Origin of the sequence: Devosia sp. (assembly GCF_017744655.1) — a bacterium.
Lineage (GTDB): Bacteria > Pseudomonadota > Alphaproteobacteria > Rhizobiales > Devosiaceae > Devosia.
In genome coordinates this window covers 1-115343 of the sequence record NZ_JAGIAW010000009.1, presented here as the reverse complement: position 1 = coordinate 115343, position 115343 = coordinate 1, and the positions used below count along the sequence as shown (strand labels likewise).

General features: G+C 62.0%; 103 protein-coding genes and 1 pseudogene. 43 read left to right on the top strand and 61 right to left on the bottom strand.

Annotated elements, in window-relative coordinates:
* Nucleotides 1–64 precede the first annotated feature (64 nt).
* The 5 genes from hydA to J7557_RS16850 all read right to left on the bottom strand — a co-directional run bounded on the left by hydA (nt 65) and on the right by J7557_RS16850 (nt 6387).
* Entirely contained in the window at nt 65–1516 is a 1452-nt protein-coding gene (gene hydA / locus J7557_RS16870) for a dihydropyrimidinase (protein ID WP_291421212.1), read from the bottom strand.
* A 72-nt stretch (nt 1517–1588) separates the two neighbouring features.
* On the bottom strand, nt 1589–2071 hold the full coding sequence (locus tag J7557_RS16865; protein WP_291421211.1) for an endonuclease domain-containing protein: 483 nt from the start codon (nt 2069–2071) through the stop codon (nt 1589–1591).
* Nucleotides 2072–2222: 151 nt separating this feature from the next.
* A complete protein-coding gene (locus J7557_RS16860) occupies nt 2223–3473 on the bottom strand; it encodes a Zn-dependent hydrolase (protein WP_291421210.1) in 1251 nt (416 codons plus the stop codon).
* A gap of 73 nt (nt 3474–3546) precedes the next feature.
* Nucleotides 3547–5043 (bottom strand): CoA-acylating methylmalonate-semialdehyde dehydrogenase, encoded by a 1497-nt coding sequence (locus J7557_RS16855; protein ID WP_291421209.1) that lies wholly within the window; start codon nt 5041–5043, stop codon nt 3547–3549.
* Between the two features lie 63 nt (nt 5044–5106).
* Nucleotides 5107–6387 carry an aspartate aminotransferase family protein gene (locus tag J7557_RS16850; RefSeq protein ID WP_291421433.1) on the bottom strand — a complete coding sequence of 427 codons (1281 nt, stop codon included), beginning with the start codon at nt 6385–6387 and terminating at the stop codon, nt 5107–5109.
* Nucleotides 6388–6563: 176 nt separating this feature from the next.
* On the opposite strand from J7557_RS16850, the gene J7557_RS16845 reads away from it, so the two are divergent.
* Together J7557_RS16845 and J7557_RS16840 are read left to right on the top strand one after the other, a co-directional pair.
* Nucleotides 6564–7289 carry a TetR family transcriptional regulator C-terminal domain-containing protein gene (locus tag J7557_RS16845; RefSeq protein WP_291421208.1) on the top strand — a complete coding sequence of 242 codons (726 nt, stop codon included), beginning with the start codon at nt 6564–6566 and terminating at the stop codon, nt 7287–7289.
* Nucleotides 7290–7560: 271 nt separating this feature from the next.
* Nucleotides 7561–8160: a dihydrofolate reductase family protein gene (locus J7557_RS16840; protein ID WP_291421207.1), complete on the top strand. Its 600-nt coding sequence runs from the start codon at nt 7561–7563 to the stop codon at nt 8158–8160.
* Between the two features lie 95 nt (nt 8161–8255).
* Here J7557_RS16840 and J7557_RS16835 read toward each other — a convergent pair whose 3' ends face one another.
* Nucleotides 8256–8660 (bottom strand): DUF4260 domain-containing protein, encoded by a 405-nt coding sequence (locus J7557_RS16835; RefSeq protein ID WP_291421206.1) that lies wholly within the window; start codon nt 8658–8660, stop codon nt 8256–8258.
* A 174-nt stretch (nt 8661–8834) separates the two neighbouring features.
* Here J7557_RS16835 and J7557_RS16830 point away from each other — a divergent pair, with 174 nt between their 5' ends.
* Nucleotides 8835–9737 (top strand): S1C family serine protease, encoded by a 903-nt coding sequence (locus J7557_RS16830; RefSeq protein WP_291421205.1) that lies wholly within the window; start codon nt 8835–8837, stop codon nt 9735–9737.
* A 6-nt stretch (nt 9738–9743) separates the two neighbouring features.
* On the opposite strand, the gene J7557_RS16825 is transcribed toward J7557_RS16830, so the two are convergent.
* From J7557_RS16825 to hemP, 5 genes are read right to left on the bottom strand one after another with little or no spacing between them, the layout of a single operon-like run.
* Nucleotides 9744–10556 (bottom strand): heme ABC transporter ATP-binding protein, encoded by an 813-nt coding sequence (locus tag J7557_RS16825; protein WP_291421204.1) that lies wholly within the window; start codon nt 10554–10556, stop codon nt 9744–9746.
* A 5-nt stretch (nt 10557–10561) separates the two neighbouring features.
* Nucleotides 10562–11644 (bottom strand): iron ABC transporter permease, encoded by a 1083-nt coding sequence (locus J7557_RS16820; RefSeq protein WP_291421203.1) that lies wholly within the window; start codon nt 11642–11644, stop codon nt 10562–10564.
* 14 nt (nt 11645–11658) lie between these two features.
* A complete protein-coding gene (locus J7557_RS16815; protein WP_291421202.1) occupies nt 11659–12540 on the bottom strand; it encodes a hemin ABC transporter substrate-binding protein in 882 nt (293 codons plus the stop codon).
* A 10-nt stretch (nt 12541–12550) separates the two neighbouring features.
* Complete coding sequence (locus J7557_RS16810; protein ID WP_291421432.1) at nt 12551–13612, bottom strand: ChuX/HutX family heme-like substrate-binding protein; 1062 nt, start codon at nt 13610–13612, stop codon at nt 12551–12553.
* Between the two features lie 4 nt (nt 13613–13616).
* On the bottom strand, nt 13617–13772 hold the full coding sequence (gene hemP / locus J7557_RS16805; RefSeq protein ID WP_291421201.1) for a hemin uptake protein HemP: 156 nt from the start codon (nt 13770–13772) through the stop codon (nt 13617–13619).
* Between the two features lie 196 nt (nt 13773–13968).
* Here hemP and J7557_RS16800 point away from each other — a divergent pair, with 196 nt between their 5' ends.
* Nucleotides 13969–16095 carry a TonB-dependent receptor gene (locus J7557_RS16800; protein ID WP_291421200.1) on the top strand — a complete coding sequence of 709 codons (2127 nt, stop codon included), beginning with the start codon at nt 13969–13971 and terminating at the stop codon, nt 16093–16095.
* Nucleotides 16096–16229: 134 nt separating this feature from the next.
* On the opposite strand, the gene J7557_RS16795 is transcribed toward J7557_RS16800, so the two are convergent.
* The 3 genes from J7557_RS16795 to J7557_RS16785 all read right to left on the bottom strand — a co-directional run bounded on the left by J7557_RS16795 (nt 16230) and on the right by J7557_RS16785 (nt 19018).
* Nucleotides 16230–17168: a Gfo/Idh/MocA family oxidoreductase gene (locus tag J7557_RS16795; protein ID WP_291421199.1), complete on the bottom strand. Its 939-nt coding sequence runs from the start codon at nt 17166–17168 to the stop codon at nt 16230–16232.
* 83 nt (nt 17169–17251) lie between these two features.
* Nucleotides 17252–17611, bottom strand: coding sequence for a VOC family protein (locus tag J7557_RS16790; RefSeq protein ID WP_291421198.1), 360 nt, complete (start codon nt 17609–17611; stop codon nt 17252–17254).
* A 147-nt stretch (nt 17612–17758) separates the two neighbouring features.
* Complete coding sequence (locus J7557_RS16785) at nt 17759–19018, bottom strand: glycerate kinase (RefSeq protein WP_291421197.1); 1260 nt, start codon at nt 19016–19018, stop codon at nt 17759–17761.
* Between the two features lie 120 nt (nt 19019–19138).
* On the opposite strand from J7557_RS16785, the gene J7557_RS16780 reads away from it, so the two are divergent.
* The 6 genes from J7557_RS16780 to J7557_RS16755 all read left to right on the top strand — a co-directional run bounded on the left by J7557_RS16780 (nt 19139) and on the right by J7557_RS16755 (nt 22316).
* Complete coding sequence (locus J7557_RS16780; RefSeq protein ID WP_291421196.1) at nt 19139–19828, top strand: DUF1045 domain-containing protein; 690 nt, start codon at nt 19139–19141, stop codon at nt 19826–19828.
* Nucleotide 19829: 1 nt separating this feature from the next.
* The gene (locus J7557_RS16775; protein ID WP_291421195.1) at nt 19830–20966 is read left to right on the top strand and encodes an alpha-D-ribose 1-methylphosphonate 5-triphosphate diphosphatase; all 1137 of its coding nucleotides are present in this window, start codon (nt 19830–19832) and stop codon (nt 20964–20966) included.
* The gene (gene phnN / locus J7557_RS16770) at nt 20963–21529 is read left to right on the top strand and encodes a phosphonate metabolism protein/1,5-bisphosphokinase (PRPP-forming) PhnN (protein ID WP_291421194.1); all 567 of its coding nucleotides are present in this window, start codon (nt 20963–20965) and stop codon (nt 21527–21529) included. The genes J7557_RS16775 and phnN overlap by 4 nt, the downstream gene beginning before the upstream one ends.
* 57 nt (nt 21530–21586) lie before the next feature.
* The gene (locus J7557_RS16765) at nt 21587–21736 is read left to right on the top strand and encodes a hypothetical protein (protein ID WP_200946526.1); all 150 of its coding nucleotides are present in this window, start codon (nt 21587–21589) and stop codon (nt 21734–21736) included.
* A complete protein-coding gene (locus J7557_RS16760) occupies nt 21723–21920 on the top strand; it encodes a hypothetical protein (protein ID WP_291421193.1) in 198 nt (65 codons plus the stop codon). The genes J7557_RS16765 and J7557_RS16760 overlap by 14 nt, the downstream gene beginning before the upstream one ends.
* Before the next feature lie 120 nt (nt 21921–22040).
* The gene (locus tag J7557_RS16755; RefSeq protein WP_291421192.1) at nt 22041–22316 is read left to right on the top strand and encodes a hypothetical protein; all 276 of its coding nucleotides are present in this window, start codon (nt 22041–22043) and stop codon (nt 22314–22316) included.
* 277 nt (nt 22317–22593) lie between these two features.
* Here J7557_RS16755 and J7557_RS16750 read toward each other — a convergent pair whose 3' ends face one another.
* Complete coding sequence (locus J7557_RS16750) at nt 22594–22809, bottom strand: hypothetical protein (protein ID WP_291421191.1); 216 nt, start codon at nt 22807–22809, stop codon at nt 22594–22596.
* Nucleotides 22810–23079: 270 nt separating this feature from the next.
* On the opposite strand from J7557_RS16750, the gene J7557_RS16745 reads away from it, so the two are divergent.
* Complete coding sequence (locus J7557_RS16745) at nt 23080–23265, top strand: hypothetical protein (protein ID WP_291421190.1); 186 nt, start codon at nt 23080–23082, stop codon at nt 23263–23265.
* A 112-nt stretch (nt 23266–23377) separates the two neighbouring features.
* Here the strand turns inward: J7557_RS16745 and J7557_RS16740 are convergent, their stop codons facing one another.
* Complete coding sequence (locus tag J7557_RS16740) at nt 23378–23893, bottom strand: hypothetical protein (protein ID WP_291421189.1); 516 nt, start codon at nt 23891–23893, stop codon at nt 23378–23380.
* Between the two features lie 201 nt (nt 23894–24094).
* Here J7557_RS16740 and J7557_RS16735 point away from each other — a divergent pair, with 201 nt between their 5' ends.
* The 3 genes from J7557_RS16735 (at nt 24095) to J7557_RS16725 (ending at nt 29914) form a co-directional block, all read left to right on the top strand.
* On the top strand, nt 24095–24796 hold the full coding sequence (locus tag J7557_RS16735; protein ID WP_291421188.1) for an ABC transporter ATP-binding protein: 702 nt from the start codon (nt 24095–24097) through the stop codon (nt 24794–24796).
* Complete coding sequence (locus tag J7557_RS16730) at nt 24796–27351, top strand: FtsX-like permease family protein (protein WP_291421187.1); 2556 nt, start codon at nt 24796–24798, stop codon at nt 27349–27351. Before J7557_RS16735 ends, J7557_RS16730 begins: the two co-directional genes overlap by 1 nt.
* Before the next feature lie 253 nt (nt 27352–27604).
* Nucleotides 27605–29914 carry a Tex family protein gene (locus J7557_RS16725; RefSeq protein WP_291421186.1) on the top strand — a complete coding sequence of 770 codons (2310 nt, stop codon included), beginning with the start codon at nt 27605–27607 and terminating at the stop codon, nt 29912–29914.
* 286 nt (nt 29915–30200) lie between these two features.
* On the opposite strand, the gene J7557_RS16720 is transcribed toward J7557_RS16725, so the two are convergent.
* From J7557_RS16720 to J7557_RS16690, 7 genes are all read right to left on the bottom strand, one after another.
* Nucleotides 30201–31139 (bottom strand): N-acetylglucosamine kinase, encoded by a 939-nt coding sequence (locus J7557_RS16720; RefSeq protein WP_291421185.1) that lies wholly within the window; start codon nt 31137–31139, stop codon nt 30201–30203.
* Nucleotides 31136–31807: an N-acetylmannosamine-6-phosphate 2-epimerase gene (locus tag J7557_RS16715; RefSeq protein ID WP_291421184.1), complete on the bottom strand. Its 672-nt coding sequence runs from the start codon at nt 31805–31807 to the stop codon at nt 31136–31138. Before J7557_RS16715 ends, J7557_RS16720 begins: the two co-directional genes overlap by 4 nt.
* On the bottom strand, nt 31804–32667 hold the full coding sequence (locus J7557_RS16710) for a carbohydrate ABC transporter permease (RefSeq protein WP_291421183.1): 864 nt from the start codon (nt 32665–32667) through the stop codon (nt 31804–31806). The genes J7557_RS16715 and J7557_RS16710 overlap by 4 nt, the downstream gene beginning before the upstream one ends.
* Nucleotides 32664–33584, bottom strand: coding sequence for a carbohydrate ABC transporter permease (locus J7557_RS16705; RefSeq protein WP_291421182.1), 921 nt, complete (start codon nt 33582–33584; stop codon nt 32664–32666). The genes J7557_RS16710 and J7557_RS16705 overlap by 4 nt, the downstream gene beginning before the upstream one ends.
* A 70-nt stretch (nt 33585–33654) precedes the next feature.
* Complete coding sequence (locus J7557_RS16700) at nt 33655–34896, bottom strand: extracellular solute-binding protein (protein ID WP_291421181.1); 1242 nt, start codon at nt 34894–34896, stop codon at nt 33655–33657.
* Between the two features lie 47 nt (nt 34897–34943).
* Nucleotides 34944–36008 (bottom strand): ABC transporter ATP-binding protein, encoded by a 1065-nt coding sequence (locus J7557_RS16695; protein WP_291421180.1) that lies wholly within the window; start codon nt 36006–36008, stop codon nt 34944–34946.
* A gap of 518 nt (nt 36009–36526) precedes the next feature.
* Nucleotides 36527–37375 carry a MurR/RpiR family transcriptional regulator gene (locus J7557_RS16690; RefSeq protein WP_291421179.1) on the bottom strand — a complete coding sequence of 283 codons (849 nt, stop codon included), beginning with the start codon at nt 37373–37375 and terminating at the stop codon, nt 36527–36529.
* A 237-nt stretch (nt 37376–37612) separates the two neighbouring features.
* Here J7557_RS16690 and murQ point away from each other — a divergent pair, with 237 nt between their 5' ends.
* Nucleotides 37613–38545, top strand: a complete 933-nt coding sequence (gene murQ / locus J7557_RS16685; RefSeq protein ID WP_291421178.1) for an N-acetylmuramic acid 6-phosphate etherase — start codon at nt 37613–37615, stop codon at nt 38543–38545.
* Between the two features lie 239 nt (nt 38546–38784).
* Here murQ and J7557_RS16680 read toward each other — a convergent pair whose 3' ends face one another.
* The 5 genes from J7557_RS16680 to J7557_RS16660 all read right to left on the bottom strand — a co-directional run bounded on the left by J7557_RS16680 (nt 38785) and on the right by J7557_RS16660 (nt 46253).
* The gene (locus tag J7557_RS16680) at nt 38785–39843 is read right to left on the bottom strand and encodes an ABC transporter ATP-binding protein (protein WP_291421177.1); all 1059 of its coding nucleotides are present in this window, start codon (nt 39841–39843) and stop codon (nt 38785–38787) included.
* Nucleotides 39844–39853: 10 nt separating this feature from the next.
* Complete coding sequence (locus tag J7557_RS16675) at nt 39854–43048, bottom strand: glycoside hydrolase family 38 C-terminal domain-containing protein (protein WP_291421176.1); 3195 nt, start codon at nt 43046–43048, stop codon at nt 39854–39856.
* The gene (locus J7557_RS16670) at nt 43045–43854 is read right to left on the bottom strand and encodes a carbohydrate ABC transporter permease (RefSeq protein ID WP_291421175.1); all 810 of its coding nucleotides are present in this window, start codon (nt 43852–43854) and stop codon (nt 43045–43047) included. Before J7557_RS16670 ends, J7557_RS16675 begins: the two co-directional genes overlap by 4 nt.
* Entirely contained in the window at nt 43854–44744 is an 891-nt protein-coding gene (locus J7557_RS16665; protein ID WP_291421174.1) for a carbohydrate ABC transporter permease, read from the bottom strand. Before J7557_RS16665 ends, J7557_RS16670 begins: the two co-directional genes overlap by 1 nt.
* Before the next feature lie 192 nt (nt 44745–44936).
* The gene (locus J7557_RS16660; protein ID WP_051960346.1) at nt 44937–46253 is read right to left on the bottom strand and encodes an extracellular solute-binding protein; all 1317 of its coding nucleotides are present in this window, start codon (nt 46251–46253) and stop codon (nt 44937–44939) included.
* 275 nt (nt 46254–46528) lie between these two features.
* Between J7557_RS16660 and J7557_RS16655 the strand changes: the two genes are divergently transcribed.
* Entirely contained in the window at nt 46529–47563 is a 1035-nt protein-coding gene (locus J7557_RS16655; protein ID WP_291421173.1) for a LacI family transcriptional regulator, read from the top strand.
* 131 nt (nt 47564–47694) lie between these two features.
* Here J7557_RS16655 and J7557_RS16650 read toward each other — a convergent pair whose 3' ends face one another.
* The 5 genes from J7557_RS16650 to gabD form a co-directional block, all read right to left on the bottom strand.
* Complete coding sequence (locus J7557_RS16650; RefSeq protein WP_291421172.1) at nt 47695–48903, bottom strand: OpgC family protein; 1209 nt, start codon at nt 48901–48903, stop codon at nt 47695–47697.
* A complete protein-coding gene (gene mdoH, locus J7557_RS16645) occupies nt 48896–50647 on the bottom strand; it encodes a glucans biosynthesis glucosyltransferase MdoH (RefSeq protein WP_291421171.1) in 1752 nt (583 codons plus the stop codon). The genes J7557_RS16650 and mdoH overlap by 8 nt, the downstream gene beginning before the upstream one ends.
* Before the next feature lie 9 nt (nt 50648–50656).
* The gene (locus J7557_RS16640; protein ID WP_291421170.1) at nt 50657–50791 is read right to left on the bottom strand and encodes a hypothetical protein; all 135 of its coding nucleotides are present in this window, start codon (nt 50789–50791) and stop codon (nt 50657–50659) included.
* On the bottom strand, nt 50788–52392 hold the full coding sequence (locus J7557_RS16635; protein WP_291421169.1) for a glucan biosynthesis protein: 1605 nt from the start codon (nt 52390–52392) through the stop codon (nt 50788–50790). The genes J7557_RS16640 and J7557_RS16635 overlap by 4 nt, the downstream gene beginning before the upstream one ends.
* Nucleotides 52393–52739: 347 nt before the next feature.
* Complete coding sequence (gene gabD, locus J7557_RS16630) at nt 52740–54191, bottom strand: NADP-dependent succinate-semialdehyde dehydrogenase (RefSeq protein WP_291421168.1); 1452 nt, start codon at nt 54189–54191, stop codon at nt 52740–52742.
* A 126-nt stretch (nt 54192–54317) separates the two neighbouring features.
* On the opposite strand from gabD, the gene J7557_RS16625 reads away from it, so the two are divergent.
* The 9 genes from J7557_RS16625 to J7557_RS16585 all read left to right on the top strand — a co-directional run bounded on the left by J7557_RS16625 (nt 54318) and on the right by J7557_RS16585 (nt 63764).
* Nucleotides 54318–55427, top strand: coding sequence for an S-(hydroxymethyl)glutathione dehydrogenase/class III alcohol dehydrogenase (locus tag J7557_RS16625; protein ID WP_291421167.1), 1110 nt, complete (start codon nt 54318–54320; stop codon nt 55425–55427).
* A 166-nt stretch (nt 55428–55593) separates the two neighbouring features.
* On the top strand, nt 55594–56424 hold the full coding sequence (fghA, locus tag J7557_RS16620) for an S-formylglutathione hydrolase (protein WP_291421166.1): 831 nt from the start codon (nt 55594–55596) through the stop codon (nt 56422–56424).
* A gap of 61 nt (nt 56425–56485) precedes the next feature.
* Nucleotides 56486–57499 carry a substrate-binding domain-containing protein gene (locus tag J7557_RS16615; protein ID WP_291421165.1) on the top strand — a complete coding sequence of 338 codons (1014 nt, stop codon included), beginning with the start codon at nt 56486–56488 and terminating at the stop codon, nt 57497–57499.
* 351 nt (nt 57500–57850) lie between these two features.
* Entirely contained in the window at nt 57851–59002 is a 1152-nt protein-coding gene (locus J7557_RS16610) for an extracellular solute-binding protein (RefSeq protein ID WP_291421164.1), read from the top strand.
* On the top strand, nt 58999–59877 hold the full coding sequence (locus tag J7557_RS16605) for an ABC transporter permease (RefSeq protein ID WP_291421163.1): 879 nt from the start codon (nt 58999–59001) through the stop codon (nt 59875–59877). The genes J7557_RS16610 and J7557_RS16605 overlap by 4 nt, the downstream gene beginning before the upstream one ends.
* 1 nt (nt 59878) lies before the next feature.
* Nucleotides 59879–60703 carry an ABC transporter permease gene (locus J7557_RS16600; protein ID WP_291421162.1) on the top strand — a complete coding sequence of 275 codons (825 nt, stop codon included), beginning with the start codon at nt 59879–59881 and terminating at the stop codon, nt 60701–60703.
* Between the two features lie 378 nt (nt 60704–61081).
* Complete coding sequence (locus J7557_RS16595) at nt 61082–62122, top strand: ABC transporter ATP-binding protein (RefSeq protein WP_291421161.1); 1041 nt, start codon at nt 61082–61084, stop codon at nt 62120–62122.
* Nucleotides 62119–62955 carry a glycerophosphodiester phosphodiesterase family protein gene (locus J7557_RS16590; protein ID WP_291421160.1) on the top strand — a complete coding sequence of 279 codons (837 nt, stop codon included), beginning with the start codon at nt 62119–62121 and terminating at the stop codon, nt 62953–62955. Before J7557_RS16595 ends, J7557_RS16590 begins: the two co-directional genes overlap by 4 nt.
* Complete coding sequence (locus tag J7557_RS16585; protein ID WP_291421159.1) at nt 62952–63764, top strand: inositol monophosphatase; 813 nt, start codon at nt 62952–62954, stop codon at nt 63762–63764. The genes J7557_RS16590 and J7557_RS16585 overlap by 4 nt, the downstream gene beginning before the upstream one ends.
* A gap of 277 nt (nt 63765–64041) precedes the next feature.
* Here the strand turns inward: J7557_RS16585 and J7557_RS16580 are convergent, their stop codons facing one another.
* From J7557_RS16580 to J7557_RS16535, 10 genes are all read right to left on the bottom strand, one after another.
* Nucleotides 64042–64833, bottom strand: a complete 792-nt coding sequence (locus J7557_RS16580; protein ID WP_291421158.1) for a CoA ester lyase — start codon at nt 64831–64833, stop codon at nt 64042–64044.
* Nucleotides 64833–66029 carry a CaiB/BaiF CoA-transferase family protein gene (locus J7557_RS16575; RefSeq protein WP_291421157.1) on the bottom strand — a complete coding sequence of 399 codons (1197 nt, stop codon included), beginning with the start codon at nt 66027–66029 and terminating at the stop codon, nt 64833–64835. The genes J7557_RS16580 and J7557_RS16575 overlap by 1 nt, the downstream gene beginning before the upstream one ends.
* On the bottom strand, nt 66026–67093 hold the full coding sequence (locus J7557_RS16570) for an ABC transporter ATP-binding protein (RefSeq protein WP_291421156.1): 1068 nt from the start codon (nt 67091–67093) through the stop codon (nt 66026–66028). The genes J7557_RS16575 and J7557_RS16570 overlap by 4 nt, the downstream gene beginning before the upstream one ends.
* An 11-nt stretch (nt 67094–67104) precedes the next feature.
* Nucleotides 67105–69201 carry an ADP-ribosylglycohydrolase family protein gene (locus J7557_RS16565; protein ID WP_291421155.1) on the bottom strand — a complete coding sequence of 699 codons (2097 nt, stop codon included), beginning with the start codon at nt 69199–69201 and terminating at the stop codon, nt 67105–67107.
* A gap of 9 nt (nt 69202–69210) precedes the next feature.
* Nucleotides 69211–70380: an ADP-ribosylglycohydrolase family protein gene (locus J7557_RS16560; RefSeq protein ID WP_291421154.1), complete on the bottom strand. Its 1170-nt coding sequence runs from the start codon at nt 70378–70380 to the stop codon at nt 69211–69213.
* A gap of 216 nt (nt 70381–70596) precedes the next feature.
* Nucleotides 70597–72030: an extracellular solute-binding protein gene (locus J7557_RS16555; RefSeq protein ID WP_291421153.1), complete on the bottom strand. Its 1434-nt coding sequence runs from the start codon at nt 72028–72030 to the stop codon at nt 70597–70599.
* Nucleotides 72031–72183: 153 nt separating this feature from the next.
* Nucleotides 72184–73083, bottom strand: coding sequence for a carbohydrate ABC transporter permease (locus J7557_RS16550; protein ID WP_291421152.1), 900 nt, complete (start codon nt 73081–73083; stop codon nt 72184–72186).
* Nucleotides 73083–73958, bottom strand: a complete 876-nt coding sequence (locus tag J7557_RS16545; protein WP_291421151.1) for a sugar ABC transporter permease — start codon at nt 73956–73958, stop codon at nt 73083–73085. The genes J7557_RS16550 and J7557_RS16545 overlap by 1 nt, the downstream gene beginning before the upstream one ends.
* Before the next feature lie 143 nt (nt 73959–74101).
* On the bottom strand, nt 74102–75160 hold the full coding sequence (locus J7557_RS16540) for a LacI family DNA-binding transcriptional regulator (RefSeq protein WP_291421150.1): 1059 nt from the start codon (nt 75158–75160) through the stop codon (nt 74102–74104).
* Between the two features lie 80 nt (nt 75161–75240).
* Entirely contained in the window at nt 75241–76146 is a 906-nt protein-coding gene (locus J7557_RS16535) for a LysR family transcriptional regulator (RefSeq protein ID WP_291421149.1), read from the bottom strand.
* 102 nt (nt 76147–76248) lie between these two features.
* Between J7557_RS16535 and J7557_RS16530 the strand changes: the two genes are divergently transcribed.
* From J7557_RS16530 to J7557_RS16500, 7 genes are all read left to right on the top strand, one after another.
* Nucleotides 76249–77415 (top strand): MFS transporter, encoded by a 1167-nt coding sequence (locus J7557_RS16530; RefSeq protein WP_291421148.1) that lies wholly within the window; start codon nt 76249–76251, stop codon nt 77413–77415.
* A 171-nt stretch (nt 77416–77586) separates the two neighbouring features.
* The gene (locus tag J7557_RS16525; RefSeq protein ID WP_291421147.1) at nt 77587–78801 is read left to right on the top strand and encodes an ROK family transcriptional regulator; all 1215 of its coding nucleotides are present in this window, start codon (nt 77587–77589) and stop codon (nt 78799–78801) included.
* The gene (locus J7557_RS16520) at nt 78798–80051 is read left to right on the top strand and encodes a M20/M25/M40 family metallo-hydrolase (RefSeq protein ID WP_291421146.1); all 1254 of its coding nucleotides are present in this window, start codon (nt 78798–78800) and stop codon (nt 80049–80051) included. Before J7557_RS16525 ends, J7557_RS16520 begins: the two co-directional genes overlap by 4 nt.
* Before the next feature lie 23 nt (nt 80052–80074).
* Entirely contained in the window at nt 80075–81127 is a 1053-nt protein-coding gene (locus tag J7557_RS16515; protein ID WP_291421145.1) for a substrate-binding domain-containing protein, read from the top strand.
* 58 nt (nt 81128–81185) lie between these two features.
* Nucleotides 81186–82175: an ABC transporter permease gene (locus tag J7557_RS16510; protein WP_291421144.1), complete on the top strand. Its 990-nt coding sequence runs from the start codon at nt 81186–81188 to the stop codon at nt 82173–82175.
* An 11-nt stretch (nt 82176–82186) separates the two neighbouring features.
* Nucleotides 82187–83386 carry an alanine racemase gene (locus J7557_RS16505; RefSeq protein ID WP_291421143.1) on the top strand — a complete coding sequence of 400 codons (1200 nt, stop codon included), beginning with the start codon at nt 82187–82189 and terminating at the stop codon, nt 83384–83386.
* Between the two features lie 9 nt (nt 83387–83395).
* Nucleotides 83396–84139: an ATP-binding cassette domain-containing protein gene (locus J7557_RS16500; protein ID WP_291421142.1), complete on the top strand. Its 744-nt coding sequence runs from the start codon at nt 83396–83398 to the stop codon at nt 84137–84139.
* Between the two features lie 40 nt (nt 84140–84179).
* On the opposite strand, the gene J7557_RS16495 is transcribed toward J7557_RS16500, so the two are convergent.
* From J7557_RS16495 to J7557_RS16475, 5 genes are all read right to left on the bottom strand, one after another.
* Entirely contained in the window at nt 84180–84473 is a 294-nt protein-coding gene (locus J7557_RS16495) for a hypothetical protein (protein WP_291421141.1), read from the bottom strand.
* Nucleotides 84446–85231, bottom strand: a complete 786-nt coding sequence (locus tag J7557_RS16490; protein ID WP_291421140.1) for a hypothetical protein — start codon at nt 85229–85231, stop codon at nt 84446–84448. The genes J7557_RS16495 and J7557_RS16490 overlap by 28 nt, the downstream gene beginning before the upstream one ends.
* Nucleotides 85232–85641: 410 nt before the next feature.
* Nucleotides 85642–85857, bottom strand: a complete 216-nt coding sequence (locus J7557_RS16485; RefSeq protein ID WP_291421139.1) for a hypothetical protein — start codon at nt 85855–85857, stop codon at nt 85642–85644.
* Between the two features lie 268 nt (nt 85858–86125).
* On the bottom strand, nt 86126–86554 hold the full coding sequence (locus tag J7557_RS16480) for a peptidoglycan-binding protein (protein ID WP_291421138.1): 429 nt from the start codon (nt 86552–86554) through the stop codon (nt 86126–86128).
* A 178-nt stretch (nt 86555–86732) separates the two neighbouring features.
* Nucleotides 86733–88022: an EAL domain-containing protein gene (locus J7557_RS16475; RefSeq protein ID WP_291421137.1), complete on the bottom strand. Its 1290-nt coding sequence runs from the start codon at nt 88020–88022 to the stop codon at nt 86733–86735.
* A gap of 439 nt (nt 88023–88461) precedes the next feature.
* On the opposite strand from J7557_RS16475, the gene J7557_RS16470 reads away from it, so the two are divergent.
* Both J7557_RS16470 and J7557_RS16465 read left to right on the top strand, forming a co-directional pair.
* Nucleotides 88462–89394 carry a polysaccharide biosynthesis protein gene (locus tag J7557_RS16470; protein ID WP_291421136.1) on the top strand — a complete coding sequence of 311 codons (933 nt, stop codon included), beginning with the start codon at nt 88462–88464 and terminating at the stop codon, nt 89392–89394.
* Nucleotides 89382–90641 (top strand): FAD-dependent oxidoreductase, encoded by a 1260-nt coding sequence (locus J7557_RS16465; protein WP_291421135.1) that lies wholly within the window; start codon nt 89382–89384, stop codon nt 90639–90641. Before J7557_RS16470 ends, J7557_RS16465 begins: the two co-directional genes overlap by 13 nt.
* Nucleotides 90642–90704: 63 nt before the next feature.
* On the opposite strand, the gene J7557_RS16460 is transcribed toward J7557_RS16465, so the two are convergent.
* The 5 genes and pseudogenes from J7557_RS16460 to J7557_RS21505 form a co-directional block, all read right to left on the bottom strand.
* Nucleotides 90705–91784 (bottom strand): ABC transporter ATP-binding protein, encoded by a 1080-nt coding sequence (locus J7557_RS16460; protein ID WP_291421134.1) that lies wholly within the window; start codon nt 91782–91784, stop codon nt 90705–90707.
* Between the two features lie 11 nt (nt 91785–91795).
* The gene (locus J7557_RS16455) at nt 91796–93319 is read right to left on the bottom strand and encodes an aldehyde dehydrogenase family protein (RefSeq protein ID WP_291421133.1); all 1524 of its coding nucleotides are present in this window, start codon (nt 93317–93319) and stop codon (nt 91796–91798) included.
* 17 nt (nt 93320–93336) lie between these two features.
* The gene (locus J7557_RS16450; protein WP_291421132.1) at nt 93337–94371 is read right to left on the bottom strand and encodes a hydroxyacid dehydrogenase; all 1035 of its coding nucleotides are present in this window, start codon (nt 94369–94371) and stop codon (nt 93337–93339) included.
* Between the two features lie 91 nt (nt 94372–94462).
* Entirely contained in the window at nt 94463–95335 is an 873-nt protein-coding gene (locus J7557_RS16445; protein WP_291421131.1) for a substrate-binding domain-containing protein, read from the bottom strand.
* A pseudogene (locus tag J7557_RS21505) lies at nt 95336–95470 on the bottom strand (LacI family DNA-binding transcriptional regulator); the annotation flags it as partial. It abuts the gene before it with no gap.
* Between the two features lie 250 nt (nt 95471–95720).
* Here J7557_RS21505 and J7557_RS16440 point away from each other — a divergent pair.
* The 4 genes from J7557_RS16440 to J7557_RS16425 all read left to right on the top strand — a co-directional run bounded on the left by J7557_RS16440 (nt 95721) and on the right by J7557_RS16425 (nt 100452).
* The gene (locus J7557_RS16440; RefSeq protein WP_291421130.1) at nt 95721–97046 is read left to right on the top strand and encodes a sugar ABC transporter substrate-binding protein; all 1326 of its coding nucleotides are present in this window, start codon (nt 95721–95723) and stop codon (nt 97044–97046) included.
* A 102-nt stretch (nt 97047–97148) separates the two neighbouring features.
* Nucleotides 97149–98069 (top strand): carbohydrate ABC transporter permease, encoded by a 921-nt coding sequence (locus J7557_RS16435; protein ID WP_291421129.1) that lies wholly within the window; start codon nt 97149–97151, stop codon nt 98067–98069.
* Nucleotides 98070–98948 carry a carbohydrate ABC transporter permease gene (locus J7557_RS16430; protein WP_291421128.1) on the top strand — a complete coding sequence of 293 codons (879 nt, stop codon included), beginning with the start codon at nt 98070–98072 and terminating at the stop codon, nt 98946–98948.
* Nucleotides 98949–99087: 139 nt separating this feature from the next.
* Entirely contained in the window at nt 99088–100452 is a 1365-nt protein-coding gene (locus tag J7557_RS16425; RefSeq protein WP_291421127.1) for an NAD-dependent succinate-semialdehyde dehydrogenase, read from the top strand.
* A 54-nt stretch (nt 100453–100506) separates the two neighbouring features.
* On the opposite strand, the gene J7557_RS16420 is transcribed toward J7557_RS16425, so the two are convergent.
* The 6 genes from J7557_RS16420 to J7557_RS16395 are packed head-to-tail and all read right to left on the bottom strand — an operon-like array spanning nt 100507 to nt 106098.
* Nucleotides 100507–101313, bottom strand: a complete 807-nt coding sequence (locus tag J7557_RS16420) for an AraC family transcriptional regulator (protein ID WP_291421126.1) — start codon at nt 101311–101313, stop codon at nt 100507–100509.
* A gap of 14 nt (nt 101314–101327) precedes the next feature.
* Nucleotides 101328–102329, bottom strand: a complete 1002-nt coding sequence (locus J7557_RS16415; RefSeq protein WP_291421125.1) for an ABC transporter ATP-binding protein — start codon at nt 102327–102329, stop codon at nt 101328–101330.
* 10 nt (nt 102330–102339) lie between these two features.
* Nucleotides 102340–103236 carry an N-acetylglucosamine kinase gene (locus tag J7557_RS16410; RefSeq protein ID WP_291421124.1) on the bottom strand — a complete coding sequence of 299 codons (897 nt, stop codon included), beginning with the start codon at nt 103234–103236 and terminating at the stop codon, nt 102340–102342.
* A 2-nt stretch (nt 103237–103238) separates the two neighbouring features.
* Entirely contained in the window at nt 103239–104243 is a 1005-nt protein-coding gene (locus tag J7557_RS16405) for a hypothetical protein (protein WP_291421123.1), read from the bottom strand.
* Between the two features lie 51 nt (nt 104244–104294).
* Nucleotides 104295–105068, bottom strand: coding sequence for a GntR family transcriptional regulator (locus tag J7557_RS16400; protein WP_291421122.1), 774 nt, complete (start codon nt 105066–105068; stop codon nt 104295–104297).
* A 4-nt stretch (nt 105069–105072) separates the two neighbouring features.
* Nucleotides 105073–106098 (bottom strand): Gfo/Idh/MocA family oxidoreductase, encoded by a 1026-nt coding sequence (locus tag J7557_RS16395; protein WP_291421121.1) that lies wholly within the window; start codon nt 106096–106098, stop codon nt 105073–105075.
* A gap of 182 nt (nt 106099–106280) precedes the next feature.
* Here J7557_RS16395 and J7557_RS16390 point away from each other — a divergent pair, with 182 nt between their 5' ends.
* The 3 genes from J7557_RS16390 (at nt 106281) to J7557_RS16380 (ending at nt 109406) form a co-directional block, all read left to right on the top strand.
* The gene (locus tag J7557_RS16390; protein ID WP_291421120.1) at nt 106281–107549 is read left to right on the top strand and encodes an ABC transporter substrate-binding protein; all 1269 of its coding nucleotides are present in this window, start codon (nt 106281–106283) and stop codon (nt 107547–107549) included.
* Between the two features lie 84 nt (nt 107550–107633).
* The gene (locus J7557_RS16385; protein ID WP_291421119.1) at nt 107634–108521 is read left to right on the top strand and encodes a carbohydrate ABC transporter permease; all 888 of its coding nucleotides are present in this window, start codon (nt 107634–107636) and stop codon (nt 108519–108521) included.
* A 12-nt stretch (nt 108522–108533) separates the two neighbouring features.
* The gene (locus J7557_RS16380) at nt 108534–109406 is read left to right on the top strand and encodes a carbohydrate ABC transporter permease (RefSeq protein WP_291421118.1); all 873 of its coding nucleotides are present in this window, start codon (nt 108534–108536) and stop codon (nt 109404–109406) included.
* 39 nt (nt 109407–109445) lie between these two features.
* On the opposite strand, the gene J7557_RS16375 is transcribed toward J7557_RS16380, so the two are convergent.
* Entirely contained in the window at nt 109446–111149 is a 1704-nt protein-coding gene (locus tag J7557_RS16375) for a GMC family oxidoreductase (RefSeq protein ID WP_291421117.1), read from the bottom strand.
* A gap of 73 nt (nt 111150–111222) precedes the next feature.
* Nucleotides 111223–112029 (bottom strand): AraC family transcriptional regulator, encoded by an 807-nt coding sequence (locus J7557_RS16370; protein ID WP_291421116.1) that lies wholly within the window; start codon nt 112027–112029, stop codon nt 111223–111225.
* A 335-nt stretch (nt 112030–112364) separates the two neighbouring features.
* Between J7557_RS16370 and J7557_RS16365 the strand changes: the two genes are divergently transcribed.
* Nucleotides 112365–114332, top strand: a complete 1968-nt coding sequence (locus J7557_RS16365; protein WP_291421115.1) for a primary-amine oxidase — start codon at nt 112365–112367, stop codon at nt 114330–114332.
* A gap of 49 nt (nt 114333–114381) precedes the next feature.
* A complete protein-coding gene (locus J7557_RS16360; RefSeq protein ID WP_291421114.1) occupies nt 114382–115068 on the top strand; it encodes a hypothetical protein in 687 nt (228 codons plus the stop codon).
* Nucleotides 115069–115343 lie beyond the last annotated feature (275 nt).

Below are 115343 nucleotides of genomic sequence, written 5' to 3'. Positions count from 1 at the left end.
TTTTCCGGCGCTCCCTGCTGCGTTTGTGCGGCACAGTGCCTCGATTTTCATCATGCTGCCGATGTCAAACACCCGTCGCCGGAATGCCGGCCCGTTCCACTTTTCGCGGGGCGACCAATTCCTTCCACTGGCTCAGCGCCCGGTTGACCGGGTTTTTCGCCTCGCGCGCCACGAACTTGCCATGTCCCGGCTCGGCCTTCACCTCGTTTTCGACGATGGAAACCTTACCGCGGCTGAGGACGAAGCGCGGCAGGCCGGTCACCTCGAACCCTTCAAACACGTTGTAGTCGATCACCGATTGCTGCTTGGAGGCCGTGATCGTCTTCTTACGCTTGGGGTCCCAGACGATCAGGTCCGCATCCGCGCCAACCATCACCGCTCCCTTCTTGGGGTACATATTGAGGATCTTTGCGATGTTGGTGGAGGTGACCGCCACAAATTCGTTTGGCGTCAGCCGGCCCGTGTTGACGCCCGCCGTCCAAAGCACCGGCAACCGATCCTCGAGCCCACCCGTCCCGTTCGGAATCTTTGCAAAATTGCCGACCCCATTGCGCTTCTGCGCGGTGGTGAAGGCGCAATGGTCCGTCGCGACGCACGAGAGTGAGCCCGCCTGCAGGCCCGCCCAGAGCGAATCCTGATGCTGCTTGTTGCGGAAGGGCGGCGACATCACCCGGCGCGCCGCATGGTCCCAATCGGGATTGAAATATTCGCTCTCGTCGAGCACCAGATGCTGGATCAGCGGCTCGCCATAAACGCGCATGCCCTTCTGCCGCGCCCGGCGAATGGCCTCATGCGCCTGCTCGCAGCTCGTATGCACCACATAGAGCGGCACCCCGGCCATATCGGCAATCATGATGGCACGATTGGTCGCTTCGCCTTCCACTTCCGGCGGCCGCGAATAGGCATGGCCTTCCGGCCCATTGTTTCCCTCGGCGAGCAGCTTGGCCGTCATCGCCGCGACCACGTCGCCGTTTTCCGCGTGAACGAGGGGCAGGGCGCCAAGCGCCGCGCAGCGCTGGAACGAAGCGAACATCTCGTCGTCATTCACCATCAGCGAGCCCTTATAGGCCATGAAGTGCTTGAACGAGGTAATGCCGCGATCGACCACCTCGGCCATTTCGTTGAACACCTGCTCGCCCCACCAGGTGATGGCCATGTGGAACGAGTAATCCGTGCTCGCCTTGCCGGTCTTGTTGTCCCACATCTGCAGGGCTTCAAGGAGGCTCTGGTTGGGGTTGGGCAGGCAGAAATCCACGACCATTGTCGTGCCGCCCGACAGCGCCGCGCGGGTGCCGCTTTCAAAATCGTCGGCCGAATAGGTGCCCATGAAAGGCATTTCGAGATGGGTATGCGGATCGATGCCGCCGGGCATGATGTAGCAGCCGCTGGCATCGAGAATTTCGTCGCCGGAAAGGTTCTGCCCGATCTCGACGATCACATCGCCGTCGATCTTGACGTCGGCGACATAGCTGAGATCAGCCGTAACGACCGTACCGCCCTTGATAACTTTGCTCATATCTTCGTTCCCTTGCATTCATTCAGCCCCACCACGCACCCCTCAGCGCCTCGGTGGGACTGTCATTTGTTTCTATGTTGGTGAGACTCCCTCGTCCCTCTCTCCGCCAATAGGCAGAGGAATGGACCGCGCCAATGCCTGGCGATGCGAAGATGCGACAGCGCGCACCCCTCTTATTCCTCTCCCCATCGGGGAGAGGGTGGCCGGAGCGAAGCGGAGGTCGGGTGAGGGGGAGCCCTCAATTGTGCTCTGGATCGCCCACATCACCGCGTCGCGGTTTTGCAGCACGTCCCCATTCCAGAAGCGCAGCACGCCGTAGCCTTGGGCGTTCAGATATTTCGTACGGATGAAGTCATTGGCATTGTCGGCATGTTGCCCACCATCGAGCTCAACAATCAGCGCGGCCTCGCGACAGGCAAAATCCGCAATATAGGGGCCGACAGGAAACTGTCGCACGAACTTCCAGCCGCCGAGCGATCGATTGCGCAGCACATACCAAAGCCGGTTTTCGGCATCGGTTGCGTTTCGACGCAATTGACGCGGCCTTGTGGTCATCAGGGCGCCCCCTCATCCGCCCCTGCCGGGGCACCTTCTCCCCGATGGGGAGAAGAACAACGGCGCCCGCGCACCCTTTCCTCTCCCCATTGGGGAGAGGTGGCTTGGCGCAGCCAAGTCGGTGAGGGGAAGCTATCGTGGCGCACAAGCCTCACTCCACAATCTCCGCCGTTTCCACCACGGCATGGAACAGCACGTCGCAGCCGGCGGCCGCCCATTCCATGGAAATCTCTTCCGCCTCGTTGTGCGAGAGCCCGCCAACGCAGGGGCACATGACCATCGTCGACGGCGCCACCTTCGCCGCCCAGCACGCATCATGCCCGGCGCCGGAAATGATGTTCATATGCGAATAGCCAAGCTTTTCCGCCGCCGAGCGCACGCGGCTGACCAGCGTCGGATCAAAGGTGACGGGATCAAAGTGCCCCACAGCCTCGACCGAACACCCGACACCCAGCTCCGAACAAATCTCGGCCGCCTTGGCTTCGATCGTCGCACGCATGCGATCGAGTTTTTCCTGGCTCGGCGTGCGCAGGTCCACCGTGAACACCACCGTGCCCGGCAGCACATTTCGCGAATTGGGCGAGAACTTCACCTGGCCCGTACCCGCCACAGCACCCGGCTGTTCGCTCATCGCGATTGCCTGCACAGCCTCAAAAATCCGCGCCATGGCGAGCCCTGCATTGACGCGCATGGTCATAGGCGTCGAGCCGGTATGCGCCTCCCGCCCGGTCAGCGTGAACTCCAGCCACCAAAGCCCCTGGCAATGGGTGACGACGCCGATCTGCTTTTCCTCGGCCTCGAGGATCGGACCCTGTTCGATGTGATACTCGAAATAGGCATGCATTTTTCGCGCGCCCACTTCCTCGTCACCGACCCAGCCGATGCGCTTCAACTCGTCGCCAAAGAGCTTTCCGTCCATGTCCTTGCGGCCATAGGCGTAGTCGAGGCTATGCACCCCCGCGAAAACCCCCGAGGCCACCATGGCCGGCGCAAAGCGCGCGCCTTCCTCATTGGTCCAGTTGGTCACGACGATCGGGTGCTTGGTTCTTATTCCGAGATCATTCATCGAGCGCACGACTTCGAGCCCTGCAAGCACGCCGAGCACACCGTCATACTTGCCGCCGGTCGGCTGCGTATCGAGATGGCTGCCGATATAGACTGGCAGGGCATCGGGATCAGTCCCGGCGCGCGTCATGAACATGGTGCCCATCTTGTCGACGCCCATGGTGAGGCCTGCGTCCTCGCACCAGCGCTGGAAAAGCTCACGCCCTTCCTTGTCGCTGTCGGTCAGCGTCTGGCGGTTATTGCCGCCGGCAATGCCCGGGCCGATCTTGGCCATGTCCATCAGGCTCTCCCAGAGCCGATCGCCATTGATACGAAGGTTTTCACCGGGAGAGGTCATGTTCTCAGCTCTTAATTCTGGTTGGTCATAGAAACAGCCCCGCCATCGCAATGCGAGGGCGGGGCCGATAGTGCTACTTGAGGCTCGGGAAGGTAAATTCCGCACCGCCCTTGATGCCGGCAGGCCAGCGGGTCGTTACGGTTTTCAGCCGCGTATAGAAGTGGATGCCCTCGGGCCCGTAGATGGAGTGATCGCCAAACAGCGAGCGCTTCCAGCCGCCGAAGGAGTGATAGGCCACGGGCACCGGGATCGGCACATTGATGCCCACCATGCCCACTTCGATCTTGTCGGCAAACTCGCGCGCGGCGTCGCCATCCCTAGTGAAGATCGCCGTGCCATTGGCATATTCATGCCCGTGTATCAGGTCGACGGCGTCCTTGAAACTGTCGCGGCGGACGACGGAGAGCACGGGCCCAAAGATCTCTTCCTTGTAGATCTTCATGTCCGGCTCGACATTGTCGAACAGCGTGCCGCCGACATAGTAGCCGTTCTCATAGCCCTGCAGCTTGAAGCCGCGGCCATCGACCACCAGTTCCGCGCCCTGTTCCACACCGGAGTCGATGTATCCGAGTATCTTGTCGCGGTGCATTTTCGTGACCACCGGACCCATTTCGGCGTCCTTGTCCGTCGCCGGCCCGATTTTCAGGCTTTCGACGCGCGGCTTGAGCTTCGCGACCAGCGCATCCGCCGTCGCCTTGCCCACCGGCACGGCCACCGAAATCGCCATGCAGCGCTCGCCGGCCGAACCATAGCCGGCGCCCATCAGCGCATCGGCCGCCTGGTCGAGATCGGCATCGGGCATGATGATCATGTGGTTCTTGGCGCCGCCAAGAGCCTGCACGCGCTTACCGGCCTTGGTACCGCGTTGATAGACATATTCGGCAATCGGCGTCGAGCCGACGAAGCTGACAGCCTTCACGTCGGGATGGTCGAGCAGCCCGTCGACCATTTCCTTGTCGCCATGAACGACCTGCAAAATGCCTTCGGGGAGACCTGCTTCCATGAAGAGGTTCCAGGCCAGCATCGGGGCAGAGGGATCGCGTTCGGACGGCTTCAGGATGAAGGCGTTGCCGCAGGCGATGGCCGCCGGATACATCCACATCGGCACCATGGCCGGGAAGTTGAACGGCGTAATGCCGGCCACGACGCCCAGCGGCTGCCGATCTGAATAGCTATCGATCGACGGCCCGACATTGCGCGAGAATTCGCCTTTAAGAAGGTGCGGAATACCGCAGGCAAAATCGACGCAATCAATGCCGCGGGCCACTTCGCCCAGCGCATCGTCATGCACCTTGCCGTGCTCTTTTGAAATCTCGCGGGCGAGATCGTCGGCATATTGATCGAGCAGCGCCTTGAACTTGAACATAACGCGCGCCCGCTTCATCGGCGGGGTGGCGCCCCAGGCGACCTGCGCCTTCACTGCGCCGGCCACGGCCGCGTTCAGCTCATCGAGCGTCGACAGCGGCAGCTCCGCCGATTGCTCGCCGGTTGCCGGATTGAAAACAGGCACGCGCCGCGTCGACGATGACACATAGCGCTTTCCGCCTACCGCATTCTCGATGATCTGCATTTTGGCCGCTCCTCCTTGGGAACAAAAATTCTATATTTCTGTATGTAGAATATTTGTTCTATTTCACTCAAGCGTTTTGAGGATGCCTGCGAGTTTGGTCACGATTTCGTCGATCTGGCTTTCCGAAATGATCAGCGGCGGCGAGAGCGCAATGATATCGCCGGTGGTGCGGATAAGGAGGCCCTGCTCGAACGCCTTGAGGAAAGCGGAGAAGGCGCGCTTGGTCGGCTGCCCAGCAATCGGCTCCAGTTCGATGGCGCCGACAAGCCCGATATTGCGGATGTCGATGACATGCGGCAGGCCCTTCAGCGAATGCAGCGCCTCCTGGAATTTCGGCGCCATTTCCGCGCCGCGGGTGAGCAGGCCCTCTTCCTTATAGGTTTCGAGCGTTGCCAGACCCGCCGCCGAAGCGATCGGATTGCCCGAATAGGTATAGCCGTGGAAGAACTCGATGACGTGTTCCGGCCCATTCATGAAGGCGTCGTGGATATCGGCCGAAACCATCACCGCGCCCATGGGAATGACGCCATTGGTCAGACCCTTGGCGGTGACCATGATGTCGGGCACGACATCGAAATAGTCCGCACCAAACGGCGTCCCGAGGCGGCCATAGCCCGTAATCACCTCGTCGAATATGAGCAGAATGCCGTGCTTCTTGGTGATTTCGCGCAGGCGCTTCAGATAGCCCGGTGGCGGAATCAGCACGCCGGTCGAACCGGCCACCGGTTCGACGATCACAGCGGCGATCGTGGAGGCATCATGCAGCGTGACGATGCGTTCCAGTTCATCCGCCAGCTCCGTGCCATATTCCGGCGGGCCCTTGGAGAAGGCGTTCTTCGCAAGGTTATGCGTGTGCGGCATATGGTCGACGCCGGCCAGCAGCGTGCCGAACATCTTGCGGTTGGTGACGATGCCGCCCACCGAGATGCCGCCAAAATTGACGCCGTGATAGGCGCGCTCGCGGCCGATCAGGCGGGTGCGCGAGCCCTCGCCCTTGATCTTGTGATAGGCCAGCGCCAGCTTTAGCGCCGTTTCGACCGATTCCGAACCGGAATTGGTGAAGAGCACATGGTCGAGCCCAGCGGGCGTAATGTCGACGAGACGATTGGCGAGTTCGAACGCCTTGGGATGGCCCATCTGGAAGGCCGGCGCATAGTCCAGCTCAGCCGCCTGCTTTGCGATCGCTTCCACGATTTTCGGGCGTGCATGGCCGGCATTGCAGCACCAGAGACCGGCCGTGCCGTCGAGCACCTGGCGGCCATCCGAAGTCGTGTAGTGCATATCCCTAGCGGCCACGAACATGCGCGGCGTCTTCTTGAATTGCCGGTTCGCCGTGAACGGCATCCAGAACGCGTTGAGATCGTTCGGCACGACATTAGAGGTGGACACGGCTACGGCGCTCCCATTTTTCATCTCTGGTCGTTTCATCTCTGATTGGCGCTTGACACGCACCGGTGGAACCAAGATTTTTGACCAGTTGGAAAAATGTTAGCACTCCTGTTCATTCCCGCAAGGCGAAAATGGCGCCCAAAAAGCTTAAAGTAGCCGAGCCTTCCCAGGCCCAAGCAAAGCGCCAGCATAAGGCGGATGCTAAGGCTGCTGCCGCGTCGTCGCCTGCCAAGCCTCGCCCGCTGACGCGCATCCAACGCGAAAAGCAGGACATCATCCTCGAAGCGGCGCTGGAAGTGTTCTCCGCCCACGGTTTCCGCGGCTCGACCATCGACCAGATCGCCGAGGTCGCGGGCATGAGCAAGCCGAACCTCCTCTATTATTTCCCGAAGAAGGAAGAGATTCACCGCCGCCTGATGTCCGAGCTGCTGGTCACCTGGCTGGCTCCCCTCGAAGAAATGCGCGCCGATGGCGATCCCTTCGTCGAAATCCGCTCCTATATCCGCCGCAAGCTCGAAATGGCTCGCGATTTCCCGCGCCAGAGCCGTCTCTTCGCCAACGAAATGCTGCGCGGCGCCCCCCACATCATCGACATGATCGAGGTGGACCTGAAGGCGCTGGTCGACGAAAAGGCGCAGGTTCTTCTCGCCTGGATGGATCAGGGCAAGCTCGCCCGCACCGACCCCTATCACCTGATCTTTTCCATCTGGGCCACCACCCAGCACTATGCCGACTTCGACGTCCAGGTCCGTGCCGTGCTCGGCAAGGGCCGCGGCGGGGAAGGGCGGTTCGAAGATGCTGCGCGCTATCTGGAACAGCTGTTCCTGCACGGCCTGACGCCTAAGCCGCGGGCCTGACCCTCCGACCCTCGCGCAGTCACCCCCTTCCATCCTCCCCCATCAAGGGGGAGGTGCGGATCGAGTGTGTAGCAGTATCTTGCCAAAACCACCGTCCCTTCACCTCCCCCTTGATGGGCTCCGACCCGTCCCGAAGGGCAAATTGCTCCAGTGGAGCAATTTGAGGCGAGGAGGCCGGGAGGGGGTGTCGTAAGTCTCGGTACCCCCATTGACAAACTCCCCCCACGCGCCAATACTAAAGTTACAACTTAACAATACAGAAGTCCGAAAAATGCCCCAGACCGTATCTGCCCATATGATGCTGACGCTGGATGGCTTTGGCACCGGCCTTAACCAGTCGCGCGAAAAGCCCTTCGGCACCATCGACCCGCAGCAGCTGGCCCGCTGGATGTTCAAGGACGGCGAGACCAACAAGGCCGAAGTTGCCGCCATCACCGATTACGGCGCCTACATCATGGGTCGCAACATGTTCGCGGCGCCCGGCGACACGGTCTGGGAGCCGGAATGGACCGGCTGGTGGGGTGACAACCCGCCCTATCACGCCCCGGTCTTCGTCCTGACGCATCACCAGCACGAACCCCTCGAAATGGAAGGCGGCAATGTCTTCCACTTCGTCACCGAAGGCTATGACGTCGCCCTGAGCCGGGCCCGGGAAGTCGCCGGCGACCGCAACGTCTCCATTGCCGGCGGCGTCAGCACTCTGCGTCACTATCTCAATGCCGGCGTCGTCGACACGCTGCACTTGAAAATCGTACCGATGATCGCCGGCCAGGGCGAAAGCCTCTGGGACGGCATGACGGCCACGCTCGAACCCATCGGCGCCCGCGCCACGCGCTACGTGACGCATATGGATTATCGCGTGGTGAAGTAGGGCAGGTCACCAAAAACTCTCCCACCCACGCGAAAGCGGGGGCCTCCGTTACCAAACAGGGGTTCCCGCTTTCGCGGGAGTGACACCGAGCGAGATTACTTCTTCCGCGCCTTCCCAATCAGCCCCAGATGGGTCTGCTCGAACCCGCCATTGAGCTTCAGCCCATAGCCCAGCATCCGGTCGAGCCCGATATGGGCCACCCAGATCGCCGCGAGCCCGAACGCCAGCGGCCCGACGACGAATCCGAGCAAAGCCAGCAGCGCTGGCGCCACATAGGTGTGTGCGAGATTATAGGTCATCGCGCCAACCCGCGCTGAGCGCAGGTAGCCAAACATGAAGAGATCCGGCGCCAGGAACAGCACGGCAAAAACCAGCCACGATTGCCCCAGCAGGGCATAGGCAATAATGCCAAATCCCAACGCTGCGAGACCCTCGAGCCGCTGCAGCACGATGGCATTGAGTGGAGAAGCGCGTTCCCTCGTCGAAGCGATACCGTTCATGGCAAAAATCCTTTCCGTGTTGGCAGAAAGATAGGCTTCGTCACCTGCGAATAGAATTCGCCAAAATCCGGCGATAGTCATTCAATTTTGAATGGCCTTGTCACGGCAATGCGAAGACCTTGCTTCTGCCGTGATGCGCCATATCTAATGGAAAAGCCAAACAGGGGATGCACCATGTCCACCAATGCGCGCCATTCCATCGTTGCCCTCAGGGCCCACGTGCCGGAAACCGCCTTCACCGCCAATACTCTGGGAACGCTGCGCGAAGGCAGCGGCGCGGTAATCAATGACGAAGGCCTGATCGTCACCATCGGCTATCTCATCACCGAAGCCGAGGAGGTCTGGCTCACGACCCATGACGAACGCGTCCTGCCCGCCCATGTCGTCGCCTATGATCAGGAAACCGGCTTTGGTCTCGTCCAGGCCATGGGCGATCTCGATCTGCCCGCCCTGCGCCTCGGCAGCTCCACGGCGGCAAAGGTGCGCGCCACCGGCCGCATCATCGATGGCGAGGGCGACGAGGTCATCAACGAGATCGTCGCCAAGCAGGAATTCGCCGGCTACTGGGAATATATGCTCGAAGAAGCGCTCTTCACAGCGCCCTATCACCCTTCCTGGGGTGGCGCGGCCCTGCTCGATGAAAACGACAATCTCATCGGCATCGGTTCCCTGCGCCTGCAAATGCTGCAGGCCGGCGATACCACCGACATCAACATGATCGTCCCGATTGATCTCTTGAAACCCATTCTCGATGATCTCGTCACCCGCGGCCAGGCCCGCCGCGAAGCCCGCCCATGGCTCGGCGTGTTCTCCGCCGAGCGCAACAATGGCGTCGTGGTGATGAATGTTTCCGACGGTGGTCCGGCCGAGCAGGCCGGCCTCAAGAGCGGCGACGTCATCTCCGAACTCGATGGCGAAGAAGTGGAAGGCCTTGGTGATTTCTACCGTAAGCTCTGGGCCAAATCGCCCGCCGGCTCGGAATTCGCCCTGCGCATCGTCCGCTCCGGCCGCGAAACCTGGCTCCGGGTCAAGAGCGCCGACCGCAACGACTTTCTGAGCAAGCCGCCCCTGCAATAGGGGCGGTCAGGCGACCTGCCGGGCCTTTGTCAGTTGTACTGAGTGCGGCAGCACGAATGGCGTGCCGGGTTTTGGCGCAGCGCCCACTTTCAGCGGCACATCGAACACCGCTTCCAGCACAGCGTCCGTAAGCACTGCCTCCGGGCGCCCGCTCGCTACCACCTGCCCCTCACGCAGGGCGGTGATCGCATCGGCATAGAGCGCCGTCAGATTGAGATCGTGCAGCACGGCGATGACGCCGCCACCGCTGCGCGCAAAGCTCTTCGCCACATCCATGATCATCAACTGGTGCTTGATATCGAGGCTCGAAACCGGCTCGTCGAGAAAGAGATAACGGGGTACGCCATCGATGACCGGCTCCCAGACCTGGCACAGCACGCGGGCGAGTTGCACACGCTGCTGCTCACCGCCCGAAAGCTCACCATAAAAGCGCGCGCCAAAGCCACTGAGATCGACCCGCGCCAATGCCTCTTCCGGCAGATGCTGCAAGGCGCGCGGATGCACACCCGGACGTCCGGCCGTCAGCCCCATGGCGACGACTTCGCGCACGGTGAAAGGGAAAGGCAGATTGCTCGATTGCGGCAGCACGGCGCGAAGCCCCGCAATCTCCACCGGGCTCATCGTCGCGATATCGCGCCCATCGAGAAAGATCGTGCCCGAATAAGCATAGTCCCGGCACAGCGCCTTCAGCAGCGTCGACTTTCCTGAGCCATTCGGCCCGATGATCGCCGTCAGTTTCCCCGCCGGCGCTTCCATCGAAACGTCGTGCAGGATTTTGCGGCCGCCCACGGAAACATTGATGCTGTCGATAGCAATCATTGCGCTCACCAGGCAAAGGCGCTGCGGCGATGCAGCAGGATCCAGAGGAAGAACGGCCCGCCAAACGCCGCTGTAACAATGCCGATCGGCAATTCAGCCGGCGCCACAATGGTGCGGCTCAAGGCGTCGCAGAAGAGCAGGAACGTCGCCCCGAGCAGCGCAGTGGCCGGCAGCAGATAGCGGTGGTCCGGCCCGATGATGAGCCGCAAGAGATGCGGCACGACGATGCCGACAAAAGCGATGCCGCCGCTGACCGCCACCGAGGCGCCGGTCGCTGCCGCCACGGCGACGATGGTGATGCGCTTGAACCGCTGCACCGGCACGCCGAGATGCGAGGCCGTCGCTTCGCCCAGCGTCATGGCATTGAGCCCCTTGGCGAGAAACCCCGCCACCGCCAGTGCCCCGAAAATGATCGGTCCGGCCGCCAATACCTTGATCCAGGTGGCCCCGGCCAGCGATCCCATGCCCCAGAAGGTCAGGTCGCGCAGCTGATTTTCGCTGGCGATATAGGTCAGCACACCGCTGAACGCTCCGGCCAGCGCGCCTATGGCGATGCCGGCCAGCAGCATGGTGGCAATAGCCGTCTGCCCTCCGCGCGTCGCCACGCGATAGAGCACGAAAGTGGTCAGAAGCCCGCCGCCAAAGGCCGCCGCGGGCAGGGACCAGATGCCGAGCGCGGTGGTGAATGGCGCCAGCGCCGTCCCGCCAAGCACGATGATGATAACGGCACCCAGCGCCGCGCCGCTCGACACGCCGACAAGGCCCGGATCGGCCAGCGGATTGCGGAACAGTCCCTGCATCAGCAGGCCCGAGACTGCCAGACCAGCGCCGATGAGCACGCCGAGGATCATGCGCGGCATGCGGATATTGACGATCACCGCATAGTCGCGAAGCGCCGCAGTGTCGTCGGTGCCAAAGCCGAGCCAGTGCCGGATCAGATTGACCGCCGACGCCCCCGAGGCGCCGGTGGTCATGGACAGCACCATGGCTGCCAGCAGTGCAAAGACCAGGCCGATGACGGTGATGCGTCCGATATGGCTGCGATCGCCGGCGGGCCGGGCCAGTATGTCGCTGGCGGGTAGGGTCATGGTGCCAGCCATATTTAGTTGTGCGCCTTGCCTTCGAGCAGATCGGCAAGTTCGGTCGCCGCAGCGGCTGTACGCGGACCAAAGCCGAGCAGGTACGCGCCATCCATGCGATAGATGGCCTTGTTCTGGCCGGCCGGGGTCAGGGCGATAGCCTGATTGGCGAGAAGCTCGGCTTCCGTCGCGCCATGGTCGCCGCCACGATCCATCAGCAGGATGGCGTCGGGCGCGGCAGCCGTAATGGCTTCTTCGGAAAGCGGGCGATAGCCCTCATATTCGGTGATGGCATTGGTCGCGCCGGCAAGGGCAATGATGCCATTGGCCGCCGTGCCGGTGCCCGAAGCCTGGATCTGGCCACCCTGGTTGGAGAGGATGAACAGCACCTTCTTGGGCTCGGTGATCGCGTCGGTACGGGCCTTGAGCGCCGCAAAGTCGGCTTCAAGCTTGGTCGCCAGCGCTTCAGCCTTGTCTTCAAGACCAAGTGCCTGACCAACAGACCGCACTTTCACCAGCACGCCTTCGGCCGAATAGCCTTCGGGCACGGTCTGGTATTCGACGCCGGCATGCGAAAGCACTTCCAGCGCTTCCGGCGGGCCGCTGCCTTCGATGACGAGCAGGCCACTCGGATTGACCGAGAGCACGCCTTCGGGCGCGAGTGCACGCATATAGCCTACGTCCGGAAGCTGGGTCGCGGCTTCAGGATAGAGTGCGGTCTGGTCGCGGGCGACCAGCGTGCCCTCGGCGCCGAGCTCGTAGAAGATTTCCGTCAGCGAGCCGCCGATGGAAACGAGACGGGCAGTGTCGGCGAACTTGTGCAGGTCTTCGGCCGAAGCCGGAGCAACCGCAAAAGTGGCCGCCATCAGGACGGCGGCGAGGGACGTCAGGGTGCGAATGCGCATGTGAAAAATCTCAAGCGGCGTTGGAAGTGGAATAGAGCGGCAGGCGCTCGACGACCGAACGCCATTCCTTGCGCTCGTCTTCGCCTTCATGGCGCTTGCCGAAGAACTGGATGATCAGCTCGCGGTTCTCGTCATAGAGCTCCACCGAGGTGACATGCCCGTCCTTGGTCGGTTTGCGCACGGCCCAGGCCGCGGTGACATGGTCCAGCCGCAGATGCAGGTGGAAGGTCTCGTCCATCACATTGAGCCACGGCCCCATCGGGCTGACATTGGTGATCGGGCCAGAGTGAATCTGGATACAGCCATCATTGCCGACAAAGGCCATGATCGGCAGGTCGGTGCCAGCAACGCCACGGAACATGCTTTCCACGGCCGTGTGATCCAGCTGCCAGGCAAAATCCTCGCCCACAGTTTCAAGCGCATTCAGGCGCTCGAAATTGAGCTTCTTAAGGAGGCCAAAAAACTGGTGCGTATCTGTCATCGCGGCCCAGGCGTCGCGCAGCGCATCGACGCCGGCGGCTTCGCCTTCGATCTTTGCCTTCGCATAGGGCGTCACGTCGATGACATCGACCTGCTCGTCATGACGCAGCGTCTCGACAAGGGTGTTCCATGCCGCGACATCGGTCGCCGGGCGACCATGCACCTTGTGCACGGCATTGCCGGCGCGGTCGAAAAACTGCAGCGAGCGCTTGGTCGAACCATCTTCCGCGGTCTTTTCGATGGCAAAGCCATGCACCCAGCGGCTGGGGAAAATCCGGAGGTCGATCTGCTCGCCGATGACGATGGAGGCGTGCGGATTGAACGAGACCTTTTCATAGGGCCCGATCTTTTCGTGCACGGCGCTTTCATTGCGCGTCAGCGCCATGACTTCACCAACCGTGGTCAGGCCCTTGAGCACGGCCTCAACATCGGCACGAATGCGGGTAGCGGTGCGGCCCACTTCGGCGGCCACGAGCTGGCCCTCGGTAATGCCGTGGATGCGAGCAAAGTCGCGCTCGCGCATTTGCGGATGCAGCGCACGAAGGCTGCGGATGTCTTCAGCGGTTTTGGCGACGGTTTCGGTCACGGGCAGGGGCCTATTTTGTGAGGATCAACTTGTCCTGTCGCGTGACCCGCAGACGATAGATCATGCCCTTGTGCTCGATCTGAATCTCGTTTCCACCACCGAGGATCTCGTCGCTGCTGACGATCTTCGTCGGGTTTTCTGTGGGTGGGAGGTCATTCGCAGGCATAATTTGTCCAGTGAAGTCAGGCTGTTACGGCGTCATCAACAAACGTCGCGTCAGGAGAATTAAACTTGACTTCTTTAGACAGAATAAATTATCTGCGCAATAGGTGATTGGAAGAGTCAGCATTCTTCCAGCCGGTCCGCCAGCCTCCCGCCAGCCAGCCGTTCACAAAAAAACATATAAGAAACTGGAGACAGACATGGGGCTGGTCAGGTCACGCGCGGCCGCGCTTTTGGGCGGCGTCGCGCTGGCAATTGTTGCGCAACAGGGTGCTCAAGCGCAAAATGTCAACGCAACGAATATCACTCTGCTCGAACGCCTGGTCATCGGCGCCGGTGCACCCAAAGTGGCGATCAGCACGCCGCAGGCTGTGACGGTCCTCAATCAGGAAGACCTGGACAAGGCACAGGCGTCCACCACAGGCGCTCTCTTCGCTACCGTGCCGGGCGTCGCTATCGTCGGTAGCCAGCGCCAGTTCGGCGAAGCCTTCAACATTCGCGGTATCGGCACGACCGAAAACTCCTCGGACGGCTCGCGCATCGCCATCAATGTCGACGGCGCGCCCAAGTTCAACGAACAGTATCGTATGGGCTCGTTCTTCTCCGATCCTGAGCTCTACAAGCAGGTCGAAGTTCTCCGCGGCCCGGCGTCCTCGACGCTTTACGGCGCCGGCGCTATCGGTGGCGTGATCAACTTCACCACCAAGGACGCTTCGGACTTCATCCAGGACGGCGACACGGGCGCCGCACGCATCAAGACCTCGTTCGACAGCAACGGCAAGGGTACGTTGACCTCGGCTGTGGTCGCGCAGCAGGTCAACGACACGTTCGAAATTCTTGCCGCGGGCAACTGGCGCCGTCGTGAGAATGTTGAACTGGCCAATGGCAAGACGCTGGATGGCTCGGCCTTCAATACGCTCTCGGGCCTGATCAAGGGCACGGCGCACTTTGGCGACAATGATGAGCAGACGCTGAGCCTTTCGTACCAGCGCTGGTTCAGCGACGCCAAGGACCAGGCCTATGCCCAGACCGGCACCTCGGCCCAGTTTGGCGTCACCGACCGTACCGTCATCGATCAGACAGCCGTGCTTCGTTGGGAAAATCCGGCGACCGACAATCCCTGGGTCGATCTCAAGGTCAACCTGAGCTATTCGGACACCCAGAACGACCAGACCAATCACCGCTACGCGCTCGGCGCGCCGCGCACCGTGATCGGGCCGACCGGCGCGGGACAGCCGCTCCAGAACGTTACGGCTGACAGCATCCTGCTCGACACCCGCTACGGCTACAAGACCTGGCAGCTCACCGCCGACAACACCATCGAATGGATTGGCGACGGCTTCGAAAACTACCTGACGGCGGGCTTCTCCGCCTCGACCCAGGACCGCACGGCCACCCGTCCGGGCAGCGCAGCTGCTTTGCCGGCGCACCCGCAGGGCACCGAGAACAAGGTCGGCATCTTTGCGCAGAACGAGTTTATCTGGGCCGAAAAGCTAACCTTGATCGCTGGCGCCCGTGGTGATTTCCATTGGGTCAATTCGACGACCGGCGCCCGCAATATCGACGGCAGCGCCTTCTCGCCGAAGCTGTCGGCTCACTATGAGCTGACCGACAATATCGGTGTGTTCGCGTCCTATGCCCACACCGAACGCATGCCCACGATCGACGAGCTCTATTCGGTCAGCGCCAGCAAGACCACGAGCCTCAATCTCAAGAAGGAAAGCGCCGAAACTTTTGAAGGCGGCTTCTCTCTGTCGGGCAACGATCTCCTCGCATCGGGCGACAGCGCGGCCCTCAAGACTACGGCCTTCTATAGCGACCTGACCGACCTCATCACCTCCAACACAGGTGCTGGCGTTCCCTACTATGGCAATATCGGCAAGGCCCGTATCTACGGCGTCGAAATCGAAGCCTCGTATGACAGCGAACTGCTCTATGCCAGCCTCGCCTACGGCCTGACTTTTGGCGACAACCTCGTCACCAACACGCCGCTGACCACGGTTGCACAGAACAAGGCCTCCCTGACTGTCGGCGTTCGCAATATCGAGTATGACCTCGATTTCGGCGCTCGCCTGACGCTGGCCGACAAGGGGCGCTATGTGCTCGACAAGGTGAACGGTCAGCAGGTTGGCGACGGCACCGCCGAAGCATACGCCACTGTCGACCTCTTCGCGACCTGGAAGCCGGATACCGGCCCACTCGCTGGCACCGAATTCCAGGCAGGCATCGACAATGTTCTAAACGCCGATTACCGCCAGAACCTCTCGGCCGACCGTTCCACCGGTCGCACCTTCAAGATCTCGGTTGCCAAGCAGTTCGGCTGGTAAGCCTCAAAAAAACCATGAGCTTTCCGTCCCATGCCGGAAAGCTCATACTGAAACGGCGGCCCTCGGGCCGCCGTTTTTCGTTCCGGTCGCTTACCCTCAAGGGTGGGAGGTGAGAGCCACGGCGCTCAAGTCTACTACCACTCAAACTCCGGCCCATTCACCCGGGCACCGAGCAAAAACACGTCCGACATCAGGCGCAGCGGCGCCGCATCGACATCGCTTTCGTGCCGATCGAGCAGGTCGGCAAAGCGGTCATACATGGCCGAATATTCGAGATCGCCATGCTCCAGCACCGTCTGGCCATTGACCACCAGCTTCCGCCCGCCATTCTCAAGCTTGATCTCGTTGCCCCGCCCGGTCTCGAACCGGATGGTCCAGATTTCCCCGCTCTCTTCGAGCCAATTGAACCCGCAGGAGAGTTTTGGCTTATGCGCCTGGCTCGACTTGAAGACGATATCGACATCAACCGGCGTCTGCCGATTGGCCGGGAAGGTCAGCTTGGCGCTTTCAACGAAAGCCGGGAACGGCATGACCTTGGTAAAGATCGAAAAGGCATTGATGCCGGGATCGCAAACGCCGAACCCACCGGGCTCCCAGACCCAATCCTGGCCCGGATGCCACTTGCGCACGCTTTCGCGCCAATCGATGCGCGCCGAGGTAACGCCCTCATCGGCGAGGATCGCCTTGGCCCGGTCGACCGCCGCGTTAAACTGGCTGTGCCAGGTCTGGTAGAGCACCCGGTCGAGACGCTTCGCATGTGCGATAAGATCGTCGAGTTCGGAAATCGTCGTCGTCGGCGGCTTTTCCATCATCACGTCCTTGCCGGCGTCGAGCGCCTCGCGAACGTAGGTGTGACGAATGCCCGGCGGCGTGCAGATAGAAACGAGGCCGACTTCCGGCATGGCCGCATAAAGCTCGCCCGGCGTCTTGAACACCGGCACATTGCCGTGCCCGATACCACGGGTAGAAACCGTCGCCGCCAGCTCGAAATCATCCGACGCATCGATCACCGGCAGGTGCTGATCCACGGCGATCTTGCCCACACCGATAACAGCGATTTTGCGCTTGGCCATATCCATCTCCCGAGCCGGTTTGCGGCTCGTTAGAGCAGAGAGCGGCAAGGCCGCCAAGGCCCCGCGTCAGAAAAGTATGATTTTTATTCCGACTGTGGCGCCGGAGGCTCCCAAAGCTCGATCTGGTTACCCTCGGGGTCATGAATACGCGCGAAGCGCCCGGTCTCCGGCGTATCCCATTCATCCGGCCGCGTCTCGACGGCTATCTCGGCCGCTCGCAGCTGCGCCATGATCCCGTCGAGGTCATCGACGCGAAAATTGATCATCCATTGCTTGTCGGCCGGAAAATAATCGGTGCTCTCCTTGAACGGCGCAAACACCGTCAGTCCCGCCTCCTGGTTCCACAGCTCCGTCACCCCCAGATGCTGCTCATACCAGGCCGCCAAGCGATCCTTGTCCCGCGCCCGAAAGAAAAAACCGCCAACACCAAGCGCCTTTGCCATGTGGTCCTCCCATGATCACCCCCTCCCAGCCTCCCCCATCTAGGGGGAGGTGCGGGCCGGCGATTTTGGCACGATCCAGTCAAAAACTCGATGCATCACCTCCCCCTAGATGGGGGAGGATGGGAGGGGGCGTCGGCACACACAACTCTACCGGATCAAAATCGCCCGGAAATCATTCACATTCGTCCCCGTCGGCCCGGTCACGAACAAATCGCCAATCGCCTCGAACGCCCCATAGGCATCATTGTTCGCCAGCGCCGCGAGCGGGTCGACTCCCGCCTCGCGCATCCGCCGAGCCGATGTGCCATCGACAAATGCCCCGGCATTGTCCTCGGACCCATCGATCCCGTCCGTATCCCCCGCCAGCGCCGTCACCCCCTCAACGCCATCAAGCGCAATGGCGAGCGCCAGCAAAAACTCCCCATTCCGCCCGCCGCGCCCTTTTCCGCGCAGCGTCACCGTCGTCTCGCCGCCGGACAGCAATACCACCGGCTTCTCGAAGGGTTGATTGCGCTGAGAAATCTCCTTGGCAATGGCCGCATGCACCAGCGCCACATCCCGCGCCTCACCCTCGATGGAGTCGGACAGCACAGAGGCCCCAATCCCCCGCTTGCGCGCCTCCTCTGCCGCCGCCGTCAGCGAAAGCGCCGCCGAAGCAATGGTGACAACCGAATTGCCGACAAAGCGCGGATCATCCGATCGCGGCGCCGGATTATCCTCCCTGGCCAAGAGCCGCTTCGCCGCCTCCGGCAATTCCAGCCGATAAAGCTCGGCAAGCTTTCTTGCGTCGGCCCGTGTCCCCGCCAGCGAAATCGTCGGCCCCGACGCCACCAGCGCCGGGTCATCCCCCGGCACATCCGAAACCACCAGCGTCGCCACCCGCGCCGGTGCGCAAAGGGCCGCGAGCCGCCCGCCCTTGATGGTCGAAAACTGATTGCGGATGAGGTTCATCACCCCGATCGGCGCGCCCGAAGCCAGCAGCGCCCGATTGATCGCCTGCTCATCCTCCAGTGTCAGTCCCTCGGCCGGCGCCGGCAACAGCGCCGAACCGCCCCCCGAAATCAGCGCCACGACGAGATCATCCGCAGTCAGCCCACTGACAATCTCCTTCAGCCGCTTCGCCGCTTCGAACCCCGCCGCATCCGGCACCGGATGCGCGGCTTCGACAATCTCGATCCGCTCGCATTTTTCCCCATAGCCATAACGGGTGACCACGAGTCCGGAAATTTCGCCGTCCCAGGCTTTTTCAAACGCCCGCGCCATCTGCGCCGAAGCTTTTCCTGCCCCGATAACAATGGTCCGGCCCCTGGGTTTCTGCGGCAAATGCCGCGAAACCGCCAGGGAAGGCTGGGCGCGCTCCACGGCAAGCTCGAACAGGGTTTGCAGCAGCGCGCGATCCATGGTCATCCTCAAAACCCCAAAATTCCTCGCCGTCTTTGTGGAGAGGTGCGCTTGCCTTGTCCAGCCTTGCCGTCATGTCAAAAGGCAGACACATAGAGGCGCTAGCGGCACGCTTCTGGAGTTTTCATGACCGAACGATTCGCCATCTATTACGCGCCCTCCGCCAATAGCCCCCTCTGGGACCGCGCCGCCGCCTGGCTTGGCCGCGATCCCCTCACCAACGAAACATTTGACGGCCCCGTCGCCGGGGTTGAGCGCAATCGCCTGCTCAACCTAACCCAGTCGGCCAATCGCTACGCTTTTCACGCCACCATCAAGCCGCCCATGGCCCTGGCCCCAGAAACCACTATCGAAGAGCTGCGCGCAGCCCTCACCAATTTTACCCGCACCCAGGCGCCCTTCGCGCTGGGCCACCTGCGCGTCGCCTCCCTCGATGGTTTCCTCGCCCTGATCCCCGCCGAGCCCAACGAGGCCCTGCAGGATTTTGCCTCCTATGTGGTGGAAGAATTCGAGCCCTTCCGCGCCCCGCTCAGCATCAAGGACCGTGCGGCCCGCGCCGCGCGCGGCCTCACTCCGCGCCAGGAAGAGCTGCTTGATTCCTACGGCTATCCCTATGTCTTCGACGAATTCCGCTTCCACATGACGCTGACCGATCGCCTGCCGGAAGCCGAGCGCGCTGAAATCACCACGGCGCTCGAATCCTGGTTCGCCCCCGACATTGCCGAGCCGATCCTCTTCGATCGCCTCGTGCTCTTCCACGAGCCCGATAGCGGCCGCCCCTTCCGCCGCCTCGAAGACTACAAGCTGGGAGTGTAACGTGTCCGAACTCGTCCTCTCCAACGCCCGCGTGGTCCTCGCCAATGATGTCGTCACTGGCAGCGTCCTCGTGCGGAACGGAAAAATCGCCGACATCGACACCAAAAACGTCAGCAGCGGCGAAGATTTTGGCGGCGACTACCTGATCCCGGGCCTCGTCGAACTCCATACCGACCATCTCGAAAACCACTATCGCCCCCGTCCCGGCGTCTTCTGGGATCCGCTCGCCGCGCTCCATGCGCATGACGTGCAGGTTTCCGGCTCCGGCATCACCACGGTTTTCGATGCCGTGCGCATCGGCTCCGATGTCGACCTGCCGAATATGTTCGAACACTCGAAAAATCTCGTGGAGGCCGTCCGCGCCGGCCCCGAGCAAGGCTGGCTCCGCGCCGAGCATTTTCTGCACCTGCGCTGCGAGTTGCCGAGCCATGACGTTGTGGAACACTTTGAGGCCTTTGCCGACCACCCGCAGACCCGCCTTGCCTCGGTGATGGATCACACGCCCGGCCAGCGCCAATTCCGCTCGCTCGAGGATTACAAGCGCTTCTACGCCAAGCATATGGGCCAGAACGAAGAGCAGATGCTGGCCTATATCAGTGCCCGCCAGGCCGAGCACGACCGCTATTCCGCTGGCAATCGCAAGGCCATCGTCGCCCGCGCCCATGAACTGGGCCTGGCGCTCGCCAGTCACGACGACGCGACGCTGGCCCAGGTTGAAGAGGCCGCCGAAGACGGCATTTCCATCGCCGAATTCCCCACCACCCTCGAAGCCGCCGCTGCTGCCCACGATGCCGGCCAGGCCGTGCTGATGGGCGCGCCAAACGTCGTCCGCGGCAAATCCCATTCTGGCAACATTTCCGCCAGCGATCTCGTCGCCGCTGGCCTTCTCGATATCCTCAGCTCCGACTACGTCCCCTTCGCCCTGCTGCAGGCCGTATTCGTCCTGCCCCAGCGCTTGCAGGAGGTCAGCCTTCCGCAGGCCCTTCTCCTCGTGACCAGAAATCCGGCCGAAGCCGCCGGCCTTGTGGACCGCGGCGAGATCGCCATTGGCAAGAGGGCCGATCTGGTGCGAGTTTCAGGTGAAACGCGCGTGCCCGCCGTGCGCGCCGTCTGGAAAGAGGGAATAAGGGTCAGTTGAGCGATCGTCCGCCCGGAGTTCTGGTTCTCGTTATCGGCCCCTCCGGTGTTGGCAAGGATACATTGCTGACTGGCGCCCGCCAGGCGCTCGATGCCGACAAGCGTTTCAGCTTCGTGCGTCGCCTCGTCACCCGCCCCACCGATATCGATCTCGAAGACCATCTCTCCATCGAGCCCGACGAATTTGCCGAGGCGCTGGTCAATGGCCGCCTGGCGCTCCATTGGGAGGCGCACGGCCTCAATTATGCCCTGCCCATCGGCGTCGATACCGACCTGGCACTCGGCCGCATCGTCGTCGCCAATGTCTCGCGCCACGTCGTGCCCACGGCCATAGCCAAATATCCCACCTGCCGCGTCGTCATGATCACGGCCGAAATCTCGCTCCGCGCGGAACGCCTCGCCAGACGCGGCCGCGAAAACCGCGACCAGATCACCGCCCGCCTTGCCCGCGAAGGTGCGGCCCTGCCGGCCGATGTCTCCCCCGTGGTCATCGACAATTCCAGCTCTGTCGGCATCGGCGTCACCGCCTTCGTCATGGCCCTGCGTAGGCTTGCCGAGGAGTGAAACCCTTTCGGGGGCTGCGCGTTTGAAACCTCACTATACAAGCGTCAGGAGTTGTTCATGAGCCGAAATGGGCTTTACGCCGTGGTTGCGGTCCTTGCCGTGGCCGTCGTCGCCTTTGCCATCTACACCTATCAGCAGCAACAGGCCCGCCCGGGGGTTGAGGTGCGCATAGATGAGCAGGGAGTGTCCATTGATGGAAACGGCTAGGGAAACGCATCGCACCGCAGTCGCCACGGCAATTTCGGCCGAGTTGCAGCGCCAGGCCGAAGTGGGTGAGCTGCGCGTCGACGTGGAAGCGTTGGCCGAAGCGGTCCTGCGGATCCTCGATCCGCAACCGCCCGTAGCCGAGGGCCAGCGCCCCGAAGAGCTCAATTCGAGCAATGACGGCTGAGCGATCCGTTCATCTGCTTATGGACGTCCGCATTTTTGCGCTCCAGGCCGGAAAGGCGCTTCCAACCGCCCCGGCCTGATCATCTTCGCAGCGTCACGGTCAAAACCAAGCGGTGCGGAAATGACATCCTATGTGCGCGTCACGCCGGATCAGCTACCGGCTGGTCAGACGGCCCTCCTGCTCTTCGTGCATGAGGGTGAGCTCTGCGCGGGCGTTTTGAAGCACGGCCTCGATGGCAGCCTTGAGCGCCTCGTCCCCGACAATCCATCCCCGTCCGACCTGATCCTGGGTATCTGCCGGATGATGGCGGATATGCCTCCCGATGCCGACCTCTTCGTCGTCCTCGAGCCACTTGCCTATTGGCCCGAACCTTTTCCGCTGCTGCACCGGCTCTGAAGCGTTTTGCTGCGCCTGCTTTCGCGCAAAATTTCGACTGAGGCAGGCTGGCACGATGATTTGTCTCCCACTTTCTGTCACCCCGGCGAAGGCCGAGGCCCATCTTGAGATCTCGGGATAGACCCCGACCTTCGCCGGGGTGACAATCGAGTTTGGGGCAATCTCAGTGCAGGACAAACGCAGCGGCAGGGCAGGGGCCCCAAAAAGCAAAAATCCCCGCAGGCGCGGGGATGTCAGGGAACATGAAATGAAGGTGGCGCGGCCAAGCCGACCGCGCCTAAAGTTCTGCGGCACCCTGAACGGCGTCGCGCACCGCCCGATGGGCGATTTCAACGGTAGCAAAATGCTGGCCGTCGACCACGAAGGCCGGCAGCTTGACGGCGAGGAAGCGATAGCCACCCTCGGTCGGCACGACGACACCCTGGGGCTCGCCGCCGACTTCGATCACGGTTGGCCGGAGCGTTTCGGCCTTAGAAAAACTGTTTTCCTGCATGGGTGGAATCTCCACTTGCGCGACGAATGGGAAAACACGGGCTGCGGTACATTCCGCGCCGTGAGGCCATTTCGCTGCGGGTCTTATCGAAACTGTGAGACGGTGGTGTGACTGCTGCCAAATCTCTATTTGGCTGTTTTCACACCTCAAATGTGACCTCAGTCACATTGCAAATGTGACGACTGTCACATTCGTTTCGAGCAGAACCCTTGCCAGCGTTTGGCGTCAGTGCGGCGGGTTACTACGAGCGAACACAGGGCATGGATGGTAATGGTCGGCGATGTCGTCATCGTCATTCCTCTCCTTGCGAGTGTTGAACGTATGAGTGCGCGCCATCTGCGGCGCAGCGATGGCAAGATAGGCGAGCTTTTGCGTTTTCACCAGTGCCAAGCGGTGCGCAAACCGAGAAAAAAGCGAAAAAGCGTGCTCGACTTTGGTCGAACTATAAAAACATGACGTTTTAGTTCATATTATGGGCTTGGCGAGGCGGCTGAACCGCCTTCACCCTCGCCCTGGGACAAAGCTGGCGCCCCGCCTCCATAATGAAAGGCCGGGCAAAACCTTGTGATTAGCGCGCGAACGGCACGCTGGTGGTGAGCAATTTGCCCGAATCGTTGAACTCGACCTGGAAATCCACGCGAATCGAATCACCCACGAGGAAGATGCGCGAGCCGATGGCAACGTCATTGCCGCCACGATCCTTCTGCCGCTCGACAAGGTCAAAGCCGATCTCGTCGCCGCCCTGCTTGCCCACTGCAATACCGGAGAAGCCGGCATTGGAGGTCATCACCGCCTCATACTGCCCCTTGGAGTCGACATAGGCGATGGTGCCCGAGACCGACAGGTTCATGTTCACCAGCGTGCAGCGGCCGGTATAGTTGATTTTGCCGGAATTTCCGGGGCTTACCGCCAGGCGGCAGCGAAAGGGTTCGGGCTTGTCGCCGCCCTGCAAAATGCTCTCCCCGCGCCAGTTGCCGACATAGGAAGCCAGCAGCGCTTGCTCGCCCGGCCCCGCCAGCACCGGCGCTGCGGTCAGACCAACCAGCATCATCGCCACGCCAATGGCGCTCTTCCCACCCTTCACCACGTCAAATCCTCTTGGTCATAATTGTCCGCCCACCGGAGCATGACTTCTTTATACTTCATCCAACAATGCCAGTTTAATATGATTGCGCAAAGATGCGGCATTTACGCTGCGTAAACCAATTCCGCCGGAGGCAGCGTGCCAGCGCCCGAACAGTCCCCGCTTTCCGATGCTCCTGCTAGTCCCAAGAAGGCGGCGCGCATGGCCAGTACCCCGATCATCATCGCCAGCAAGGTCGACTATAGCGTCGAAGTCGCCGGCAAGCCGCTCAACATTTTGCGCGCGGTCGATCTCTCGGTGAACGCAGCGGAGGTCGTGGCCATTGTCGGCCCCTCGGGCAGCGGCAAGACCTCGCTCCTCATGCTCCTTGCCGGCCTCGAACGCGCCAGCGCCGGAAAGATCCAGGTGGGCGGCACCGACATCACGAAACTCGACGAAGACGCGATGGCCGTCTTCCGCCGAAACACTCTCGGCATCGTCTTCCAGAGTTTTCACCTCATTCCCTCGCTGACGGCCCTCGACAATGTCGGCCTCGCCCTCGAAATCGCTCGCCCCGAGATGAAGCTCAGCGACGTGCGCAAGGAAGCCGCCGCCGCGCTCGACGCCGTCGGCCTCGGCAAGCGCTTGGATCACCGCCCCTCGGCCCTTTCGGGCGGCGAACAGCAGCGCGTCGGCCTCGCCCGCGCCTTGGTCACCAAGCCGCGCCTGCTTCTTGCCGACGAACCGACCGGCAATCTCGATCAGAAATCCGGCGCCGTTGTCGTCGAGCTTATGTTCAACCTCGCCCGCCAGAACGGCACCGCGGTGGTCATGATCACCCACGACGCGCACCTAGCCGAACGCACCGACCGCCGCTTCACCATGGAACAGGGTCAGCTCACCGAAACCACGGGCGCTCGTTGATGCGTGCCTTGCTTGCTGCGGCCCGCGTGGGCCTCAAGGAAATGGCCGGCGACTGGGCCCGCTTTTCCCTTCTCATTATCTGCCTCGCCGTCGGCACAGCGCTGATTGCCGGCGTCTCCTCGGTTTCCTCGGCCATCACCCGCGCCGTCGATCAGAACGCGGCCATGCTCATGGGCGGCGATCTCGAATTCACCCGCTCCGACCGCGCGGCGAACGCCAGCGAACTCGCCATCCTCGAACAGGCTGGCACGCTCGCCAGCGTCGTCGAAACCAATCTTGGCGCCGAGTCCATGACCGGCGATGCCTTTGTCGACCTCGTCGCCGCCGGCCCCGGCTACCCGCTCCTCGGCGGTGTCGGCACCAGCGACGCCGAAGCCATGGTCTCGCCCTTCAATGCCCTCGAAGAACGCAACGGCATGTTCGGCGCCCTCGTCGATCCCGTCATGCTCGACCAGCTCGGCCTTGCAATAGGCGACACCATCTCCATCGGCGGCACCGATTTCGAAGTCCGTGGCACCCTGACCGGCCTCCCCGATGGCCCCGTCCGCGGCTTCCGCCTGGGTCTCTCGACCCTTCTCAGCACCGACGGTTTTGCCCACGTCTCCGACCGCACCTCGCCCCTTCCGGGCCTCGGCACCAATTTCCGCTACAAGCTGCTGCTCGCCTCCGGCGATACCGAAGCCGAACGCACCCGCCTCGCCGCCGAACTCGGCGACGCCGGCTGGGAAATCCGCTCGGCCCTCGATGGCCTCGGCCCCATGCTGCGCTATTATGAACTCTTCACCGGCTTCCTGATGGTCGTCGGCCTCGGCTCCCTCCTCATCGGCGGCGTCTCGGTCTGGAGCGTTATGTCCGCCTATATCGGCGAACGTTCCGGCGTCATCGCCGTGCTCCGCAGCCTCGGCGCCTCGCGCTGGCGCGTCCTCGTCCATTTCCTCGTCCAGGTTCTGGCCCTCGGCCTCATCGGCGTCGGCATCGGCATTGCCGTCGGCGTCACCATCGGCCTCGTCGTCCTCCCCGCGGTGGGCGAAGCCATCGGCATTCCGCTCGCCAGGGAACTCGATCTCCTCGCCGTCCTCGTCGCCGGCGCCGTCGGCCTTCTCACGGCCTTCGCCTTCTCCTATCTGCCCCTCGTTCAGGCGCAGATGGTGTCCCCGGCCAATCTCTTCCGCTCCAAGGGCCTCGGCGCCCCGCGCATCGATTGGCGCAAGTTCATCGCCTCGCCCGAACTGTTGCCGCTCGCCGTCGCCATCCTGCTGTTCTTCTGGCTCGCTGTGGTCCTGACCAAGGACCTCACCCTGGTTCTCGCCTTTGCCGGCTCCGCCATCGGCGCCGCCGTGCTCCTGCAGCTCGGCAGCCGCCTCGCCCTCATCGGCCTCGCAAAACTCCCCGCCGCCCGGTGGCGCCCATTGCGCCAGTCGCTCCGCGCCATCATCGGCACCACGCGAAATTCGTCTGCCGTCGTCACCGCCGTCGGCCTCGCCATGGTCATCCTCGTCGTGGTGCAGGTCCTCGCCATCAATCTCCGCAACGAGTTCCTGGGCGCCTCCGTCTTCGACGCCCCGACCCTCGTCGCCTCCGACCTCTTCCCCGACGAAATGCAGACCCTCGAAGCCTCCGTCGGCCCCGAACACGGCATTGAACTGGTCACCGCCACCCCCATGCTGCGCGGCACTGTCATGACCATTGCCGGCACCCCGATCGAAAACCTCGCCGCCAACGGCCCCGAAGCCGCCTTCCTGCTCTCGGGCGAAATCCCCATGACCTATCGCTCGGTCCTGCCGCCGGCCTCCCGTCTTGTCGAGGGCCAATGGTGGCCAGCCGACTATACCGGCCCGGCTCTCGTCTCCCTGCACCAGAACCTGCGCCAGGGTCTTGGTGTAAAGCTCGGCGACGAAGTCACCTTCGAAATCTTTGGCGAGACCGTAACCGCCAAAGTCGGCAATTTCCGCGACTATGCCTGGCAGGGCGGCATCGACTTCCTCGTCGCCTTCTCCCCCGGCGTTCTCGACAATTATCCCTCCACCATCCTCGCCGCCGTCACCGCTGAACCCGGCCGCGAAGAAGAGGTGGAACGCTTCCTCGCCAATGAATTCATCGACGTCAAATTTATCGAAATCGGCGCCACGCTCACCCGCATCACCGAAGCCCTGAGCCAGCTCTCCCTCGCGGTCGCGGCCGTGGGCGGCATAGCCGTCCTCAATGGCCTCCTCATCCTCATCGGCAGCCTCGCCGCCGGTCGCCGCCAGCGCGAATCCGACGCCGTGCTCAACAAGGTCCTGGGTGCCAAACGCAGCGAGATCCTCGTCTCCGCGCTGATCCAGTTCCTGCTCCTCGCCGTCTTCGCCGCCCTGATCGCCATCCCTTCCGGCATCTTCGCGGCATGGCTCCTGACGCAAGTCCTCCTCAACGTCGCCTTCGCCGTCGACCCCGCCACCATCGGCGTCGTCGTCGCCGGCCTCGTCGGCATGACCGCCATCCTCGGCGCCACGACGCTCCTCCGCGTGCTCTCCATCCGCCCAGCCCTGCTGCTGCGCGAAATGTCGAGCGTGTAGGGCACTCGATCACCCCCTCCCAACCTCCCCCATCAAGGGGGAGGTGCCGCATCGTGCGTGTGGCTGGATCGTGCCTCAGTCACCGCCCTGACACCTCCCCCTTTATGGGGGAGGAGGGTGGGGGTGTGAGAGCCCCGATGTCGTCGCGCTATCGAAGCAGCCCCATCTTTCCACACCCTCTCACCCCACCGATTGGGTTTTCGCCAAATTCCCCATTATGGTCGCGCCAACTCGAATCCAGACTGGCTGACCCATGGCGCTCCCCACTCCAAACCTTGCCACCCGCATCGCCCAGGAAATCGGCGCCAAGCCCGATCAGGCCAAGGCGGCCATTGAACTGCTCGACGGCGGCGCCACCGTCCCCTTCATCGCCCGCTACCGCAAGGAAGTGACCGGCGGTCTCGACGACACCCAGCTCCGCAATCTCGAAGAGCGCCTCGGCTATCTCCGCGAACTCGACGCCCGCCGCGATGCGATCCTCAAATCCATCACCGAGCAGGGCAAGCTGACACCTGACCTCGCCGCCGCCATCGCCGCCGCCCCCACCAAGGCGGAACTGGAGGACATCTACCTCCCCTTCAAGCCCAAGCGCCGCACCAAGGCCGAAATCGCCCGCGAGCGTGGTCTCGGCCCCCTGGCCGAAGCGATCCTCGGCGACCGCCGCCTCGTCCCCGCCGACCTCGCCGCGACCTATCTCAACGACGATATCCCCGACGCAAAGGCCGCCCTCGACGGCGCCCGCGATATCATCGTGGAACAGATGGCCGAAAACGCCGATCTCGTCGGCCGCCTCCGCACCTATATGAAGGATCGCGCCACCCTCCGTGCCAGGGTGATCGATGGCAAGCAGGAAGCCGGCGCCAAATTCTCCGACTATTTTGACCACACCGAGCGCTGGGCCACGGCCCCCAGCCATCGCGCCCTCGCCATGCTGCGCGGCCGCAACGAGGAAGTGCTCTCCGTCGATATCGAAGTCGATGCCGACGACACTTCCGTCGTCAAACCCGCTGTCCGGATGGTGGCGTCGGCCTACGAGATCGGCGGCTCTCTCCCTGGCGACAAATGGCTCCTCGAAGTCGCCGGCTGGGCCTGGCGCACCAAGCTTTACGTCCATCTCTCGCTCGACCTGATGCGAGACCTGCGCGAACGCGCCGACGAAGAAGCTATCACCGTCTTCGCCCGTAACCTGAAAGACCTGCTGCTCGCCGCCCCCGCCGGCTCCCGCGCCACCATGGGCCTCGATCCCGGCATCCGCACCGGCGTCAAAGTCGCCATCGTCGACGGCACCGGAAAAGTCCTCGCCACTTCCACCGTCTACCCCTTCCCGCCGCGCAACGACGTCACCGGCACCCAGGTCGAACTGGCCAAACTCATCCGCGCCCACAATGTCGAACTGATCGCCATCGGCAATGGCACCGGCTCCAGAGAGACCGAAAAACTCGTCGCCGAAATGCTGGCGCACATGCCCGCGCCTAAGCCGCTGAAGGTCATCGTCTCCGAAGCCGGCGCGTCGGTCTATTCCGCTTCCGAGCTCGCCGCCGCCGAATTCCCCGATCTCGACGTGTCCCTCCGCGGCGCCGTCTCCATCGCCCGCCGCCTGCAGGACCCGCTGGCCGAACTCGTCAAGATCGAACCCAAGAGCATAGGCGTCGGTCAATACCAGCACGACGTTGATCAGTACCGCTTGGCAAAATCGCTAGATGGCGTCGTGGAAGACGCGGTGAACGCCGTCGGCGTCGATCTCAACACCGCCTCGGCTCCGCTCCTCGCCCGCGTCTCCGGTCTCGGTGCTTCCATCGCCGAAGCCATCGTCGCCCATCGCGACGCCAATGGCCCCTTCAAGACGCGAAAAGACCTGCTCTCGGTCGCCCGCCTCGGCCAGCGCACCTTCGAGCAGGCCGCCGGCTTCCTCCGCATTCCCAACGGCAGCGAACCGCTCGACGCCTCCTCGGTTCACCCCGAAGCCTATGGCGTCGCTCGCAAAATCGTCGCCGCCTGCGGCCGCGACGTTCGCGCCCTGATGGCCGATGGGTCTGCCCTCAAGGCATTGGACCCCCGCGTCTTCGTCGACGACCGCTTCGGTCTCCCCACCGTGCGAGACATCATTGGCGAACTCGAAAAACCCGGCCGCGACCCGCGCCCCGCCTTCAAGACCGCGACCTTTGCCGAAGGCGTTGATGATATCAAACACCTCAAACCCGGCATGCAACTCGAAGGAACAGTGACGAACGTCGCCGCCTTCGGCGCCTTCGTCGATATCGGCGTGCACCAGGACGGCCTCGTCCACGTCTCCCAACTCGCCGACAAATTCGTGAAGGACCCGCACGAGGTCGTCAAAGCCGGTGACGTGGTGAAGGTAACGGTCGTCGAAGTCGACGTCCCCCGCAAACGCATCGGCCTCACCATGCGCCGCGACGGCGGCGTTTCGGCACGCGAGGATCGTCCTCAGCAGCAACGGCCAACCAACACCCGCTCGCCGCAACAACGCCCCGAGCAAAAGCCCAAAGCCAACGACCAAGGCGCCTTCGGCGCTCTGCTCAGCGCGGCGATGAAGAAGAAGTAGAAAAGCTGCGGCGCTCAATGGCGCCTCCACTCCCACCGCTCTCCCTTCTCCCCTTGTGGGAGAAGGTGCCCAAAGGGCGGATGAGGGGTATGCGATGTATCGGTCAGCTCTGCGCGTGTGGCCGGCCATTTGAGCCCGGCTCAAATGGCTTTCTCACCTAAATTCGCTCCACTGGAGCGAATTTGCCCTTTGGGCCGGTTCGAAACCCCTCACCCTAATTTTCTGCTGAACGCAGAAAATCTGTCCCTCTCCCACAAGGGGCGAGGGTGGGGCCGGTGGGTTAGCCCTAAGCCAGCCCCGTATTCCCAGCCAGCGCCGCGCGCCACTCCGTACTCGCGCTTGTCTGCATCCGCGCCGCCGCCAGCGCCGCATCGGCTTCAGGAAACACCACCTCGTGCCCCGCCAGCGCCTCGACAATCGCCTGCCGAATCCCCGGCAGCGCCAAGACGCCACCGACAAACCCGATCGGCCTCGACCCAACGCGCCCCGTCAGCGCCGACGCCATCAGCGCCAGCTCACGCCCCGCCGATGCCAAAATCTCCCGCGCAACGAGATCGCCCCGTTCCGCCGCCGCGCCAACCGCCATCGACAGCGTCCCGATCCGCCCACGATCGCCGCCATAGACAAATTCGCGCACCACATGCCATTCGACACTGCCTAGCCGCTTGGCGACCTCCTCCGCCAGCACGGCCACGCCCTCAAACGACCCATCATGGTCCAGCCGCCGGAACAGCGTGTCGAGCGCCTTCAGCGCAATCCAGCTCCCCGAACCCGCATCATCAACGAGAATCCCGCGCCCACCGACGCGCACATAGGTGTCGCCCACCCCGATATGGAGCCCGATCGACCCCGTGCCAGCCGAGATCAGATGCCCTTCACCCGGCTTGAAGATCGACGCATAAGCCAGCGTCATATCATCAACGGTAATGCAGCTTTCCGCCGCCACGCCGAAAAATTCGACCAGTTGCTCGCGCAGCAGTCCGGCCACCACGGCCCCAAAGCCCGTTAGCCCCGTCGTCGCCGATTTGACGACAAATCCCTGCGCCTCGAGATCAGCCGCAATGGCACTCAGTGCCACCCGCAGCCGTTCCTTCTCGACCGGATTGAACAAATGCCCCGTCGCGCCCGATGTCTTCCCGCGCGCCAAGACAGCACCGGAATCGTCACAAGCCACCCAGCGGCTGGCCGTGCCGCCGACATCGACCCCGAGATGCACAGCCGTCATTCCGGCACGCCATCCCTGACGAACATTTTGGTAATTTCGCGCGGATTGGTAATCATCGTACCCACCACAATGGCATGGGCCCCGGCCTCAAAGCCGCGCTTCACCCATTCGGGCGTATTGTAGCGACCCTCGGCCACCACGGGAACGCTCACACGCTGCACGAGCTTTTCGACCAGCTCCAGGTCCGGATGCGCCGGTTTCGGCTCGGTATAGGCCGTATAGCCCGAGAGCGTCGTCGCCACATAAGTCGCGCCCCAATCGGCCGCCGCAACGCCCTCTTCAAACGTCGAAATGTCAGCGAAAACCTCCGCCTTCAGCTCCTCACGAATGCGCCGCACCAGCACTTCCGGGCTCTCGCCATTGCGCGGCCGCATCGTGCAATCGAGCGCCACGATGTCCGCCCCCGCCTCGACAATGGCCGCCGCGGCGTCGAAATCAGGCGTGATGTAGACCGGATACTCGTCCGAAAACACCTTGTGAATGCCGATCACCGGCAGGTCCGCACCCTTCACGGCGCGAATATCCGCCGGTCCATTGGCCCGCAGCCCCTTGGCCCCGCCATCGCGCGCTGCGAGCGCCATGGCGCCCATGAACACCGGCCCGTGCAACGGATTGTCCGCCCGTGCCTGGCAGGAAACAATCAGGCCCTTGGGCAGTGCCAAACTCACTTCACCGCTCCCGAAGTCATGCCGGCAATGAACTGCTTGGACAGCACGATATAGATGAGAATGATCGGCGCGGCCGACAGCGTCAGCCCCGAGAACAGCACACCCCAATCGGTCGTATATTCGCCCATGAACGTCGTCAGCCCCTGCGGCAGCGTCTTCAGGCTGTCGTTCTGGATGAAAACGAGCGGGAAGAAGAAGTCGTTCCAGATCGGCACCACATTCTGGATGCCGGCAATCACCATGGCTGGGCGCACCAGCGGCAGCATGATCGCCCACATGATCCGCGCCTCGCTCGCCCCGTCCATGCGCGCCGCATCTTCCAGCTCATTGGGGAGGCTCCGGATAAAGCCGGTCATGATGAACACGGTTGTCGGCAGGCCCATGGCCGTATAGACGAAGATCAGCGAGAGCTGATTGTTGAGGATCGACAGATCCCGCATCAGCATGAACAGCGGAATGATCGCCAGTTTCAGCGGCAGCGTCAGCCCCGCCAGGAAGAACATCAGGATGAAACTGGAGCCGGTAAAGGCATACCGCCCCAGCGCATAAGCCGCCATGGTCCCGAGCGTCAGAATAAGAACCATCGAGGCGCCGGTCACGACGAACGAGTTCAGCAGATAGCGCAGGAAATTCGTCTCGGTCCAGATTTTCACGAAGTTCGCGACCTGCGTGAAATCGGGGATGCCGAACGGCGACTTGAAAATCTCCGGCGTCGTCTTGAAGGCCGAAAACACCATGATGATGATCGGCGCCAGCATCAGCACCGTATTGGCGATCAGGATGATCTGCAGCATGCCGTCGCGCCCAAGCGTCGCGAATAGCCCCTTGCGGTCATAATAGTTGGTCGCAGCCGCACTCATAGCTGGATCTCCCGGGCGCGCAGGCGCGTGGTGATGACGCCCGCAACGATCGCGATAAAGATGAAGATCAACACGGCCAGCGCCGAGCCGAGCCCAAAGTCCTGCTGACCGGCCGACACATTACCAAAGGCCGTGCGGTAGAAATAAAGCCCCAAGACGTCGGTCGAACCGAACGGCGAGCCATCGAGCCCACCCATGATATAGGGCAGCTCAAACCAGTTGAACGCACCAACGAACAGAAGGGTGAAAACAATCGTCGCGCTCGGCGCCACCAGCGGCCACACGATTTTTGTAATTTTGACCCACTCGCTCTCGGTCTCCATGCGCACGGCATCGAGAATCTCACCCGGAATGCGCTGCATGCCGGCGAGGAAGACCAGCGTCGGGAAACCGACCATATGCCAGGCCTGCGCCACGATGATGCTGCCAAGCGCCGTGCCCGATTGCCCGAGCCAGGGCTGCGCCAGCCAACCCAGCCCGATCCCCTTGAGCGTGATGTTCACGACGCCGAAGAGCGGGTGGTAAAAGAGCTTGAAGAGATAGGCGACGATGATGGTGGAGAGCACCACCGGCAGAAACACCGCGATCCGGTGAAAGCGCGCGCCGGGCAGTTCGCGCCAGAGCGCATAGGCGAGGATGAACCCCAGCCCGTTCTGCAGGACCATCAGCGCAAAAAACACGATGACATTGTTCTTGAACGCATTGATCGTCCAGCTCCGATAGGGCTCGACAAACAGCACCGTATGGAAATTCTCGAGCCCCACAAAGTCGAGCCGGCGCAGTCCCTGCCAGTCGAAGAAGGCATAGGCGAAGGCCGAAACGATGGGATAGACGATGAACAGAGCCACAAAGGCCAGTGGCGGTACGATGAGCGCGGTAATCCAGAGGCCGCGGCCTGTCATCCGAAGTTGGGGCATTTGGGGCTCGCTTGGGGATGAGGGCGAGGGCGGGCCCAGGGGCCCACCCTCCGGCGGAGGGAGATCCGCCTTACTTCTTGAACGGCTCGTACCAGGCGGCAAGGCCCGTGGTCAGGGCTTCGCCAATCGCTTCCGGCGTCGTTTCGCCGGCAAACAGCTTCTGCATTTCGCCCTGGATCAGCACCGAGCCCGAGGGTTCGCCATAACGGAAGTGGGCGAGCATCAGGTAGGGGATCGACGACTTGTTGAGGTCGTTGACTTCAGCAAGCAGCGGGTTGTCGAAGGTGACTCCCGGAATGGTCGAGATGTTGTTGAGCGTATTGGCAAAAGCCTGGCCGAATTCCTTGCTCGCGAGGTAATTCAGGAATTTCACCGACGCTTCCTTGTTGGCGCCGGCGGCATTGGCTGCATAGCCGCCGTCGAAATAGAGGCCAACGAGCTTTGCGTCTTCCGCCGTCTTGCCGGGAGCGGCAAACACGCCGAGTTCGATATCCGGGTTCTGCGTCTTGAACGTCGCCAGTTCATAGGAACCGCCGATGAACATGCCGGCCATGCCCGAAGAGAAGAGCTGCTGGGCCGAGGGATAGTCGAGGCCGATAAAGCCATCCGGGAAATATTCGGCGGCAACATCAGCGATTTCACCCAGCGCACCGGTGAAACGGGCATCGGTGAAGTCAGCTTCACCAGCCATCAGCGCGTCATAAAAATCCTTGCCCATCAGCGAGGAGCCGAGGCCGAAGGTGACGGTTTCGTTCTGCCATGCGGTCGCGGTGCCGTTGGCAAAGGGGATGACGCCAGCATCCTTGAGTTTTTGGGCCGCAGCCTTCAGCTCGTCCCAGGTCTGCGGTTCGGCAATGCCGTTGGCGTCGAACAGGGCCTTGTTATAGATCACGAGCTGGGTCTGGCTGGCGAATGGCACGGCATAGAGCTTGCCATCGGCGCGCACGCTTTCGGCAGCGATTGCGGGCGCTGCAAAGTTGGCCAGGGCCGGAACGCTTGCCGTGGTCAGCTCTTCGAGATAGCCGGCGGCAGCGACGTTTTCGAGGCCGCCATAGGCGCGCACCATCATCACGTCGGGGCCAACGCCACCGGCGAGAGCGGTCGATAGAATGGTGTTGTAATTCGCCGCTTCAAACGTCTCGAATTTGACGGTGATGCCGGGATTGGCTGCCTCGAACGTATCGATAAACGTTTCGTAGGCAGCGCGGTCTTCCTGGCGCCAGCTCCAGAACGTCAGGTCCTGGGCAAAAGCCGGGGCTGCGACGAGCACGGCGCTGAGTGCGGCGCCGATGCGGATCAGATTGGTTTTCATGTGTGTTCCCTTCCCTTGAAAACGTCTGGATAGTTTGTCCCGCCCCTTTATGGGGTCAGCCGCCGGCCATCCTCGGCGGAAAAGTAATGCGCTGATCCCGGCTCGACCGTTACGGTCACAGTCTCATCGGGCGCAAAGAGATCATTGGGGGTCGTGCGTGCCGAGAGCAGCGTGCCGTCGGCAAGGCGCGCATAAACATAGGCGTTGTCACCCAGGTATTCGGTATAGACGACCGTGGCCGCGAGCCCCTCGCTGTTCTGGCCACGATGCAGTTTTACGGCGTCCGGCCGCAGCCCGAGTTTCAGGTTCTTTATCTCGGGCAGGGCGCCGGTCGCGACCGAACCGCCATTGGCAACGCCCAGCCGATCACCATCCCGCGCCACATCCACCAGCGTCATGCGCGGCGAACCGATAAAGGTCGCGACAAACGTATTGGCCGGGGTTTCATAGAGTTCGCGCGGCGAACCGACCTGCTCGATGCGGCCTGAATTCATCACCACGATCTTGTCGGCCAGCGTCATGGCTTCCACCTGATCATGGGTCACATAGATCATCGTGCCGCCGATATCGCGGTGCAGCTTTGCAATTTCGAGACGGACATCAGAGCGCAGCGCCGCATCCAAGTTGGACAGCGGCTCATCAAGCAGGAACACATCGGGCTTGCGCACCAGTGCCCGGCCGATGGCGACGCGCTGGCGCTGGCCACCCGAAAGCTCGCGCGGCTTGCGCTTCAAGAGCGCATCGAGCCGCAACATCCGCGCCGCATCGGCAATGCGCTTTTCAACTTCGTCCTTGCTCAGCCCCATCAGCCGGGCGCCAAAGGCCATGTTCTCGTAGACGTCCATATGCGGATAAAGAGCATAGGACTGGAACACCATGGCAATGCCGCGCCGGGAGGGCGCCACATCGTTCATGCGCTGGTCGTTGAGGAAGAAATCGCCATCCGAAATCGGATCGAGCCCGGCAATCAGGCGCAACAGGGTCGACTTGCCGCAACCCGAAGGCCCGACGAAGACGACGAATTCGCGATCCCCGATTTCGAGATCGATGCCATGGAGCACATCGGTGGTCTTGAAGCGCTTCTTGATGCCGCGCAGCGATAGTCGAGCCAAGATGCCTCTCCGCTATTCCCTCGATGCCCCCTCATGAGCACCTTGTATGGAATACTAAATTCCAAAATTCTTGGCTGTCAAGAATAGAAAATTACATCAAGCATGTGACAGGTCATATTTCGGTAAGGCTTCGGACTGTCCCGCAGGGCAAATCGCTCCGGTGGAGTAATTTGAAGTGAGAAGGCCATGAGAGCTGCGCTCGAATGGCAGGTGGGTAGGGCGGGTGAGGGGGCAGCAATCACTGCGGAGGCCTAAGGGCGCGATCCACCCACCACCGTCACCACCGGGCTTGTCCCGGTGGTCCATGGGATGTCGTGAAATCGCTGGATTGCCGGAACAAGCCCGGTGGTGACGACGGAAGCGACAGAGCGCCATCACCCGAGTGTGGCGCTCTCGCCCCAACCCACTCGGCGTCATTCCCGCGAAAGCGGGAATCTCTGTTTCAACCACCGGGATTCCCGCTTTCGCGGGAATGACGCGGAGGATTACTCACACTGTCACAAGACTTGCGCCCGCCGCTAAGCCTTCAACACCGTCACCGCCGCCTCGCTGCGGTGGATATAGTCATAAGCATCCGCCTGCCGCCGCAGCAGCAGGATGAACAGCATATCCGTCAGCATCAGTTGCGCATCGCGCGAGGTGATCGCCGAAGAGCGCACCCGCTCCTCATCCGCCACCGTAAAGAGGCTGATATCGGCAATATCGAGCAGCGGATTGGGCTGCAACCCGGTCACCGACAGCAGCGTCGCCCCGCGCTTCTTCGCCAGCTCGGCAATCCGTAGCGTTTCCATGCTCCGCCCCGAATGGGAGAGCGCAATGATCAGATCCTGGTCGTTCAGCGCCGAAGCATTGGAAATCTGGATATGGCTGTCGCTATCGACCAGCACCGTCCGCCCGAGCTTTAAGAGCTTGTAGGAAAAATCCCGCGCCACCAGCGACGATGCGCCAACCCCGGCAAGCTGTATCCGCCGCGCCGACATCAGTGCATCGAGCGCTGAATCGATCGTCGCTTCGGTATTGACCGCCGACGTCTCGCGCATCGAGAGCAGTTTCGAGCCGATGAGCTTTTGCAGGATGGTCATATAGCTGTCGCTGGCGTCGATCGTGCCGTGAATGACCCCCGCCGGCGCATGGAATTCCTGCGCCTTAGCCTTGTTCACATCGAGCTTGAGCTGCTGATAGCCCTCATAGCCGAGCTTCTGGCTGAATTTGACGACGCTCGACTGGCTGCGCCCGGTCGCCTCGGCCAAAGCCGCGGAAGACATGGCCAGCATTTCCTCGGGGTGATCAAGAATGAACCGGGCGATCTGGCGATCCGCCTGGGTCATGGAATCGATCTTGGCGCCGATAATCTTCAGGATGGACATGGCTCATACCCCCAGGAAACGACATCTCCCGAAAGTCGATGCCGGTCAATCCATCTCAGGTTCCGTTCCACCCACTGCGCCATCAAAACTCCGGTGGGCCAGAATTCCGGCTCGCCGCAACCGGACGCAGTGCAGAGGCAAAAGGCACCTCACACGAAAAGGAATATTCTATTCCGCATTTCATTGACAAGCGGAATATTCGCTTCTAGCATTTTGGCCGAACAGAGGGGACTACCCATGGCAAAAAGCGCTCTGATGGCGGAGCTGGAAACGCTGGTTTCCGAGGCTCGCAATCCCGATACGGTCGGGATCGATCTCATGACCACCCGCGAGGTTCTCGCGGCCATGAATCGGGAAGACAACAAGGTCCCGCAAGCCGTCGAAAAGGTTCTGCCTGAAATCACCGAGGCCGTCGACAAGATCGTCGACGCCTTCCGTCATGGCGGGCGCCTCATCTATATGGGCGCTGGCACCAGCGGCCGCCTCGGCGTGCTCGACGCCTCCGAATGCCCGCCGACCTTTGGCGTGCCGCCCGAAATGGTTGTCGGCCTCATCGCCGGCGGCGATCACGCCCTGCGCCACCCCATCGAAGGCGCCGAAGACTCCCCCGAGGAAGGTCGCAAGGATCTTGAGCGCGTAAAGCTCGAAGCCCGCGACGTCGTCGTCGGAATCGCCGTTTCCGGCCGCACCCCCTATGTCATCGGCGGCCTCGACTACGCCAAGTCGGTCGGCGCCACGACGGTTGCCCTGTCCTGCAACCCCGACAGCACCATCGCCCGCCAGGCCGAGATCGCCATCTCGCCCGTCGTCGGCCCCGAAGCCGTTACCGGCTCAACCCGCCTGAAGTCCGGCACCGCGCAGAAACTGGTTCTGAACATGCTGACCACGGCCAGCATGATCCGCATCGGCAAGACCTATCAGAACCTGATGGTCGACCTCTCGGTCTCGAACAAGAAGCTTGAGGCCCGCGCCATCCGCATCATCGTCGAAGTCGCCAACTGCACCACCGAGGAGGCCGAACGCTACCTCGCCGCCAGCGACGACAACGTCAAACTCGCCATCCTCATGGCCCTGACCGGCATGGACCGCCCGACCGCCGAAGCTGCTTTGGAGAAGTCCGAAGGCTTCCTCCGCCGCGCCGCCGGCATCCAGCCGCGCGCTGCGGGCTGATTCCTCAGCCCATCGCCAACCTCGATGTCACCCCGGCGAAGGCCGGGGCCCATCCTGAGATCTCAAGATGGATCCCGGCCTTCGCCGGGATGACAGGCGGTGGTTGGAAGAGATTTAGCCAAAACCACCGTCCCTTCACCTCCCCTTGATGGGCTCCGCGCCGTCCCGCAGAGCAAATCACTCCAGTGGAGTGATTTGAGGTAAGGAGGCCGGGTGGGGTGGGGCCGCAAACTCCGCGATCAGCTCCTGATCGCCCGCCCCGCCTCATCAAACAAATGCACGTCGCCGGCCGGCAGCCCGATATGCATCTGTTGATGCAATTCCAGCTCCGGCGCCCCATCGAGCTTCACCGTCACCGTCTCCCCATCCGGCAGCTCAACATAGGCCAGCGCATACTCGCCGAACTGTTCAATGACGGCCAAGGTGCCGCTCAAATGCGCCGTCTCGGCGCTCGCCAGCTCCATATGCTCGGGTCGTGCCCCAATCGTTCGCACTTTCGTCAGATCGGTGCCGGTCAATGCTAACAGTCTGTTCCCCGGAAGCCGCAATCCGCCGGCCTCTGGTGTCACCGGAAGAAAGTTCATCCTCTGGCTGGCAATGAACCCAGCCACAAACGTATTCACCGGGTTGCGATAAAGCTCCAGCGGCGTGCCCACTTGCTCGATCACCCCGGCATTGAGCACCACGATCCGATCCGCCAGCGTCATCGCCTCGACCTGATCGTGCGTCACGTAAATCATTGTCGCATCAAGCGTATCGTGCAGTTTGGCAATCTCCACCCGCGTCTGCGCCCGCAAAGCCGCGTCGAGATTTGACAACGGCTCATCGAACAAAAACACCTTTGGATTGCGCACGATCGCCCGCCCGATCGCCACGCGCTGGCGCTGCCCGCCGGACAGTGCCTTGGGCATGCGATCAAGATAGGGCTCAATCTGCAGGATGCGCGCCGCCTCCCTAACCCGTTGATCGACTTCCTCTTTCGGCGTCTTCATGAGTTTGAGGCCAAAGGCCATGTTCTCATAAACGCTCATATGCGGATAAAGCGCATAGGACTGGAAAACCATGGCGATGCCACGCTGCGGCGAGGGTATGTCATTGACCACCCTGCCGCCGATGGAAATGTCGCCGCCCGAGATCGGTTCGAGCCCGGCAATCATGCGCAGCAGCGTCGATTTTCCGCAGCCCGAAGGCCCCACGAAGACAACGAACTCCCCGCTCTTGATGTCGAGATCGACCCCATGGACCACCTCAAGCGATCCATAGGACTTTCGGACTTGTCGAAGCGTGACATCGGCCATGAGAGCCTCCTCAGATCTCTACCAGCAGCGTGACGATTTCAAACGGACGCAGGTTCAAGGTCAGCTTATTGTCCTTGAGTGCCAATGGCTTGCTCGGACCCTCTTCCATAAGGTTGACCGCCCGCACGCTCTTGACCTTCACCCCAAACGAGATCGTCGCCTCCGCGCGAATATTGGCGTGCTCGAAGACGCGCAGCACCACGTCGTCCGATTTCTCGGCCTTCTTCACCGTCTCGATGGTGACGTTATCCCCGCTCACCTGCGCCAGGCTAAACTGCTCGAAATTGCCGCTGGCCTGGGCCTGCGGAGACGTCGAGCCAATAACGGCAACCGGGTTGTTGAAGCGTTCCGCCGCACGATGTACCTGCGCCAAGTCCGCCACGCCTTCATGGACAAACAGCGCATAGCGGATGCGATGTTCGCCAAGATCGGCATCCGGGCTCGGGAAGGTCGAGCCGCGCACCAGCGTCAGCCGCACCGATTGCTCATGGCAATCATAGGCATACTTGCTGTCATTGATCAGCGCGGCACCGAAATCGGCTTCCGAAATATCGACCCAGCGATGCATCGAAGCCTCGAACCGCGCACGATCCCAGGTGGTGTTGCGATGGGTCGGGCGTTTCACATGGCCGAACTGAATTTCCGAACGGATTTCGGAAATGTTGAGATCGAACGGGAACTGCGCCTTGATGACCTGCTGCCGCTCCTGCCAATCGATAAAGGTATCGAACTCCACCTGCCGCGCACCGGCAGCGAGCGAAATCACCTGCACGATCAGCGACTTCTGGTATTTGCGCTCAACCCGGATCGCCGCACGATGCGGACCGGTTTCGACGACCGAAATCTTCGTCGAGCTATCGGCCAGCGGCCAAAACTGCTCTTCAAAGTAGCGATCGATATCCCAGGCGTCCCACTCCATCGGCTTGTCTTCATAGGCAATAAGCCGGTTGGCCGCCGCGCCCGGCGCCAGCACTTCGCGCTGCCGCGTCTTGTCGAAGACCGAAGTGATTTCGCCCGCCTTGTCGAAGCTGACCTTGATCAACTCGTTCTCAAGATGCTTTTCGGAAACCGACAGCGTGCTTTTTGCCGCGGGAGCGGAGGACACAACCTGCGCCGCGGTCCAGCCCAAGGCCGCGATATTGCCCATCGGTGCAACATTTTCCGTCGAACCATCAGCCCGCGTGATCTTCTGCACCGGCGCAACGCCGCCAGCTGTCGCTAGACCATTGCCCGCGCCGACATTGCCGAGACTGACCAGTTCACCCCGGTTCTGGCTGGTGAAATTGAGCACGCGAAGCTGATCCGCACCCGGCTTGGCAAAAGCCTGCGCCGCCGCATGCCACGGCCCGTTCTGCGAGGTCAGGGTCGAAAAAATCTTCCCATATTCGGAATCGCTATCGACATAGACCTCGGGAATGGACGTACCCGGCAGGATGTCGTGGAACTGGTTTATAAGAACCAGTTCCCAGAATTCAGCAAGGGTTTCAGAGGGATAGGCATGTCCCGCCTGGCTCAGCGCCATGGCGCCCAAAAATTCCAGCTCGCGCAACCGCCGCTCGGCATTGCGGTTATTGGCCTTGTTCTTGGCGACCGAAGTCAGCGTACCGCGATGGTACTGCAGATAGAGCTCGCCATTCCAGGTCGGGAATTTCGCCGGGTTGGCATCCATCGCCTTGCCCAGCCGATCGAGGAATGGAACGATGCCCTCCAGCTTCACCTTCGGCGCACCCGGAATGCCGCGTTCAAGACGCGTGCCGCGCTCGATCATGGCGCGGGTCGGCCCGCCGCCGCCGTCGCCATAGCCATAGGACATGACGACTTCATTATAGGCCGCCTTGGGCTCATAGCGCTTCCACGCACCCATGGTCTCGGAAACCGAGAGATCGCCATTATAAGTCGTGAAAATCTGCTCGCTGTCATACCGCTGCGCGGTAATGAGCTGCGCCTTGGTCACCGTGCCGTCGATGCCGCGCCAGAAGAACGTGTCATAGGGATGCCGGTCGGTGTCGTTCCAAGAGAGCTTCGATGTCACAAAATATTCGAGCCCGGATTTCTCCATGATCTGCGGCAGATTGGCCGAATAGCCAAACGTGTCCGGCAGCCAAACCGTCTTTGGCGTCACATTGAAATGCTCGATATGGAATTTTCGCCCACGCATGATCTGGCGCACCAGCGATTCACCCGAGGCGATATTGACGTCCGGCTCCACCCACATGGCGCCTTCGATCTCGAACTGCCCGGATTTGACCTTCTTGAGCATACGCTCCCAGATTTCGGGATAGTCCTGCTTCAAAAAGTCGAAGAGCACCGACTGGTTGTACATGAAGACGAACTGCGGATACTCCTCCATCAGGTTGAGCACCGTGGCAAAGCTGCGGCCAGTCTTGTCGCGCGTATGCATCACGCGCCAGAGCCAACCAACGTCGAGATGGGTCGAGCCAACCGCGGTGATCTGCGGCTGCACCTCGGTATCGACGAGATCATAGATCTCCTTGGCGATTTTTTCGGCTGCCGGCAGCCCAGCCTCAAAAGCATCCGTATGCCCGTCGCGGCGATCAAGCGCTCGCAGCGCGCGGTCAACAATGTTCAGAATCGCCTGGCGCCGCGGATCATTCTGATAGAGCCGCACCGCCACATCGAGCGGCGTCTGCAGATCATAATAGAGCTTTTCGGCCCGCTCATTGCGGATGAAGAAGTCGACTTCGAAGCCCACCAGCGGCCGATCGAAGAATGTAAAAGCATTGACGAGAATGACGTGCTTGTTGCCCGGCTTGGCATTGCGCTCGATCACCAGCTCGGTGTGATTGCCATCCAGCGCCTGCGCAATCTTGCCGTCGAGATAGGCCAGACATTGCGGGTCAGTCGAACCCGGCCGATCCTGCCACTGGCTGGTAAAATGCGCGACAAACACCTTGCCCTTGGCTTCCTCGGGCACGGTGATTTCAGCGGCAAACCAGGTGTGTTCCTGATGCTTGGCCCAGACCGTGTGGCGGCCAAACTTTTCCCAGTTCTTCCAGTCCGCCTTCAGCGCCTCCGCAGCGGAAAAACCGTCGGCGCGCTGTACATGCCACTGAAACGGCACATTGGCGATGGGCGTGCGGATCTTCTTTTCGAGGTCAGCGCAAAGACGGAGGAGTTTTCCTTCCATCTTGAGGTCGTCGTCCAGAAGACCAAGCTTGGTAGATTGAGGATTGGAATAGGTCATCCTTTGACTCCGACACCGGCGAACCCTGTGTTCATGTTCCGCCGCAACAAGAAATACACGCCGACCGCCGGCGCAGCGTAGAGAATGGAAAAGGCCGTTAGGAAGCCGTAGTTGATGGCGCCCTGCTGCCCGAAGGCTGCGTAGAGCCCCACCGACATCGGGAAAGCGTCCTGCACACGCGCAAAGATCAGCGGCAGCAGGAACTCGTTCCACGCACCCGTAAAGCTGAAGAACCAGACCACCGCGATCCCGGCGCGCGACATGGGCAACACGATTTTCGTGACAATCTGGAGAAGGCTCGCCCCTTCCACATAGGCCGCTTCTTCAAGTTCGATCGGCACCGTATCGAAGAAATTTTTGAGCAGCAGCAGCGTGAACGGCAGATTGAGGATGGTCAGCGCAATGATGACGCCGAGCTGGTTGAGCAGCCCCGAGCGCTGCGCCGCAAAATAGAGCGGCACCAGCACGCCCGCCGAAGGCAGCATGCGCAACAACACCAGCGTCCAAAGCAGTGCATTGCGCCCCGGAATGCGCAGCCGCGATAGCGGATAGGCTGCCGAGATGCCCACGACCACCGACAGCGTCGCCGTTCCCGCCGCGATGATGAAGGAGTTGATGAACTGCCGCCCGGCATTGCCGCTGACCGCCAGCCCAAAATTATCAAAGCCAAAGGCCCTCGGAATTTCGAGCTGCCCGGTCGAGAGAGGGTTGAAGGCATTGAGGATCAGCCAAGAAAACGGGCTCACCCAGATGACGGCCATGAAGGCGAGGGCAATCGCGGTCAGGCGGGAGGGTTGGTTTTCCATTATTTAGGCTCCCGCAGAAGACGCAGATAGAAGAGCGAGAGCACACCGACAATGGCCAGCATGGCGACCGAAATGGCCGAACCGAAGCCCAGATTTCCGCGCGCAAAACTCTGGTTGTAAAGGAAGACCGCCAGGGTTTCCGTCTGCCGCCCCGGCCCGCCGCCGGTCATGGCAAAAATCAGCGGGAAATAGGTGAAGGTCCAGATGGTGATGAAGAGCATGTTCGTGGCGATATGCGGCCGGATGATCGGCAATTGCACGAGCCAGATGCGCTGGAACGGCGTTGCCCCGTCGACCTTTGCCGCCTCCACCACTTCGCGCGACACCGAGTCGAGTGCAGCGGAGAACAGCAGGTAGGACCAGGCCGTGCCCTTCCAGATATTGGCGATGGTGACGATGGGCAGGGCATATTCATTGATGAAATTGATCGGCCGGAAGCCAAGCGGCACGACGATCAGCTGATTGATGAGGCCCGTCTGGCTGGTCGTGGCCGACCAGAGGAATGCCGCCACGATATCTGGCAGCAGCCAGCCGAGCATGATGCAGACTTCCACCACGCTGCGAATGCTCGATTGCGTGCCGCGCAAGACGGCGGCGAGCAGGAAGCCCAGCACCGATTGGCCGACAATGGCCGAGAAGAACACGAAGATGACGGTGGTCCAGAGCGATTCAAGAAAGCCGCGCCGGGTAAACAGCCGCTCGAAATTTTCGAGCCCCACCCAGCTCCACTCGACACTCTTCTTGCCCACCAGGGCCAGGTCGGTGAAGGAAAAGGCAAAGGCCCAGGCGGTAAAATAAAGCAGCGCCCCGATCAGGATAATGGCCGGCAACATGCCGAGCACCAGGACGAAGAGATTGCCGGTCAGCCAAGGATTGGCCTGGTTTCTCATGGGCTTTCTCGCTTGGGCGGTCGGTAGACCAACACGCTTCCAGAAACTCGGTGTCATCCCCGCAAAAGCGGGGATCTCCGTTAGGGAATGAGATTCCCGCTTACGCGGGAATGACGCGGGAGATTGTTAGAAAAACACCCGTCACGGCGGCACCCGGAGGACATCTTTGGGCGCCGCCGCGTCGGGAGGTTCTTATTCGTAGGTTACGACAGCTTCTTCGCCGAATTCGTCGACCAGCGCGTCATGATAGGTCTGGACGACTTCTTCGACCGGCACGCCATCGACGAGATCCGAGGTCGCCTGCTGGATCAGAGCCGAAACGGTCTGATAGCCGGGGACGGTATCGCGGCCGGTGGTGTCGGCAGCCAGTGCCGTTGCCTTGGCGAGGAACGGATCGGCCATATATTCCGGAGATTCCGAAATGTCGGTACGAACCGCCATGCGGTGGGTCGCAAGGGTCCAGGCCTTAAAATTGTCGAGATCGAAGATCGAGGTCACGAGCTTGAAGGCAAGGTCCTTGTCACTGGCATTGGCATTGACGCCGATGGCCCAGCCGCCGGAAATATTGGTCGTCGCCTTGGTTCCGGGTTCACCCGAGCCCGGCCACGGCGTCCAGGCCACGAGCGCATCGCGCTCTTCGCGGCTCGGCGGGGTGTTGCAGTCCCAGAGGCATGCATCTTCCCAGGAGCCGGAGGCGAGAATGCCGAGCTGGTCATTGGCCAGCGCCGCACGCACTGCCGCGCCGATATCGGTGGCATAGTTGAGATCGGCCGGGTTCAGTTCGCGTTCGGCATAGACCTGGTGGTAGAAGTCGAAGGTGCGGCGCAGTGCCGGGCTGTCGCCGATCCACTGATTGGTGTCGCGCTTCAAGAGACGATTGCGATCGCCTTCCGGCACGTCGGCGCCGAGCAGCGCCATATAGACGCCCTGCATGGTGGCCGCTTCCGCCTGCTTGGTGCCGGCCGGCAACTGGAACGGATACTGCACGCCCGCATCCTTGAGCTTTTGCGCGGCATCGAGAATGTCGGCCCAGCTCTTGGGCTCCCATGGAGTGGGAATGCCGGCCTTTTCGAAGTTGGACAGATCATACCAGAGCATGCGCACGTCGGTATCGGTGGGCAGGGCATAGATCTGGCCCTGATAGGACGCGACTTCCAACAGGCCCTTCATATAGGGCTCGAACTGGTCCCAGCCATTGAGCGGCTCGTTGAGCGGCAGCAGATAACCGGCAGAAGCCAGTTCGCTGACCATGAAGGAGTCCATCACATTGACATCGGCGGCAGTGCCGGCGCTGAGATCGAGCGCGATGCGCTGGTCATAGCCCTGGCCCGGCAGCTTGATGGCCTTCACGGTTTCGCCGGTCTCGGCCTCAAAGGCCGTGATGCCGGGCTCGACCAGCGCCGCCAGCCATTCGGGATACATGAACGATACTTCCGCCTGGGCGGGGATCGCGGACGCGGCCATCAAGGTCATGGCGGCCACCGTCGTCAGAAAACCGGTTCTGAGCATTAACTCCTCCTCTGCTCTGCTGCCGCTTATCGCACGCGGCATTGTCCGGGACCTCCACATCCCGAACGGCCAGAACGTAATCACATGTTATGCAACGTTGCAATTGCATTTCGAAAATTGTCATTGATGCTGACATATCGCAATTTTTATCGTTGTTTTTCAATGGTATTGTAAAGTTTGCATCGATTTCGGTGAGCCGTGATTCTTATCTAACGTTGCAAAAAATTCGCATTGGTTTGAGCGCGAGCCCGTGTAAAATCGGCTCGGGGAAAGCAATGAGCAGCAAGACGACGAAGAACAATATGGCCAGCGGCACGAGGCGCGTGACGCTCAAGACCATTGCCGAGGTGACCGGGCTCAGCCTTTCCACCGTCTCCCTGTCCCTCAGGGGCGGCACGACGCTCAAGCAGGAAACCCGCGACAAGGTCAACGAAGCCGCCAAGGCGCTCGGCTATGTGCCCGATCGCGCCGGCGTACGCCTCAGGACAGGCAAGACCAATGTCATCGCTCTCGTGCTCGATGGTTCCGAGGATTCCATCGATTTTGCCCGCAACATGATCCAGGGCATCGGCCATGCCATTCATGGCACGCGCTACCACCTGACGGTGATCCCGGAATTCGAGCGGCACCTGTCGACCGATACGATCAACTATATCCTCTCCAATCGCACCGCTGACGGCGTCATCATCACCCATACCGGCCCGCGCGATCCGCGCGTGCAGATGATGATCGATGCCGATTTCCCCTTCGTCAGCCATGGGCGCACCGAATTCTATACGCCGCACGCCTATCACGACTTCCATTCCGAGGATTTTGCCGCGCTTGCCGTAAGACGCCTTGCCGGAAAGGGTTGTCGCGATATCATGCTCGTCATCGGCGATGACAGCACCACCAATTACCACAATATCGTCACCTCCTTCCGCAAGGAGGCGGCCCGCGCCGGCATCGAGGCCCGGATCTTCCAGGGCGCGGCCAAGTTGAGCCCAGCCGACATGCGCGCCGTCGGCCTCGACCTCGCCGTCGCCGCGGACCGTCCGGACGGCATCATCTGCGACAGCGAAATGCGCACCATCGCGCTGGTCGGCGGCCTCACCGAGGGCGGCGTGACCCTCGGCCGCGAAGTGCAACTGATCTACAAGCAGACGTCTGGAATTTTGCCCACGCTCTTCCCGCAAATGGACAGTATCCGCGAGGACGTCTTTGCCGCCGGGGGCGAATTGACCCGCCTCCTCCTGCGCCGCATCGACGGCGCCGCCGTTGGCGACCTGCAGACCCTCGCCGAGCCGCAGCCCCACTGGCGCAGCGGCTAGGCAACTGGCGCGATAACCCGCCAACTACCCTCTCCATCGTCACCACCGGGCTCGTCCCGGTGGTCCATGCCGAGGCGAGATGGATTGCCGGGGCAAGCCCGGCAATGACGGCGGGTGGGAGAGGTCTTGCCCTAAGCCTTCGCCCGCGCCAGTGCCGCCTTCATCTTGACTGTATGGTTGAGTGCATAGGCAAGCCCGATCTGGATCGACAGCCCCACCAACAGGATTGCCGCGTCGGTAAGCACGCTCTCTGGCACCCCCGCCTTTACCGCCTGGAACAGCAGACTCAGCGCCGTGCCCGTGGCAAAAACCGCGAGGCCCTGCCGCCCCATGGCGCGCAGCGGCGAAACCCAGCGAGAGGCGGCAATCGCCTGCATGCTGGGGATGGACGCCAGCACGTAGAATAGGCACAGCGCATGCAAAAGCCGCGGCAAGGAAAGAAAGGTCTTGTCGAAGGAGTGGATATGGAAGGGCGCGCCGATCTGCCAAAGCCAGCGCAACACGCCATTGCCCATGGCGCCCACCGGCGACACTTTCATCCACAAAAGCGACAGGACCAGAAATCCCAGCGCCAACAGGAAGGCCACCGGATGGGCCGGAAACGCCCGCTTGCTAAGCTTCATGCCCATGCCGGCCACAAGCCCCAGCACAAAGATCAACTGCCAGGAAAGCGGATTGAAAAACCAGCCGCCCGAATTGGGATAGTTCGGAAAATTTAGCCTGAACGTGCCAGCCAGCACCCAAAGCAGCACCGAGCCCGCCACCAGCCAATAGGGCTTTTTTAAACCCGCCACGATCAGCGCCGGCGTGATCAGCAGGAAGGTGAGGTAAAGCGGCAGAATATTGAGATAGCCGAATTGATGCGTCAGCAGCGGAATGCCGATCAACACCTCAAGCGGTTTCTGCGCCAGCGCCTTCAGATTATTGGTCGTCAGCAGCTCATAGAGCCCAAAGAAATGCGCCGCCGCGGCAAAGGTGCCGAGGAAAATGAAGGTCAGCGTCAGGTGCACGAAATAGAGCTGTCTCGCCCTGGCCCAAGGCCGGGCAATAGCAAGCCACACCGGCACCTGCTTGAGGAAGGCGCCCGAATAGGCCAATCCCGCCGCCACCCCCGACATGAATACGAAGGCCTCGGCCGCATCGGAAAATCCGAAATTGCGGTTGGTAAAAGCCTCGAACACCGTCCCCGGCACGTGGTTGATGAAGATCATCACCAGCGCTAGGCCCCGGAACATGTCGAGCCGCTCGTCGCGGCCGCCCGGGGGCAGGGGAGCGGAGCCGGCCGCAATAGCGCGCAGGCCCGGGATGCGATCCCAGACGGTCGGTTTGCGCTCAAGCATGGACAGCGACTTCAAGAAGGCCCGAGGTCACGACAGGCTCGGTAGCGCGCCAGCTGGCGAGAATAGCGTCGGCTTCGACGATGATCGAGCTCGGCGTCCGTTCATTGGCGGTCGAGAACAGCCAGGTGCTGACTGGCCGGTCGCCGCCCCGCGCCGTCGCCCAGATGACGAAGGGTGCAAGAAGGGCAGGGCCAGCCACCGGTAGCAGCCAGGGCAGGAAGGCCGGCCCGGCATAGGCCATGAACACCAAAGCCGCGAGTGCGGCCAGGACGATCCACCAGCTCGCCGAAAAAGCCGTCTTCAGCGGCACCGCCTTGGCGTCGCGCTCGGTCGCCGGCCAGCCGCCATCCATGCCGAAAAGAATCTGGAACACCGCGCGGCTCTGAAAGCCGAGCAGGACCGGGGCGATAATGGTCGAAATGACGATCTCGCTCAAAACCGAAGGAATGATCCGCCAGCCACCAAAGGCCGCATTGGTGCCGTCGAGGGCGCCGCGCACGGCAATGGCGAATTTGGGCAGAAGCAGGGTCGCCAGCACGCCGCCGCCGATCACCCAGGGGGTCGCGCCCCAGCGCTCGCCGCCGCTATCGGGCGTAAGGCTTGAAAGGAGGCTCGCCGCCATCAGCAAGAGCCAGAGCGGCGAGGCGAGATAAGCCATGATGCCCTGGACGAAGGTAAACCGGCTCCAGAATTTCAGCCCCGGCGCAGCAATCAGCCGGCGATGCTGCAGATTACCCTGGCACCAGCGACGATCGCGCTTGGCATATTCGATGAGGTTTTCCGGCCCCTGCTCGAACGAACCGAGCAGTTCAGGGTCGACCTCAACCTTCCAGCCGCCGCGAGCCAAAAGCGCCGCCTCGACATAGTCGTGACTGAGGATATGCCCGCCATAGGGCGGTTTTCCCGAAAGCACCGGCAGGCCGCAGCACGAGGCAAAGGCGCGCACCCGCACAATGGCATTATGCCCCCAATAGGGCCCGTCCTCGCCCTGCAGCATGGCCGCGCCACGCGCAAAATAGCGCGAAAAATAGGCCGAGGAAAAAGCCATCATGCGCCCAAAAAGGGTCCGCGCGGCGATCACTACCGGCACCGTCTGCAACAGCCCGAGTTTCGGATCACCATCCATCCGCCGCACCATGGCCAGCATGGTATCGGCTTCCATCAGGCTGTCGGCATCGAGAATGATGGCATAGTCATAGGCCGCGCCCGAGCGGGCAATGAAATCCTCGATATTGCCGGCCTTGCGGCCGACATTACGCTCACGGCGGCGATAGAAGATGCGGCCGGGCGCTTCCGGCTCGACGATCAGCCGCTCGAATTCGCTCGCTTCCTCGGCCGCCACTTCCAGGGAAGTCGTGTCCGAAAGAATGGCAAAGTGAAAATGCTCGCCAAGACCCTTGGCCACGATCTGCCGGTTCATCGCCGCGATACGTGCAAAGGTTTCTACGGGGTCTTCATTATAGATCGGCACCAGAATGGCCGTCTTGCCCTCGGGCCGCGTCAGGTCCATGAGGCGCCGCGATTTTGGCGACAACGCCCCCAAAAGCCCAATCGTCCCGCCCCAGACCAGCCAGAAGCCGGTCAAGACGAGCAGGATCGTGCGCAGCCAATCGAGAAAGACGGGGCGATTGCCCCCGATCAGGTCGAGAAAGGCCGTGCCGGCGGTCAGGCTCACACCCGCGGCGAAGCCCAGCGTGAGCAGCCGCAGCCACCCAGCCCGCCCCGGAGTTAGCCGATTACCCATTCACCAGTCCTAGTTGCGCTGCCAGACGAGAAAGAAGGCTTTGAAGAGACCGCCAAAGGCCGAGCCGCGCTCAAGCGTCTGCTTGGGCATGGCAAGCGGGGCATTGGGAAGGCCGTCGATAGGCTGAAAGGGCTGGTGCTTCATGCAATTTCTCCGCGCCACTGATAAAGCCAGGCTTCCGTCAGTGGTTCGCCGCCTGAGCCAATGCTGGCCCGCAGCTCGATAAGGTTCTGACCTTCCGTCTCGACATCGAGGACCAGACGCCAAAGTCCGTTGGCGTCGATCTGCGAGAAGGTCGACGATGTAATTTCACCGGCCGACGCCGTGGCATCGACTTCGAAGATTGTGTCAGGCGACAGGTCCGCGAGGCGTCCACCATCGAAGTCGATGACGAACTTGCGCAGCGTTGCCGCGTTTTCGACCCCGGAGACACCACCCTGGCCAATGCGGGTTTCAACCACATGCGCCAGCTCGGCATCGTCCTTCGCAACGAGATCGCCCCAAATCAGGCGATAGCCATATTCACGTTCCTGGCCCGCCTTGGGCGGCTCGTTCGGAATCCAGAACGCGGCGATGTTGTCATCGGTTTCCGACTTGGCCGGAATTTCGATCAGGCGCACCTGGCCCTGACCCCAATCATGGGTCGGTTCGACGCGCATCGAGGGGCGGCGTTCATAGTGCGCGCCGGCGTCCTGGTAGTCGTCAAAATTGCGGTTACGCTGGTAAAGGCCAAAGGCCTTCATATTGGCGTCCCAGAAGAAGGAATTGCCAAGCTGCGGCGTGTTGTTGAGCTGGCGCCACTGCGGCAGCCCGGCTTCCGGCTCGAAAACGAGCCCGGAGCAATCGTGCACCTGCGGCCGGAAATCGTCGAACTGATGCCGATTGGTCTCGGCAAAGAGGAACATCGAGGTCAGCGGCGCAATGCCCATTTCCCCGATATCGCTGCGGAAATAGAGCCGCGCGGTGACGTCCATCACCGTCTCCTGCTGGCTTTCGCCCGCCGGCGAAATCAGGAAACGATAGGCCCCGGTCACGCTCGGGCTTTCAAGCGCGGCATAGACCGTCAGCGGGCCATCGCCCGTAGGACGCTCGACATAGAATTCGGAGAAACGCGGAAACTCCTCGGGCCCTTCACGCCAGGAATTGATGAGCAGGCCACGTGCGCTCGAACCATAGATATTGCCGCGACCCAAGGCGCGGAAATAGCTCGCGCCAAGGAACGCGACCAATTCGTCGGCGAGATCGGGCGTGTTGAGCGGATAATTGATGCGGAAGCCGGCAATGCCCGGAAACTCGGCCGTCTCGATCGTCTTGCGCTCGGTATCATCATCGAAGTGGTAGATGAAGTCTTCGCTGTCGAAAGCGAAGGGATGCGCGTCGCCATCGGTGATTTCATAGACCGAGACGGTTTCCTTGAAGAGCCAGCCGGGCGGAAAGGCCTGGATCTGAAAACCGTGATCGTCGCCGCGCCAGCGTGCCTTGTCCGTATTGAACTGCACGCGGCGGTAGCCGTCATAGTTGAGGCCCATATAGACCTCGGAATCGATCAGGACGGGGCTCTGATAGGGCTGGGCCGCCAGGTCCTTCATGCGCTGGGAGAAGCTGTCATAGTCGAAAGCGCCTGAAATGGGCTCGATCGCCAGGACAGTCTGGGTCAGCGATGTGGAAGTAAGCAGGGCGATGGAAGCGGCGGCGCCGGAGAGAAAGGCGCGGCGAGACAGTCGATTATCTGGGGCGGTGAGCATTTGTGACGCTTGTTGTTCTTCGCTATCCATCAATTTCCGGCAACGTCGCCAAGCCGGTAAAGTTGTCGCATGGCGGGCATGCAGCAAACGCATGGCGCAATGCTGCCCAAAAACCGCCTTGAAACCGTCTTCACCGTCTCGTGATGAGCAGGCGAGGCTGAGCTAAGGGGCAAATGGGGCGAAAGACTGGCGCATGAAGAAAACGTTAAAAAACTGTCATATGACAGAAAAGAAAAACCCCGGGAGTCAGTGACTTCCGAGGTTCTTGCGCGCGATTTGTCGCAGTTTGGAGGGTCAGCGTCAGGCCCCGGCTTCAGGCTCCACGCTAGTGGAAAGTGCCAAAAATCTCAGGCAATTCCGCCGAGGCACACATATTTGATCTCGACAAAATCCTCGATGCCATAGCGCGACCCCTCGCGCCCCAGCCCCGAGAGTTTTACGCCGCCAAATGGCGCCTCGGCCGTTGAGACGAGCCCGGTGTTGACCCCGACCATCCCATATTCGAGCGCCTCGGCCACCCGCCACACCCGGCTCAGGTCCCGCGCATAGAAATAAGAAGCCAGCCCAAACTCCGTATCATTGGCCTGCGCGATGACATCGGCCTCGTCCTTGAACCGGAACAGCGGCGCCACCGGCCCAAAAGTCTCCTCCCGCGCCACGGCCATGTCAGCCGTCACATCGGCCAAAACCGTCGGCTCATAGAACGTGCCCCCAAGCGGAGAAACTTTTCCCCCGCGCAGCACCTTTGCGCCTTTCCCCAGCGCATCGGCCACATGCTCCTCCACTTTTTCGAGCGCCGCTTCATCGATCAGCGGCCCCAAAATGACACCTTCGTCAAAACCATTGCCTGTCTTCAGCGTCCCCACGGCCTTGCTGAGCTTTTCGGCAAAAGCGTCATAAACCCCATCCTGCACATAGATGCGATTGGCACAGACGCAGGTCTGCCCATTGTTGCGAAATTTCGCGATCAGCGCCCCGTCGACAGCCGCATCGAGATCGGCATCGTCAAAGACGATAAAGGGCGCATTGCCGCCCAACTCCAGCCCGAGTTTTTTGATGGTCGGCGCGCTCTGCTTGTAGAGCTCTGCACCCACCTCAGTGGACCCGGTAAAAGTCAGTTTCCGCACGATCGGATTGGCGGTCATCTCCGCCCCGATTTCTCTAGCGGAGCCGGTCACGACGCTGAAAAGCCCCTTGGGCAATCCGGCCCTTTCTGCCAGCACCGCAATCGCAATGGCCGAAAACGGCGTCTGAGAAGCCGGTTTCAGCACCATCGCACACCCCGCCGCCAGCGCCGGTCCCGCTTTTCGCGTTATCATCGCATTGGGAAAGTTCCACGGCGTGATCGCCGCCACGACCCCGATCGGCTGCTTCATCACCATGATCCGCGCATCGGCCCGATGACCGGGGATCAGGTCGCCATAAACCCGCCGTGCCTCCTCGGCGAACCATTCGATAAAGCTCGCGCCATAAACGATCTCGCCTGTCGCCTCAATCACGGGCTTGCCCTGTTCGAGGGTAAGAATCTTCCCCAGATCCTCCTTGTTCTCGATCATCAGCTCAAACCAGCGTCGCAGGATATTGGACCGTTCCTTCGCCGTCCGCGTCGCCCAGTCCTTTTGCGCCCCTTCGGCAAATTCGATCGCCTCGCGCGTTTCCGCAGCGCCAAGCTTGGGCACATGCCCGATCACCTCGCCCGTTGCCGGATTGGTCACCGCAATGCCGGAGCCATTGGCCTCGATCCAGCGGTCTCCCACGAGCGCCGCCTGGCGAAAAAGTGAGGTATCCCTGAGCTGCATGATTCACTCCCTTGGCTTCGGCGACAGCATATACAATCAGATCCCGCCATGGACACCAACCGGGCTTGCGCCGACCCGGTTCCGCTTGTACCCAACGGAAACAGACGCCCATAAGGAGAGCCCCAGATGAAATCCCGTGCTGCCGTTGCCTTCGCACCCGGAAAACCGCTGGAAATCGTCGAGATCGACGTCGCACCACCCAAGAAGGGCGAAGTGCTGATTAGGATCTCCGACACGGGCGTCTGCCACACCGACGCATTCACGCTTTCCGGCGACGATCCCGAAGGCCTCTTCCCAGTCGTTCTCGGCCATGAAGGTGCTGGCGTCGTCGTCGAAGTCGGCGAGGGCGTCACCTCGGTCAAGCCGGGCGACCACGTCATCCCGCTCTACACCGCCGAATGCGGCGAGTGCCTCTTCTGCAAGTCGGGCAAGACCAATCTCTGCACTGCTGTCCGCGCCACCCAGGGCAAGGGCGTCATGCCCGATGGCACCACCCGCTTTTCCTATAAAGGCCAGCCGCTCTACCACTATATGGGCTGCTCGACCTTCTCCGAATATACGGTCGTCGCCGAAGTATCCCTCGCCAAGATCAACCCCGAAGCCAATCACGAGCACGTCTGCCTTCTCGGCTGCGGCGTCACCACCGGCATCGGCGCCGTGCACAACACGGCAAAGGTGCAGGAAGGCGACAGCGTCGCCGTCTTCGGTCTCGGCGGCATCGGCCTCGCCGTCATCCAGGGCGCCCGCCAGGCCAAGGCCGGCCGCATCATCGCCGTGGACACCAACCCGGGTAAGTTCGACCTCGCCAGGGAATTCGGCGCCACCGATTGCATCAATCCCAAGGATCACGACAAGCCGATCCAGCAGGTCATCGTCGAAATGACCGGCTGGGGTGTCGACCACTCGTTCGAGTGCATCGGCAATGTCAACGTCATGCGCGCCGCGCTCGAATGCGCCCATCGCGGCTGGGGCCAGTCGATCATCATCGGCGTTGCCGGCGCCGGCCAGGAAATCTCCACCCGTCCCTTCCAGCTCGTCACCGGACGCAAGTGGATGGGCACCGCCTTCGGCGGCGTCAAGGGCCGTACCCAGCTCCCCGGCATGGTCGAAGACGCCATGGCCGGCAAGATCAATTTGCAGCCCTTCGTGACCCACACCATGGGTCTCGACGACATCAACCACGCTTTTGATCTGATGCACGAAGGCAAGTCGATCCGCTCCGTCATCAAGTATTAATTTGCAACCGGGTGCTGGCGTTTTTGCCGGCACCCAGCCGCTTCCTCCCATCATCCACGGTGTCATTCCCGCGAAAGCGGGAATCTCTTTTCCGGCCGGAGATCCCCGCTTTCGCGGGGATGACATCGGGGTGTGCAAATGACCTCCGAAAAGAGGACCCAAAACAATGAACCTCATCGAACAGCACGCCTCCTTCGGCGGCACGCAGAGGGTTTTCCGGCACACCTCGAAAACCCTCAACTGCGACATGACCTTCGGCATCTTCGTGCCCGCTCACACACCGGGCGCGAAAATGCCGGTGATCTACTGGCTCTCCGGCCTCACCTGCACCGAGCAGAATTTTGTGACAAAAGCCGGCGCCCAGGCCTATGCCGCCGAACACGGCGTCATCGTCGTCGCCCCCGACACCTCGCCCTGCGGCGATGACGTCGCCGATGACCCGGCCTACGATCTCGGCAAGGGCGCCGGCTTCTATCTCAACGCCACAGAGGAGCCCTGGGCAGCCCACTTCCGCATGTACGACTACATCGTGGAAGAACTCCCCGCGCTGATCGAAGCCAATTTCCCGGCAAACGAAAATCGCTCCATCATGGGCCACTCCATGGGCGGCCACGGCGCCCTCACCATCGCCCTCAAAAATCCAGGCCGCTACCGCGCCGTCTCGGCTTTTTCCCCGATCGTCGCGCCGAGCCAGGTTCCCTGGGGCGAAAAGGCCTTTTCCGCCTATCTCGGCCCCGACCGCGACACCTGGAAACGATACGACGCCACCGCGCTTCTCGCCTCGGCCAAGGAACGCCTGCCCATCCTCATCGATCAGGGCGAAGCCGACGATTTCCTGCTCACCCAGCTCAAACCCGAAATCTTCACCGCCGAAGCCGCGCGCTACAATCATCCCGTGACGCTCAACCTCCGCCCCGGCTACGATCACTCCTATTATTTCATCGCCAGCTTCATCGGCGACCACATCGCCCACCACGCCGCAGCGCTCAAAGCCTGACGCCCCTTGACGACGGCCGCATAGAAAGCACTATCGCGGCCGTCAACCAAGGGCCCCAGTTATGAGCGAGCAGGAACGCCGCCCCTTCGTCAGCGCCCGCACGGTGGCCGAACGCGCCGGCGTGTCGCGCTCGGCCGTGTCGCGCACCTTTACCGATGGCGCCAGCGTTTCCGAAGAAACCCGCCGCAAGGTGCTGGAAGCCGCCAGCGAGCTCGGCTACCATGTCAATCACCTCGCCCGGGGCCTGCGTGAACGCAGCAATATCGTCTGCCTCGTCGTTGCCGATATGACGACCCCCATCCGCGCCCGCCTCGTCGATGTATTGACGCGAAAACTGCAGGCCGCCGGCAAGGTGATCATGATCATCAATACCGGCACCGACGAAGAAAGCGTCGCGGCAGCCCTCCGGCAAACGCTCAACTATCGCGCCGACGCCACCGTCGTCCTCTCCGGCACCCCCTCGGCCAAACTGATCGAAACCAGCCTCGCCAATGGCCAGCAGGTCATCCTCATCAACCGCGACGATCCGCTGACCGGCTGCCACAATCTCAGTGTCGACAACGCAATGGCCGGGCGCGAAGCCTTCTTTCTGCTCCGCCGCGCCGGCTGCAAGCGCCTCGCCCTGGTCACCTCTACGGCAAGCACTGCGAGCCTTCTCGAGCGCGAACGCGTCTTCGTCGAGGTTGCGAAAGACGCCGGCATGGCCGTCACCGTCATGGCCGCCGGCCCCACCAATTACGCCTCGGGCTACGAAAGTGCCCGCCGCCTCTTCGGCCGCTCCGATGGTCCCGATGGCGTCTTCTGCGTCACCGATCTTCTTGCCCTCGGCTTCATGGATGCCGCCCGCCACGAATTCGGTCTCACTCTGCCGAACGATCTCTGCCTTGTCGGATTCGACGATATCGATGAAGGTGATTGGCAATCCTACAAGCTCACCACCTTCGCCCAGCCCTTCGCCGCCATGGGTGATCATCTGGTTGAACTGCTCGGCCAGACCGTTGCAGCCGAAGCCGGACGACGCATTTTCGAGCCCATTCCCATCTGGCGAAAAAGCGTAAGGCCATCAGCGGAATAGCTGGTCCGATCAGCTGCGTTTTGCTCCTTGCACAGCGTTGCACACGAGAGCAATGAACACGCTGTCATGAAAGCGTTATCGAAGCCAAATATCTAGCTTCACCGAAAGAGATGCAAATGCACTTGTGTGCAAGCGTCATTCGGTGTTGTCTATGCATGCGCTCTGCGCGGTCCCGGCAATATCCGACAACAGAATCGGAATTGCCCGCCGCGCTGCAGCAGCGAGGAGGGGAGTTCCATAGAGTTTGCGGGTGCGGGCTGGTGCGCATCTGCTTGTCGGTTTTCCGGCTCATGGACTCCATCGCCAGCGCAGCTAGGGTAGCCCCTTGGGTTGCCCACATGGGAGAACACGATGAAACGCCGCAATTTCCTGATTTCCGCCGCCGCCCTGACGGCTGGCGTCACCATTATGCCGCGCCTGGCCTTCGCTGCCGAAGGCGTGATCGACGTCTACTTCACCTCGGACCAGAACGTCATCGACTTCTGGACCAATGTGGTGAAGCCCAAGTTTGAAGCCTCCAATGCCGGCATCACGCTCAATCTGGTTGACGGTGGCGACGGCGCCGGCGTTGCCGCCATCGGCGACCGCGCTCTCGCCGCTCTTGCCAGCGGCACCGATCCGCAGGCCGATCTCTTCGAAGGTTTCGATACCCGCGTCACCGTCGATGGTATCGCCAAGGGCCTCTATGTCGATTTCGAAAAGGCTGGTCTTTCCAACTATTCCAAGATCAACCCGCTCGCCTTCGACATCCCGACCAATCTGCCCTATCGCGGTTCGCAGGTTCTCCTCGCTTACGACACCACCAAGCTCGATCCCGCTTCCGTGCCGAAGACCTGGGCTGACCTCGTCACCTGGATCAAGGCAAACCCGGGCCAGTTCATCTACAACCGTCCCAACAAGGGTGGTTCGGGTGGCAACTTTGTCCGCCGCGCCATTTTCGAAGCCAATGGCAATGATCCCACCAAGTTCACCGTCGACAACTTCACCGACGCGCTGGCCACCGAAACCCTGACCCCGGCCTGGGAGATCCTCAACGATCTCGCTCCCTCGCTCTTCGAAGGCGGCGCCTATACCTCGGGCAACACTCAGTCGCTGCAGCTCCTCGGCCAGTCGGCCGTCACCATGATCCCGGCCTGGTCCGATCAGGCTCTCTCTGCCATTCAGCAGGGCGTGCTTCCGGAAACCACCGGCCTCGTCCAGCTTCAGGACCTTGGCCTCCCCGGCGGCTTCACCAAGCTTGCCGTGCTCTCGAACGGCACCAACAAGGACGCAGCTCTCAAGCTCGCCGACTTCCTCCTCACCGAGGAAATCCAGTCGGCCGTGCTCACCGAGCTCGGTGGCTTCCCCGGCGTGTCCTGGGACTATGTCTCGGCTGATCTGCGCGCCAAGTTTGCCGACATCATCCCGGCCTCGATCCCGACCTTCCCGGGCGGCAAGTGGGAAACCGCCGTCAATGACGGCTGGTACCGCGCCGTTGCACCGAACGTGGACCCCGCCTCGTGACATCGACAGAAGCGGGCGCCTTGGCGCCCGCACCCACGCAACGCAAGAGGCCGATAGGCCTCTTGCTAGTGGCCGTTCCCGTATTGCTGGTTCTCTGGCTGATCATCTGGCCCATCATCGCGGCCATGATCCAGACCATCTGGCTGCCGACCCCCGATGGCGGTCGCGCCCTTTCGGTCTCGAGCTACGAGTTCTTCGTCAACGACCCCTATAGCCGGGCGAACCTGGCCATCACGCTCTGGACCACCGGCGTCTGCGCCGTGCTTCTGCTGCTGGTCTGCCTGCCGATTGCGCTCTATCTGCGCTTTTCCAATTCAAAGATCGCCGCCTATGTGCAGGGCCTCGCCATCTTCCCGATGTTCGTGCCTTCCATCATTCTCAGCTTCGCGTTTATTCGCGTTCTGGGTCCGAACGGCACCGTCGATCTCCTGCTCAATTCCGTGGGTCTCCCCAAGATCAAGTCGCCCTACCTCACCCCCTGGGGTCCGGTCATCGGCCTTGTCTGGGACAATATCCCGCTCACCGTGCTGATCCTGCTGTCCGGCCTAGGCAATGTGTCCAATCAGGCCATCGAAGCGGCGCGCGATGTCGGGGCAGGGCGCATTGCGCTCCTCTGGCACATCATCCTCCCGCGCCTCTCCAATTCCATTCTCGTCGCCATTTCCTTTGCGGTGCTGGGCATCTTCTCGTCCTTCACGCTGCCCTACATCCTTGGGCCGGCCGCGCCGGAAATGATGGGCCCCTTCATGCAGCGCACTTTCCGCGATCTCTTCGATCCGACCAATGCGATCACCCAGGCCGTCATCACCTTCGGCTTCTGCATTCTCTTCGGGCTCTTCTACGTGCGCTCCGTCGCCAAGAACAGGACGCCCTGACATGAGCGCCTCCGCAAAAATCTCCCAGCCGATCGACTGGACCGGCATCGTCTTCGCCGTCGTCCTGACCCTCGTCATCGTCGTGCCGCTGCTCGTCGTCGGCACATGGGCCTTCACCAATGTCTGGCGTTTTCCCTCTGTCATCCCGCAGGAATTTGGCCTGAAATTCTGGTACCAGACACTGGCCCGCGCCGACGTCTGGAGCTCCATCACCATGAGCCTGACGCTGGCCACCACGGTGACGGTCCTCTCCGCCATCATCTGCCTGCCCGCCGCCTATGCCTTCGCCCGCCTCGATTTTCCGGGCCGCGATATTTTGTTTTTTTCGTTCCTTGCCGGCCACGCCTTTCCGAAGTTCGGCTTGCTCGTCGCCATCGCAGGCATCTTCCTGCAGCTCAACCTGATCGGCACCTTCTGGGGCGTCGTCCTCATCCAGCTCGTGGGAACGCTCCTGTTCATGATCTGGATTCCGGTCGCCGCCTTCCAGGCCGTCGATCGCCGCATGGAAGAAGCCGCGAGAGACGTCGGCGCCTCCCCGCTCCGCGTCTTCTGGTCGATCACCCTGCCACAGGCCGGCCCGACCATCGCAGCGGCCCTGCTCCTGAGCTTTGTCGGCACCTTCTACGAAACTGAAGGCGCCTGGCTCATCGGCGCGCCCCAGGTGCGCACCCTCCCGGTTCTGATGATCTCCTTCATCAACAACCAGCCCGTCATCCAATATGGCGCCGTGCTCTCGGTCCTCCTCTGGGTCCCGAGCTTCATCGCCCTCCTCTTCGCGCGCCGCGTCGTCAACTCCGGCTCCTTCGCCAAGGGCTTTGGCGCATGAGCGCAATTTTCAGCACCGCGCCTGCCGTCACCCCCTCCCAACCTCCCCCATCAAGGGGGAGGTGCCAGACCCAGTTTGAGGCACCCTCTCCCCTGATCCACCATCCCTTCACCTCCCCCTTGATGGGGGAGGCCGGGAGGGGGTGGGGCCACGCTCACAGGATCTCCCAGTCGCAAAGCGACACCTCTCCCTTAGGAGGAGAGGCCGAATTACGCAGCGTCACCGAATTCGCTGAAGCGAATTCGGTTGGGGGTAAGGGGGCCTTCCTGCCCACTCTTCCCCACCGCGCCCACCAACTGCCACCCCATCCCATGCCCGCTTCCCGGCCGATGCCCCTCGCGCCAATCTCGCCGCCGCCCGAGAGGTGAAGGAATAAAAATGTCCGTTCTGACTATCAAAGACGTCACCAAACTCTTCCCCGGCGGCACCAAGGCCGTGGACTCCTTCTCGCTCGAAGTAGCCGATGGTGAGCTCGTCTGCCTCCTCGGTCCCTCGGGCTCCGGAAAATCGACGCTCCTGCGCATGGTTGGCGGCTTCGAACAGCCGACCTCCGGCCTCATCACCATCGACGGCCAGGACATCACCCACCTGCCGCCGGAAAAGCGTCCCACCGGCATGGTCTTCCAGAGCCACGCCCTCTGGACGCACATGGACGTTTTCAAAAACCTCGCCTTTGGCCTAAAACTTCGCCGCCTGCCGGCCGACGAGATCAAGCGCAAGGTCGAAGCCGTGCTCGAACTCGTGGGCCTCGGCGGCTACGGCACCCGCCGCGTCACCCAGCTCTCGGGCGGCCAGCAGCAGCGCGTGGCCCTCGCTCGCTCGCTCGTGCTCGAACCGAAAATCCTGCTCCTCGACGAACCCTTTGCCAGCCTAGACCAGCACCTGCGCGAACGCCTGCGCGAAGAAGTCCGCGACATCCAGCAGCGCGTCGGCATCACCACGCTCTTCGTCACCCACGGCCAGGACGAAGCCCTCTCCATGGCCGACCGTATCGTTGTCATGCGCGATGGCCGCACCGAGCAGATCGACCGCCCCGACGTCGTCTATCGCGATCCGCAAACCCCCTTCGTCGCCGGCTTCATCGGCACGATGAATCTCATCGAAGGCACTGTCTCCAACGGCATCTTCACCCGCGCCACTTTCAGTCACCCGCTCGCCGTCGCTGACGGTCCGGCCACCCTCGCCATCCGCCCCGAAGCGCTTGACCTCGTCGCCGCCGAACCCGGCGCCGCAAAAGTCCACCGGGTCACCGACTATGGCACCCACGGCCTCCTCGACCTCAACCTGCCCGATGGCACCCGCGTAAAAGCCATGGTCAACCATCCCGGCCAGTTCAGCCACGGCCAGGGCGTCAACCTCGCCCCCCGCGCCGTCGCCGCCTATCGCGATAACAAGCAGATTTTCCGGAGCGAGGCATGAGCGACCCGCTCTACATCGAGCAGGGCGGTCACCGCACCTGGCTCAAATGGCACCGCGGCCGTCGCAAGGCGTCGGACCCGGTCTTCACCGGCAGCCGCATCCTCGAAGCCATGCGCCTCGGCGCCAGCGTCGAGGTGGACCTGGTTATCCACGCCGACCATGGCTGTGCTATCCTGCATAACTTCTCGCTCGAGGAAGAGACCACCGGGTCCGGCCTCGTGCGCCAAACGCCGGCCGCAGTCCTGCGCGAATTGCATCTGCGCGGCACCGACGGGCAGCCCATCGCCGACAAGGTGATGCTGCTCGAAGACCTCTGCGCCCTTCTCGCGCAAAACCAGCCGCATCCCGATGCGCTGCTGCAGCTTGATTTCAAGGAAGATTCCGCCGCCCTGACGCCCGAAGTCGTCGCCAATTTCGGCACCACCGTCGGCCCCGTCGCGCGTTCACTCATTCTCTCGGGCGGCGACTTCGATGCTATCAGTCTGCTAGCGAATTCGGCACCAAATCTCCGCACCGGCTACGACCCGTGCTATGGCGAATCCCTAGCCCGCTTGAAGGCCACGGGCGACTTCAAAACCTTCATCGACGACGCGCTCAAAACCGCGCCCGACGCCGAAATGATCTATCTCGCCTACGACATCGTGCTCGAAGCCGACGCCGCAGGCTTTGACATCGTCGCGCCCATTCACGCTTCCGGCCGGCGCATCGACGCCTGGACCATCCGCACTGTCGACGACACGACAATCCCAAAAGTCCGGCGCCTGCTGGCGCTCAAAGTCGACCAGATCACCACCGACGATCCCGAGGGGCTGAAGGCGGCCCTCGAAAAATGACCCACGATTACAACGCTATACTAGCCGACATGGTCGCCACCACCCGCGAAGCCGGCGCGCTGACCCTCGAACATTTCAAGCGCTTTCGCGATCTCGAGATCGGCGTAAAGGGCCCCGGCGACTTCGTCTCCGACGCCGACCGCGAATCCGAAACCCTCATCCGCGACCGCCTGCTCTCCCGCTATCCCTGGGGCCTGACCGGCGAAGAATTCGCCCCCGCCGAGCGCGACGACGAAACCCATCGCTGGCTCGTCGACCCCATCGACGGCACCACTAACTTCTTGAATGGCCAGCACTATACGATCACCATCGCCCTCCGCCGCGGCAGCGAGACGGTGTGCGGCCTCGTCTACGATCCCGTCGCCGACGAAATGTTCACCGCCATAAAAGGGCAGGGTGCCTATCTCAACGGCGAGCGCCTCCATGTCAGCCGCTCCACCGACATCGCTATGATGTGCGTCGGCACCGGCCTCCCCACGCCCAACCTGTCGCTACACCCCGGCGCCTACAATCGCCTCGACGCCATCCGCGCCCCCATCGGCGCCGTCCGCATCGTCGGCAGCGCCGCCAATTCCTGCGCCTGGGTCGCCTGCGGCCGTCTCACCGGCTATTTTGAAGAAACCGGCTTCGTCGACACCGCCGCCGGCATTCTGCTGGTGGAAGAAGCCGGCGGCATCGTCACCGACTGGTGGGGCCGCGGCCCGGAAACGTTTGAAAAGACGGGTGTGCTCGTCGTCGCCAACAGGTCGACCCACGCCTACCTCCTCGACCATCTTCGGGATGTGCCGCAGAAGAACCCGGCTGACTGAGGCCTTCGAGGGCCTCCGACTGGAGCCGGCCTGAGAGCCCCCAACCTCTCCGCTCTATCGTCACCACCGGGCTTGTCCCGGTGGTCCATGCGGAGGCGAGATGGATTGCCGGGACAAGCCCGGCAATGACGACCGCGGACAGCGCGGGGCACTCAGCTTACCAAACACCCACAGCTGTCACCCCGGCGAAGGCCGGGGCCCATCCTGAGATCTCGAGATGGATCCCGGCCTGCGCCGGGATGACAGTCGAGTTTGTCGGAGCAATCGGCGCAGGAACCTACCCCACCTGTCGCAAAATCGCCGCCGCCCGATCCCGCAACGGTTTGTCGATCATCTTGCCATCAAGGCTAACCGTCCCCTCGGTCGCCATCACCGCCCTTGCCCATTCCACCTCGGCAGCGTCAGGCGCAAAAGCCTCATTCAGCAGCGGCACCGCAGAGGGATGCACGCAGGTCGCCCCATCAAAACCATGCCGCCGCGCCTCCCTCGCCGCCTCGGCTATGGCCTCCGTATCCGCATAATCGGCAATCGAGCGCAGCAGCCCCAGCGACCGCTTCCCCGCCGCCTTGGCCGCATAATGCACCAGCAATTTCGGCATGCGCAGCACATCCGGGTCGGGCACACCGCCCAGCTCCAGCGCAAAATCCTCGCTGCCCAAGTTGATCGCCTGAAGCCGCGGATGCCGGCAGATCGCCGCAGCATCCAGCACGCCCGCCGGGCTCTCAATCGTCGCCAGCACCGGGGTTTCCGTCCCGCCGTGCCGGCGCATCATCGCATCGAGCTCATCTACGACAGCGACCGAATTGGCCTTGGGAAAAACCAGCAGATCTACCCCCGCGCCGAGCGCCGCCGCCACATCGGCCTCGTCGCCCGAATTGATCCGCACCGCCACAGCGCCCAAACCTTGCCGCAGGCTCTTCACCGCCTCGCTAAGATTCCCCCGCGCAAAATTCTTGCGCTCCTCGGGCACCGCATCCTCAAGATCGAGAATAACCGCATCGGCCCCGCGCAAATGCGCCTTGGCGATGAACCGCTCCTGATCGGCCGGCACATAGAGCAACGAGCGCATCAGCCGACCCTCCGGAATTCCCCATCAAACCCCAGCTCCGCCAGCAATTCCGCGCCATGCTCGTTAAGCCCCGGCGCCGGCCGCCGAAATCCGCCCGGCGTGCCCGAAAGCCGCGGCACCACATTGTGCATCGGCATGTCGCCGAACTCTTCATCCTCAAGCGCCACGACGATTTCGCGCTCCTGAAAATGCGCGTCCTCCATGGCATCGCCGATATTGTAAACCGGCCCCACCGTCGCGCCCGCCGCCCGCATTTCCGCCAGAGCCGCATCGCGCGTCCGTGTCGCGAACCATCCTGAAATCGCCGAGTCCACCAAGTCGCGGTGCTTCACCCGATCCGAGTTTGTCGCAAAGCGCGGATCGTCATTCATGTCCGGCCGCCCGATAATCTCAAAAATCCTCCGCGCCACCGTCTGCGTCGATCCCGACAACGCGACATAGCCCCCATCTGCACAGCGATAGACATTCCGCGGCGAAGCCGTGTTGGAAGCACTCCCCACCCGCTGTTTGATCTTACCGGTCTTGGCAAAAATCCCCGCCTCGGGCCCCAGCACCGAAAACATGGATTCGAGCAGCGACAGGTCAACCACCTGCCCCCGTCCGCCCCGCACATCCCGCGCATAAAGCGCCGTCATCACAGCCGAAGCGCCATAGACCCCCGCGATCATATCGGCCAGCGCCAGCGGCGGCAGCACCGGCTCGCGATCGGGAAACCCCGTCCGGTCCGCAAAGCCGCTCATTGCTTCAACAATGGTCCCAAACCCCGGCAAATGCGCATAGGGCCCGGTCTGCCCAAAGCCTGAAATCCGCACCACGACCAGTCGCGGATTGCGCTCCAGCAAGGTCTTCGGCGCGAGCCCCATTTTTTCGAGCGTACCCGGCCGAAAATTCTCGATGAAGACATCGGCCGTATCAATCAATTTCAGCAACACATCCATCTGCGCCGCCTCACGCAGATTGAGACAAATGGACCGTTTGTTGCGCCCATAGGCCTTCCAGAAAAAGGAGTGCCCCTCCTCCTTCCAGTCGCGCAGCGGATCGCCCTCTGGCGGCTCCACCTTGATGACATCTGCACCAAAATCGCCAAGCTGCAGGCTCAGCATATTGCCCGCCATCAGCCGCGACAGATCGACGACGCGAATGCCCGCGAGCGGCCCCGTCGCCGTGCCATCAAATCGAAGCTGCGAAAAACTCACCGGTCGAGCCTTTCCCCGCTCGCCTTGTCGAACAGCAGCACCTTTGCCGGATCAATCCCGAGCCCGATCTTCTGGCCCGGCGACAGCAGTTCCGCATCGCGAATGACGACGCTGATCTCGGTCTGTCCGATCCGCGCCCGCACTTCCTGCGCCTCGCCCGTCGGCTCCACCACCAGCGCCTCGGCTGCAACCCCACCCGCGGCTAGCCCGATATGCTGCGGCCGGATGCCATAGACCACAGGCGTACCCACAGCCAGCGGCAGCGGACGGGGAATTGGGAGTTTTTCCCCGCCCGCCAGAGCCACGCTCGAAATTTCAGGCCCGAGCGCGGTAACTTCAAGCAGGTTCATTTCCGGCGAGCCGATAAAGCCCGCCACGAAGAGATTGTTGGGATCATTGTAGAGGTCGAGCGGCGCGCCTGCCTGTTCGATCTTCCCGCCATTGAGCACCACGATCGTGTCGGCCATGGTCATGGCCTCGGTCTGGTCGTGCGTCACATAGATGGTGGTTTTTCCGAGCCGCTGATGCAGCGCCTTGATCTCGCCGCGCATGCGCACGCGCAGTTTCGCATCGAGATTGCTCAGCGGCTCATCGAACAGAAACGCCCGCGGATTGCGCACGATGGCGCGCCCCATAGCGACGCGCTGCCGCTGCCCACCGGACAGTTCCTTCGGCAAGCGATCGAGCAGGTTTTCGAGCCCCAGGATTGCCGCCGCCTCGGCCACGCGCTTGTCGCGCTCGGCCTTGGAGACGCCAGCCAGCCGCAGCGCAAAGCTCATATTGTCGGCAACCTTCATATGCGGATAGAGCGCATAAGACTGAAACACCATGGCAAGGTCCCGCTCCTTGGCGGGCATGTTGTTGACGACCTTGCCACCAATGGTGATCTCACCGCCAGAAATCGGCTCCAGCCCGGCAATCATGCGCAATAGCGTGGACTTGCCGCAGCCCGAGGGCCCGACCAGCACCACGAACTCGCCCTTTTCCATGGTCAGCGACAGATCCCTAATGACCGTCACGCCACCAAAATTCTTGCTGACATTGCGGAGTTCGATTTCCGGCATTTTTCTGCCTCCTACTTTTCCGTCACGGCAAAGCGGTCAACCGCCATGCGGCCCGCCGATCCAAGCCGCAGCCCGGACATGCCATAGGCAAAGGTTTTGTCAGTTGCGGACCCCAAAACCTTGCTGTCGATCGAGAGCGCCAGCTTGTCGCCCTCAACGGCAAGCTCCACGCGATAGACGCGCCCGGCTTCCGGCTTGAACGGCACGCTCGCGAGCACCGTCTGCCCAAAGTCGTGCTTCATAATGACCGCTTCGCCATTCTGGAACCCGGCCGCATAGAACCGCCCGGTGCCCTGCACACGTGCCGTCACCAGCTGCGATTGTCCGGCCAGCACTTCGAGATCGGCCAACACCGTCACGTCGCGGCTATAGTAGTGCCCGGTCCACATATCGGCATCGCTCGAAGCGTGCCCATGGATGCGACCAAACTGCTTCGTCCAGTGCCCGCGGTTCCAGGTAAAGCGCGAAATGGCGCCCCATTCCTGCACTTCCGTCGCCGGATCGATAGTGAGGTGCCCCGGTCCCGACACGGTGAAGTCAGCAAGGAACAACCGCCCCAAAAACTTCAGCCGCCCAAAATACTCGACCGAGATACCGATCTCGTCGATCGCTTCGACGCCCTCGGGCACGACGAACTCATAATCCTGCCAGCCTTCATGCGAAGGCACATGCCAAGCGCCGGTTTCCTCGATGGTCCCACTCATGGCGCGACGCACATAGGGCGCCACTCGCAGATTGCCGTCGCCATTCCACGGATCGAGCCAGAGCTTGAATTTGACCACCTGACCGGCGTCCACCACCGGCGAGAACATCGGGCGATACCGCTCATCGTCAAAGTCGCTGCGGCGATAGAACGGCTTCCAGAAAATCCGCCCGCCCTGTCCGCGCTCCAACCGATCGAGCTGAATCTCCAGCGACCCGCGCGACCCTTCCACATGCCGCTCATCCGAGTGCTTCAGGCTGATCTGATTGAACCCTTCGGTCCTGAAACCGTGCGTTGACCCCGGCAGGTCGAAATCAAACCGCAGCCCGCGGCGGGTAAAATCTTCCAGCCACAGCGCCGGCACATCGCGCCCGGCCAGTTGCAACGCCAACACCGTCAGCTCCCGCGCAAAGCTCGGAATATCAACGATATTGATCGAGCCCACGATGCCCGAAGCAATGAGAAAATCGCTGATCGGCTTGCGGTATTTGTCCCAGCTCGCATCGAGCCCCTGGAACGTCCCGACGATGGCCGCGGCATTGCCCGCGTTACAGTCGGTGTCCCAGCCCGCCATGGTGGCGATCTCGGCCGTGCGCGGCAGCGAACCCGCGCCATAAAGGATCGACATGATGGTCACCCCGGCATTGGGGATGATGTGGCAGACGCCGGGATAGCGATCATAGCCCCAGTCCGCCGTCAGCATGTCGCGGCATGCCCGCCAATTGTCCGGGTTGGCCTTATGGAAATCGATCACCGCCCGGCAGACTTTTGCATAGGTCGAATTCGCATCAATCTGACCCATCGCCGTCTCGATGATCTCGTCAATGCTCTTGGCCTCGAACGCCGCCGCAATCGCCGCCGCGCAGAAGCGCGCGCCATTGAGCCCGTCGCCATCATGCGCCACTGATGCCGCCATGGCCGACATGTCTGCCGCGCGCTTCGGATTGCCCGGGTTCACCCAGCCCCAGCTATCGATAAAGATCTGCCCGCCGATCTGCTCGGCGACCGTCGTGCCATTGGTGGCAATCGACCCCGAATGCGGCGCCGGAATGCCGGCCTGCAGGTTTTTGTAGGCGGTGTGCTCAGTCGAAACGCCAAACCCGCCCCACCAATACATGCCATGCTCTTCAGCCGCGTAGTTAAGCCAGGTCTTGCCAACATCCTCAGCTGTGCAATCGAGTCCATAGTCGCGCAACGCACGAATGAAATAGACGGGGCCATTGGTGTCGTCGTCAGCCGCGAAATTCTTGAAATCGCGCAGATATTGCGTCACCTCGCCATAGGTCTTCTGGATGCGGTCATAGCTCCAGATCGTCGGCTCCACAGGCGCGCCAAGCCGCACGCCGATGGCCTTGGCGATAAAGCCTGCATAGATCTTTTCAAGGATTTGTTGTTCGGAGAGCATGGGCAACTTTCAGGCGAGATTGAGTTGAGCAAAGGCCTCTTCGCGGGCGCGGGCAGCGGCGCGATCGGCAGCAATGATTTTGGAAGCCGTCGCCGCAAAGGCGTCGGCAGATTTCATGAGATTGAGGCGATTGGCCGAATTGAGCTGAGCGAGATCGGCTTCATCAATGACAGCCTCGCCATGCAGCGCCCCCAGAATGGCGCCAGCCATGACGCCGATGGAATCGGTATCGCGCCCCGAATTGATCCCGTCCTCGATCGAGGTCCTAAAGTTTCCCTGGTTGAGGAGGCAGAACCCCAGCGCCAGCGGCAATTCCTCGATCGCCTGCAACCGGCTCGGCCGATAGGCATCGGTTAACCGCCCGACCTTTTCTGGCATGTGGTTGACGTCGTCGCCCATCACCGAGAAGGGCGCGATGGCGGCGTGAAACGCGTCGCAAACCTCGGCATGCTCCGCCCCGCTGCCGCGCAGCCGATTGGCCACATCGGCAATCTCGGCAATGGCGTCGCGCGTACCATCCTTGGCGAGCCCGAGCACGGTCTCGACCACGCCTTCAATGGTCTTGCCGGGCACGAAAGCCGCAGCAACCGCCGCCGCCATCACGCCGGCCGATTCGAGCCCATAGCTTTCCTGGTGTCCCGCAGCAAAGGCGATCGCCTCTTCATAGGCCGCCCGTGGATTGGCGGCATTGGCGACCCCGATCGGGGCGATATACATCGCTGCCCCGCAGTTCACCATATTGCCGATCCCGCCCTGGCGCGGGTCGCAATTGGACAATTGATGCCGCTGGAAAATCCACTTTTCGGGATAGAACAGCCGGTCGATCAGCATGGCTTCGCGCTGCAATTCCGGCACCCAGCGCGGCGTCCAGGCGATCTGCTTGACCATGCCATCGGCCATGTCCCAGGCGTCAAGATGCCGGACGGTATCGGCATAAATATCCATCAGCGCCAGGGTCATCATCGTGTCGTCGGTGACGATGCCATCCCCGCGCACCCGATGGTTCCGCTGCTCTGGCGGCAGATCCATCTTGTGCCAGCGCGTCATCACCGATGTCACGCGGCCATAGCGCGCTCTGATCTGCGCCGCCGATAGTTTTTCCACCGGCGCGCCCAGCGCATCTCCCAGGGCAATGCCATACAGCATGGCCCGAATGCGGGACTGGAAGGATGGGGTCATCTCGACTCCGACTTTTTTGTCATTGTTCCCGCCGAACACTGGTCCGGCGCTTGCCGCGTTCTATCAGTCGACACCCTCCCCCTCGCGGGGAGGGTCAGGGAGGGGGGATGTGAGCCACAACACCGTGGCTCCCAGCACCCCCTCCCAACCTCCCCCATCAAGGGGGAGGTGCCGTCCTGTGGACCTGACGTCACCCCGCCGGCCCCATTCTTTCGCTTACTCGCCCAACACAGTCCGGGCGTGCTCGGCCATGCGCTCGCCGCCGGCAGCATTGTACTCGGCAACAAACGCATCCCACTGATCGATCCCGGCTTCGCCGGTGACAAACTTGGCCACCCACGAGCGATAGACCTGCTCGGTCGCATCGACATCGGCGGCAAATTCGGCCGGCCAGACAAAGGCATTGTCAGCCACGAAATTCGCCTTGATCGTGTCGAGTGCTTCCTGCGCGGTGGGCGAGAGCAGCGGGGTCGGCGGGGTCCAGTTGGCAGCGTTGAAGAAGCGCGCATACCAGGTCGAGATGGCGTCGGTGAACGTCACCTTGCCGCTCGCGTCCTTGGTATATTGCGTGCCCTCAAAGCCCATGCGGTCGATATCCTGGCCTTCCTTGGAAGCCATGAAATCGAGCACCTTGAACGCCTCTTCCTTATGCTCGGAGAGCGAGGAAATGGCCCAGCCGCGCGATTCCTTGGCAACGTCGACCGCTGCCAGACCCTGGCCGCCCGGGCCCGAGGGGATCGGCAACAGGGTGAGGGAAATGTCCTCGCCTGGATGCGCCTGGCGCATCTTGCCCGCATAGATGTCGATGACTTCAGGCGAGGAGCCAAACACCACGCCGGCCTTGCCGGTGTAGAACTTGTCTTCCTTCACGTCGAACGTGTTGGTGACATATTCCTTGTCGAAGAGACCCTTCTCGGCGAGCCGCGCATAGAACTCGATCTTGGCCTTTTCGGCATCGGTCACGCGCGAATTGACCCACTGCCCATCGGCATTTTTCATCCAGGTGCCGGTCACGCCAAATGCCTGGTTGAAGATGGAGTCGAGTTCGCCCGTGTTGCCGAAGCCGGTCAGGCCCAGCGTGTTGCCGGCCGTGCCATCGCCATCGAGATCGGCGTCATGAATAGCCTGGAACAGGGCCTCATATTCCTCGACAGTCTTCGGCGCTTCGAGGCCGAGCTTTTCCAGCCAGTCCTGGCGGATCACCGGCTGCGGCGCGCGCGGCGGGTAGATGTAGAGGAGGTACGGATAGTTCGCGAGACGGTCGACATTGTGCGGCCAGAGCGCAGCCTTCACATTGGCCGAGGCTTCGATATGCGGCGTCAGGTCTTCCAGAATCCCCTGATCGGCCATCTTCTGGTCGCCGCCCTGGAAATAGATGATGTCCGGAATATCGCCCGACAGCAGCATGATCCCCAGCGCCTCGACATAGGCCGAAGTGCCGCCGGGCAGGTCCACCGTCTGGATATCGACATCGACGCCCTGCGCCTTGAGCGCGGCTTCGATGGCTTCGACTTCCTTCATGTCATCGGGATTGGTCGAAAGCAGGTCCTTGCTGACCAGGCGCAGCGTCGTCTGGGCCATGGCCGGCGCGGCAATGCCAGCCAGCATGGCAACAGCCGTCGTCGCCAGGAACAGTTTCTTCAGTGTCATTGGTAGTCTCCTCCGTTGTTTTTAGTCACACCGCTTCCGCGGAATTTTTGGATTTTTGGCTCGGTGGCTCCCCATCCACGATCCCTTCACCTCCCCCTTGATGGGGGAGGCTGGGAGGGGGTGGAGCCGCGCGCTCTGATGTCGCAAACACCCTCATCCCTTCAGCGCCCCCGACATGGTGCCCTTGGTGAAATATTTGAGGATGAGCGGGTAGATCGCCAGGATCGGCAGGATGGTGATGAAAATCATCCCGGCCTTCAGCGCGCGGATGTTGATCTGCGCCAGCCCGATATTGTTGTTGGCATTGTTCGCCCCGACGATGGCGATCTTGTCGCCCTCGATCACGAACTGCCTGAGCACCACCTGCAGCGGCCATTTGGTCTGGTCGTTGAGGTAGATCATTGAGCGGAAAAACTCGTTCCAGTGCAGCACGAAATAGAACAGCGCAATGGTGGCGAGCGCGGGCTTCGCCAGCGGCAGCACGACCATGAAAAAGGTCTGGAACGGATTGGCGCCGTCAAGCTCGGCGGCTTCCAGCAGTTCCTTCGGAATCTCCTCGAAGAAACGCACGAGGATGATCAGATACCAGGCGCTCACGGCCTTATAGAGGATCACCGACCAGGGCGAATTAAGGAGCCCCATCCTCTTCATTAGAAAATAATCGGGAATGATGCCCGGCTCGAAAACGATGGTGACGAGCACCATCAGAAAGATCAGCCGACGTCCCGGCAGGCCGGGCCGCGACAGGCCCCAGGCCATCAGCGCCGTCCCCATCACGCCGATGAGCACGCTGGTCGTCGTCATCCAGATCGAATTGAACAGCCCGCGCTGCACATTGGGGTGCTGCAACAGCAACGTCCACACATCGAGCGAGAACCCATCGGGAATGATGGAAAGCCCCGAAAATCCGGCCACCTTGCTCGGATCGGTAAACGACAGCGCAAGCAGGTTCAACAGCGGCTGCAGGGTAAAGACCACCAGCAACAACAGCGTTGAAACGATGAGCACATACTCGACCCGCTCGAGCGGGCTGCGGCGCACGGAATTGGACATCACCACACTCCCTTGCCGGTCAGCTTCTTGCTGACGAGATGCGACGTAACCACGAGGATCATGCCAATGACGGCCTTGAAGAGGCCGGCGGCGGTGGCGAGGGCGTATTCGCCCGTCGAGAGGCCCAGTCGGTAGACATAGGTGTCCAAGATATCGATGGTCGAAGCGTTGACGTCGTTCTGCATGTTGATGACCTGGTTGAGGTCGGCGCTGAGGAACATGCCCATGTTGAGAATGAAGAGCGTCGCGATGGTCGGCACGATGCCGGGAATGGTGACGTGCCAGATTTTCTGCCAGCGATTGGCCCCATCCATTTCGGCGGCTTCATAGAGCTGCGGATCGATGGCGAAGATGGCGGCGAGGTAAAGCAGACTGTCCCAACCTGCCGAGCGCCAGATTTCCGAGATCACCAGCACCCAGCGAATGGTGCCGGTATTGGTCATGTAGCTGACGGGCTGGAAGCCGAGCGCGGTCTGGATCTGGTTCACTGCGCCATCGGTAGGTGAGAGCAGGGCGATGAACACGCCCGAGATCACGACCCAGGAGAGGAAGTGCGGCAGATAGATCGCCGACTGCAGTGTGCCGCGCAGCTTGCCGCTGCGGATTTCATTGAGCAGCAGCGCCACGATGATCGGTACGGGGAAAACGAAGAGGATCTTCATGCCCGAGATGATCAGCGTATTGGCGAGCACCTGATAGAAGATCGGCGACGAGAACAGGACCTGAAAGTTCTTCAGCCCCACCCAGATATTGGGCGGGATGATGCGGACCTGCTCGAAAGCCATCTTGGCTTCCCAGATCGGTACGTAGTGCCAGATGATGAAGAAGATCAGCCCGGGCGCCATCATGGCGTAATAGGGCCACCACTGTCGCACTTGCGCCCCGAATGAGCCGCTCGATGCTAACAGTCTGCTAGCGGACTCCTGTCCCTTGCTGCTCGTCTCTGCTTTGGGAACGTTCCCATTTTTCGATACGGCAAGCGGACCAGCACTTGGTTCTGCCATCAGTCAGATCCTCCCTACCCCACCAGTTTGCGGGGTTCGCGCGACAGATCGGCGAGCGAGGCCCGATCGATCAGCCGGCAAGGCATATAGACGCGGCCGTGTTCCGGCCGTCCTTCGATTTCGTCAAACAGGCTCTCCACCGCCCGCGCGCCGATATCTCGGCCCGGCTTGGCAATGGTGGTGAGACCCGGAAAGGTAAAAGCCCCCGAGGGGATGCCGTCGAACCCAAGGATCGACACATCTTCGGGGCAGCGCAGCCCGCGTTCGCGCACCGCCATCATGGCGCCGATGGCCATCATGTCATTGGCAGCAAACACGCAGATATGCCCAAGCCGCGGCCGATCGAGCAGCCGCAGCATGGCGAGACGCCCACCTTCAAGCGTATATTCGCCATCCTCTACAATGAGTTGCGCCGGATCGACATCCCGCTTGATGCTGTGCCGCTGCACCGCATTGAGAAAGCGCGTCCGCGCCAGGCGCGATTTCGGCCCGACGATCAGCGTCGGCGCATGATGCCCCTTGGACACCAGATGATCGAGCCCCAGTTCAACTGCCTGGGTAATGTCCGAACCCACGCTCGACACATCGGCAAAGCGCTCGGCGCTAGACCCGATCAGCACGAAGGGCAGGCCGAACTTGTCGAGATCATCAAGCGCATCCGACACCGGATTGACGATGGCCCCATCGACGCGTGCTCGGCGCAGCGCCCGCAAGTGGCTCTCTTCCTTGGCCGGGTCCCAGTCCGAGGAAAACACCAGCAGCGAAACATCCGCTTCCGCCGCGCGATCGAGCGCACCACGCGCCACGTCGGCCCAGAAGGGGTTGGTAATGTCAGGAATGACGAGACCAAGCATCCCAGAACGCCCGGATCGCATGCCAACTGCTAGGTGATTGCGCTCATAGCCCACCGCCTTGGCGGCCGCGAGCACGCGCTCGCGCGTCTCATCGAGAATGCTTTCGGCACCCGCAAGCGCCCGCGCCGCGGTGCTTTTCGACACCCCGGCTCGCTCAGCCACATCGATGATGGTAGGCCGGCGCTTGCGCAACGGCAGATCCTCCTTGGTCAATTTCATGACCTTCGTGGGAACGTTACCACGCGTTAGCGTTATGTCAACCACCTCACAACCAATTCGCCGCAGCGTTAACGAGGTCGTCAGGAAATCCGGCCTCGTTCAGCCAGAAAATCGAGCAAGGCGCGGATGCGTGAGGGCAGGGGACCGCCCTGTCCGACATAGACGGCGTGGAACGATTCCATCTCGCCATTGTCGAGATGCGCCAGCACCCGCTTCAACCTGCCAGCAGCGATATCGCCGCGCACCGTGAAGTTCGAAAGCCGCGCCAAGCCTACCCCCGCCAGCGCCAGATGCCGCATGCCCTCGCCATCATTGGTCTGCACCCACTGGGCCGGCGGCACCACGATGTTTCGGCCATCCTCGCGCAGCGGCCAGCCATCCACCGTCCGAGCATAGCCAAAACCCAGACGATTGTGCCGCTCTAGTTCGGCAATCGTCCGCGGCTCCCCGCAGCGCTCAAGATAGGCGGGCGAAGCGACGATGGTCGGCGTTGTCTCGCCGAGCTTGCGAGCCACAAGGCTCGAACTCTTCAATGGCCCGGCCCGCACCGCAACATCTGTTCGCTCGGCAAGAAGGTCCACCACCAGGTCCGTCTGCACAATATCGAGCGTAATCCCCGGAAATCGCTGCATGAATTCCGGCAAGATCGGCGCCAGCACATGATTGGCATAGGAGGCGCTGGTATTGATCCGCACCCGTCCCACCGGCTGCTCCCCCATGCCCGCCGCTTTCTCGGCCTCTTCTAGATCGGCAAGAATATCCCGCGCCCGCTCATAAAAGGCGGAGCCCTCCGGCGTCAGCTGCAATTGTCTCGTCGAGCGATTGAGCAACCGCGTCCCCAGCCGCTCCTCCAGTCGCGCAATCAGCTTGCTCACCGCCGAAGGCGTCATCCGAAAAGCCCGCGCCGCCGGCGAAAACCCGCCCAGCTGCACGACGCTGACAAACACCTCCATCTCGCCGGACCGATTAACCTCCAACCGCGCCATGATGACTTCAACTCACAAGTGCTGTTCTTTCCTGCAGTCTAATTCACCCAAACAGTCCGGTCTATCTTACCGCCAACCGCATCCAACAACACGGACCCCACCATGCCCTTGGCACTTTATGCCCTCACAGCCGGTGCTTTTGGCATCGGCGTCACCGAATTCGTCATCATGGGACTGCTTCTCGATGTCAGCCGGGAACTCAATGTCACCATCGCCGCCGCCGGCCTGCTCATCTCCGGCTATGCGCTCGGCGTCACCATCGGCGCGCCGATCCTGACTTCCCTCAGCGCGCGCTTTCCGCGAAAGCATGTTCTTGTTGGCCTCATGGCCATTTTCATTGTCGGCAATGCCGCCTGCGCGCTGGCGCCAAGCTATGAATGGCTGATGGCCGCCCGCATCCTGACGGCCCTGGCTCATGGCACCTTCTTTGGTGTCGGCGCTGTGGTGGCGACGGACCTCGTCTCCAAGGACCGCCAGGCCTCCGCTATCGCCATCATGTTCACAGGGCTCACCGTCGCAACCGTGCTCGGTGTGCCGCTCGGCACCTGGCTTGGCCAGACCTACGGCTGGCGCATGACATTCTGGGCTGTGACCGCGGTCGGCATTCTTGCGTTGACCATCGTCGCCGCCCTTGTGCCGGCCGACCGCAGCAAGCCCGAAGCATCCGACTGGCGCGCGGATCTCCGCGTCATTGCCAGCGGGCCTGTGCTGCTTGGTCTTCTGACCACCGTCCTCGGCTATGCCGGCGTTTTTGCCGTCTTCACCTATGTCGCGCCGCTATTGACTGAAATCACCGGCTTTCCCGATAGCGCAGTCTCGCCGATCCTGCTGGTCTTCGGTGGTGGCATGATGGCCGGCAATCTTCTTGGTGGCCGCTTGGCCGATGGACATTTGGCCCGCGCCATTATTGTGACGCTTGCCGCTTTGGCGCTGGTGCTTGGCGTGACCACGCTGGCGCTCCACAACGGTATCGCCGCCGTGCTTTTTGCAGGTCTGCTTGGCGCCGCCGGCTTTGCGACCGTCGCCCCCCTGCAGATGTGGGTGCTGTCCAATGCCAAGGGCGCGGGGCAGAGCCTGGCGTCGAGCTTCAATATCGGCGCCTTCAATCTCGGCAATGCCATCGGCGCCTGGGCCGGCGGTCTGGCCATCGATCACGGACCGGGTCTGGCCTATGTTTCCCTGATTGCCACGATTTTCCCGCTGCTGGCGCTCGCCGTTGCTCTGGCAGCCGTTCGCTCCGGCCGTCCGGCCGTGGCGGCTGCAGTATAGATTCATGCGCCGAACGTCGCCGCTGCGCCCAGCCAATTTGAAACCGCAGCTCCGGCTCTGGATATCCATCGTCCGGGGCCACGCCCGCCTTGGCCTTCGCGCTCACGCTTGACACGTTGCGTGCTTCGATGATTAGTTCGTCACCACACCGAACTAATTAAGGTATCTGTCTTGAGTCAGGCAGTTCGCATCTCCCGCCAGTTCTCCCTGCGCTCCGTGATGGAGGCCATCGTTCAGAATGGCCCGATTTCGCGTGCGTCCATCGCCAAGCAGACCGGTCTCTCCAAGCAGACCATTTCCGAAGTGATGCGACAGCTTGAGGATGAGGGCTGGGTGCAGGAAACCGGACGGACCAGCGGGCATGTTGGCCGTACGGCGGTCACCTACGAGATCATTCCCTCTGCCGCCTATATCGGCGCGGTGGATCTGGGTGGCACCAAGGTGCGGGTCGCCATTTGCGATCTGTCCTCGCGCGTCATTGCCGAAATGATGGAGCCGACCCACCCGGAAGGCGGAGATGCCATCGTTGCCCAGATCGGCCGGTTGACCCGGGAAGTGGCCGCCCAGGGTGGCGTTGCCATGGACAAGTTGCGCATTGCTGTTGTCGGCGTGCCCGGCGCGCCGCAGGCCAAGACCGGCCGCGTGCTGCTGGCGCCCAATATTGCCGGTTTTGACAAGATGGATGTCGCTTCGGCGCTGGAAAAAGCGCTCGGCTGCGATGTCATGCTCGAAAATGACGTCAATCTCGCTGTGCTTGGCGAAAGCTGGCTCGGCGTGGGGCAGGGGCTCGATAACCTTGCCTATATCGCGCTTGGCACCGGTGTCGGCAGCGGCTTGATGGTCAATGGCCAATTGGTTCGTGGCGCCGGCAATGCGGCCGGTGAACTCGGTTTCTTGCCGTTCGGAGCCGATCCCTTCGAACCGGAATCGCTACGCGCCGGTGCCTTCGAGCGCCTGACCGCCTCCTATGGCATTGTCGCGCGCTATCGCGTCCTGGCCGGCATCGATGCCACCGTGCCGGCGATCTTCGAAAAGGCCAATGCGCATGAGGCGCATGCGGTGGCCGTGCTCGAGGAAACCGCAAGGCTGCTGGCACGCGGCATCGGCGCCATTGCCGCCATCACCAATCCCGACAAGATCATTCTTGGCGGCTCCATTGGCAGTCGTCGGGAGCTGGTGGCGCGGGTGATCGGCGTCCTGCCCGCCTGTTTCCCCTATCCCGTCGAAGTGGAGGCCAGCGAACTGGGCGATCACGCCGCCCTAGTCGGCGCGACGGCCATTGGTCTCAGCCATCTTCACAACACGCTCTTCGGCGCCGATGCGCCGGAATCGCGCATTTCCTTGCCGCCCGCCAATGCCGTTTCCATGCGCGAGGCCCTCAAGTGAGCCCGCTTGGCAATCAGCTGCGCGCCGCGCTCGATAGGGGCGACGCCATTGCGCTGCTGCGCGGTGCCATCGGCCGGGACAGTGTCACCGGCAATGAAGCCAATTTCGTTTCCTATCTCGCCGAGCAGATGCGCGCACGCGGCGTCGGCAATGTCGAAACGGCAGATTTTCTGCCCGGTCGCCCCAATGTCTGGGGCACGCGAAAAGGCAGTGGCGCGGGAAAGCGCCTGCTCTTTATCGGTCATACCGATACAGTCCATGTCGAAGGCTGGCGCGAGCATTGGGCTGGTGATCAGCGCGAGGACCCCTTTGGCGCCCCGCTCATCGATGGCGAAATCTGGGGCCGTGGTTCCGGCGATCTCAAGGCCGGCATCTGCACGAGCCTGGCGGCGCTGAGCCTCCTTGATCGGGCCGGCATCAAGCTCAAAGGCGATGTAGATTTTGCCTTCGTCGGCGATGAGGAAAGCGGCGAGCCGGGAACCGGCGTTTCCGCCGGTGTGAAAGCCCATGCCGCCCGCATCGCCTCGGGCGAACTGCCACGGCCCGATTTCGTCGTCTATACTGAGCCGACAAAACTCGCCGTCTATGCCGCTCAGATCGGCTTTTTCATCGCCGATATCACGATCACCGGAAAATCAGCCTATTTCGGCGTGCCGGAACTCGGCCATGACGCCCTCAAAGCCAGCCATGCCGTCATGTCCGCCCTCTGGGCCCATTCCGACGCCATTTCGGCGCGGGCGGAGCACAAGCTTGTCGGTCGCGGCTTCCTGCTCATCACCACGCTCAATGGCGGTGGTTTCATCGCCGTGCCGGAGCGCTGCACGCTCTCGCTGATCAGAAAGCTGCTGCCCGGCGAAAGCCTCGATGCGGCAGCGGCCGAACTCGAAGCCGTCATTCGCGGCGCCATTGCCGATCCCGAAATTTCAGTCGACATCGTCTATCCCGCCGGCCGCGATCACGCGTTGGGCGGAACGGCAGCGGAGATCGATCCAAGCCATCCCGCGCTCGCCATGCTGGGCGATGCGGTGGGGCAAGCCATACCCGGACGGGGCGGTGCCGAGGGGGCGCCTTTCTGGTCGGAAACGCCGTTCTTCGTCAACGGCCTCAATATCCCGGCGGTCTATTGCGCCCCGGGCGACATCAGCAATTGCCACACTTTTGAAGAGCGCGTCAGCGTCGAGGAATATCTCGCTGGCGTGGTGGCTTTTGCCGATTTCATGACCCGCTTCTGCGGGGTGGAAGGGAACTAGGATTTTCATCAAGGGAGCAAAAGATGAAGACCACAACCATGCTGGCAGCCCTGCTCGCCAGTACGCTTATCGCATCACCCGTCTTGGCCCAGACCATCGGCCCCAATGGCGAAACCGCGACCCCGAGTTCGGAAGTTGTCCTCACCGACGCTGACATCGCGGCGCTTCAGGGCAAGGGTTATAAGGCGGCCCTCCTCTGGCACACATCGTCCGATTTCATCAATGCCGTCGCCGCCGGCGCCAATGATGAATTCGCCCGTGCGGGTGTCGATGTCGTCGTCACCACCGACGCCGGTTTTGACGCCGCCAAGCAGCGCTCGGACATCGAAACTGCGCTTGCCGCTTCGCCCAATGTCATCCTCTCGCTGCCGCTCGATCCGGTCACCTCGGCCGAAGCTTTTCGTGGCGCCGTGGATGCCGGCGCGGAACTGGTTTTCCTCTCCAACCTGCCGGCCGGTTACGTCCACGGAACCGATTATGCTGCCATCGTCACCGACGATCTCTTCCAGATGGGCAAGCAGGCCGCTGATGTCCTCGCCGCAGCTATTGGCGGCGAAGGCAAGGTCGGCTGGATTTTCCATGATGCCGACTACTATGTGACCAACCAGCGCGACAACGCCTTCAAGACCACGATCGAAGCCGATTATCCCGGTATCGAAATCGTCGCCGAACAGGGCATTTCCGACCCGGCTCGCGCCGAAGAGCTGGCCAATGCCATGCTGCTGCAAAACCCCGATCTCGATGGCATCTATGTCACCTGGGCCGAACCGGCCGATGGCGTTCTCGCGGCACTGCGCAGCGCCGGCAACACCACGACCAAGATCGTGACTCTCGACCTCTCCGAGCCGGTCGCGCTCGATATGGTCAAGGGCGGTAATGTGGTTGGTCTCGTCGCCGACGAAGCCTATGAGTTGGGCCGGGCCATGGCCGCTGCCGGTCTCAAGGGTCTGCTCGGCGAAGAGGTGCCTGCCTTTGTCGTTGCCCCGGCTCTGACCGTCACTGCCGACAATGTCGCCGAGGGCTGGCAGCAGTCCCTGCATCGCGATGCGCCCGCTTCGGTGCTGAGCGCAAAGTAATATTCCGGCTCGGCCGGGCAGTTTGCTGCCCGGCCACCCCATGCAAGGAAACCTCGCCATGTCCGCGTCCAATCCGGCCGCCCCGGCAAGTCCTGTCCGATCCCTCCTCGCGCGGATCAATCTCCAGCAATATGTCGTCTATGTCGGGTTTCTCGCCATATTCCTGTTCTTTGCCGTGGTGCTGCGCGATAGCGGATTTCTCACGCAGCGCAACCTCGTCAACATCATCCTGCAAACCGCCCCCGCCACGATCATGGCCATTGGCCTCGTCTTCGTGCTTTCGGCCGGTGATATAGATCTGTCCTTCGGCTCCACCGTCGCCGTCTCGGCCCTTTGCGCCGCCATGGCCATGGCCGCCATGCCTGCCGCCGCTTTTCCGGTCGGCATTTGGGCCGGTCTTGGTGTAGGCCTCCTCGTCGGCGCCATCAATGGCGTGCTTATCGCCTGGCTGCGCCTGCCATCCTTCCTCGTGACCCTTGCCACGATGGGTCTCGTCGCCGGCATTGGCCGCTCGCTCACCCAACTGCGCTCCATTCCCGTCACCGATCCGCTCTTTACCGGCATCTTTGGTTCCGGTTCGCTCTTCGGCGTGCCATCCCTCGTCATCTGGACGGTGGTTGCCGTTGCCATCGGCCATGTCGTCTATCGCCAGACCCGTTTCGGCGCTCACGTTCTCGCCACCGGCGACAATGCCCGGGCCGCGCAGGTCACTGGCATCAAGGTTTCGCGCATCCGGCTCTGGGTGTTCATGATCAGCGGTGGCCTCGCGGGTCTTGCCGGTCTTCTCTATGCCGGGCGCCTGCAGGCGGCCAAATATACGCTGGGCGAAACCGACCTGATGACGGTTATCGCTGCGGTCATCGTCGGCGGCACGCTGCTCAATGGCGGCAAGGGCTCCGTTATCGGCGCGCTCGTCGGCTCGCTGCTCATGGGCATGCTCAACAATGGCCTCATCCTCATGGGGCTCTCTGTTTCCGATCAGATGATCGTTCGCGGTCTCATCATTCTCGTCGCAGTCGCCGTGTCGCTGCGCGAAAAGACTCGCTGAGGTAACAAACTATGTTTCTCGACGTTCTCCGCCGCCGCAATCCACGCTTCATCGAAGCGGCCATGGCGCTGCACCAGTCCGGCCAGATCCCGGCCAATTCCTATGTGCTTGATCTCGATGCGGTCGAAGCTAATGCCTGTATCCTCAAGACCGAGGCCGACAAGAACGGCCTCAAAATCTTCGCCATGACCAAGCAGGCCGGGCGCTCGTCCAGCTTTTGTCACGCGGTTCAGCGCGGCGGCATCGAAAAGTCTGTAGCCGTCGACATGGCCTGTGCCCGCGCCACCCATCGCGCCGGCATGCCCGTGGGGCATCTTGGCCACCTTTCCCAGGTCGCCCGCGCCGAAGCCGATGCCGCAGCCCATACCTTCAGGCCTGACTACTGGACCGTCTTCAACGCAGAAAAAGCGCATGAGGCTGGTCGCGCCGCGCATAAGGCGGGCTATCGCCAGAACCTCCTCGCGCGCATCAAGGCCGACGGCGACACCTTCTATCGCGGCCATGAAGGTGGGTTCGACGCTGCCGATATCGCTGACGTGGCCAATGGCTTTGACCGCATCGAGGGCGGCCGCTTTGCCGGCATCACAACTTTCCCGGCTCTGCTCTTCGATCACGAGAGCCGGAAAGTGAAGCCGACACCGAACCTGACCACGCTTTCTCGCGCCGCTGAGGCCCTCCGCCGCGCCGGTCACCACGACATCGAGGTCAATGCTCCGGGCACAACCTCATCCGTGCTGTTGAAGGGTCTTGCCGAAGCGGGCGCCACCCAATGCGAACCGGGCAATGGCATTCACGGCACCACGGCCCTCCATGTAGTAGAAGACCTGCCGGAACTACCCGCCGTGCTCTACCTCACCGAAGTGTCCCACCTCTCGGGGGGGCGGGCCTATTGTTTCGGCGGCGGATTTTACATTGATCCGATCTTCCCCGACTATCCCGTCAAGGCGCTGGTCTCGCCCGAGCCCACGACCGATGCCGCTTCTCTCCTCGAAGTCGAAATCCCGCCGCCATCGGCCATCGACTATTATGCTATGATCGACGCCACGAGTGCCCGCGTGCCGCGTCCCGGTGACACGGCCGTCTTTGGCTTCCGGGGGCAGGCCTTTGTCACCCGCGCCTATGTCGTCGGCGTTTCCGGTATTGCCTCGGGCAAGCCAAAGGTTGAAAGCATCGAGAACGGGTTTGGCGAGCCCGAAAGCTGGCCGGTGTAGGAGGGAGACATGCTCGATACCGCAAGCGCTCCCGTGCTGGAGCTGAGCAATATCCGTAAGGCCTTTGGCGGTATTGTCGCCATCGAGGATTTTTCTCTTGATGTGCGGGCCGGCGAAGTCGTGGCCCTTGTCGGCGATAATGGCGCCGGCAAGTCGACGCTCATAAAGATCATCTCGGGCGTGTATGCCCCAACCTCCGGCGCCATCCGCATCGATGGCCAGGAAGTCTCCATGCCCAACGCCACGAAAGCGCGGGAACATGGCATCGAGGTCGTCTATCAAGACCTGGCTTTGGTCGATCAGCAACCTGTCTATATGAACTTGTTCCTTGGCCGTGAACTCACTAAAGGGCCGTTCCGCGTCCTCGATAGACGCCAGATGATCGCCGAAACCGACCGCCTCGTCACCGAACTCGATGTGCGCATTCCATCGGCCCACGCCACGATCAGCGATCTCTCTGGCGGCCAGCGGCAGGGTATCGCCATTGCCCGCGCCACCCATTGGGCGCGCAAGCTGGTGCTGCTGGACGAGCCGACCGCAGCCCTCGGCGTCGCGGAAACCGCCAAGGTCGAAAAAACCGTGGTGGCCCTGAAATCGCGAAATATAGGCGTCCTGATCATCAGCCATAGTCTCGACCAGGTCTTTCGTCTCTCCGATCGCATCTGCGTGCTGCGCCGCGGTAAGCAGATTGGGGTGCGCGAAACCGCCAACACCGACAAGAACGAAATCGTCTCGATGATCACCGGCGTATAGGCTGTTTGATATCTGGTGCGCGGGCTCGGGCCCGCGCCATTCAGAGTTCGATATCGAGCGGCGCTGCCTCTTCGGGGGCGCCGTCTTCCGCCTTGGCACTTTCCGCCAGTTCCTGGGCTTGGGCAAAAGCTCTGGCATAGCCGGCATAGTCGAACATCTGGATCATGAGAGAGTCGTTGTTGCCCGTCTTGTGTTTGTTGGCCGTGACCGAGACACCACAATCGAGCTGGCCAAGTTCCAGAAGCTCGGCATTGATGTCAGAGGGCGCTGGCAGGACCACATAGCCGCGCACCTGGATATTGCCCGCTATGCTCGGGAGCCATGGCCTCGACACTGCCTTCGACGGGTGTCCAATAGCCCTGGGCCCCCACGGAGGGCGCGCCGCAATGCTGCACATCGCTCTTGCCTCGGCTCGATCCCGGCGTTTCCCGCGAGTGCCAGCGGATAAAGAACTGACCGGGCATGCCCTGGTCCGCCAGGTTTTCTGCCCCGTACTTCTTGGGTAGACCCGCAAGGATATCCTCGGCTGGCATGGTGTCGGCAGGCTTGCCGACTTCGCGCGATCAGGAACACGATATCGCCGGCCTTGGTTGGTTCGTAGATCAGCGTGGTGGCTTCTGAAAGTGTCGCGTCGCGATAGGAAATCTCATTGCTGAAATAAGGCGGCTGGCGCTGGCCCTGCTGGCGCTCATAGACGGCGGCAACCTCCATATGATCGCGGATGATGGCATCCGCTTCTTCGAGCGACTGGCCCGGTTGCTGCCCGACAATGTCCCATCCCTCTGGAATATCAGAACCGCCCTGAGCGCTGTTTGCCGCTGTGAGTGCTTCGAGTTCTGCGGCGGTGGTTGCCGTGACGGGCGGGTCGCCCGGATACCAGGCGCTGTCGAACCGCGTTCTGATCAGCGGCATGGGCTTGCCGCCTTCGGGATGCGCCACGACCTCGACGCTATCGACGACGAGATCGAGCCCGACGCCGTTGCCCGCGCCGCCGGTCCCCGGCATGACGACATCTTCGATGCGGATGAGTGCGCCGCTGCGAACATCCGCTTTCAGGCCCAGCGCTTCGATGCGGGTAGGGCGCAACGCCATTGCCACAGACCCCCGCCTCCATGCCTGGGTATTTCGAAATAGACACCACGGTGCGATAGAGCAGGCGTTTGTCGTCCAGTACATCGCTGGACCCGGGCCGGATGAGAAGCCCCTGACCGGGCTCGAAAGCATCGAACTGGACGGGATTGGTGATCCTGATGTGAAATTTCAGATTTGCCGGATCGGCCACGAATGCCTTGGCTTCGTCGAGCAAGGTCTGGCGGTAGTTTGCGAGGATGGTTTCGCACTCGACCGCATTGCCTTTGTCATAGGCAGTGATGAGTGCAAAATTGTCGCCAAAATCGGCGCTGCGGGCGCCGCGGCTGAACCAGGTCTGCAGCACGCCGGACTGGTCGAGAATGGATGGATCCTTGGCCAGGGCAATCAGCGCAAAATCGCGATCGACTTCCTCAAAATGTGCGATATTGACTCGCATCAATGGCGATCGGAGGCGACGGCACTGCCGATTGCTCCAGCACGGCCTGCATCAGGGCGACATTGATCTCGTGGCTAGCCTGGCCGGGATTGTCGCCCAGAAACCGCGCAATCGCGGCACGCGTCTTGCCACCAGCAACCCCGTCGGGCACGCCGGCATTATAGCCATGCTTCGAAGGGCCCGCCTGCAATTGCGCTACTTCAGCCGGCGATAGCAGCCGTTCGGCGGCGAGAGCGGCGACCGCCGACGGGGTCTGCGCAAAACTTCCACCCGCCTGCGCATGCCGGAGATGGCGCCGCCATAGGCCGAAGGATTGGTCGCGGCGGATTTGAGAAAGCAGACCCCTGGCTGAGGTATTTTAGGTGAAAGCCTGGCATTGGGCGTCGGCCGCACAGGCGGCCATGCAACCGTCGAGCACGATACCCTTGAGGGCGGGATCGCTCATGCCAGAACGGAAATCATTGCCCGGTAGGTCGCATCGTGCAGCAGGTCGAACCCGGCTTGGCCCTTGGCGCCATGGCGATGGGCGTCTGCGTTGCGGGGGAACCGCCACCGAGAAGCGCGCTACGCTCGCCCGGCGTCAATGTGCCAGTTGGCATGGCGCCGATGGATTGCTGATAGTTCGCTGTCGCCTGGCGCGTCCGCGGCCCCATGACGCCATCGGGAACCCCGACATCATAACCAAGATTGGCAAGCTGCCGCTGTACCTCCAGAACGCCCGGATCGGTCTCTGGAGCGCGCACGAGCGGCAGGCGCGAACCGGGCGCCGCCGGCGCGTTCTCGTTCATGATGGTGATCAACGTCTGAAAGAAGTCCTGCGACTGCGTCGGCGCAATCGGCAGCAGGGCCAGCACTATCACGCAGCAGAATCGAAGCCACCCAGACATATCAACGGGCTCCTCGCGCCGGTTGAACGCGGCGGGCCGTCCCGCCTGGCGAGCGGATAGCCTAGCCCCGCCGCCAGTGCGTCGGAACTGATCAAGGTCCGAGTTTCTTTCGGCCTAAAGCAGGTCGCACGAGGCAGATGACGACGGATGGGAATGACCACCCGTCGATGGCATCGCGCTAGATCGCGGCCTTTATATTCGGAGTCGCCAGCTTCGGACGCGGCCTTGCGGCAATCTGCTGCTGCGCAATAAGCAGGCAGGCTTCGGCGCAGGGCATCGGCCGGCCGATAAAATATCCCTGTGCCGTCTCGACGCCGAGTTTGCGTAGGGCTTCGAATTCGACGGCCGTTTCCACGCCTTCGGCCAGAATCTGGCTCTTGGTCTCGCGGCCGAAATGCACAAGGGCAGCCGCCAGGGCATGGCGCGCCAAGTCATCCTGGATGTTCCGGGTGAGGCTGATGTCGAGCTTGATGATATCGGGCTGCAGCGCCAGGATATGACGCAGGCTGGCATAGCCGGCACCCGCATCGTCCACGGCGAGACGAACGCCGTTGACTCTGATCTCGTTCAGGGCGCGGCCAAGATCTTCGTAGTCCGAGACGCTGGCATGTTCGGTGATTTCGACGACGACCCGCCGTCCGTCCTTGCCTTTGATGGATTCCGCCACGGCGCCGGAAATGATCGTTTCGGGCGAGACGTTGAAGGTCAGATAGATGTCCTTGGGGAAGAGATCGAGCAGCGCAAGGCCCTTCTGGACAGCCATCATTTCGAGTTCGATGCCGAGACCGACGGATGCAGCCATGGTGAACCAGATATCAGGCGTCCAGCCTTCGGGGCTGGCAAAGCGCGACAGGCATTCGAACCCAACCAGGCGATGATCGGCGATCCGGTAGATAGGCTGTACGACGATGGAGAGTTCGTCGCTGGCAAGGACGCGCTGGATCCGTTCGAGATTGGTTCGGTGCTCGGTCGTCGCGTCGATTTCGCGACCGATGAGAACGGCCGTCAGTTCGGCGACGGCGCGCATCATCTTCAGGTCGCGCATATTGAGAGAAGGCTGCGGCTCTGTGCTGATGCAGCAGAACATGCCGTGGGTCGTGCCATCCTGCAGCTTGATGGGAACGCTCATATGGGCGCGAATGCCCATATCGGTGGTGAAGGGCATGCTGGCTGCGAAGGGCTCGTCGAGAACATCAGGCATCAGCTCCGGCAGGCGGCCTTCGAGGATGTGCCGGCAATAGACATAATCGAGCGGCATGGAGTCGCCGGGCTTGATGACATGTTCAAGCCCCGGAGCGTCGACCTCGCGGAAATAGGAACGGTCGCCCACGAACTCCGAGACATAGGCCACCTGCATCCCGAGGTGCACGCGAACGGCTTCGAGCGCGCGTCTCAGCGAATATTCCGCCTTGTCGTCCAAAGCGGTCGTCAGACCCTTGAGGTCGAAAATGTCCGGCTCTGCACTCATGACCAACCCCTGCTTCCCAGCCGCAGCGAGGCCTCGAATTTTCAGGCGAGAAGCAGGAACCCCCTGCCATTCGCAACAGGCCTGACGCTAGGCGCTACGGAGATACTCCAAAATAGCATCATAGAGGCAAAGGCTTAAACGTGTGTTGCCATGTTTTCATGCATTTGAACGGGTCGCGTTAACTAAGTCTTAAAGTCTCTGAACAGTTCGTTAAACTTTTCTTAAAATTGTGCTAAAACCCTTTCTGCGGCGTCGCCAGTAGCGGCGCAACCATGGCGGGGTTGTTATGCAGTCTGAGTTTGCGTTCTTGGTGCACCCGAGAAATACGCTGCGGGCAGATATGGGGATATTGTTCGGTAAGCCGTTCTCTCTGGTTCCCGAAGTCATTTGGAGAAGTGCTCTAAAGCATCTCCCGGTTCCGCCGATGGTCACCGGCAAGATGTCTCGGGTTGATCTGCCTGGCAAAGTTGTCGGCCGGATCATCACTGTTCCCCTTACGCCAACCCAGTTGCTGACACTGCCCCGGTCGCAGGTGCAGGGCCGTATTTCTGCAGCGATCGACAAGGCGCGCGATCTTGGCGCCTCCGTCGTGGGTCTTGGCGCGCTGACCGCGCCGGCCTCCGTGGGCGGCCGGGCCTTTGCCAAGCGCCAGGATATCGGCGTGACCAACGGCAATGCCTTTACCGCCGCGATGACTTTGCAGGCCATCGAAAAACTCCTGGGCTCGCTCGGTCATGATCCCCTGATCGCCATTGTCGGTGCTACGGGCAGCGTTGGTTCATGCCTGACCCGGCTCTATGCCCGCCAGCATCCGGGCCGCCTCCTGCTGGTTGCGCGCAACGAGAAGCGTCTTGAGGCGCTGGCTGCCGATGTGCGCCGTGACGGTGTCGAAGCCAGCGTCAGCACGGACATGGCCGATGTCGCCAAGGCCGACCTCGTCGTGTTGCTGACCTCTTCTCCCGATGCCCTGCTGCGCAGCGAGCATCTCAAGCGCAATGCCATCGTGCTCGACGACACTGTGCCGCGCAACACCGACGAACGCTTGCTGACCGAGCGTCCGGACGTGCTGATCGTGGACGGTGGCCTCGTTGAAATTCCGGGCTTTGATCTGCGCGGTTCGATCGCACTGGCGCCCAAGCTGGCCTATGCCTGCCTTGCCGAAACCATGCTGCTCGCCCTTTCCGGTCACCACGGGCATTTCTGCATGGGCGACGCTCAGGTCGATCAGGCCGAGTACATCCTGAAGCTTGCGAAAGAACACGAGGACCTCGGCTTCCACCTCGCGCCGTTCCGCTCATTCGGGAAGCTGGTCGAGGGCGTACCGTCCAGAACATTCGCACCGGCAGAGGAACAGGTCACATGCGCCGCATAGTCATCCTGGGTGGCGGCTATGCTGGCCTCCATGCCTTTTCGGTTCTGCGTTCGCGCCTCGGTGCCCAGCTCGCGCGCGGCGAGGTCGAACTGACCCTGGTCTCGCGCGACCGGCACCACACCTATCATGGCTGGACGGGCGAAGTGCTGTCCGGCGACCTGGCCGTGGGCAGCACGCTGACCCCGCTCGAACCCATCCTGGGCAATAGCTTTATGCAGGGCGAAGTCGTTTCGGCCGACCTGCCGGGCCAGTCGCTGACCGTCGAAAGCGAAGGCAGCAAGCGCGAGATCCGTTTCGAGCATCTCGTGATCGCCGCTGGCTCCATCGATCCGTTCGATCGCATTCCCGGATTGGCCGAGAACGGCTGGTGCGTGAAGAATTCGCGCGACATGCAGAAGCTCGTGGGCGAACTCGAAAGCCGCGACGCGACGGCGCAGGGAACGCGCAATGTGGTCGTGGTCGGCGGTGGCCTTGCCGGTGTCGAAACCGCTTCGGCTCTCGCCGCGCGCTATGGTCGAGCCGGTTCGGGCAAGGTCAATGTGCACTTGGTCTCGTCGAGCGAAGCGCTTCTGCCCTCGCTGCGTCCCAACTTCAACCATATCGCCGAGACGGCCACGCGCCAGTTGGTTGGCCAGGGCGTGCAGCTCCATCAGGGCGTACGGGTGTCGCGGATAGACAAGGACCATGTCGAGCTCGCCGACGGCAGGACGATTGCCTCCGATCTTTCCGTGGTGGCCGCCGGTGTGAGCTTCCGCGTCCTGCCTGGCACGGAATCCCTGCCGCGCAACGAGGCTGGCCAGATCATCGCCGATGACGATCTGCGCGTCCGCGGAAACCACAATATCTGGGTTGCCGGCGATATCGCTTCCGTGGCGCATCCTGGCACCGGCGAGCCCTGCCCGGCCAACGCCCTTTGGGCGATGAAGCAGGGCGATTGCGTGGGACGCAACATTGCCCGCACCATCAAGGGTCAGTCGGTCAAGGGCTTCAATTTCCGCGGACTTGGGCAGGCCGCAGGCCTTGCCGGCCAGCGTGGCGTCACCGAGCTTTGGGGGCTGCAGTTCACCGGTCGTCTGGCCTGGGTGATCCGCGTCCTGTTCTTTGCCTGGTTCATGCCGTCGCGTCGCGGGGCCCTCTCGGTGCTTTCACACCTGTCCCGAAACGTATGGGGCGCCGCGAACGGCCGTGCCGCCCAGGCGCCTGAGCATCCGCCGGCCTTGCCCAATCTGTCGGGGCGTCTCCGGTAAGACTATTGCATGCGGAGCGGCGCCTTGGCGCTGCTCCGCATCGCTTTTCGAGTGGTCTTTCGATCAGGCTCGCAGGCTGCGGCCTGAAGCACCGTCAAAGACATGGATCTGGTCCGCGGCAATACGGGCCGTAAAATTGCCGTCTGGTTCGGGAGCTTGCATGCTGTCGATGACGGCGGTGAGTTCGTGCCCGACATAGCGGAAGACGATGTGTGCCTGTGCACCCGTCAACTCGGTCAGCACCACGGCACCGGCCAGCGAACCGCCGCCGGTGCCGGCAGGGTTGAGGTGTTCGGGGCGCAGCCCGACCTTGATGGCCTGGCCATCCGTCACTGCGAGGCCGGCAGGCAATGGCAAGGCGTCGCCATCGGACATGACGGCAGTGAAGGTTTCGCCGGAACGGCGCGCGGTGGCGTCGAGCAGGTTCATCGCCGGTGAGCCGATGAAACCAGCAACGAACGTATTGGCGGGACGCAGATAGAGCTCCATGGGCGAGCCTTCCTGCTCGATCTTGCCGCCATTGAGCACCACGACGCGATCGGCCAGTGTCATGGCTTCGATCTGGTCGTGGGTGACATAGATCGCGGTCCGGCCAACCTTCTTGTGCAGCATCTTGATCTCGGCGCGCATCTGCACGCGCAGTTTTGCGTCGAGATTGGACAGCGGCTCATCGAAGAGGAAGACGGAGGGATCGCGCACCACGGCGCGTCCCATGGCGACACGCTGGCGCTGGCCGCCGGAGAGCTGGGCCGGCCGGCGGTCGAGAAGCGCGGTGAGGTCAAGCATGCGCGCCGCCTCGTCGATCAGCGGCTTCTGCTGGGCTTTGCTCATGCCCGAGAGCTTGAGGTTGAACCCCATATTCTCGGCCACGGTCATATGCGGGTAGAGTGCATAGGACTGGAACACCATGGCGATGTTGCGGTCGCGCGGGCTGAGGTCATTGACCACTTCGCCGCCGATGGAGATTTCTCCGCCCGTGACTTCCTCCAGTCCCGCGATCATGCGCAGCAGCGTGGACTTGCCGCAGCCCGAAGGGCCAACCAGGGCGACAAATTCGCCCTCGGCAATATTCAGATCTACGCCGTGAATGACTTCGACGCCGCCAAAAACCTTGCGGACGCCATTCAGTTCAACCCAACCCATGCAGTCCTCCCTTATTCCACCCACGGCGTGCTGACGGGGTTGAGCCCCATGAACACGTTCTTGAAGGTGCTGTATTCGTCAAAGCCGTAGTGACCCATTTCGCGGCCGATCCCGCTCTGCTTGAAGCCGCCAATGCCCATTTCCGGGGCGCCGCCACCGGCTGAATTGATCCAGGTGCGTCCCGCGCGGACCTGGCGGATAGTGCGCATCGCCTTGGTGATGTCGCGGCTCCAGATGCCGGCCGAAAGGCCGTATTGGGTGTCATTGGCGAGCGCGACCGCCTGTTCCGGTGTCTCGAAGCTGAAGGTCGCAAGCACCGGTCCGAAAATCTCGTCGCGGGCAATGCTCATATCGGTGTCGACCGCGTCGAATATCGTGGGCGCGTAATAGTTGCCGACATTGCTCAGCCGCTCGCCGCCGGTGACGAGGCGAGCCCCAGCCTTGCGCCCGGCATTGACGTAGGACTCAACCTTTTCCAGGTGCGGCCGGTGAATGAGCGAGCCGACATGCACGTTTTCGTCGAGCGGGTCGCCGATCACGACCTTGTCGGCGATTTTGGTGAGGCGCTCGAGCATTTCCTCGCGGGCCGGTGCTTCAACGATCAGACGGCTGCCGGCAATGCAGGCCTGGCCGCCCACGCCGAAAATCGAGCGGGCGACGGCGTCGGACGCCGCTTCAAGGTCGCTATCGGCGAAAATGATCTGCGGGCCTTTGCCGCCGAGTTCGAGCCCGACGCGCTTGATATTGGAGGCTGCGAGGCCACCCACGATCTGGCCGACGCGGAAGGAGCCGGTAAAGGACAGGAAGTCGGTCGCCGGGTGTTCGGCAAGAAGCTGGCCCACCGGGTCGCCATAGCCGGTGATGACGTTGAAGACGCCATCGGGCAAGCCGCAATCGCGCGCCAGTTCGGCCATGCGGATGGTGGAGCCGGAGGTGAATTCGCTTGGCTTGACGACCACGGTGCAGCCGGCGCCAAGAGCCCACGGCACACGTTCCGAACCGATCAGCAGCGGGAAATTCCACGGCGTGATGATGCCGACGACGCCGACAGGCTCGCGCAGCATCAGGCCGATGGCATTGTCGCCGAGACTATTGTGCGTTTCGCCCGTCAGGCCCTGAGCGTGGCCGGCGGCATAGCGCCAGAATTCGGCCGAAGCGCCCATTTCGCCGCGCGCCTGGCGGATGGTCTTGCCCACTTCGAGGCATTCGATCACTGCCAGCTCTTCGCGGTGTTCGTAGATGGCTTCGCCAACCCGCGCCAGGATGCGGCTGCGTTCGCTGCCTGACATGCGTGGCCACGGACCCTCATCGAAGGCGTGCCGTGCCGCGAGAATGGCGCGCTCGGCATCGCCTTTCGTTGCCCTGGGAATTTCCGAAACCACGAGATCGGCATAGGCCGGGCTTTCGCGGGTAATGGTTTCTCCGCTCTCCGCCTCCACGGATTTGCCGTCGATCAGCATCTGGTAGCGCCGCTTCTGGGTGAAGCGGGCATCTTCACGACGCGGTTCGACGAAGGCGGTCCTCTGGCTGGACATGAGCAACTCCCTTTAATCTAGGCAATTTTTTCGAGCAGGGCCGGATCGATCGCGTGGCGCAGCGGCTGGCCGGTCACGAAGCGCTCGATCTCGTCGACCGCCATATCTCCCAGCCGTTCGCGTTCCATGCCGACTGCGCCAGCAATATGTGGCGTCAGCAGCACATTGGGCAGATCGTAAAGCGGCGAGGCCGCGGGCAGGACTTCGGGCTCGGTGACGTCGATAACGGCATCGATGCGCCGCGATACCAGCTCCGCAGTAAGTGCGTCCTGGTCGACGAGGCTGCCGCGCGCCGTATTGATGAAGGTCGTGCCATCGCCGAGCAGAGCCAGACGTCTGGCATCGATCATATGGCGGGTGCTTGCGAGGGCCGGAGCGTGCAACGAAACCACATCGCTTTGCGCGAGGAGGTCATCAAGGGACACGAGTTTTGCACCCAAGTCCTTGGCTACGTCGGGCGAGAGATAGGGATCGGCGAGCAGCACGGCGAAATCGAAGGGGCGCAACAGGTCGAGAACCAGCCGGCCAATATGGGAGGCCCCGACAATACCGATCGTCTTGCGGTAATTGCCGAGGGAGGATTCCATGACCGGATGGCGCTGCAGGCCTTGGCGCGTTTCGCGATAGAGATCGCGCAGGAAAAGCACGCGCTTATTGGCCAGCAGAATGCAGGCCAGCGTAAATTCGGCCACCGGAACGGCGTTAGCAGCGACTGCATTGGTCACGGCAATACCGGCTTCGTAGATGGCGGGCGAGACGAAGCTTTTCACCGTGCCGGCGCCATGCGCCACCATGGTGAGTTTGGGCATGGCGCGCAGCGCTGCAAGGTCCAGTCGCGGACAGCCCCAGCCGGTAGCGAGGATATTGACCTTGGACAAAAGCTCCCTGCTTTCTGCTTCTTCGAAGCTGCGAACCGGCCGGGGGTTAGGAATGTCGCAAAAGGCGCTGAGCCGCGCGAGAGCGGCGTCGGAATAGACCCCGCGCGTCAACGAGGGATCGTGGGCAAAGGCCAGTATCGGTTTGCCGCCGGTCCTGTTGCGTGCCTCGTGCATGTCGCGTCCTCGGTCATACTGGTGCTTTTCGCACCCTCGAGGAGCCTATTGCATGCGTTACGCAAATTCGCAAGTGTGTTACGCAAATTTCTTAAGTTGCGGAAATTTTCGCAATTGTGCCGCCTTCGGTGGAGGTGACGGCACTTTCCACCTGGATTGGCCTTGCATTGGGCTGGCCCAGACGGCGTAGAACCAGGGCAATTGCTTCCTGTCCCATGGCGACGCAATCCACCTGCATGGTGGAGAGTTTGGGGGTCATCAGAGAGGCCGCCGGCAGGTCATCGAAGCCTACCACGGAAACGTCCTGCGGGATGCGGAAATGCGCGGCTTCGAGGGCGTGCACAACCCGGACTGCGGCCATATCGTGCACGCAGAAAATGCCGGTCCAATCGGCGGTGCCGGCCTGGCGTTCGGCTATTGCGGTGTGGAGTTCGTCATCGCCGAGGCGGATATCCACAACCCTTCCTTTGGCGCCTTCAGTATCGTCCACAGCAGCTAGAAAGCCCCGCTCGCGCTGGGTTGTCGTCCACCGATGTTGATCCCGCACATGCAGCAGCGACCGATGTCCGGCCTCCAACAGTCGGCGCGTCGCCCAATAGGCGCCGTAGTAATTATTGGGCGCGACGCAATCGAACCGCATCAGCGGGTCGAAGGCGTTGACGAGGATCAGCGGCCGCGAAGGGCCGAATTGCGACAGCACTTCGTCGGGCGGGTCGATGCCCATGACCAGCGTCACGGCTACCGGGTCTGGGCCGGCATCGCGCTCGAGACGGGCGAGATCGAGCGCCTTGTCGTGGCTCAGGCGAATTTCGAGAGTGAGCTCGGCCTCTCGAGCGGCCGTTTGCATGGCGTCGATAAGCACATTGTAGAAGGTCGCAAGCCCACCAGTTGCGGCATTAGTGGTGACATACATGCGAATCGTCCGGCTTTCCGGCTCGCTGCTGCCGCGGCTGCGATAGCCCATTTGGTCTGCAAGCTGCAGGATTTGCGTGCGCAATTCTGCGCTTATGCCCCTGGAATTGGACAAGGCCCGGGAGACCGTGCTGACGGAGACCCCTGCAATCCGCGCCAGTTCGACCTGATTTGCTGACCTTGCCATAGATTTAGAGCGCTCCGCCGGGACTTTTGCGGACCATAGCTGCGCAACCCCTGGCAAGCAACCGCAACAAATGTTTTGCGCAAAGAGCAATTTGCGCATTGACACGGAAATTTGCGTATGATGCTTTACGGCTATCTCGACGCCGCAGGCCGGGCGCAGTCAACGCGGCCTGTCGTTCCCACGCGGTCAAAAAGGGGCGGGACGCCCGAACGCGCTGGGGTCGAGTGGATGCATTTTCGGGGAGGACCGAATGACCAATTTTACTAAGCCCGATTTCCGCCTGGGCCGGCGCGGCTTTCTGAAAGCCGCTGCTGCCGGGCTTGCTACGCCCGCTTTCGCCAGCCTGCCGGGCATTGCCCAAGCGCAGGAAACCGTCAACCTGACCTTCTGGGCGTGGACGCCGCGCACCGAAAATCAGGTGGCCCTGTTCATGGAGAAATATCCCCATATCAAGGTGACGCTGGAAAGCATCGGCGGCGAAGACCAGAACACCAAGCTGCGTGCCGCCCTGCGCGCCGGCTCGGGGTTTCCCGACGTGGTCCAGGCCGAATTCCAGCGCTTGCCTTCGTTCCGCGCCGTCGATGCGCTCCTCGACCTGACGCCCTATGGTGCTAATGACGTCAAGGATCAGTTCGTTGATTGGTCCTGGGAATCGGTGAGCGATGCTGCCGGTGGCGTCTATGCCATGCCATGGGATTCCGGTCCGATGGGTCTGCTCTACCGCGCCGATCTGTTCGAAGCTGCCGGTGCCGCCGAAGTTCCGGGCACCTGGGCCGGCTTTGCTGAACTCGCCAAAAAATATGCCGTCGACAATCCGGGCAAATTCCTCACCAATTTCGGCGCCAACAATGGTGGCTGGATGATCGGCGTGCTCTGGCAGGCGGGTAACAAGCCCTTCGCGCTCAATGGCACCGACATGACCATCCGCATCAACGATGAGCCGGCCAAGGCCTGGGCTGCCTATTGGCAGGACCTGCTCGATGCCAAGGCCGTCGACCTGACGCCCAACTGGACGCCGGAATGGTTCACCGCCTTCGACAATGGCACCATTGCAAGCTGGATCGCCGCGGCCTGGAGCCCGGTGCAGCTCACCAATGTGGCCAACCAGAGCGTCGGCAAGTGGCGCGCCGGCCAGTTGCCGCAGTGGAAGGAAGGCGAGTTCGCCACCTCCAACTGGGGTGGCTCGACCTTCAGCGTCATCAAGCCGACGGCGCATCCGGAAGAAGCGGCGCTATTCGCAACGTTCATGGCCACCGATGGCGAGGCGACCCGTCTCTACAATACCGACCAGTTCCTGTTCCCCGTGCGCAAGGAGCTGCTGGCCGACAAGGATCTGATGGGCACGCCCTCCGAGTTCTACGGCGGCCAGGCGGTCAACGAAGTCTTCGCGGAAGCCGCCGAGCACGTCATCCCGGGCTACCAGTTCTCGCCCTTCCATGACGTGTTCACCAGCGCCCTGCAGGAAAATGTCGGCGCCGCCGTTGCCGGCAATGGCACGCTCGCAGATGCGCTCGATCGCACGCAGGAAGCCATGGTCACCTATGCCAGCGAGCAGGGTTATACCGTTATCACCTAAAGTCCTCCCAGGACCTCCGGGCGCGCCGCCTCCCCGTGGCGCGCCCGACCTCTTTCAAGCGCAGCGCCCTGCGGAAGTTTTCTGCCGCCCAAGGACGAAATGATGACCGATATATCCGCTCGCCCGCTTCGGCCGGCCCGCCGGCGATCCAGCAAATGGGCGCAGAAACTGGCGCCCTATTTCTTTCTCGCGCCCTTCCTGGCGCTTTTCATCGTCTTCTTGGTCGTGCCGCTATTCTATGCGCTGCAGCTGTCCTTCTTCCGCGAAACCATGGTGGGCGGGATACGCTTTGTCGGCCTCGACAATTATGGCAAGGCGCTGACCGACCAGAAATTCTGGGACGGCGTGCTGCTGCTCCTGCGCTATGGTCTTTTCCAGCTGCCGGTCATGCTCGGCGCGGCGCTGCTCTTAGCGCTGATCCTCGATAGCGGAATGCTCTGGGCCCGGGCCTTCTTCCGCCTCGGCCTTTTCCTGCCCTATGCCGTGCCGACGGTGATTGCGGCGCTGATCTGGGGCTATCTCTATGGTCCCTCATTCGGTCCCATGACGCAGGTCGCCGACTATTTCGGCCTGCCGCGCCCCGATCTCTTCAATGCCCAGACGATGCTCTACGCCATCGCCAATATCTCGATCTGGGAGCACGTGGGCTACTTCATGATCATCTACTTTGCCGCCCTCCAGGCCATCCCGGCCGATTTCGAGGAAGCGGCGGTCGTGTCGGGCGCGCGCGCTTGGCAATATGTGATCTATGTGAAACTGCCGCTGATCCGCGGCACCATTCTCGTCACGGTGATCTTCGCCACCATCGGCGCGCTGCAGCTTTTCGCCGAGCCCTACCTGCTCGAAGCGCTGGCTCCGGCTGTTATCACCAGCAGCTATACCCCGAACATCTACGCCTACAACCTGGCCTTCGTGAACCAGGACTACAACTACTCGGCCGCGATCTCCTTCGTTCTCGGCGCCGTGGTGGCTGTCGTCTCCTACGTGTTCCAGCTCGTCAGCACCCGGCGGGAGGGCAAATAAATGGCCATTGTCGGCAAGACCAGTTCATCTCGCTCCTTCCGCGTCAGCCGCAATATGCTGACGGCGCTGATGGTCCTCTTCATCCTCTATAGCTTCGCGCCGATCGTTTACGTGCTGCTCTCCTCCACCAAGAGCAATGCCGACCTGTTCACCACCTTCGGCTTCTGGTTCGGCAATAGCTTTGCCCTCTGGGACAATCTGCAGCTCGTCTTCGCCTATCAGAACTCCATCTTCTCCACCTGGCTGTGGAACAGCTTCGTCTATTCCACGACGATCGCGGTGGGTGCGGCGCTGTTGTCCACCTGGGCTGCCTATGCTTTCTCGAAATACGAGTTCCGGGGCAAGAAGGCCATCTTCGCGACCGTGCTCGGTGCGGTGATGATCCCGCAGACGGCGCTGGTTGTGCCGCTCTTTCTGCTCGTGACCTCGATGGGCCTCGTCAACACGCCCTGGGCCTTCATCCTGCCGTCCATGGTGTCGCCCTTCGGCGTCTATCTGATGAAGTCCTATATCGACGAGTCGGTGCCCAGCGAGTTGATCGACGCTGCCCGCGTCGATGGGGCCAGCGAATTTCGCATCTTCTGGAGCATTGCCTTCCGCCTGATGGCGCCGGGTTTCTCTACCGTCGTGCTGCTCAATTTCGTTTGGAGCTGGAACAACTACTTCCTGCCGCTGGTGGTGCTGAGTTCGTCCAATACGCTGCCCGTCACCGTCGGCCTTGCCCAATGGTACAAGCTCGGCGGTGGGGCCGGCGGCGCCATCCTCTATTCCATCGTCCTCACCGGCGCCGTGGTTTCCATCGTGCCCGTGGTCATTCTGTTCCTCTTCATGCAGCGCTATTGGCTTGGCGGGCTGACGACGGGCAGCGTCAAGGCTTGACGCCTGCGCCTCGCGAAAGCGGATGCTCTTGACCGAGCGTCCGCTTTTTGCCCCTCAAAGGGGCGCAAAGACTGGTCCCAGGCATACGGCCGGGGCAATCCTCTCATCGAGCAATCAAGTGCCTATCGGGAGGAATGCCATGTCTTTCAAATCCATCAATCCGGCGACCGGCGTGGTCAGCGCCGAGTTCTCCGCCCATGGCGACGCAGATATGGAACGGCTGCTGGAACAGGCCTGGACCGGCTACCGTGCCTGGTCGGTCACGCCGATGGAAGACCGCACCGCCTTTCTCATTCGCCTGGCGGACCTCTTGGAACAGCGCGCCGACACCTATGCGGCACTGATCACCAGTGAAATGGGCAAACCGGTTGGCGAGGCGCGGGCCGAAGTGGTCAAGGCGGCGAGTGGTGCTCGGCATTTTGCTGAGGCCGGCCCTCGCTATCTTGCCGATGAGCCCGTTCAAGGCACGGCGGGCACGATTATCTATGAGCCGATCGGCCCGATCTTCGGTGTCATGCCCTGGAACCTGCCTTTCTGGCAGGTACTGCGCTTCTTTATCCCGGCGGCGATCGCCGGCAATGTGGTGCTGGTCAAGCATGCCGATCTCGTGCAGGGGGCGGCCCAGGCGCTGGAGGATTTGGTACGTGATGCCGGTGGACCGGCGGGGCTCTATACCAATCTGCGGGTGCGGCGCGATGCCGTGTCCGGCATCATTGCCGACCCGCGCGTCCGTGCCGTCACTGTCACCGGCAGCACGGCTGCGGGCCGCGCCGTGGCCGAGGCCGCCGGCGCCCACGGCAAGAAGGCTGTGCTGGAACTGGGCGGTTCCGATCCCTTCATCGTCTTCGAGGACGCCGATTTCGAAAAGGCGGTCAGTATCGGCGTCGTGTCGCGCTTTTCCAACAATGCGCAGAGCTGCATCGCCGCCAAGCGCTTCCTGATCGCTGCGCCGATCTTCGAGAGATATTGCGAGGCTTTTGCGCGCACGGCCTCGGCCTTGCCGATGGGCGATCCAATGGACCCGGCGACCAAGCTCGGGCCGCTGGCCAAGGCGGACCTCGTCGAAACCACGCAGCGGCAGATTGCCGAGGCCGTGGCAGCCGGCGGCAGGGTGATCACCGGGGGCAAGCCCAAGGATGGTCCGGGCAATTTCTTCGAGCCGACGGTGATCGTCGGCGTCGATCCCGATTCTGCCATTGCTCAGGAAGAGTTTTTCGGGCCGGTGGCGCTGATGTTCCCCTTTACGAGCGAAGTTGAGGCTGTGGAGTGCGCCAATGCCACAGATTTTGGCCTTGGTGGTGCAGTCTGGACCAGCGATCCGCATCGCGCCCGCCGCGTTGTCGGTCAGCTTGAAGCCGGCGCCGTCTTCGTCAATGACTTCGTGCGCTCCGATCCCCGCGCCCCGTTTGGCGGCGTCAAGGGCTCGGGTTTTGGCCGGGAGCTGGGGCCGTTGGGCGCCCGCGAACTGACCAATCCCAAACTGGTCTGGAACCTTCCGGCCTGATTGAAAACAGCGTCCAGCGGCTCCTTTCCATCTAGGGTAGGGGCCGCTGCGGTTTCAGTGCTGCGGGCTGCTGGCGGCGCGCAAGGTGCTCGGGGGGAAGCCCACGCGTTCGCGGAAGAAGCGGGTAAAGCTTGAGGGCGCCGAAAAGCCCAGCTGGCGCGAAATGGTGTCGAGCGGCGCTTGTGAGCCGACGAGGAGATCGATGGCGCGCTCGAGCAGAAGCCCGTCGAGATACATGACCGGGGCGACGCCCACGGCATTTTTGAACTGATCGAAAAAGCGCGAACGCGACAGCCCGACTTGCCGCGCGAGGGCCGCAAGGTCGGGGCGCACGTGAATATCGTCGCGCAGGGCCCGAGCCGCGCGGCGGATGCGGAAATCGCTGCTCGATTGACGCGGCGCCAGATGGGCGCGGGCGACCGTGTCTTCAATGATCGTGAGAATGGCACGCTCGAGCATGGCATCGGCCGGACGGCGGGGACGGACTAGCCAACCAGCAATGCGGGCTGCCGACTGCCGCGCTGCCGGGCCGATATCGCAACTGAGACGGGAAAAGACGCTGTCGGCTGAGTGGTTGGTGTGCGCGGCGTACCAGACAGGGTCGATATAGAGCGCCAGAACCAGGGTGGGAGCGGTGCAGAGCGCTTCCACATCCTCGTGCCGCTGCCAGGAATTGACGAGGATGCAACTGTTCTCGCTCAGTATATGCACCTCGTCATCCACCAGCATGCCCCGGTCGGCGCCGGAGAGCTTGAACAAGAGGTGCATATGGGGGTGGGCATGCGAGGCGATGGGACGCTGGATATCGAGCAGGGTCGTGCGACCGAAACTTCCGCAATAAGCGCCCAGTATCCCCGTCATCGCCGTGCCTCCTCCTAGTGCATTGGTTTACCGGAAGCGTCGAAGCGATGGAAGCTTCCGGGTAGCGGGGAGAAGCGCAGCACTTCGCCTGCCGGATGGCTGGTCTTGCCGGCCTGGCGCAGGACAATCGGTTCGTCTCCGCCCATATCGACATAGACATAGCTGTCCGAGCCCAGGTTCTCCGTATAGATCACCTTGCCTGACCAGATGCCGTCGTTCGCGATCTCCATATGTTCGGCGCGCACGCCGATTGTATGGGCGTCGAAGGAGGCTGCGTCGGCGCCGCTTAGGAAATTCATCTTCGGGCTGCCGATGAAGCCGGCAACGAACAGCGATTGTGGCGTCTCGTAAAGCTCCATGGGCGTGCCGACCTGTTCGATCCGGCCGGCATTGAGCACTACGATGCGGTCGGCCAGGGTCATGGCTTCGACCTGGTCGTGGGTCACGTAGATCATCGTCGTATTGGGCAGGCTTTCCTTGAGCCGGGCGATTTCGAGACGCGTTGCGACACGCAGGGCCGCATCGAGATTGCTGAGCGGTTCGTCGAAGAGGAAAACCTTGGGATCGCGCACGATGGCGCGGCCGATGGCGACGCGCTGGCGCTGGCCGCCCGAGAGGGTGCGCGGGTGGCGATCGAGATAGGGCGTCAATTGCAGTTTTGCGGCTGCGGCTTCCACCTTGGCCCGGATTTCCTCCTTCGGGCGATGCTGGAGTTTGAGCGCATAGGCCATGTTGTCGAAAACAGTCATATGCGGATAAAGCGCATAGGACTGGAACACCATGGCGATGCCGCGCTTGGAGGCGGTCACGTCGTTCATCACCTCGCCGCCAATGGCGAGCGTGCCGCTCGAAATGGTTTCGAGTCCGGAAATGCAACGCAGCAGCGTGGACTTGCCGCAGCCCGAGGGGCCGACAAAGACGACGAATTCTCCCGAATTGATCGTCAGGTTGATGTCGTGCAGCACATGGGTGTTTTGGTAGCTCTTATAGAGATTGGTGATCTTGAGGTCGGACATGGCGGGGCTCCTAATGTTGCGCAGCGGCGGCCCGGCGGGCCAGGAGCACAGCGCCTTCGACCGGCGGTGCGGTGAGAACGTGAACGGAATAGCCGCCGAGGGCGCCCACGGCGGCACGGAAGGCTTCGAGCAGGCGTGGCTGATTGACGATGACGCTGCCGGCGACAACGATATCGCGGCCTACAGCGCCACGATTGCGCAATTGACCGACGAGGGCAGCAAGCGCGTGCGCGCCATCCGCAATGACTTTCTGTGCCAGGGGTGAGCCAGCATCGGCGGCAGCAAAGACCGCCGGGGCGTGCGGCGCCCAATTGTCCATTGTGGGCTCGTCATTGACCACGCGCGTGAGGCGTTCGGCATCGGCCACGCCGAAATCCCTGATCAGCGCGCCTAGCAGTCCGTCGCCGGGTTCGCCACCATCATTGGCATAGAGCGCCGCGCGAACCGCTTCGCGGACGAGGGCTGCGCCGCCGCCTTCGTCGCCAATAACCCAGCCCCAGCCACCGGCCGCCATGAAACGGCCCTCGGCGTCAGCGCCGACGGCAATGGCGCCGGTGCCTGAAATGACGCCGATGCCGCGCTCGAAGCCCGCCGCGGCGACGATCAGGGAAGCGTCGTTGACAGCGCGGGTGGGATAGCCACGGGCCTCGAGTTGGGCGGCGAGAGCGGCGCCGACATCGTCACGATTGATCCCCTGAGCGCCGAAGGCGAGGGAAACGATGTGCGAGCCGGTGGGGCAGTGACGTGTCAGAAGTCCGGAAATCCATTCGGCGGCCGGTTCGGGCGGTTCTGCATCCCATTGGGTGCTGGGCTCGGTGACTTCCAGCAAGCGCTGGCCGCCGAGGTTTTCGATCACCAGCGTGGTCTTGGTGCCGCCGATATCGAGGGCGGCGATGAGGTCGCTCATGCTCAGGCCACCTTGGTATCGGTATGGAAGAAAACGAAGGCGTCGGGGTCGATGCCGCGCAGATGAGCGGCTTCGACGGCGAGCGTCTGCATGACGAGCGCCTCGAGAATGCTGCGCTGGGCCGGCGGCAGATCGGGCAGGCGCAGCACGGCGAGATTGGTTTCCTCGGGCACGTCGAGGGTTGTAATCAGCAGGCAGGCATGGCCAGCGCGGGCCAGCATATGCGCAGCACCCAGTTCGCGGTCAGCGCCGACCAGGACATGAGCGGTCTTCCCCGCGGATTCCATGGCGCCATGGAGATATTGCCTGGTCGAAAAGCCGCTCGCGGAAATACGGGCAATTTCGCGCAGCAGCAGCGAACCAACTTCCGCCGAACCCACGGAGGGGGCAGCAGCGGCATAGTCCACGCTGACCGCATGGGCAAGAAGACCAGCAAGCGCGGTGCCACGGCGGGCGAGCTCGGCCTCTACGGCACGGAAAGCCTGCGGCAGGGCGGACCACCTCCCATCGATCGTGCCGCCATTCCAGGCCTCGGCAATCATGGCAAGCGTCGCGACCGTCGCCGTATAGCCGATGGTGGACGCATAACTGTCCGGAATATTGCCCAGTGCGAAAGTGGTCGCGGCGATCTCGGCAATGGGCGAGGGCACGACATTGAGCACGGCAAGGCGCTGCGCCTGGGGCACGTCACGAAAAACGGCCAGTGTTTCCGAACTGCGGCCGCTCTGCGACACACCGATCAGCGGATGGCCGGAGGCAGGAAAGGGCAGGGGATATTCACCGGCATTGAGCCGCCAGGAATGAATGCCGCGCTCGCGCAGCACCCAGACGGCCGCCGCAGCCGCAGCAAAGCTTGCGCCGATGCCGAGAAAGATGGGGCCGGGACCGTTCAGCGTGCCGCTGCGCTGAGCCGCGCCGATCTGGCCGGCAAGCAGAGGCAAAGCCTCTTCCAGCCGGTCGGCCTGCGAGGCGCGGGCCTCGGCGAGCTTGATGTAACCTGCAACCAATTTGTGTCTCCTTGCCGCGTCCGCCGCCTCGGGGCGCAGCTCAAGGCCCGGTCAGCTCCGGCTGCCAGCCTTGCGTGAGCGTGAAAACGAGGTCCTGAGGCGATAGCGGTCGCCGACATAGCGGACTGTGGAGGAAAGGACCGGCTTGCCGGTCGCATCGACGATGAGCTGCAGCATGGCCAGGATCGGCTTGCCCGGCTCGATGCCGAGATAGCCCGCCAGTTCCGCATCGGCGGCGCGGGCTTCGATGGTGGTCTCGCCGCGCGCGAGGTCGACACCCGCTTCCAGCAGCAGCTGGAAAAGCGAGGAATCGCGGAAATCGACGCCGGAAAAATCCGAGCGCAGGGTGGCAGGGAAATAGGAGGTGTCGACGGCGACCGGCACGCCATCAAGGCGGCGGATACGATCGAGGTGGAAAAGGGCGATGCCGGGCGCAATGCCGAGGATTTCCGCCTCATCCAGCGTTGCCGGCCTGATTTCGGCGCGCAGCAGATCCGAGGACGGAATCAGCCCCAGCCGCGCCGCGGTTTCGCTGAAGGATTCGAGCGTATTGGGGAACTCGCGGGGCGCATCGGCCGAAACATACCAGCCTCTTCCATGTGAGGATGTCAGCACGCCATCTTCGACAAGGCTCTGCAGGGCGCGGCGCAGGGTGACGCGGCTGATCGAGAGCTGCTCAAGCAGGTCTCGCTCGGCCGGAATCCGGCCGCCGGCAGCAAGCTTGCCGCTGGCGATCTGGTTGCGGATGACCTCAGCCGCCTGCCGCCATAGCGGCTCCGGCGAATCTGCGTCCAGCATGGTTGCCGCGCCCTCGAACCCGCTCATTTCCCTAGGCCACCTTTTCCCATTGTCCCGATTTCATCGAGCGATAGCACGCATCGATGATCCGGTTGACCACCACGCCATCCTCAAAAGTTTCGGACGGCGCTTTCCCCGCAACGAAGTGATCGATGAAATGCCGCATCTGCTGGGAAAAGCCATAGGCACGGGTTTCTTCAGGTACGGGATAGACCCAGCCCGTCTCGGCATCGGCCTTTTCGACAGTGTAGCCAACGGGATTTTCGATAAAGCCCCAGACCGGGCCAACCGAGCTATCGGTGACGAGGCGCCCGGCCGAACCCACCAGTTCGTGGCGCAGCTGCATGCCGCCGCGCTCGATCCAGCTCGACTCGATCGTGGCCATTTCCCCGCCGGCGAACTTGAGGAGGGCGATGGCAGTGTCCTCGCCCGTGGTCTTGTCCTGATGCGCCATGGTGGCGCCCCAGGCCATGACCTCGACGACCTTGTTGTCCTTGCCGAAGAAATGGCGGGCCGACTCGACCGTGTGGCAACCCATATCGAGCAGAGCCCCGCCGCCGGCGGTTTCTGCATCCCAGAAATGGGGCGCATGGGGGCCGGAATGCCCCTCGCGGGCGCGCATGGTAAGCAATTTGCCTATGCCGCCGGCTTTGACCATTTCATAGGCCTTGGCGACATTGGGCGAAAAGACCGAGCTTTCTGCATAGCCGTGCCACACGCCTTCGCGGTTGACGATGTCGAGGATCTTCTGCGCTTCAGCCTCGGTGCGGGCCAGAGGCTTGGTGCAGATGATCGCCTTCTTGTGCCGCGCCGCGATTTCTACGGCCTCCAGATGCACCTCATTGGGTAGGGCGATCACCACCACATCGACGCGGGGGTCGGCGCAGAGCGCGTCCATGCTGGGATGGGCGGCTACCTTCCACTTGGCGGCGAAATCACCGGAACGGGCGCTGTTGCGGGAAAAGCAAGCCACCAGCTCGGCATTCCGCACATCCAGCAGCGCATCCGCATAGGATTCTGCAATGAAGCCCGAACCCAGCAAGCCCACACCGATCATCGATCTCTCCCTTGGTGAAGTTTGAATACCTCATAATACCACAAATAACAAAAGACCAGTGATTTGCTACAAAATTATACCTCTTGTACCTAGTGGTATTATGAGGTATCAGTCCGCAGTCACAGCACGGGATTTGTCGCTGAGGGGCGCGGATCACGCTGCATTACAAGGGAGAAAAAGACATGCGTCGCATATCCATCGGCGTCACTACGGGTGCACTGGTGTTGGGCGTTTCGCTCGCTGCCATGACCAGCGCAGTCATGGCGCAATCCGTTACGCTTACGCTCGGCAGCTGGCGGACCGAGGACCTTGCTGTGTGGCAGGATCAGGTGCTGCCGGCCTTCGAGGCTACGCATCCCGACATCAATGTCGAATTCGCGCCGATCAATACCAATGAATACAACGCCGCTATTCAGTCGCAGATCGAAGGTGGCACGGGTCCTGACCTCATCACCTGCCGTCCGTTCGATGTGAACAATGAATGGATCGGCCGCGGCTATTTCTCCGAGCTCGATGGGCTGGCCGGCATGGCCAATTTCACCGATACGGCTAAGGCCGCCTGGACCTTCGAGGGGCACACCTATTGCGTGCCTGTCGCCGCCGTGCTCGCCGGCTTCTACTACAATGTCGATATTTTCAACGAGCTGGGCCTGACCCCGCCGACCACCACGGCCGAATTCATCGCCGTGCTGCAGGCCATTCAGGATAGCGGCAAATACACTCCGCTCGCCATGGGCTCGGCGGATTCCTGGCAGCTTGCCTATAACGGGCTCTACAGCGTTGGTCCGGCCTATTGGAAAGGCGAAGAGGGTCGCCTTGGCCTGATCGACGGCACCAAGAAGCTTACCGATCCGGAATTCGTGGAGGCCTTCAAGGCTTTTGCCGCCTGGCGTCCATTCCTGCCGCCGGGGCAGGAAGCGCTGGCCTATCCCGACATGACGCAGCTCTTCACCCTCGGGCGCGCCGCCATCCTTCCCGATGGATCGTGGAACATCAAGCAGGTAACCTCAACGGGTCTCAATGTCGGCGTCTTCGGTCCGCCGGCCGTGGAAGCAGGTGGTCAGCGCTACTTGCAGGAAATGCCCGATATGGCGATCGGCATCAACGCGGCGAGCCCCAACCAGGAGGCGGCCCGCACCTTCCTCGATTGGGTTGCGGGCCCAGAATTCCAGCAGATCTATGTCAACACCGCTCCGGGCTTCTTCGCCATGAGCAACCAGGCCGTCACCTATGACAATGCCTTGGCGCAGAACTTCGCCGACCTCAAGACCGGCGCCTCGCTGACCCCGCGCCTCGCCCTCGATCGGCTCAGCGCCGGCACGCCGCCGCTTGACGACGAAATCTGGCGGCTGTTGCAGCTAATGATGACCACCGACACCACGGCCGAACAGGCGACGCAGGAGCTCCAGGCCGGTCTCGAATCCTGGTACGGTCCGCAAAAGGGCAACTGATCCCTCCCTGGGACGGAATCGGGCGGCCTCCCCGCTGCCCGGTTCCAAAACTTTATTGAATAGACCGACCAAAGGACCACGCACGTGACCCGCCCCGCAACGGCTCGCTGGAGCCTCCTGCTCTTCGTCCTGCCGGCCCTGGCCATCTATGTCATGTTCGCAGTGGCGCCGCTGGTCTCTTCGGTGGTGATGAGTTTTTTCAACGCCGATCGGACGCTGGGTAGCGTTTTCGTCGGCTTTGAGAACTACATCTATCTCTTCACCGAGCCGGTGGTCAGCGCCCGCTTCTGGAATGCGCTGGTCAATAATATCAAATATTTCGCCATCCACGTGCTGGTGGAGGTCCCCATCGGTCTTTTGATGGCGGCGCTTTTGACCTCGGGGGCGCTCCGCCGCAGCGAGGGCGTCTATCGCACCATCCTGTTCATTCCCGCGACGCTTTCGGTCGTCATCGTCGGCTTCATCTGGCGGTTGATCATCAACCCGCTCTGGGGTGTCGTCGGTTTTCCGCTCCTCGGCAATCAGATGACTGCGCTGCCAACCATTTCGCTCATGGGCGTCTGGCAATATGTCGGCATCCCCATGATCTTCCTCTATAGCGCGCTGCTCGCGGTGCCGAACGATCTCGTCGAAGCCTCGCGGCTCGATGGCGCGAGCCCCTGGCGCACGTTCTGGGACATCAAGTTCCCGCTGATCGTGCCGCAATTCGGGCTGATCGTGATCCTGACCTTCATCTGGACTTTTAACGGCTTCGATCTGGTCTTTGCGCTCAACGGTTCGGCGCCGGGGCCGAATTATTCGACCGATATTCTGGGCACCTATTTCTATCGGACCTTTTTCGGGTCTTCGGGACAGGTGGCCGACCTCGATCTCGGCGCTACTGTCGCCACCGTCATCTTCACCATCATGCTGCTCGTCACCGCGCTCTATTTCTGGCTGGTGCAGCGGCGGCTCCGTGCCCATACCGTCTAGAAAGGCACAGATATGACCAGCCTTGCCGGCTACAAGCCAAAACCCGTCGCCGACGACCGGCGTTGGACCGCCGAGCGTGTCCTTGTTCACGTCATCCTGCTTGGTTTCGTCGTCCTGGCGCTTGGGCCGATCTTCGTCGTGATCATCAACTCACTGAAGACGACGCCGGCAATTTTCGGCGGGCCCTTTTCCCTGCCGACAGCAGAAACCTTCAGCCTCGATGGCTATGTGCGCGTCTTCACCCGCGGCAATTTCATCGCCAATTACAGCAATAGCCTCATCGTCACCGTTTCGGCCGTCGTGCTTACGGTCCTGCTCTCGACCCTGGCCGCTTACGCGCTGGTCGAATATCGGCTCACGGCGCTCGTGCCCATTCTCACCGGACTTTTTCTCATCGGCGTCATGCTGCCGATCCGCCTCGGCACCATTCCCATCATCAAGATCATGGTGGCATGGGGCATCATGGATACGCTCTTGGCGCTGATCCTTGTCTACACGGCCATGAGCATTCCGCTCGCCGTCACCCTAATGATGACCTATTTCCGCACCGTGCCGACCGAGCTCAAAGAAGCGGCGCGTATGGACGGGGCCAATGAATGGCAGACCTTCCTCATCGCCTTGCCGCTGGTACGGCCGGGACTGGCGGCGGTGGCAACCGTGACCATGCTGCCGATCTGGAACGATTTGTGGTTCCCGCTGATCCTCGCGCCGGGCAAGGCCAATCAGACTGTGACACTGGGCGTGCAGCAATTCGTCGGGCAGTTCCTCAACGACTATCCCGCCTTGCTCGCCGCCCTGACACTGGGCGCCATGCCCTTGGTGCTGCTGTTCACCGTGTTTTCGCGTCAGTTCATCAGCGGGCTCAGCCAGGGCTATAGCAAGTAAGGCGGAAGGGATGGGCGCTTGGGTGCCCATCCCTTGGACTCAGTGCCCCTGCTTGATGAGATCGGAGATGCGTTCGGCCATCATGATAGTGGGCACATTGGTATTGGCACGCGGGATGGAGGGCATGAGCGAAGCATCGCAAATGCGTAGCCCCTCGATGCCGTGAACTCGCCCCGACGCATCGGTTACGGCCTTGGGGTCGTCTGCCCGGCCCATGCGGCAGGTGCCAGAAGCGTGCCAGACTCCACCGACCGAAGCGCGGATGAAATCGTCGAGCGCATCGCGATCATTGAGCATCTTTTCAAGATCGAGACCCAAAGTGACAACATTGCGCACGAGCCAGGGTCGCATAGGGCCGGCCATGTCGAGCATGGTTGAGAAGGCGCCACGCTGCAGCGTGTTGAAAAGGCCGGGCGCCGCGACGGCCGCGACGCGCGCCGAGTAGCTCGTGGGAAAGACCGGGCCGGCCTTGCCTTCCTGCATCAGGCCTAGAAGTCCCAGGGCGCCGACGGTAAAACCATAGCGCAGGCGTGGCAGGTCGCGCGGATCGGAGAGCATGGCGAAATCGACCAGTGGCTCGGCGCGTGGATCGGGGCTAGTGAGTGTCAATTGACCACGCGAAAAAGGCTTGTTGAGCCATATGAAAAGCGTGCCGATGCGCTGGCCGATGGAGTGCCAGGCAGAGCGCGCGATCATGGCGGCGTGCATGTCGCCTTGCGGTGCGTCCGGTAGGTCGGAGGTAAAGCGCAGGATGGCGTGGTCGTGGTGCTCGTCGAGATCGCCAAGACGCATGGCGGCGGGCAGATAGGTGCTGACGGCTGTGGAGGCGTGCTCCATCAAGTTTTGGCCGACGCCCTGGAGATCGGCAACAACGGCAATACCCTGCTGGCGGAGCTGCGCCGCTGGCCCGATGCCGCTGCGCATCAGCAGCGTCGGCGTGTGGATGGCCCCGCTCGACACCACCACATTTTCGGCCAGCATGCGATGGGTGGCACCGCCCGAGGTGGGGGAAATTTCGGCACCGATGACGCGCTTGCCGTCGAGCAGCAGGCGCTCGGCAATGTGGCCGGTAAGCACAGTCAGATTGGGCCGGGCGCGGACTTCGGGCGTGAGGTAGACGACCGATGTTGGCGCGCGTTGGCCATCGTCGGTGACGGCAATTGCACCGACATAGACGCCGTCTTCCCAGGGACCGTTCTGATCTTGCTGGGTTTTGTGACCCTGCTTGGCAAAGACATCGGAGAGCGCGCGCACATAGGGCGACATGCGCTCTTTTGAAATGCGATGAATCGGCAGGGGCCCGTCCTTGCCGTGATAGGGGCCGGAAAAATCGGCATCACGCTCGAGCTTGCGGAAATAGGGCAACACCTCTTCGAAGGACCAGCCGGGCGCACCGGCTTCGACCCATTCGTCATAATCGGCGGGTGCGCCGCGATTGGCGACCATGGCATTGACCGACGAGCCGCCCCCCAGCAGCCTGCCCTGCTCATAGCGACGTAGCTGGCGGTTGGCGGTGCTACCGAAATAGGCTCTCAGATCCGGCCAGATATTGCCGGTATCGAGATAGGCGCGGCCGGGATAGCGGCTGCGCACATGCGGGGCCATGGAGGCGCGGGTGAGGTCATTGCCCGCCTCGATCAAAACCACCCTTGTGCCGGGATTCTCGCTGAGCCGGGCTGCCAGAACGCAGCCGGCAGAGCCGCCGCCGATGATGAGATAATCCGCGGTGCCGTCCATAGTCATCGCTGCCTCCTTGCCGATGCGCGCAGAGACTAGACCCGCACCGGGCAAGAGCGCTTAACCCAGCGTCCGACAATTATTGAACGATCTGGGAGAATTGCGGCGCCTGGCGCAGGGAACTGGGCGGGAAGCCAACCCGCTCCTTGAAGAACCGCGTAAAACTCGATTGCGCTGAAAAGCTCAGGGTTTCGGCGATGTCGTCGATCGGCTTGTCCTCACCGAGAAGCGAGATGGCGCGCTCGATGAGCAGGGCATCGACATACATATTCGGCGCTATGCCAATGGAATTGCGGAACTGCTCGAAAAAGCGCGAGCGCGACATGCCGACGCTGCGCGCCACCGCCTCAAAATCGGGACCGCCCTTGGTGCGGACGCGCAGGGCGGCAAGGGCCCTGCGGATGCGAAAATCCATCGCAGCGCGCTCAGAGGTATCTTCCAGCGCCAACCGTGCCGCCTCGCACATGATGGATGAAACCATCTGTTCGACCCAGTCTCCGTCGACATTTGCGCCTTTGCCAAGCATGCGCGCCAGAAGGTCGACCCGGATACGCATGCCAGCGGTGATGGCACAATCGCTGCCGGCAAAGGCTGGCCAGTCCATGCGCTGCCGGCACCAGTCTTTTTCGATATAGAGCGCCAGCATCTGGGTGGGTGCCTGGCACTCCTCGGGAATGTCGAAATGTCGCTGCCAGGGATTGACCAAGATCCAGTTGCTACGATGAAGCTCGATGGCGCGGTTTTCGACCTGCATGCTGCGATCGGCACCGGAAACCTTGAACAGCATATGGATATGGGGGTGGGCATGGGTCGCGATCGGTCGCGTTATGTCGAGATAGGTGACCCTGCCAAACTCCCCCCGGTAAGCGCCCAGAATTCCCGTCATCGTTTCCTCCCAAATGACGTTTCTACGGTGCTGTTTTGATGTCAGCGAACCGTCATAGTTCAGCAGACGGTTATGAGGCGGTCAATAAATCGGCCTTTGGCATCAAGGAGTCGTGTCGTCATTAGTCTTCGTTGTAACCAATTGGTGATAAAGAGGAAATTGCTGTGCTGCGTTCTGTGAAGCCGCTCCATCGGAGTTAACTCAGCGTCCGATCTTTGGCCCGAAACGCCCTCCGACCGCTGGAAGCCGGTCGATCCGGCGGTGACTATGGAGGCCAGAAGCAGTCCTTCGGCAGGCCCGGGGGAATGCGACGATGAGACTTCAAGGAGAGGACGATGAACCACGTGCATGCAGCGGCATCCCAGCCGCAGGGACAGGCTGCTCCCCCGCCCCCGAGCTATCTGCAGGCGCTGGCGCCGCTAAGCGCCGCTGAGATCAATTCTGCCGCAAACGCCATCAAGGCCGATGCTGATCTGGGCCCGGGGGCTCTGTTCGGCAATATCGATCTGCGCGAACCCAGCCCCCAGGAATGGCGCGATCATCTTGCCGGAAAAGCCTTCCGCCGCGAAGCGCGGCTCAATATTTCCCATCTCGATCGCCCCGGCGTCTGGATGGTTTTCGTCGCGCTCGACAGCAACGCCATCAGCTTCCGCCGCCATTTCCCTACCTCGCACTCCGCCTTCCAGGTCGAGCAATTGCTCGATGTCGAACGCAAGGTGAAAGCTGATCCCAATTTCATCGAGGCCTGCCGCAAGCGCGGTATCACTGACATGACCGGGGTTTGCGTCGACAGCTGGTCAGGCGGAAATTTTGGCGATGCGGGCGAAGAGGGGCACATGGTCTCCTACGTCCATTGCTGGCTGCGCCTTTATGAAAACGAGAATTTTTACGCCCATCCCATCGATGGCCTGAACGTTGCCATCGACGTCAAGACCGGTGAAATCCTGCGCATCGACGATCACGGTGGCCCACCGATCCCGATGATCGATGTGCCCTATGATCCCGATTTCATGCCTACCCGTGCACCGATGAAGCCGCTCAATGTGGTGCAGCCCGAGGGCACGAGTTTCACCATGGATGGCCATGCCATCGCCTGGGACAAGTGGACCCTCGGCATCGGCTATTCGCCGCGCGACGGCATTATTCTGCACGACGTGCGCTACGATGGCCGTCCCATCGTGCGCCGCATGGCGCTGGGCGAACTGGTCGTGCCCTATGGCTCGCCGGAACGCGGGCACTATCGCAAGAACATTTTTGATATCGGCGAGTATGGTTTTGGCAAGTTCAACCATTCGCTGAAGCTCGGCTGCGATTGCCTCGGCGCCATCCACTATCTCGACTCGCATTTCTGCGGGCTCGATGGCGGCGTCATCACCATCGAAAAAGGCATCTGCATCCACGAGGAAGATACCGGCGTCCTCTGGAAGCATTGGGATTTCCGCGTGGATCGCACCGAAGTGCGGCGCGGGCGGCGCCTCGTAATTTCCTGCATCAATACCGTGGGCAATTACGAATATGGCCAATACTGGTACTTCGACCAGGCCGGCCAGATCGAATGCGAGGTCAAGGCGACCGGCATCGTCGACACCATGGCCTGCGATCCCGGCGAGCCCGGCAAGTTCGCCGCCGAAGTCTCGCCGGGCCTTTCGGCGCCAATCCACCAGCACATTTTCTGCGTGCGCATGGATATGAACCTCGATGGCGGTGGCAATAGCGTTGTCGAAGCCAATAGCTATGCTGAGCCCATGGGGCCGACCAATCGCTTCGGCAACGGTTTTTATGCCGAGGAAACCACGCTCAAGACCGAGCTCGAAGCCGGCCGCAAGGCCAATCTCGACACGCACCGCACCTGGAAGATCGTCAATCCCAACAAGCTCAACGCCTTGGGCAAGCCGGTCGGCTATCGTCTTCATGCGCCCGACTGCGTAACGCCGATGACCAACGAGGCCGGCCCTTCCGGTATCCGCTCGAACTTCATTCGCAATCACCTCTGGGTGACGCCCTACAATGAAAACGAGCGCTACCCGGCAGGCGAATATGTCTGCAATTCGGATGGCAGCGATGGCCTCGCCGAAGTGGTCAAGCAGAACCGCAATGTCGAGAATACCGACATTGTCGTCTGGCACTGCTTTGGCCTCCATCACGTGGTGCGGCCGGAGGATTTTCCGGTGCAGCCCTGCATTTCCTGCGGCTTCAGCCTGATGCCTTCGGGCTTCTTCAACCTGAACCCGTCCAACGACCTGCCGCGCGAAACCAACAAGGCGAGCGTTCTCGCCCTGGGCGAACCGGCCTGCCACTGCTGAACCCTGAAGGCCGGGGCAACCCGGCCTTTGCTTTCATGGGGCCACGACCATGCCGGTCTATCGACATCCCAAAAGCTGGCTGGTGCTCGTCGTGTCAGGGCTCGCGACGGCCTTTGCCTGGTTGTCCCTGGCCAATCCGGGCATGGCCGGGCTCATCGAGCTGTGTGGCGAGAACGGCGTTTTTGCCTATGTCGCGCCATGGACCTTCGAACGCCTGCTGGGCCTTGGTGCCATGTGGTGCACCATGGGCGTCGCCATGATGGTGCCCTGCATCGTGATGGCACTCCTCTCCAGCGGCTGGCACTGGCGAGAGAGCTTTGGCTTTTTCACTGCCGCACTCTGCTATGCACTGGGCTATTTCGGCATAGTCCTACCACTGCTTCTGGTGGCAGCCGGGATCGAATGGACCCTTGAATCTCTTGGTTTTGTTAGCGCTGGCTTGGCGCCGAACCATCCGCTTGTTTCCGTGCTGTTATTGGGTTTCGGCCTGATAGTCCTGACATGGCGGCGGTATCGCTCCGGGACATTTCGGCAGCAGGGCCCGGCACTTTGCGGCGTCAATCATGCGCGGCGGCACATGCCTGCTTTCTTCGCCATGATCTCGGCTCAACTGGCTCTGGGATCAATGAATTTGGGCGCCATGGCGCTGCTGAGTCTTCTGATGCTGGCAGGCGAATATTGGCCCATCCTTCGCTATCGGCGCGCTCTTATCCAGGTTTTACCGATCGTCCGATAATCGGCCCACAGGTGGCCCGGACGTCTGGTGGGAGCAAAATGCATGCGCAAGGATCGCTCCATGACGGAGGGACTCCAGTGAGGCGCGGGAGGGTGTGACTTACCAACGGAGCCGTCTATCCCATCAAAGGAGGAAAAACGTGCAGAAACTTCTCACTGTTGATTGCCACTGAGAAGTGACCCGCTAGGCGGGACTATTTCCATCGAGATTTGACCCATGTTCCAACCGTGCCCTGGCTGTTTTCAGCGGGGGCTATGGAGTGATCGACATGGCGT

Coding starts and splice junctions, on each gene's coding strand:
- J7557_RS16655 (WP_291421173.1), top strand. CDS start 46,529: ATGAGCAGCAAGACGACGAAGAACAATATGGCCAGCGGCACGAGGCGC.
- J7557_RS16855 (WP_291421209.1), bottom strand. CDS start 5,043: ATGCAGATCATCGAGAATGCGGTAGGCGGAAAGCGCTATGTGTCATCG.
- J7557_RS16735 (WP_291421188.1), top strand. CDS start 24,095: ATGGCCAGTACCCCGATCATCATCGCCAGCAAGGTCGACTATAGCGTC.
- J7557_RS16765 (WP_200946526.1), top strand. CDS start 21,587: ATGAGCCGAAATGGGCTTTACGCCGTGGTTGCGGTCCTTGCCGTGGCC.
- J7557_RS16365 (WP_291421115.1), top strand. CDS start 112,365: ATGAACCACGTGCATGCAGCGGCATCCCAGCCGCAGGGACAGGCTGCT.
- J7557_RS16835 (WP_291421206.1), bottom strand. CDS start 8,660: ATGAACGGTATCGCTTCGACGAGGGAACGCGCTTCTCCACTCAATGCC.
- J7557_RS16595 (WP_291421161.1), top strand. CDS start 61,082: ATGTCCGTTCTGACTATCAAAGACGTCACCAAACTCTTCCCCGGCGGC.
- J7557_RS16790 (WP_291421198.1), bottom strand. CDS start 17,611: ATGGCAAAGGCGCTTGGTGTTGGCGGTTTTTTCTTTCGGGCGCGGGAC.
- J7557_RS16780 (WP_291421196.1), top strand. CDS start 19,139: ATGACCGAACGATTCGCCATCTATTACGCGCCCTCCGCCAATAGCCCC.
- J7557_RS16755 (WP_291421192.1), top strand. CDS start 22,041: ATGACATCCTATGTGCGCGTCACGCCGGATCAGCTACCGGCTGGTCAG.
- J7557_RS16420 (WP_291421126.1), bottom strand. CDS start 101,313: ATGACGGGGATACTGGGCGCTTATTGCGGAAGTTTCGGTCGCACGACC.
- J7557_RS16650 (WP_291421172.1), bottom strand. CDS start 48,903: ATGCTTGAGCGCAAACCGACCGTCTGGGATCGCATCCCGGGCCTGCGC.
- J7557_RS16865 (WP_291421211.1), bottom strand. CDS start 2,071: ATGACCACAAGGCCGCGTCAATTGCGTCGAAACGCAACCGATGCCGAA.
- J7557_RS16475 (WP_291421137.1), bottom strand. CDS start 88,022: ATGAGTGCAGAGCCGGACATTTTCGACCTCAAGGGTCTGACGACCGCT.
- J7557_RS16830 (WP_291421205.1), top strand. CDS start 8,835: ATGTCCACCAATGCGCGCCATTCCATCGTTGCCCTCAGGGCCCACGTG.
- hemP (WP_291421201.1), bottom strand. CDS start 13,772: ATGCCTGCGAATGACCTCCCACCCACAGAAAACCCGACGAAGATCGTC.
- J7557_RS16435 (WP_291421129.1), top strand. CDS start 97,149: ATGACCGATATATCCGCTCGCCCGCTTCGGCCGGCCCGCCGGCGATCC.
- J7557_RS16375 (WP_291421117.1), bottom strand. CDS start 111,149: ATGACTATGGACGGCACCGCGGATTATCTCATCATCGGCGGCGGCTCT.
- J7557_RS16680 (WP_291421177.1), bottom strand. CDS start 39,843: ATGGCCGATGTCACGCTTCGACAAGTCCGAAAGTCCTATGGATCGCTT.
- J7557_RS16430 (WP_291421128.1), top strand. CDS start 98,070: ATGGCCATTGTCGGCAAGACCAGTTCATCTCGCTCCTTCCGCGTCAGC.
- J7557_RS16580 (WP_291421158.1), bottom strand. CDS start 64,833: ATGCGCTCGTTGCTCTATGTGCCGGCCGATCAGGAGCGGTTCATCGCC.
- J7557_RS16550 (WP_291421152.1), bottom strand. CDS start 73,083: ATGTCCAATTCCGTGCGCCGCAGCCCGCTCGAGCGGGTCGAGTATGTG.
- J7557_RS16415 (WP_291421125.1), bottom strand. CDS start 102,329: ATGTCCGACCTCAAGATCACCAATCTCTATAAGAGCTACCAAAACACC.
- J7557_RS16860 (WP_291421210.1), bottom strand. CDS start 3,473: ATGACCTCTCCCGGTGAAAACCTTCGTATCAATGGCGATCGGCTCTGG.
- mdoH (WP_291421171.1), bottom strand. CDS start 50,647: ATGGGTAATCGGCTAACTCCGGGGCGGGCTGGGTGGCTGCGGCTGCTC.
- J7557_RS16510 (WP_291421144.1), top strand. CDS start 81,186: ATGTCCGCGTCCAATCCGGCCGCCCCGGCAAGTCCTGTCCGATCCCTC.
- J7557_RS16425 (WP_291421127.1), top strand. CDS start 99,088: ATGTCTTTCAAATCCATCAATCCGGCGACCGGCGTGGTCAGCGCCGAG.
- J7557_RS16445 (WP_291421131.1), bottom strand. CDS start 95,335: ATGGGCTATCGCAGCCGCGGCAGCAGCGAGCCGGAAAGCCGGACGATT.
- J7557_RS16700 (WP_291421181.1), bottom strand. CDS start 34,896: ATGAAAACCAATCTGATCCGCATCGGCGCCGCACTCAGCGCCGTGCTC.
- J7557_RS16370 (WP_291421116.1), bottom strand. CDS start 112,029: ATGACGGGAATTCTGGGCGCTTACCGGGGGGAGTTTGGCAGGGTCACC.
- J7557_RS16675 (WP_291421176.1), bottom strand. CDS start 43,048: ATGACCTATTCCAATCCTCAATCTACCAAGCTTGGTCTTCTGGACGAC.
- J7557_RS16585 (WP_291421159.1), top strand. CDS start 62,952: ATGACCCACGATTACAACGCTATACTAGCCGACATGGTCGCCACCACC.
- J7557_RS16760 (WP_291421193.1), top strand. CDS start 21,723: ATGGAAACGGCTAGGGAAACGCATCGCACCGCAGTCGCCACGGCAATT.
- J7557_RS16455 (WP_291421133.1), bottom strand. CDS start 93,319: ATGTCCAGCCAGAGGACCGCCTTCGTCGAACCGCGTCGTGAAGATGCC.
- J7557_RS16745 (WP_291421190.1), top strand. CDS start 23,080: ATGGTCGGCGATGTCGTCATCGTCATTCCTCTCCTTGCGAGTGTTGAA.
- J7557_RS16470 (WP_291421136.1), top strand. CDS start 88,462: ATGTCTCGGGTTGATCTGCCTGGCAAAGTTGTCGGCCGGATCATCACT.
- J7557_RS16845 (WP_291421208.1), top strand. CDS start 6,564: ATGGCGCCCAAAAAGCTTAAAGTAGCCGAGCCTTCCCAGGCCCAAGCA.
- J7557_RS16570 (WP_291421156.1), bottom strand. CDS start 67,093: ATGCCGGAAATCGAACTCCGCAATGTCAGCAAGAATTTTGGTGGCGTG.
- J7557_RS16660 (WP_051960346.1), bottom strand. CDS start 46,253: ATGCTCAGAACCGGTTTTCTGACGACGGTGGCCGCCATGACCTTGATG.
- J7557_RS16690 (WP_291421179.1), bottom strand. CDS start 37,375: ATGTCCATCCTGAAGATTATCGGCGCCAAGATCGATTCCATGACCCAG.
- hydA (WP_291421212.1), bottom strand. CDS start 1,516: ATGAGCAAAGTTATCAAGGGCGGTACGGTCGTTACGGCTGATCTCAGC.
- J7557_RS16505 (WP_291421143.1), top strand. CDS start 82,187: ATGTTTCTCGACGTTCTCCGCCGCCGCAATCCACGCTTCATCGAAGCG.
- J7557_RS16720 (WP_291421185.1), bottom strand. CDS start 31,139: ATGACGGCTGTGCATCTCGGGGTCGATGTCGGCGGCACGGCCAGCCGC.
- J7557_RS16840 (WP_291421207.1), top strand. CDS start 7,561: ATGCCCCAGACCGTATCTGCCCATATGATGCTGACGCTGGATGGCTTT.
- J7557_RS16795 (WP_291421199.1), bottom strand. CDS start 17,168: ATGGCCAAGCGCAAAATCGCTGTTATCGGTGTGGGCAAGATCGCCGTG.
- J7557_RS16820 (WP_291421203.1), bottom strand. CDS start 11,644: ATGACCCTACCCGCCAGCGACATACTGGCCCGGCCCGCCGGCGATCGC.
- J7557_RS16555 (WP_291421153.1), bottom strand. CDS start 72,030: ATGACACTGAAGAAACTGTTCCTGGCGACGACGGCTGTTGCCATGCTG.
- J7557_RS16515 (WP_291421145.1), top strand. CDS start 80,075: ATGAAGACCACAACCATGCTGGCAGCCCTGCTCGCCAGTACGCTTATC.
- J7557_RS16530 (WP_291421148.1), top strand. CDS start 76,249: ATGCCCTTGGCACTTTATGCCCTCACAGCCGGTGCTTTTGGCATCGGC.
- J7557_RS16360 (WP_291421114.1), top strand. CDS start 114,382: ATGCCGGTCTATCGACATCCCAAAAGCTGGCTGGTGCTCGTCGTGTCA.
- J7557_RS16380 (WP_291421118.1), top strand. CDS start 108,534: ATGACCAGCCTTGCCGGCTACAAGCCAAAACCCGTCGCCGACGACCGG.
- J7557_RS16400 (WP_291421122.1), bottom strand. CDS start 105,068: ATGAGCGGGTTCGAGGGCGCGGCAACCATGCTGGACGCAGATTCGCCG.
- J7557_RS16465 (WP_291421135.1), top strand. CDS start 89,382: ATGCGCCGCATAGTCATCCTGGGTGGCGGCTATGCTGGCCTCCATGCC.
- J7557_RS16705 (WP_291421182.1), bottom strand. CDS start 33,584: ATGCCCCAACTTCGGATGACAGGCCGCGGCCTCTGGATTACCGCGCTC.
- J7557_RS16440 (WP_291421130.1), top strand. CDS start 95,721: ATGACCAATTTTACTAAGCCCGATTTCCGCCTGGGCCGGCGCGGCTTT.
- J7557_RS16670 (WP_291421175.1), bottom strand. CDS start 43,854: ATGGAAAACCAACCCTCCCGCCTGACCGCGATTGCCCTCGCCTTCATG.
- J7557_RS16480 (WP_291421138.1), bottom strand. CDS start 86,554: ATGTCTGGGTGGCTTCGATTCTGCTGCGTGATAGTGCTGGCCCTGCTG.
- J7557_RS16540 (WP_291421150.1), bottom strand. CDS start 75,160: ATGAAATTGACCAAGGAGGATCTGCCGTTGCGCAAGCGCCGGCCTACC.
- J7557_RS16750 (WP_291421191.1), bottom strand. CDS start 22,809: ATGCAGGAAAACAGTTTTTCTAAGGCCGAAACGCTCCGGCCAACCGTG.
- J7557_RS16850 (WP_291421433.1), bottom strand. CDS start 6,387: ATGCCGTTCACGGCGAACCGGCAATTCAAGAAGACGCCGCGCATGTTC.
- J7557_RS16615 (WP_291421165.1), top strand. CDS start 56,486: ATGAGCGAGCAGGAACGCCGCCCCTTCGTCAGCGCCCGCACGGTGGCC.
- J7557_RS16825 (WP_291421204.1), bottom strand. CDS start 10,556: ATGATTGCTATCGACAGCATCAATGTTTCCGTGGGCGGCCGCAAAATC.
- J7557_RS16725 (WP_291421186.1), top strand. CDS start 27,605: ATGGCGCTCCCCACTCCAAACCTTGCCACCCGCATCGCCCAGGAAATC.
- J7557_RS16395 (WP_291421121.1), bottom strand. CDS start 106,098: ATGATCGGTGTGGGCTTGCTGGGTTCGGGCTTCATTGCAGAATCCTAT.
- J7557_RS16535 (WP_291421149.1), bottom strand. CDS start 76,146: ATGGCGCGGTTGGAGGTTAATCGGTCCGGCGAGATGGAGGTGTTTGTC.
- J7557_RS16815 (WP_291421202.1), bottom strand. CDS start 12,540: ATGCGCATTCGCACCCTGACGTCCCTCGCCGCCGTCCTGATGGCGGCC.
- gabD (WP_291421168.1), bottom strand. CDS start 54,191: ATGCAGCTCAGGGATACCTCACTTTTTCGCCAGGCGGCGCTCGTGGGA.
- J7557_RS16785 (WP_291421197.1), bottom strand. CDS start 19,018: ATGACCATGGATCGCGCGCTGCTGCAAACCCTGTTCGAGCTTGCCGTG.
- J7557_RS16490 (WP_291421140.1), bottom strand. CDS start 85,231: ATGGCGTTGCGCCCTACCCGCATCGAAGCGCTGGGCCTGAAAGCGGAT.
- J7557_RS16710 (WP_291421183.1), bottom strand. CDS start 32,667: ATGAGTGCGGCTGCGACCAACTATTATGACCGCAAGGGGCTATTCGCG.
- J7557_RS16635 (WP_291421169.1), bottom strand. CDS start 52,392: ATGCTCACCGCCCCAGATAATCGACTGTCTCGCCGCGCCTTTCTCTCC.
- J7557_RS16665 (WP_291421174.1), bottom strand. CDS start 44,744: ATGAGAAACCAGGCCAATCCTTGGCTGACCGGCAATCTCTTCGTCCTG.
- J7557_RS16560 (WP_291421154.1), bottom strand. CDS start 70,380: ATGACCCCATCCTTCCAGTCCCGCATTCGGGCCATGCTGTATGGCATT.
- J7557_RS16590 (WP_291421160.1), top strand. CDS start 62,119: ATGAGCGACCCGCTCTACATCGAGCAGGGCGGTCACCGCACCTGGCTC.
- J7557_RS16625 (WP_291421167.1), top strand. CDS start 54,318: ATGAAATCCCGTGCTGCCGTTGCCTTCGCACCCGGAAAACCGCTGGAA.
- murQ (WP_291421178.1), top strand. CDS start 37,613: ATGGCAAAAAGCGCTCTGATGGCGGAGCTGGAAACGCTGGTTTCCGAG.
- J7557_RS16500 (WP_291421142.1), top strand. CDS start 83,396: ATGCTCGATACCGCAAGCGCTCCCGTGCTGGAGCTGAGCAATATCCGT.
- J7557_RS16800 (WP_291421200.1), top strand. CDS start 13,969: ATGGGGCTGGTCAGGTCACGCGCGGCCGCGCTTTTGGGCGGCGTCGCG.
- J7557_RS16730 (WP_291421187.1), top strand. CDS start 24,796: ATGCGTGCCTTGCTTGCTGCGGCCCGCGTGGGCCTCAAGGAAATGGCC.
- J7557_RS16460 (WP_291421134.1), bottom strand. CDS start 91,784: ATGGGTTGGGTTGAACTGAATGGCGTCCGCAAGGTTTTTGGCGGCGTC.
- J7557_RS16640 (WP_291421170.1), bottom strand. CDS start 50,791: ATGAAGCACCAGCCCTTTCAGCCTATCGACGGCCTTCCCAATGCCCCG.
- J7557_RS16565 (WP_291421155.1), bottom strand. CDS start 69,201: ATGCTCTCCGAACAACAAATCCTTGAAAAGATCTATGCAGGCTTTATC.
- J7557_RS16410 (WP_291421124.1), bottom strand. CDS start 103,236: ATGAGCGACCTCATCGCCGCCCTCGATATCGGCGGCACCAAGACCACG.
- J7557_RS16610 (WP_291421164.1), top strand. CDS start 57,851: ATGAAACGCCGCAATTTCCTGATTTCCGCCGCCGCCCTGACGGCTGGC.
- J7557_RS16600 (WP_291421162.1), top strand. CDS start 59,879: ATGAGCGCCTCCGCAAAAATCTCCCAGCCGATCGACTGGACCGGCATC.
- J7557_RS16450 (WP_291421132.1), bottom strand. CDS start 94,371: ATGCACGAGGCACGCAACAGGACCGGCGGCAAACCGATACTGGCCTTT.
- fghA (WP_291421166.1), top strand. CDS start 55,594: ATGAACCTCATCGAACAGCACGCCTCCTTCGGCGGCACGCAGAGGGTT.
- J7557_RS16390 (WP_291421120.1), top strand. CDS start 106,281: ATGCGTCGCATATCCATCGGCGTCACTACGGGTGCACTGGTGTTGGGC.